Origin of the sequence: Geothermobacter ehrlichii, from assembly GCF_008124615.1 — a bacterium.
Lineage (GTDB): Bacteria > Desulfobacterota > Desulfuromonadia > Desulfuromonadales > Geothermobacteraceae > Geothermobacter > Geothermobacter ehrlichii.
The window spans coordinates 57672-172072 of the sequence record NZ_VNIB01000001.1; the positions used below are offsets into that span (position 1 = coordinate 57672).

Genomic DNA, 114401 nt, shown 5'->3' on the forward strand with positions numbered 1-114401 from the left:
GCGGATTGGTCACCTCGCCAGTGATGGCGACCAGCGATGCCAGGTGCCGCAGCTTTTCATCGAGCAGCCGCTGGTTGAGATAGCCGACGACCATCGGCATCGGAATCAGCCGGGTCTCAGTGTCGAGGCAGCGGTCGTCGAGCAGCACCACCCGCACGCCGTCGCGGACGGCTTCGGTCACCCGGTCGCCCAGGGTCGTCAGCGCCTGGCGCAGGTCTTTTCGGAAGCCGGTGCTGAAGGTCTGGTGCCGGTAAGCCGGATCGTAGCGCGGCCTGTCCGGGTCGCCGAAGGAGAGCAGCGCCTTGAAGATGTCGAGGGAGAGGATGGGCGAGATACTTTTCAGGCGCTTTCCCCGGTCGGGAGTCTCGATCAGCGGATTGCCGATTTCGCCGATGCCGATGGTGGTCGACATCACCACCTTCTCCCGGTAGGGGTCGATGGGGGGGTTGGTCACCTGGGCGAACTTCTGCCGGAAGAAGTCGGCGAAGTTGCGCTGCTGGTCGGAAAAGGCCGCCATCGGGGTGTCGTCCCCCATGGAGCCGGTCGGCTCCCTGCCGTCGCGCAGCATCGGCTTGATCATCTGCTCGACGGTCTCGTTGGTCACGTTGTGGTAGCGCTGCAGCCGCGGCAGATCCGGGTAGTCGTAGTCGGACAGGTCCTGGAACTGCAGTTCGATGAATTCCTGCAGGTAGTAGGTGTTGTCGGTCAGCCACTGGCTGTAGGGCTGGGAATTCATCAGGTAGCGGTCGATGTCGCGGGTGAAGAAGATTTCCCCCTGCTCGAGGTCGGCGGCGATCATTTCGCCGCTCTGCAGCCGGCCGCGCCGGCGGACCTTTTCCGGCGGCGTGCCGAGAACCCCGTATTCGCTGGTCAGCAGCAGCTTGTCCTCGGTGGTGATGACCCACTTGGCCGGTCGCAGCCCGTTGCGGTCGAGGACGCAGCCGACGTAGCGGCCGTTGGTCATGCAGACGGCGGCCGGGCCGTCCCAGGGCTCCCAGGCGGCGGAGGTGTACTCGTAGAAGGAGCGCAGCTTGGCCGGCATGTGGGCGACGTTGTGTCGTGCCGGCGGAATCAGCATGCGTACCGCCTTGAAGAAGTCGATGCCGTTGACCAGCAGAAACTCGAACATGTTGTCGAGGCTGGCGCTGTCGGAGCCTTCCGGCGCCAGGATCGGCAGCAGCCGCTCCAGCTCCTCTTCGGAGAAGACCGGGCTTTTCATGGCTGCCGACTTGGCCAGGGCGTTGAAGCGGTTGGCCCGAATCGAGTTGATTTCACCGTTGTGGGCCAGGTTGCGCAAGGGCTGGGCCAGCGGCCAGCGCGGCAGGGTGTTGGTGGAAAAGCGCTGATGAAAGAGGACGAAGCTGGAGGCGAAATCGGCCGCCTGCAGGTCGGGATAGAGTTCCTGCAGGTAGTCGGGCATCACCAGGCCCTTGTACGAGACCAGGTGGCGGGAAAAGTTGGCGATATAGAAATCATGCTGGCTGGCCAGCGCCTTTTCGGCTTCGCGCCGGCTGAGGTAGATCAGGGCATCGAAGCGGCGGGTGGCGATCAGCTCGTTGGGAACGACGAAGGCCTGGACGATTTCCGGCAGCCGCTGGCGGGCGTAGTCGCCCAGGGCGCTGGTGTTGACCGGAACCTCCCGGAACAGAAGGACGCGCAGATCGTTGCGGGCGCAGCTCTCGCTGAAGACGGTTTTTTCCTTTTCTGCATCCTGCAGAAAGAGAGTGGCCACGGCGAAGGTATCGGGCAGGGAGACACCCTCCTCTTCGGCGACCCGACGCATGAAGGCGACCGGCATCGAACAGAGCAGGCCGCAGCCGTCGCCGGTCTTGCCGTCGGCGGCGATGGCGCCGCGGTGAACCATCCTTCTCAGGGCGCGAATGCCGTCTTCGACCAGGTCGTGGCCGGGGCTATTCTTCAGATGGGCCACCAGGCCCATGCCGCAACTGTCCTTGAACTGTTCTCCCAGGTTCATCGATGCATCCTTTGCCGGCTGTCGCGATTCGACGTACTGTCGCTGGGCTGTGGTCGGGGGATGGCGCAGAGTCAGGGTACTCATACCCCGTAGACGGCATAAAGACAAATTTCGGCCTTTCGGCTGCCGAAAGTATACCGTGAACTGTTGCCGGCGGCAGGTGCGGTCAGGATTTTTCCAGCCAGCGGGCCAGTGCGGTGTCGACCTGCCGGATATGGCTGGTCAGCCAGTAGAGCAGGGCCTTGTTGGTCTGGATGATGACCGGCAGCGTCGGCCCGTCCCGGTCCAGTTCATCCCGCAGTTCGCGAACGCGGTCGATGAAGTGCCGGTGCTGGGAGAGGTGTTCGTCCGCCTCGGGATAGGCGGTTGCCTGCATCAGTTCCTCTTCGGCGCGAAAATGCTCGACGACGTAGGTGTCGAGAAAGCGGAAGAGCTCTTCCAGCCGGCTTTTGCCGTGCCGCTGGTTGCAGGCTTCGAGAAAGGCGTTGAAACGGGCGAAAAGCTCGCGGTGCTGCTCGTCGATCATCTCGTGTCCGACGGCCAGAGTGGTATCCCATTGCAGTCCCATGATTTCGTTTGCCCCTTTTTTCGAAGTTGCGCGTCGCGTCCGCGTGGTGGTCGTCAGCGGAGATATGTTTTTTGCTTCTGCCAGTAGTTCTGCCAGTTGGATCGTACCCGGTCGTAACCCAGGTGCGACGGCATCCGACAGTGTAACTCGCCGGTCATCAGGGTGTCCAGGTCCGGCTCCAGCCCCAGGCACTGGCAGGGACGGACGGCCGGGTCGAGCCGGCAGCCGCCGGGTTGCAGGAAGATGCACCCCGAGTCGGTGCTTTTCGGCGCCGGGACGGCGACGCCGCTGTAATCGCGCAGCTCGAGCTGCAGTCCTTCCAGTCTTGCCTCCAGTTCCTCGCGCCTGAAGGCGCGGCCGGCGAAGAAGAGGGTGGCGAATCGTTCGGGATCGCTCCAGACGCCGGGATGCCCCTGGCAGCAGAGGCCGCCGCATTGGCGGCAGAGAGTCGGGTCGAGATGAACGACGGGGTCCATGGACGGTTTACGTCACTCCCTTTTCTTTTGTCGCCGCCCGCCATTGCGTTTGGGCCGGCGCACCGCCGACCGGTCGCCGAGAAGTCGGGCGGCGGTCTTTTCCAGCCCGACCCGCCGCAGGACGGCACCGATCCGTTCTCTTTCTTCCGCCAGGTACCAGAAGAAGAGGCGATGCTGATCGCGTCGGCTGCGCTCGTCCCTGGCCACTTTCAGCTTCTGTTGGCTGAAAGGATCAAGGCCGCAGGCGAACATCTCGGTGGCCAGGGTCATGGGCGTGGGGGTGAAGAGCTGAACCTGCTCGAGACGGTAGCCGAGCCGCTTCAGAGTCAGGGCGAGCTCGGCCATTTCCTCGATGCCGCAGCCGGGATGTCCGGAGATCATGTAGGGGACCAGCTGCAGCTTCAGTCCCTTTTTCCGGCAGACGGCCTCGAAGCGTTCCTTCAGGTGCAGGAAGAGGTCGAATCCCGGCTTGCGCATCAGCTGCAGCACCGAATCCGCGGTGTGTTCCGGCGCCACCTTGAGCCGGCCCGAGACATGACGGCTGACCAGCTGCTCAAAGTAGGCCTGGTGGTCGGCGGCCAGTTCCGGGTCATCGGTCGGATGCAGGAAGAGGTCGTAGCGCAGGCCCGAACCGATCTGCAGGTGCCGGACCTTCGGCAGGGCGGTCACCGCCCGGTAGATTTCCAGCAGCGGCTGGTGGCGGGTGTCGAGATTGGCGCAGACTTCCGGGTGAAGACAGCTCGGCCGCCGGCAGCGGCGGCAGATCTCCGGCTTTTTGCCACCCATGCCGTACATGTTGGCGCTCGGCCCTCCTAGGTCGGTGATGGTGCCGGCGAAGCCCGGCATCTCCGTGACCCGTTCGACTTCGCGCAGGATCGAGGCCGGGCTGCGGCTGGCGATGAATTTGCCCTGGTGGGCGGAAATCGTGCAGAAACTGCAGCCGCCGAAACAGCCGCGATGCATGGTGACCGAATGTTTCACCGCCTCGAAGGCCGGTATCGCCCCCCTGTTCCGGTAACGGGGATGCGGAAAACGGGTGTAGGGCAAATCGTAGATGTGGTCGAGGGCTCTTTGCTCCGGCAGTGGTTCCGGCGGATTGAGCACCAGAACCTGTCCGTCGACCCGTTGCAGAAACCGGGTCCGGCTCTGCCAGAGGTTGCTCTCCTGCTCGATCCGGGCGAAATTTTCCGCCTGCAGCCTGGCGTCGCGCAGGCAGTCCTCGTGCGCGTGCAGAACGAAATCGTTCCAGGCCCGGCAGACCGGAACCCGTTCTTCCGGACGGAGGATGGCCGATTGCGGCAGGGTGTCTATGCGGGCGAAGGGGACGCCACGCTCGAGCAGGCGGACCAGGCGGGTCAGCGGCTCCTCGCCCATACCGTAGATCAGGAGATCGGCACCGCTTTCCGCCAGGACGGTCGGCCGCAGGCTGTCCGACCAGAAATCATAATGGGTGATGCGGCGCAGGCTCGCCTCGATGCCGCCGATGACCACCGGCGTCTGCGGGTAGAGCCGTTTGAGGATGCTGCTGTAGACGGTCACCGCCCGGTCGGGCCGCCGGCCGGCGCGGCCGCCGGGCGTGTAGGCGTCGTCTGAGCGCCGCCGCCGGTTGGCAGTATAGTGGTTGACCATCGAATCCATGCAGCCGGCGGTCACCGCGAAAAAGAGGCGGGGAGCGCCCAGCTTGCGGAAATCTCGCAGGTCGTCCTGCCAGTTCGGCTGTGGCAGGATGGCCACGCGCAGGCCCAGGGATTCGAGCAGCCGGCCGACGATGGCGGTGCCGAAGGCGGGATGATCGACGTAGGCGTCGCCGGTGACGACGATGACGTCGGCCTGGTCCCAGCCGCGCGCCGCCATTTCGGCGCGGCTGGCCGGAAGCCAGGCGCTCAGGGGAATGTCACGGGGAATGTCGGTCATCCTTGGTCCCTTCCGCCGGTTGCCGTTCTTGCCAGGGTGCCGAAAAAACTATTGCGGTTGGCGATACGGCGTTGAAAACAGCCTCCAAATGCTCGTTTACTGGTATGTAAACTGCGCTTTGTCGGCCGTTTTCGCCTTGTTTCGCCTGCCCTCATCACGTTATTCAACCCCCTGTTACACTCCGAACTTAACGGGGACGGGGGACGGCGGTCAAGTCACGGCTCAGTTGCGGGCCAGGCGCAGGCCGAAACCGAGCAGGGCGAAACCGAGCAGTCGGCGGATAGCGGGTTCGAAGCGGTTCAGCCGTGGCGCCAGGCGCGGTTCGCTCAGCAGCAGGGCGACCAGACCGTACCAGGCGAGGGAGATGGCGAACATGGCCAGGTTCAGGCCGATCTTGATAGCCAGTGGGATGTCCGGACGGCTTACGAGGGTGAACAGGCTGAGGTAGAAGGCCCAGGCCTTGGGATTGGTCAGGTTGGTCAGCAGGCCGAGACGCCAGGCGCGCCCGCAGGAGAGCCGCTCGCCGGTGCCGGCCCGTTTGGAGTCGGCCGTTTCCCGTTTGCCGAACAGCATGGCCAGGCCGAGCCAGGTCAGGTATCCGGCCCCCAGCCACTGCCAGATGTGGGCGATGGCCGGCAGGGAGCCGACCAGAACGAGCAGGCCGGTCAGCCCGGCCAGGGCGAACAGGCCGCTGCCGGTGGCGATGCCCAGGGCGACGCAGAGGCCGGCACGGCGGGAATCGCTCAGGGCGGTCTTGCTGACCAGGATGAAGTTGGGCCCCGGACTGACGATGGCCAGGACGAAGACCGACAGAAAGGTGAGGACGGGAAGCGTCGATGCGTTCATGGCCCATAACTTATAGAGGTAAACGGGGGTGTCTGGCAAGGGGGGGCTGCGGCATGGCTGTCGTTGACTCGTGTCGATCAAATCAGGTAGTTTCATGAAAGACAAACGTGAATTTGTCTTGCATGAAAAGGAGGGTTTTCTTGGGAATGAACCGACTGATCGTACTCGTCGACGACAGCAAGACCTTCTCCATGTACATTGGCTTGCTGCTCAAGCGCATGGGGTTCGATGTCGTGCCGGCGGAGACCGTCGAAATCGGTCTGAAGATGGTGCGGGTGCTCAAGCCCGACCTCGTCCTGGTCGACCGCTTCATGCCGGGGGTCGACGGCACCGAGCTGATCAGGCTGCTCAAGGGCGATCCGGCGCTGGCGGAGATTCCGGTCGTGCTGGTGTCCGCCTCCGAAGAGCGCGGACTGGAGGCCGAGGCCCGGAAATATCGGGCCGACGGCTACCTGCTCAAGCCGATCACCCCCTATGCGCTGCACCGGGTTCTTACCCGGATTTTCGGCCGGCGGGACGGTCCGACCCGGCAGCGGTTGCGCTGCTCCTACCGGGAGAAGGTCGGGCTGCTGCATGCCGGTTCCGGCATGTCGTTGCCGGCGGTCAGCCTGTCCGAAGGGGGGATCTACCTGCGCCATCCCGATCCCTTGCCGGTCGGCAGCGAGGTGGAGCTTCTGCTGCCGCTTCCCGAAGGAGAGCTGCGGCTTTCCGGGCGGGTGATCTACCAGAAGGACGTTTTTCGCGACAGTCTGCGTATCGAGCCGGGGATGGCGATTCTTTTCGAGAATGTCGATGACGGAACGCGCGAGCGGCTGCGCAGCGTGATTTCCGATCTGCTCGCCGGCGACCTGGTCGAGGAGCAGCAGGAGGGTATTCTTTCCCTCGATTGACGAAAGGAAGGGAGCGCACAGAAAAGCCCTGCTGCAGCAGGGCTTTTCTGTCAGGTCGCCGGCGCGGCTCACTGGGTTCGGGTGTGACACCTGGCGCAGGGAAAGGTGTCGATGTCCTGGTCGTTGTAGCGGCAGCTGTCACAGGTCATGTCCGGGTCGGACCAGACAGGTCTGAACGGGTTGGGTCGGGATGGCGGAGATTCCATGCCGTCGGTTGCGCGCTCGAAGCGTTCCTTTTCCATAGGCACCTCCTTCCCGGAAAAACCGCTTGTACCATCCACTCTATCGGTGTCCGGTCCGAATGCAAGCGGAAAAAGCCGCCGGCGAAAGAGCCGGCGGCGGGCGAAGGCGGATATTCGCGGGCTGTCGGTCAGAGGGGCTTGGGGACGCAGACGTTGGCGCTTTTGTTGACCTTGACGCCGCAGTTGACGCAGACGAACTGCGGATTTTCGAACAGTTTGTCCAGCTCGGGATGTCGCTCCTTGGCGGAGAGCTGACAGATGTGCAGATCGCAGTGTTCTTCCGGGTTTTGGCAACTGAATTCGGTCATCTTTCCGGCTCCTTTTCTTTTCCTGCATCAAGTGGGCTCGTCACCGGCGGATGGTGCAAGTCGATGACCTGCACTTTCCATCCGGCACAAACTTGCCGTTTCGGGTGTCCGATGTCGCCCGGCGGGGCGTCACCGGCGGCTTCTGTCATTCATTCTAGCAAAATTAGCCGGGCCGCGCCGCTTTCGGCCGTTAAGTCGTTGAACCGCAGGAACGATTTCTGTACACTCAGCCACGTCTTCTGAACCCGGATGCGTCTTCTCGCCGTCACCGGCCTGTCGGGAAGGAGGGCTCCGGGCATTGCCAATACTGTGTTTTTGCAAAGGGTATCTGATGATCATCGGTTTTGCCGGCAAGGCCGCTTCGGGCAAGACGACCGCCGCCCGCCACCTCGCCTCCCTGGCCAGGGGAGAAACCCGCATCATTCCAATGGCGCAGGCCCTGCGCGACGAGGTCGAGTCCTTTTTACGCCGGGCCGGCGCGAGCGAACATGTTCCTCTCGTTTACGGCGACCAGGACGACAAGGTCCGCGTCTTCTACATTGACACCGTCCGTGCCGGGGCCGCCTGCGACCGATGGCCCCACTTCGTGCAGACCCATGGCGACATCCAGGACCGGACAGGCATGACGGCGGTCACCGTCCGCCGCCTCCTGCAGTGGTGGGGAACCGAATACCGTCGCGCCCAGGATCCGGACTACTGGACCAAGGCCTGGGAGCGGCAGCTTGCCGGTTACGACCTCGACCGGGTCCACGTTCTGGTCGACGACGTGCGTTTCATGAATGAAATCGAGGTCATCGGCCGGCACGGCGGCCGTTTTGTCCGGATCATCCGCCCAGGGGTCGCCGCCGCCGGCAACCATGCCAGTGAAATCTCGCTCGACGGTTTTGCCGACTGGGACGAAGAGATCCTCAACGACGGCACGCTCGACGACTTCCTCGTCCAGGTCGCCCGGCTGCAGCAGCGCTACCGACTCTGAGCGGGGCGGCATTCCGTGCTAGAATGTCTGAAGGGTTTCGACCATGGCCGAACTTTTGCGTGACAATCCGCTGAGCCGTTTCGCCAGAGGCTTCTTCTACCCGTTCCGTGGCGGGCGTTTTCTGTTGAAAACCCCCCGGCTCTGGCAATATGTGCTGATCCCCTTTCTGATCAACACCCTGGTCTTTTCCCTGGCTGTTTGGCTCGGGCTCGACTTCTTCGATACCCGGATCGAGTCGATGATCCCCAGCGGGGAGGGGTGGTACTGGCTGCTCCTCTACTATCTGCTCTGGGTGGTCGCGGTGCTGCTGACGGCGATACTGGTCTTCTTCTCCTTCACCGTGGTCGGCAATCTCATCGCCTCGCCCTTCAACGAAATCCTTTCCGAGCGGACCGAAGCCCTGGTTACCGGTCGGGCGGTTTCCGTCCGCTTCTCCCTGCGCGAGGCCTGGCGGGTGCTGGTCGACGAAAGCAGGAAAATGCTGCTGTTCGTTATCGGCATGGGCCTGCTGCTGTTGCTGAACCTGATCCCGGGATTCGGAACCCTGGTCTATTCGATTCTTTCCTTTTTTCTGACTGTCTATTTTCTGGTCATCGAGTACACCGGTTACGTCTTCAGCCGCAAGGGGCAGGGATTTTCCGAGCAGCGGCGGTTCCTGCGCGGGCGGCGGTTTCTGGCTCTGGGCTTCGGCGTCGGCGTCCTTTGTCTGCTGGCCATTCCGTTCCTGCAGTTTTTCGCCATTCCGCTGGGAGTGGTCGGGGCGACCCTGCTTTGGTGCGATTGCCGGCAGGAGGCGGCCGACCGGGAGGAAATATCGTGAGAAATATCGCGCAACAGGCGGCAGAGGCCGGCGGCAAGGTGCTGCTCGAGCATTTCGGTTCCATTCTGCGTGTCGATTACAAGGGGGAGGTCGATCTGGTCACCGAGGCCGACCGGCGGGCCGAGGAGACCATCGTCGGCCTGCTGCGCAAGACCTTTCCCCGGCACGACGTTCTGGCCGAGGAAGGCGATTATGGCGAGCGCGATTCCGATTACTGCTGGATTGTCGACCCCCTGGACGGGACGACCAACTATGCGCACGGTCTTCCCTGGTGGGCGGTTTCCATCGCCCTGACTTGCCGGGGCGAGACCATCCTCGGCGTCATTTACGTACCTTGCATGGGAGAGATGTTCGTTGCCGAAAAGGGGAAGGGCTGCCGGCTCAATGATCACCCGATCAGGGTGTCGGAGACCGACCGGCTCGACAAAGCCCTGCTGGCGACGGGCTTTCCCTATGACCGGCGGACCAGCCGGGCCAACAACTTCGATCACTTCGTCAATTTTCAGACAAAGGCCCGTGCCTGCCGGCGGGCCGGTTCCGCCTGCCTCGACCTGGCCTATACCGCTTGCGGCCGTTTTGACGGCTTCTGGGAGATGAAGCTGAAGCCCTGGGATGTCGCCGCCGGTCTGCTGATGGTGGCCGAGGCCGGCGGCCGGGTCAGCGATTTCGCCGGCGGCCGGGTCGAGCTGCAGGGAAAGGAATTCCTCGCCAGCAACGGACGCATCCACCAGGACATGATCGATGTCCTGGCTCTGGGACAAAGGCCATGATCTTTTGCCGTCTTTTCATCCTCTGCCTGCTTCTTCTATTTGCTGCTCCGGCTTTTGCCGACCTGAACCCCGGTCAGCTCAACCTGCTGGGCAAGAAGGCTTTCGATGCCGGACGCTATCTCGAGGCGCTCGACTACCTGCGCCGGGCCAGTCAGGGCAATCCCTACGACGAGACCATCCGTCGCAATCTGGCCGAGGGGATGCTGGCGGCCAGTCGCCAGCTGGCGGAGGGCGGCCGCTGGGACGAGGCCGTGAAGCTGTTGCGGGAAGGGGAGGAGAGGTACGGGGACGATATCCGCTTTCCGCTCTTTCTGGCCGAAAACCTGCTGGCGCTGGACCGGACCGCCGAAGCCGAGGTCGAACTCGGGCAGGCATTGGGAATCGATCCCGACTCGGCGATGGCGAAGACCCTGCTCGGCCGGGTCTACTACCGGACAGGCAGGTTGCGCGACGCCATCGACATCTGGCGGCAAGCGGCGGCGGCCAGGCCCGACGACGCCAACCTGGCCGACATGCTGGCCAAGGCCGAGCGCGAATACCGGGTCGAGGCCGACATGGAACGGGATTATGCTCCGGGATTCGTGCTCTCCTACGATGGCGAAATCCACGCCGATATCGGCCGGCAGATCCTCGATGTGCTCAACGATGCCTATATCGACATCGGCGGCTATTTTTCCTACTTTCCCCAGAAAAAGGTCGAAGTGCTGCTCTACACCAGCAGGGATTTCTCCGAAACGACCAAGTCTCCCGACTGGGCCGGCGGACTCTACGACGGCAAGGTGCGCATCCCCCTCGGCGGTGTGCACGAGATCAGTCCGCATCTGCGGGCGCTGCTCTATCACGAATACGCTCATGTGGTGGTGCGCGGTCTGGCGCGGGGCCGCTGTCCTACCTGGCTGAACGAGGGGATCGCCGAGGTGATGGAACGCAGCCAATTCGATCCTCCCCTCAGGTACCTGCCCCGCGCCGAAAAGCTGATTCCCTTTGCACGGCTGGCCGGCAACTGGGGGAGCCTGCCGGCGCAGCAGGCAAGACTGGCCTATGAACAGAGCTACTCCTTCGTCCGTTACCTGGGGGAATACTACGGCTGGTACCTGGTGGGCGACCTGCTGGCCGGATACGCGCAGGGAGAAAGCACCGAGGAGGTTTTCGCCAGGGTCTTCGGTTCTTATGGTTTAGATTTCGCGGCGTTGCAGAACAATTGGCGGCAGAGCCTCGGCCGGTTCTGAAAATCCCGCAGCCGGCAACTGCTGCGCAGGGCGGCAGCTTCTTGCCTCCGGCCGGGTCGCGGGTATAATATGAAAATAACCCACCCGTACTTCATCCGGTTAACCACCTGGCCGGTTCTTCACTGGCCGGCCGCAACCGATGCAAAAAGGAGGCAGTATGACCGTGATGAACCGTGCAGGAAATCCTGGCAACCCCCGTCTTCAGGAACGTATCGAGGTGATCGACCAGACCATCGACATCATGGAGCGGCATGCTGCGAGCATGTCGGCGGCCGAGGACGAACTGATCGAGGAGATGCGTCGTTGGGACAGGGAATACAAGGATGAGCATCTGCACAGCGTCCCCCGGTCACGCAAGCACGTTCGCTGAAAAGTAACCTGTAAATTTCTTTAAAAGCAGAGAGGGCTCCCGGCAAAACCGGGAGCCCTCTCTGCTTCTCAGGCGGTGCCGGCGGGCGGTTCCGCCTGCTCCTTCTCTTCGGGCGTCTCCTGGGTGCGGATGGCGATGATCTCTTCCTCCAGTGTCGCCGCCTGATGCCGCAGATCGGTCAGGTGCGCCAGCAGGCCGGAAACTTCGGCGTTGTTCAGGATCTCTCTTTCGCCGCGCTGGTGCAGATCGTCGATCATCTTCCCCAGTTCGGTGTGTGCCGAGGAGATCTTCTTGTGCAGCGAGTTCAGGTCGATCTTCTTCTGCACCAGGCGGCTGTACTTGGCTGCCTTGAAAGTCGCTGTATGCCAGGTGTCGACGGTCGCGTCCCAGAATTTCTCCATGGTCCGGCGGGAATGCTCCTCCGCCGCTTCCTGTTGTTCCTGCTTTTCTTCCGGTCTTTCTTCCGGTCTTTCTTCCGGTCTTTCTTCCGGTCTTTCTTCCGGTCTTTCCTCAGTCATGGTGTCACCTCCATGAAACTTTGGTTCAGCTTCGAGCTTATCAGGGGATGTCCCGGCGTCAAGGGGGGGGCGAAAGCAAAAAACTTGCCCGATGTCTGAGGCTGGTCTAAACTTGTCGACGGTTTTTCAATTCCAATGACAAGGAGGCTTTCATGGTCGCACGCGAACCGGGGACGACGCCGTTTCAGATCGATCTGCGCCGTCATCTGCGCGAGAATGAAGAGGACCGGGACCTGACCCGGGTCATCTGCGAGATTGCCACAGCGTCCCGCTATGTCATCCATTCCATCCGGACCGGTGAGCTCGGTGTGGCCGGGACGTCCAACCTCTACGGCGAGGAACAGCTGGCTCTCGATGTCCTCTCCGACCGCATTTTGCGCAAGCGGCTGGTCCATTCCGGGGTCGTTTCCTCTATCGCCTCCGAGGAATCCTCGGAGATTCTCAGCGTCAACCTGACCGGCAAGTACGCCGTCGTCTACGACCCGCTCGACGGCTCCTCTCTGGTCGATGTCAACCTGGCCGTCGGCACCATCGTCGGCATCTACCGCGGCGAGGACATCCTGCAGCGGGGCCGCAATCTGGTCGCCGCCCTGTACATTCTCTACGGACCGCGCTGTACCCTGGTCTATTCGACGGGGAACGGGGTGCACGAGTTCGCCATGAACGCCCTGATGGAATACACCCTGGTGCAGGAGAACATCCGCATGAAACCTTCCGGTACCATCTATTCGCCGGGCGGCCAGCGCAACAAGTACACGCCGGGAGTCGAGAAGCTGGTGCAGGCCCTCGAAGCGAAGGGCTCCAAGCTGCGCTACAGCGGCGGTTTCGTGCCCGATATCAACCAGATTCTGATCAAGGGGCAGGGGCTGTTCCTCTATCCGCATCTGCAGGACAAGCCGGAAGGCAAGCTGAGGCTGCTCTACGAGCTGAATCCGATGGCGTTTCTCATCGAGCAGGCCGGCGGTGCCGCCTCCAACGGCCGGGAGCGGATTCTCGACATCGATCCGAAGGCGATCGACCACCGCGAGCCGGTCTTCATTGGCAGCAAGGAGGATGTTGCCATGGCGGAGAAGTTCGTGCAGGAGTTCGGCTGAGCCGGCCTTGCTCTTGTCCCGAGGGTGCAACAAAAAAGCCCGGAAGCTGTCGCTTCCGGGCTTTTTTTCGGACGTTGCCGTAGCCAGCCGTCAGGAGGCCATGGCCGCCTTGACGGTTTCGAAGCCGAGGTTGTAGGCCTTTTCGTTCAGCTCCTTGAAGGCGGCCGGCACGCGGGACAGAACCGCCTTCAGGCCCGATTCGCGCTTGACGACATCGGTCAGGGCGATCATGGCGCCCAGGGCGACGACGTTGGCGACGATGGCCCGGCCGATCTCCTCCTGGGCGATGCGCATGATGGGAATTCGGACCACCCGGAAGTCACCTTCCGGCACGTTGGGCACGAAATCCTCATCGAGCAGCAGCAGGCCACCAGGCTTGATGCCGTTGGCGTATTTGTCGCAGGCTTCCTGGGTCATGGCCAGGCAGGCGTCGACGATGGTCGCCTTCGGATAGTCGATGGGGCCGTCGGAGATGATGACCTCTGACTTGGAGGCGCCGCCGCGGGCCTCAGGGCCGTAGCTCTGGGACTGAACGGCGCTCTTGCCTTCGACGATGGTCGCCGCCTCGGCGAGAATGATGCCGGCGGTGATCAGACCCTGACCACCCGCACCGGAAAACCGAATTTCATAACGTTCAGACATGGTTTTCTCCTCCTGTGGTGGATGGTGATCAGGCGCCCTGCGCCCGCTCGATGACCTGCTGATACTGGGCGGTGTACTCGGGGCGCTCTTCCTTGAACAGCACGCCGGTCAGGATCTTGCCCTCGAGCTGCTCTGCGCTCATCTTGCTGGCGGCCGCGACCGGCACCGTCATGTCCTTCAGACGTTTCATCATGTCGACCACCGAACGGAACTTGTTGCGCCGCCCGTAGGTCGTCGGGCAGTCGTCGATGATCTCGATGACCGCCATCCCCTTGTGCCGGATGCCCTCGGCGATCAGCTTGTCGATCTGGGTGGCGTGGAAGGCGGTGGTGCGGGCGACGAAGGTGGCGCCGGCGCCGATGGCCAGTTTGCTGATGTCGAAGGTCGGATCAGGGTTGCCGTAGGGGGTGGTGGAGGCCATGTCCCCGGTCGGCGTGGTCGGCGAGAACTGGCCGCCGGTCATGCCGTAGATGTAGTTGTTCATGACGACATAGGTCATGTCGATGTTGCGCCGGCAGGCATGGATGAAGTGGTTGCCTCCGATGGCGGTGCCGTCGCCGTCACCACCGACGACGATGACGGTCATATCGGGGCGGGCCATCTTGACGCCGGTGGCGAAGGCCGCGGCGCGACCGTGCGCGGTGTGCAGGGTGCAGGCGTCCAGGTAGCCGGGCATGCGGCTGGCGCAGCCGATGCCGGAAACGATGGCAGTCTTGCTGCGATCGAGCTCGCAGGCGTCCATGGCCCGGATCAGGCCCTTCATGACAATGCCGTGACCGCAGCCGGGGCACCAGATGTGCGGCAGCTTGCCCGGGCGGATCGATTTTTCGTAATCGTATGCCATTAGAGTACCTCCTTGACCCGGTCCATGATCTGGCCGGGATTGATCGGTTCACCGTCGACCCGGTTGATGCCGGTAATGGTGCAGGCGTCCTTGGCGACGCGCTCGACCTCGTAGATCATCTGTCCCAGGTTCAGCTCGGGAACGATGATCGCCTTGGCCTGCCGGGCCAGTTCGGCGGTCCGCTTCTCCGGGAAGGGCCAGAGGGTGATGGGACGGAACAGGCCGGCCTTGATGCCTTCCTTGCGCAGCTCGTTGACCGCGTAGCGGGCGGAACGGGAGGTGGAGCCGAAGGCCCAGATGATGACATCGGCGTCCTCGGTCTGGTACTCCTCGTTCTTCTCGATTTCGTCCACGTGGTCCATGACCTTGGCGATCTGCCGGCGCTCCTCGGCGTCGACCAGTTCGGCCTTGGTGGTGGGGAAGCCGTCGGGAGCCTTGTTCAGGCCGGTGACGTGGAACTTGTAGCCGGAGCCGAAGGCGGCCAGGGGCGGAACCTGACCCTGGGTCGGGTCGTAGGGCTTGTAGTCTTCGGCGGCAACGGTCGGAGCGCTGCGGTCGATGACTTCCAGTTCGCCCGGTTCGGGGAACTCGACCCGCTCGCGCATGTGGCCGACGATCTCATCGTAGAGAATCTGTACCGGCATGCGGAACTTTTCGGCCAGGTTGAAGGCGCGGACGGTTTCCTCGAAGATCTCCTGGCAGGAGGCCGGGGCGACGGCGATGGCGGCGTGGTCGCCATGGGTGCCCCACTTGGCCTGCATGACGTCGGACTGGCCGGGACCGGTCGGCATGCCGGTCGAGGGACCGCCGCGCATGACGTTGACGATGACGATGGGAACCTCGGCGATGCAGGCATAGCCGATCAGTTCCTGCTTGAGGGACATGCCGGGGCCCGAAGTGGCGGTCAGGGCCTTGGACCCGGCCAGGGAAGCGCCGATGACCGAAGCGATGGCGCCGATTTCGTCTTCCATCTGAATGAACTTGCCACCGACTTTCGGCAGTTCTCCCGACAGCACTTCCGCCACCTCGGTCGACGGGGTGATCGGATAGCCGCCGAAGAACTTGCAGCCGGCGTAAATGGCGCCATGGGCGCACGCGTCGTTCCCCTGAAGGAGTGCAACTTTCTTTGCCACTGGATCCTTCCTCCTCTATGAATTAAGCAACCTTGGTGACTTTGATGGCGAAGTCGGGGCAGCGCAGTTCGCACTGCATGCAGGCGATACAGGCTTCCGGCTTGGCGGCTTTGACGACAAAGAGATCCATCTCGAGTACCTTGGTCGGGCAGAATTCGACACAGATGCTGCAGCCCTTGCAGTATTTCTCGATGATCTCGACTTCTCCTTTGGCCTTGCTCATTCCGGTCTATCTCCTTTGGTTTGATAACCGCCCGACGGCGGCAACTTAAAGCGGCGGAATGTTACCACAAGCGGCGGATTGGTGCCAGGGTATATTGTCTACGTCATTTTTTCGACAGACTGCAAAAAACGTTGAGGCAGACTGAATTTTTCTCCGGGCGAAAAAGGAAGAAGGGCAATGTCGCCATTGCCCTTCCTGTCAGCCGATGTGGTTACGACAGGGCATTAGAGGTTGAGGCTGTCGACCAGGTTCTTGACGGCGTTGACCGAGTTGTCGAACATGGCCTGCTCTTCCTCGTCGAGCGTGAACTCGATGATCTTCTCGACGCCGTTGGCACCCAGCACGCAGGGGACGCCGACATAGTAGCCGTCGACCCCGAACTCGCCCTGCAGGTAGGCGCAGGTCGGCAGAACCCGCTTCTGGTCCTTGAGGATCGACTCGGCCATGGCGATGGCGGAAGAGGCCGGGGAGTAGAAGGCGCTGCCGGTCTTGAGCAGGGCGACAACCTCGCCGCCGGCACCCTTGGTGCGCTTGACCATGGCGTCCATCACTTCCTTGGCCTTTTCCTTGCTGCCGTACTTGCGCTCGAGCAGCTCCATGACCGGAATGCCGTTGACCGAAGCGTAGCGAACCAGCGGCACCATGGTGTCGCCGTGACCGCCCAGGGTCATGGCGTTGACGTCCTTGATGGAGACGCCCAGTTCCCAGGCGATGAAGGCGGCAAAACGGGCCGAGTCGAGCACGCCGGCCTGGCCCATGACCCGGTTGGGCGGGAAGCCGGTGATCTTCTGGCAGAGGGTGACCATGGCGTCGAGGGGGTTGGAGATGACGATGACGAAGGCGTCGGGGGCGTTGTCGCGGATACCCTCGGCGACCGAGGTCATGATCTTGGAGTTGACCTCGATCAGGTCGTCGCGGCTCATGCCCGGCTTGCGGGGCAGACCGGCGGTGACGATGACGACGTTGGCGCCGGCGATGTCCTTGTAGTCGTTGGTGCCCTTCAGCTCAACGTCGAAGCCGTCGACGGGGGAGGCTTCGGCGATGTCGAGACATTTGCCCTGGGGCAGGCCCTCGACGATGTCGAACATCACCACGTCGCCGAGTTCGCGCAGGGCCGTGAGCTGTGCCAGAACACCACCAATCTGTCCACCACCGATCAGAGCAATCTTGGGTCTAGCCATTTTCTCTCTCCTTTTTGCGAGATGAAGTTTGCCGCAAACGGGCAGTTCGCATACAGTGCGCAATCCGGAAAAGACGGTCTTTCCGGACCGGTGTATACAGTATACAAACTCCGTTTGACTGTCAAGAATCTTTGCCGCAGGAGCTTAGCCTTTTTGCCCTGCGGGCGGCAACGAAAATCGTTGTCCGTCGCCTTGCGGGCCGCCGGTTTCCGGTCCGTTGTTTCGTTGCTGACGCAATCACGGCGGCAAAAGCGGCCGAATGCAGAAAGACCCGCCGGCAGGCGGGTCTTTCCGTTTTTCATTTATCGGTTCAGCAAAGGCCGTCGATAATGGCGTTGTAGGTCGCGCTCGGCCGCATGGCGGCTTCGGTCTTGGCATCGTCCGGATGGTAGTAGCCTCCGATGTCGACCGGCTCGCCCTGGCAGTCGATCAGTTCCAGGGCGATGGTGTCGGCATTCTCCTCCAGCTGCCGGGCGACGGGAGCGAAGCGCTCCTTGAGCTCGGTGTCCTCGTCCTGAGCGGCCAGGTGCTTGGCCCAGTAGAGGGAGAGGAAGAAGGAGCTGCCGCGGTTGTCGATCTCCCTGACCTTGCGCGAGGGCAGCTTCTGGTTCTCCAGGTAGTCGCCGATGGCCTGGTCCAGGGTCTTGGCCAGCACCGCCGCCTTCCGGTTGCCGGTGTTGGCGGCGATCATCTCCAGCGAGGGGACCAGGGCGCAGTACTCGCCCAGCGAATCCCAGCGCAGGTGCCCTTCCTTGAGGAACTGCTGCACGTGCTTGGGAGCCGAACCGCCGGCGCCGGTTTCGAACAGGCCTCCGCCGTTGATCAGCGGTACGATGGAGAGCATGCGGGCGCTGGTGCCCAGCTCGAGGATCGGGAACAGGTCGGTCAGGTAGTCGCGCAGGACGTTGCCGGTGACCGAGATGGTGTTCAGGCCCTTGCGGATGCGCTCGAGGGAGAAGCGCATGGCCTCGACCGGCGGCATGATGCGGATGTCCAGCCCCTCGGTGTCGAACTCGGGCAGATACTTGTTGATCTTCTTGATCAGCTCGGCGTCATGGGCGCGGTTCTCGTCGAGCCAGAAGATGGCCGGATCACCGCTCGCCTTGGCGCGGGTCACCGCCAGCTTGATCCAGTCCTTGATCGGAATGTCCTTGGTCTGGCAGGCGCGGAAAATGTCGCCTTTCTGCACCTGCTGCTCCATGACGACCTCGCCGGCGCTGTTGACGATGCGGATCACGCCGTCGCCGGGCGCCTCGAAGGTCTTGTCGTGGGAACCGTATTCCTCGGCCTTCTGGGCCATCAGGCCGACGTTGGAGACGCTGCCCATGGTCGAGGGATCGAACTGGCCGTTGCGCTTGCAGTCCTCGACGATCTCCCGGTACATGGTGGCGTAGCAGCGGTCGGGCACCATGGCGATGGTGTCGCGCAGCTGGTCGTTCTTGTCCCACATCTTGCCGCCGTCGCGGACCACCACCGGCATCGAGGCGTCGACGATGACGTCGTTGGGAACGTGCAGGTTGGTGATGCCGCGGCTCGAGTCGACCATGGCCAGGTCGGGCCCCTTGTCGTAGCAGGCGTTGATGTCGGCCTCGATCTCGGCCTTCTTGTCGGCCGGCAGCCGGTCGAGCTTGGCCAGGATGTCGCCGAGGCCGAAGTTGGGATTGGCGCCGATCTCCTTCAGGGTGTCGGCGTGCTTTTCCAGGGCGTCCTTGAAGTAGATCGAGACGCAGTGGCCGAACATGATCGGGTCGGAAACCTTCATCATGGTCGCCTTCAGGTGCAGCGACAGCAGCACGCCCTTCTCCTTGGCTTCCTCGGCGGTGGCGGCATAGAATTCGCGCAGGGCGGCGACGTTCATGGCGCTGCAGTCGAGCACCTCGCCCTCGAGCAGGTCGAGTTTCTCCTTCAGCACCGTTACCTGGCCGTCGGCGCCGACGAACTCGAAGCGCACCGTGTCGGCCTTCTCCATGGTCACCGATTTTTCACTGCCGTAGAAGTCACCCTTCTCCATGTGGGCCACCCGGCACTGGGAGTTTTCCGGCCAGGGCTTCATCAGCTTGTGCGGATTCTTCTGGCCGAATTTCTTCACCGACAGGGCAGCGCGGCGATCGGAGTTTCCTTCGCGCAGAACGGGATTGACGGCGCTGCCGAGAACCTTGGCGTAACGGGCCTGAATCTCCTTCTCTTCGTCGGTCTTCGGCTCTTCGGGATAGTCGGGAACGTCGTAGCCCTGGCTCTGCAGCTCCTTGATGGCCGCTTGCAGCTGCGGCACCGAGGCGCTGATGTTGGGCAGCTTGATGATGTTGGCTTCCGGCTTCTTTACCAGTTCGCCGAGATAGGCCAGTTCGTCGGCGATGCGCTGGTCTTCCTTCAGCCGCTCGGGGAAGGTGGCGAGGATGCGCCCGGCCAGGGAGATGTCGCGGAGCTCGATCTCGATGCCGGTACCCTTGGTGAAGGCCTTGACCACCGGCAGAAAGGCGTAGGTAGCCAGCGCCGGGGCCTCGTCGATCTTGGTCCAGACAATGGTGGCTTGCTTGTCACTCATGGTTTCTCTCTCCTTCGATGAGATGTTCCAGACGCGGCGCCCGGCCAGACGCCGGAGCCACGGATATAGAACGACGGTTGTCTTTGGAAGTGTATACAGTATACAGGCGTCAGGGGCCTGTCAAGGAAAAATGCGGACGGTGGCAGTAGAGGAAAAGGGGGCGTGATGACTGGCGCGGCCGGGAAGTTTTCGCTGCCGTATCGCCAGCCGCAACCGTTTTTCGGAACCCTGAAAAACGGACCCGGAAAACGGGGAGAATGGCGGGCTCAGTCCTTTCTGAGTCGACCGAAGAAAGGGCTTTTTTCCGCTTCCGAGCGGGCCGCCTTCAGGTCGCCCGGTTCGAAGTCGCGGGGCACCGACAGCTCCTGGCCCGGGTAGATCTTTCGCGGGTCGGTGAGCTGGTCCCGGTTGGCCTTGTAGAGCAGCGGCCAGAGGAAGGGGTCGCCGTAGACTTCCGGTCTGGCGGCGATGGCCGGCAGGGTGTCCCCCCTGACGACCCGGTAGCGGGTGACCTTTTTCGGGGTCGGGGGTTTCGGCTTGACGGTCTTGTGTTTGACGGTCTTCTTGCGGGTGGTGGCTTCGGTGCGGCGGCGGGCCTCTTCTTCCTTCTTGCGCCGCTCTTCCCTTTCCTTTTGGATCCGGGCGAGTTCCTCTTCGGCCCGATTCTTGCGGGCCTGCCTGGCGGCCAGACGTGCCTGCGCCGTGGCGAAAGGAAGGAGTTTCTGCGCCGCTTCGTACTTGCCGTCGGCAACCAGATCTTCCGCTTTCTCCAGTGCCGCCTTGGCGGCCTGGTATTCCTGGCCGGCGTACCGGGGAGCGCCGGCGGCGTAGGCGCGGGCCATGGCGCTCCGGGCGGCATCAAGTTCCCTGACCGGCGGCCTTGCGCAGCCGCCGGTCAGCAGAATCAGCAGAAGCAGAAGGGATGTCGCGGCAAGACGAGCCATGGCGTTTGTCAGCTCAGTCCGATTTTTTCGCCCGTGCGGCCAGCCGGATGCCGAGTTCGCGCAACTGGGCCTCATCCACCGGTCCCGGCGCCTCGGAAAGAAGGCAGGTGGCCTTCTGGGTTTTCGGGAAGGCGATGACGTCGCGGATCGAGTCGGTGCCGGCCAGGATCATGGTCAGCCGGTCGAGGCCGAAAGCGATGCCGCCGTGCGGAGGTGCGCCGTACTTGAGGGCGTCGAGCAGGAAGCCGAACTTGGCCCGGGCCTCTTCTTCGCCGATGCCGAGCAGTTCGAACATCCGCTGCTGGATGCTCTGGTCGTGGATACGGATCGAGCCGCCGCCGATCTCGCTGCCGTTGAGCACCAGGTCGTAGGCCTTGGCCCGCGCCCTGCCCGGGTCGGAGTCGAGCAGGGGGATATCCTCGTCCATGGGAGCGGTGAAGGGGTGGTGGACGGCGACGTAGCGCTTTTCCTCCTCGTCCCATTCGAAGAGGGGGAAGTCGGTGATCCAGACAAAGCGGAAATCGTCCTTCTTCGCCAGCCCCAGTTTCTGGCCGAGATGCTGGCGCAGCCTGCCGAGGGCCTCGTTGGCGATGGCGGCCGTGTCGGCGACGAAGAGGAGCAGGTCGCCCTTTTCGGCCTGCAGCGCCTGTTCGATCGCTTTCAGCTCGTCCGGCTGGAAGAACTTTGCGATGGGGGACTGCCAGCCGTCGTCCGTCATCTTGACCCAGGCCAGCCCCTTGGCGCCATAGATGGCGACGAAGGCGGTCAGGTCGTCCAGCTCCTTGCGGGAGAAGCTGGCGCCGCCGGGAACCCGGATCGCCTTGACCAGCCCGCCCTTGCCGGCGACATCGGCGAACACCTTGAAGCCGCATCCGCGGACGATCTCCGTCAGGTCGACCAGCTCGAGGCCGAAGCGCAGGTCGGGATTGTCGACACCGTAGCGGTCGAGGGCCTCGGCGTAGGTCATGCGCGGCATCGGCAGGGGAACCTCGACTCCGATGCATTCGCTGAAGACCCGGGCGATCATCCCTTCCATGATCGCCATGACGTCATCCCGGTCGACGAAGCTCATTTCGCAGTCGATCTGGGTGAATTCGGGCTGCCGGTCGGCCCGCAGATCCTCGTCGCGGAAGCACTTGACGATCTGGGCGTAGCGGTCGAAACCGGACACCATCAGCAGCTGCTTGAAGATCTGGGGCGACTGCGGCAGGGCGTAGAAGGTGCCCGGGTTGACCCGGCTCGGCACCAGGTAGTCACGGGCACCTTCTGGCGTGCTCTTGGTCAGGACCGGCGTCTCGATGTCGAGAAAGCCGTTCTCGTCCAGGTAGTTGCGTACCGTGCGTGTGACCTTGTGCCGCAGCATCAGGCAGTTCTGGACGGCGGGCCGGCGCAGGTCGAGGTAGCGGTATTTCAGCCGCAGGTTTTCCGCGACCTCGGTGTACTCGTCGAGCATGAAAGGCGGGGTTTCGGCTCGGTTGAGGATGCGCAGTTCCGAAACCTCGATCTCGACTTCTCCGGTCTTCATTTTCGGATTGACCGTCCCCTCGGGACGGGGCGAGACCTTGCCCAGGGCCGCCACCACCCACTCGTTGCGGACCTTGTCAGCCTTGGCGTGCGCCTCGGGATCGCGGTCTGGATCGAGGGCGAGCTGCACGATGCCGGTGCGGTCGCGAAGATCGATGAAAATCAGGCCGCCGTGGTCGCGGCGGCGCTGGACCCAGCCCATGAGGCAGACCTGCTCGCCGATGTGGGAGGCGTTGAGGTCCCCGCAGTAATGGGTGCGTTTCCAGGAGCCAAGAATGTCGTTCACGGAATGTCGTCCTCCGAATGGTTCTGTGAAAGATATTGGAAAAAACTGCCCGCCAAGTTCGCGGCCCTCGGCTGGGCGATGGGCTGCTTCCTGGACCGAAACAGGAAATTATAGGAACGGCCGCAGCGCAGCGTCAAGCGTTGCTCTTCAATTCGTTCAGAAGATTCAGCCCTTTCGGGTCGAGCCGGATGTCGCGCTGGCTGCCGTCGTTCATGTCGCGCAACGGCGCGCTGCCCCGGCCCAGTTCGTCTTCGCCCAGAATCAGCACCCGCCGGGCCTGCAGCTTGTCGGCCCGCCTGAGCTGCGACTTGAGGCTGCCGCAGCGATAGTCCATTTCGGCCCGGATGCCGTTGCGCTGCAGCAGGGACATGAGGCGAAAGGCTTCCCTGGCCGCGTCCTCGCCCAGAGCGGCGATGAAAATCTCCGGTCCTTCCGGCTTCAGGCCGTCCGTTCCCTTGAGCAGGGCGAGGCGCTCTACTCCCATGGCGAAGCCGATGCCGGGCAGGTCGGGTCCGCCCAGCTGCCGAATGAGGCCGTCGTAGCGGCCGCCGGCGGCGACGGCGCTCTGGGCGCCGAGGTGGCGGGTGACCAGTTCGAAGGTGGTCTTGGTGTAGTAGTCGAGGCCGCGCACCATGCGGGGGTTGACGCTGAACGGCAGCCGCAGGCTTTCCAGGTGCAGCCTGACCTGCCGGAAGTGCTCCTCGCAGTCGGAGCAGAGATGGTCGAGCACCGAGGACGCTTCCGCCGTCGCCGCCAGGCAACCCGGGACCTTGCAATCGAGAACCCGCAGGGGATTGGTGACGTAGCGGCGGCGGCAGTCGTCACACAGCTGGTCGAGGCGCTGCTCGATGAAGCGGATCAGGTTGTCGCGGTAGTCCGGGCGGCACTGCGGGCAGCCGAGGGAGTTGATCTGCAGCTCGACGTCGAGCAGCCCGATGCTGTCGAAATAGTGCAGCAGCATGGCCAGCACCTGGGCGTCGATCTTCGGATCGTCGATGCCGATGACCTCGGCGCCGATCTGGTGGAACTGGCGGTAACGCCCTTTCTGCGGTCGTTCGTAGCGGAACATGGGGCCGCAGTAGAAGAGCTTGGCCACCTGGTCCACGGCGTGCATGCGGTGCTGGATGTAGGACCGCATGACCGGTGCCGTCCCTTCCGGCCGCAGGGTCAGGGATTGGCCGTTGCGGTCCTCGAAGGTGTACATCTCCTTTTCGACGATGTCGGTCGTCTCGCCGATGGAGCGGCAGAAGAGTTCGGTCTTTTCGACGATGGGGGTGCGGATCTCCCGGAAACCGTAGAAAGAGAAGACCCGCCGGGCCGTCGCCTCCAGCTCCTGCCAGAGGGGCGTTTCCGCCGGCAGGATGTCGTTCATGCCCTTGACGCCTGCAATGCTCACGAATCGGCTCCTTGTCTGCGATCGTTGTGCCGCGATTCCGGCAGCGGGCGGCTATCATCCTTCCAGCCGGTCGCGTTGTCAAGACTTTCGACCACCAGGCGAAGCCCGGTGACCCGGTAGAGGGAGACGGGTTTTTCCTTCCCCTTAAGCTGGATCGGGGGCATCGCTTCGGCCTCGACCGCCTGCTCGACCTGGCGCCAGGTCTGTTCCGAGATCAGGATCTCTCCCGGGCCGGCCAGACCCTGCAGGCGGGCGGCGACATTGACGGTGTCACCGATGACCGTGTACTCCATGCGGCTCGAAGAGCCGATATTGCCGGCGATCACCGGCCCGGTATTGATGCCGATGCCCACCTCCAGCGGCGGCAGTCCTTTCCTTTTCTGTTCGATGTTGAAGTCGACGATGGCCCGCTGCATGTCGAGGGCGCACTGCACGGCGCGCAGGGGGTCGTCGCCGAGAGAGACCGGCGCTCCGAACAGGGCCATGACCGAATCGCCCATCAGCTTGTCGACCATGCCTCCGTTGGCGGCGATGACATCGATCATGGTGGAGAAATAGGCGTTCAGCAACTCGAGGATCCGGGCCGGCGGCAGCTTTTCCGCCAGCGGTGTGAAGCGGCGGATGTCGGCGAAGAGGACGCTGACCACCTTTTCCTCGCCGCCCAGTTCGATGGCGTCCCTGTGTTCGAGTATGATGTCGGTCAGCGGCTTGCTCATGTAGCGTTCGAAGGTGTTCTTGATGAATTCCTTTTCCCGCAGGCTGGCCGCCATTTCGTTGAAGGCCGAGGTCAGGATGCCGATTTCGTCCCGTCGCCTGATGTCGATATGCTGGTCGAGGTTGCCGCGGCCGATCTGCTTGACCGCCTCGACCAGGGCCAGGACCGGCCGTACGGAAACGCCGGCCAGCAGGTAGGCGGCGATGCTCCCCAAAAGCAGGGCGGCCAGGGCCAGACCGGCCAGCCGGTAGCGCATGGCAAGAATTTCCCGCTGGATCGGCGCCTCGGAAAGACCGAGATGGATGCTGCCGAGATAGATGGGAGGATCGGCGACCGAGTAGATCGGCACCCGCAGTTCGAGCAGCGGCTCCGGCATTTTGTCGATTTTCGCGACCTGGTAGTCGGCGGTTTTGGTCAGCAGTTTGCCGCGGAAGCCGGTATCCGGCCTGTTGCCGACCAGGGACAGGTCGTCCGCCGCCCGGATGGTGCCGTCCCGGCCGACGATGCGGGCGTAGCGGATGCCGGGAGCCTTGCGGGTGTTGCGCACCGCCGAGAAGAGGTAGAGGTCATCGCCGGTCAGCAGCGGATCCTCGGCGTTGAAGGCGATGGCGCGGGCGATGCCGAGGCCCTTGTCGATGTTCTCCCGGTAGAGCGACTGGCGGAAGTTGTGCTCCAGCATCAGCATGACGATCGTCATCAGCAGGCCGCTGAAGACGGCCAGCAGCAGGGCAAAGCGAAATCGCAGGCTGGAAAAGAGTCCGGGTTCAGTCATGCCTGAAGCTCTCGATCTGGCTCAGCTTGCGCCGGGCCTTTTCGATGTTCATCCGCGCCTTTTCGTGATCGGGGTCGAGATTGAGAACCTGCCGCCAGGTCCGTACCGCTTCTTCGTAGTGCCCTCGGGTGTAGAGGTCGATCCCCTCGAGATAGAGCCTGGGGACGTCCTTGGGAGTCAGTCCCGTCCGCCGCAGCTCGCGCAGCCGTTTAAGTTTTTCCTTGGTCGCCGTGCTGTAGGGGTCGAGGGCGAGCGCCTGGCGAAGCCTTGCCTCCGCTTCCTGATAATCGCCCCGGCCGATGGCTTTCTCGCCCGCTGTCAGCAGGCCGGCGAGCTGCTTCTTCAGGTCGGCCCGCTCCCGGCGCAGGCCGGCGAGCGCCGTTGCGCTGTCCGGCTCCAGGTCGAGCACCCGGCGATAGGCGGCCAGGGCGCCGGCATGGTCCTGCTTCTGCTGCAGGGCCGCTGCCTGCTGCAGCAGGGCGTCGACTCTTTCCCGGACCCGGACTTCCAGCACCGCCCGTTGCCGGCGTACCTCCGGGTGCTCCGGGGCGATCGCTTCGGCCCGGGCGAGAATGCTCCTGGCATGGGCGAATTTTTGCGCCTCCATGGCCCGGTCTCCGGCGGTCAGCAGCTCCCGGATGCGGTGGTCGCTCTGGGCTTCGAATTCGCTCAGTTCCTCGCGGATGTCGGCCCGGTCGCTCAGGGTCAGGGCCTTCTGGTAGTGTTCTCTGGCCTGGGCCAGGTGGCCTGTCTGTCGGGCCCGGCGTGCCCATTGCAGCTCTTCCCCGACCAGTGAGGCGACCATGGCCTCCGTTCGGTCCAGTCCCCTGCGGGCTTCTTCGCTGGTCGGATCGAGGGCGAGGGCCGCCCGGAAGGCTTCCCGTGCGCCGGCCAGGTGCCCGGCTTCCAGGGCCTTGTCGCCGTCGGCCAGGTAGCGTTTGACCCGCTCGAGACGTTCGTGACTGATCTGTTGCAGACCCGCCCGGGCTTCCTCGCGGTCGGGGTCGAGGGCCAGCACCTGCCGGAAGAGGGCTTCTGCTTCCCTGTCGCTTCCCGCTGACAGCAGGGTCTGGGCGTCGGTCAGCAGGTTTTCGATCTGCCGGCCGAGGGCGGCGACCGCCGCCCGCTCGAGTTCGCGGGCGACCGGATCGTCGGGTCGCAGCCCGAGAGCCTGCCGCGTCCGTTCGAGGGCGGTTTGTGGATCTCCTCCGGACATGGCGTCGCGGCTTTCGGCGAGAAGCTTTCGGAATTTCTGCTCAAGATCCTCACGGCTTTGCTCGAGATAGCTGCGCGCCATGGTGTGATTGGGATTGATGGCCAGAGCCGCCTGCAGCTGGTCGATGGCCGCCCGGTAGTCCCCCTGCCGGTAGAGTCGACGTCCCGCCTGGTACAGGGTCTCGGCGGCTCCCTGGTCAGCCTTGACCAGGTTGAGGATGGCTTCCGGGTTGCCCGGCTGTTGCTCCAGTACCAGCTGGAACTCCCGGCGGGCTTCGCTGTATTCCTTCAGGGCGAGGTGGATGTTGCCGGCCAGAAAATGCGCCTGTACCGCCGTGGTTTTCGAATCCGCCAGCAGTTCGACCGCCGGCCGGGCTGCCAGCGGTTTGCCCTGCTCGAGGAGAGTGGCGGCGCAGTTGTAGACCATGGCGTTCAGGCTTTCGCGGGCCGATCCCGGCAGTTCGGGAGCGGCGTCGCGCAACAGGGACAGCGCCTGTTCCCAGTCCTGCCGCTGATAGGCCAGGTATCCCAGATAATAGCGGGCCAGGGATGACTGGGAATCGGTTGCGAGGGCCAGGCGAAAGGCCGTTTCGGCTTCGACGGGTTTCTTTTCGTTGAGGGCTGCGAGCCCCCGGTTGAAGCGGATGGTGAACAGGTAATCGCGGGCGGTTTCGTCGTCGGGGCGGGCCGCGAGCACCTGCTGCCATTGCTGTTCGGCCAGCCGGTCCCGTCCCTGGCGCAGGTAGATGTCTCCCAGCAGCCGCCTGGCCTCGATCTGCGGTCCGCCCAGGGCGAGGACCTTTCGCAGCAGCTTTTCCGCTTCGGCGAGATCGTCACGGTCGAGGCAGACAAGGGCCAGATTGAACGCGAGGCTGGCCAGCGGGTAGAGCTCAGGCTGCCCGGCGGCGCCCAGTTCCTCGGCCCGGTTGAGATAGATCTGGGCGCTGTCGACGTCGCCGGTGCGGCTCAGGGCCAGGGCCAGGTTGTAGTTGGCTTCGACCGAATCGGCAAGGTCCCGGTAGGCGCGGCGCAGTTCCTCCACCGCCTCGCCGTTGAGCCCGCGGTTGAGCAGGGCGACGCCGAGGTAGTAGTGCAGCATGCTGTTGTCGGAGTCGACGTTGAGGGCCTGCCGGTAACGTTCGATCGCCAGGTTCTGCAGGCTGTCTTCCGGGGATGCGGCGAAAACGGGGCCGGCGGCCAGGAGAATCGACAGCAGGAGCGGGATGACGATCCGCAACGAAACCATGGCCATCGTTTCAGAGATCGAGGTGTTCGACGCCACGGGTGATGTTGCGCTCCTTCTTGCCGAGGTACATGGCGTTGTCGGCCAGCTGCAGGATCTGGCGCTTGGTATCGGCGTCGGTCGGATAGGTGGCATAGCCGATGCTCGCCGTCAGGCGGAAATCCTGCTCCAGCTCCCTGAGGAAGACGTGCTGTTCGATGGTCCGCCGGATACGTTCGGCGACGACCGCCGCTCCCTTTTGTCCGGTTTCGACCAGCAGGGCGGTGAACTCGTCGCCGCCGTAGCGGAAGGGGATGTCGACTTCGCGGATGCTCTTGCGCAACAGCTGGGCCACCTCCTTCAGGGCGCGGCTGCCGGAGAGGTGGCCGTGGGTGTCGTTGACCTTCTTGAAATGGTCGATGTCGATAAAGATGACGGAAAACTCGAGGCCGTAGCGCTCGGCGCGGCGGATCTCCTGGTCGAGGGCGATGTCGAGATAACGCTGGTTGTACAGCCCGGTCAGGTCGTCGGTGTAGATCAGCTCCCGCGCCCCCTGGTAGCGAAAGGCGTTGTCGAAGCCGAGATTGGTCTGTTCGGCGAGAAACTGCAGGTTCTTTTCCGGCAGAGGTTCGGGAAAATCGCTGCTTACGGCGTTGATCAGCACCAGCCCGCCCTTGCATTCCTTCTGGCTGACGAGCGGAAAGAACAGGGCCTGCCGACAGTCGGGCGGCAGGTTTTCGCTGTCGGTTCCGAACGGCCGGTCGAGTCGGGTCAGCCCCGTTGCCTGCCGGATGCGGGCCAGCAGCCGGGTGGCCAGAAAGCGGGCGTGGTAGTCCTCCATCCCTTCGGTCGTCAGGATCTTTTCGACGTTCAGTTTGCCGGCGAGAAAGGCGAATCCCCTGGCGGCGCCGATCTCCCGGACCAGGATGGCGGTGGCCCGGACGAGAAGCCGGTCGAGTTCGATCTGGCTGGCCAGGTCCTGCCCCTTGCGAAAGAGTTGCAGCTGGCTTTTGAGCAGGCTGTTCTCGTTCAGCAGTCGTCGCTGTTCGAGGCAGGTATGGACCAGGTGTTTCAGTTCTTCGGGATTGCAGGGCTTGATCAGATAGTCGCGGGCGCCGTTCTTCAGGGCCTGGACCGCGGTTTCGAGGGTGGCGTTGCCGGTGACCAGAACCACGTCGGGAGGATTGTCCATCTCGCGGGCCTGCCGCAGGACCTCGAGACCGTCGACACCGGGCATGACCAGGTCGCTGAGCACGAGGTCGACGCCGCCTTGGCGGATGCGGTCGATAGCGGCTTGGCCGGAGTCGACGGTTTCGACCTGGCAGCCTTCTTCGCCCAGGATGTCGGAAAAGAGGCGGCGGAAGAAAAGTTCGTCGTCAGCCACCAGAACAATCGGCGCAGGCATTCTGCTCCCTCCTGTCAGGAAGAATCAAAGTTAGCGAAATCGGGGATTTATGTCAATTGAAAAGCCCGGTGTCGCGTCGCCAGCCGTCGCCGGTCGCCGTCAGCCGGATGCAGCCGTCACGGTCGGTGCGCAGCAGCGTAACCCCCAGTTTCCGGCAGCTGGCGACAACGGTCGGGGCGGGAAGGTGGTAGGGGTTGTCGCGCCCGACCGAAACCAGGGCGAGGCGCGGTCGCAACCGCTCGAGCAGGCGGTCTGTCGCCGAATGCCGGCTGCCGTGGTGCGGCAGTTTGAGCAGGGTCACCGGCTTGTCGGGCAGGCTGTCGAGAAGCCGGGTGACGCCCGTGGCTTCGAGGTCGCCGGTGAGCAGGGCGCCGCTGTTTCCGGCGCGCAGGTAGACGGCCAGCGACCGGTCGTTGACCGAGGGTGCCGATTGCGGCGGCACCCAGATGCGCAGTTCCATGTCGGCATTCTGCTCCAGCAGGTGCCAGCCGGGTGCCAGTTGCCGTTGTCGTGTTTCCTGACGGATGGCGGCGCGGATCTCTTCCGGCAGCTCGTCGGCGGAGAGCGCCGAATAGAAGCTGTCGACAGGGATGTGTCGCAGAATGGCGGCCAGGCCGAGGTAGTGGTCGGGATGGGGATGGGTCAGGATGACGCCGGTCAGCCGGTGGACGCCGAGACGGCCCAGCGCCGGGGCGACCAGCCTCTGGCCGATGTCGAACCGGGATTTGCGCAGTCCCCCGCCGTCGATCAGGTAGCTGTTGCCGCCGGGCATCTCTACCAGCAGCGATTCTCCCTGGCCGACGGCGAAGGCGGTCAGCCGCAGCGGCCGGTCGGTTGCCAGGCGCGGCCAGGCCAGCAGCACGACGGCCAGCGCGGCCGCGGCGACAAAGGGTTTCGTTCGCCCCCTGCTCAGGGCCGGCAGGGCGACGATGAGGACGGCGGAGGCCAGCAGCTGGAACGGATCCGGAAACCAGTCCCGGGCGCGCAGAGGTGGCCAGGTGGCGATCGTCTCGCTCAGCCAGAGGGTCTTTTCGGCCAGCAGACCGGCGAGATCCAGCAGGTATCCACTGCCGGGCAGATGGAGAATGTGCCCCAGCACGGCGGCCAGGCCGAGGGGAAGGGCGGCGAAACCGATCAGGGGCACGGCGAAGAGATTGGTGACCAGCCCGGCCGGAACGATCTGATGGAAGTGCAGGCCGACCAGGGGAAAGGTCGCCAGGGAGGCGGCGGCCGTGGCCAGGGGAAGGTCGAGCAGCCTGCGCATCCGGGAGAAGAATCCGGAAAGCCTGGCGTGCCACGCCGGCAGAAAGAGGAGAATGCCGGCGGCTCCGGCCGCCGACAGCTGCAGTCCCGGTTCCCACAGGGCGAGGGGCTGAACGAGCAGCATCAGCAGCAGGGCGAGCAGCAGAACGTCCGTCGGTCGCCGCCGTTCGCCGAACGCCAGCAGCAGTGCGGCGAAGGTCCAGACCAGCAGTGCGCGCAGGGTCGACAGGGCCTGCCCGGTGACCAGGGTGTAGAGAGCGAGCGGCGGGGTCAACAGCAGGGGCAGCATGCGGCCGGGAGGCTGCCAGAGCAACAGGCGTTCGCTGCGCCGCCAGGCGAAAAGTCCGAGCCGGTAGAGAAACCAGCCGAGCAGGCCGAGGTGCAGGCCGGAGATGGCCAGCAGGTGGGCCAGGCCGGCTCCGGCGACCCGTTGCCGCAGCCGTTCCGGAAAGGCGTCGCGGTTGCCGAGAACCAGTGCTTTGAGCAGACTGGCCCTGACCGGCGGCAGCCGGCTGTCGATCCAGTCGGACAGCTGTTGTCGCAGCCGGGCCAGACGCAGGCGAGGGGATGGTCCGCCCTTGGGAGCGAGGCGGGCCAGGCCGCGCTCGTTAGGCAGGTAGGCGGTTGCAAAGACGCCTTGCGCCGCCAGGTGCCGCGGATAGTCGAATTCACCCGGGTTGCCGAAGCGGGCCGGCCGCCGCAACCTGGCGCTGAACTGCACCCGCTCGCCGGGCAGCCAACTGTCTTTGGTCCGGTCGACGGTCAATCGCAGGTTGCCCGCAAGCGCGCGGATGGTCCCCTTGTCGTGCAGCTGCAGATCGCCCAGGTTCAGCCGCGACCGTCCATATTCGTCCTTTCGGGCCTGGATGACGGTGCCCGACAGCCGGTGCCTCTTGCCGTCGGTCAGCGCGAGCAGCCCCTCGGCTCCGGGTGGGGGATGGCCGGCATGCTGGTAGAGACCGATGCCGAGCAGGACCAGGGCAACGACCAGCAGAGGCTGCCCTTTCCGTGTGACGGGCAACAGTCCGGCGGTGGCCGTCAGTCCGGCGGCGAAAAGCCAGACGCCACTGTCGGGAACGACTGTTCCGAGCAGCAGGCCGGTGACCAGGGCCGTCAGGAACAGGGCCGGAAACACGGCGGATTCAGCGTGGAAGCATGAAGCTGTTGAGCAGTTCGAGGGTGCGGTCGAGATCCGCCGGTTCCGGCGGATCGGCCGTTTGCAGGCCGCTCAGCCGGAGATAGTCCTCGTCCCGGTCCGACAGGGGGGTGAGAAGCAGGGCGTCGATGCCGCCGCGCGGCGGCAGGGTGATTTCGAGGCGGTGCTTGCCGCCGGCGAGATACAGGCTGGCCCAGGTTCGGGCCTGCAGGTAGGGAGGAAAGTCAAAGTCGGTCAGGTAACGGCCGTCGAGTTCGGCACGGACGGTGCCTTTGCCGGTGCCGCGCAACGCCAGCCGGTAGACGCCGGGTGCCGGCGGGGTGAAGTCGAGGACGACGCGCGTCACGCCGGCCCGGGCCCGGAGCCAGGCGCCGCCGCTCGGATGGCCGAGATGGGTGATCCGGGTGATTTCGGCATCGCCGGTGTCGCTCGCGGTTTCCGCCTCGATGCGTACCGTTTCGCCGGCCTGCGGCAGACAGTTTTCGAGCTGGAGGGCCTTGATGACGGTTGCCGCCAGGTCGGCTTTTCGCAGCGGCCTGTCCGGCCGCCAGCCGCCTGGGGGCGCAATGGGCGGGTAGGCCGGCGCCTGCAGCTCGAGGTAATCGAGGGAGCCGTTGGCCGGCAGGGTGACGGCGATCTCGTTTTCGCCGGCGACCAGTTCGGTTTGCGCCACCACGACGGTGGTGAAGCCGGTGCCGCCGTCGGCGGTGAACTCCTGGCCGCCGATGGTGAACCGGTGTCCCGGCAGCCGCAGGCGGGCCCGGATCTCGTAGCGGCCGCCGATGGGAAGGAGAAATCTCAGGTGGGCGGTGGTCGGCCTGGCGATGCCGCTGACCCAGCCCTCGCCGCTGAAGTCGCCGTAGATCCGGTAGTTCTTGACCGCGACCAGATCCTCGGGCTGGATGGCTTCTTCGGCCTCGATGTGCAGCCGGCGCCCGCCGTCGACGACGGCCAGGTAGTCGGCGTCCTGCGGATTGTCCGGCAGTCCGAAGCTCCAGCCGAGGCCGTCGACCAGGTTGATCAGCCAGTCGCGCTGGGTGGGGGGGGCGGCCAGGGCCTGGCCGGACGCGAGGAGAAGGCACAGCAAAAGCAGGGACAGACGCAACACGATCCGGTCTCCTTGCGGGACGTTGGGTTGTCGACGATCCGGGAACCCCGTCATGGGGATTGTCCCTCATGGCGTTTCACAAACAATGTCTACCACAACTGCCGGCCCGATGGTAAGACTTTCGCGCTGCGGGCGGGTCTCGTCGCCATCGCCCCGCAGCGAGTGTGCGTCGCGAGGCGGATGCCGACGCGGCGGCGGTGGCAGGTTTCGCCATGACGACGCGGCGGATGGGGGACGAAACGCCGGTTGCGGCGGCCGGCCGATGAGTGCCGGTCGGGAGCTTCCGGCAACAGGGGACTGAAGCCGATGATGAGTAGGCAGGCGAGCAGCATCAGTTCGAACATGGCATCACTCCTTGACGACGAGTTGACGACGAAGGGCATCGGCGAGATCCGGGATCGATTTCAGTCTGCCTTTGCTGTATGTCAGAATAAGTCACTCGACAGCGGGCGGGCGGCTCGGTCCGGGGGGAATTGAAATTGACAGGATGGGGGTGATCGTATACAGTATGCAACGCTCGGGGTTTGCCCGGGCCCAGCCAACTTTCGATGATACAAGAAGAAAATGAGGGGAAGGGAGGTCGCTTGCGACCTCCCGTTTTGACCCGGCAATCTGGAGGAGAGAGATGATCGAAGCCTATCTGCGCCATGAAGAAGAGAGAAAAGCCCAGGGCATTCCGGCCCTGCCGCTCAATCCCGAGCAGACGACACAGCTTTGCGAACTGCTGCAGAATCCGCCGGCGGGCAAGGAAGAGTTCCTGCTGCATCTGTTCACCGAGCGCATTTCGCCCGGTGTCGATCCCGCCGCCAGGGTCAAGGCCGAGTTCCTCGATGCGATTCTGAAGGGGAGCAAGAGTTCGCCGCTGATCGACCGGAACAAGGCGGTTGAAATTCTCGGCACCATGATCGGCGGCTACAACGTGCAGCCGCTCATCGACACCCTCGGAGACGCCGAACTGGCGGACGCGGCCGCCTGCGCCCTGTCCGGGCTGACCTATGTCTACGACGCCGCCGGCCAGATCATCGAGCTGGCCAAGAGCAACGCCGCCGCCAAGAAGGTGGTGGAAAGCTGGGCCAACGCCGAGTGGTTCACCAGTCGTCCCGAGATTCCCGAAACCATCACCGTCAAGGTGTTCAAGGTCGAAGGCGAAATCAACACCGACGATTTCTCTCCCGCCGGTGACGCCTGGAGCCGTCCCGACATTCCGCTGCATGCCCTGGCCATGGGCAAGACCCGCTTCCCCGGCGGTATCGAGCAGATCGCCAAGTGGCGCGCCGAAGGGCACCAGGTCGCCTTTGTCGGCGACGTGGTCGGCACCGGCTCCAGCCGCAAGTCGGCCTGCAACAGCGTGCTCTGGCACATCGGCGAGGACATTCCGCATGTGCCGAACAAGCGGCGTGGCGGCGTCATCATCGGCGGCGTCATCGCCCCGATCTTCTTCAACACCGCCCAGGATTCCGGCGCCCTGCCGCTGCGGATGGATGTCACCAAGATGAACATGGGCGATGTCATCACCATCAATACCGTCAAAGGTGAGGTGACCAACGAGGCCGGCGAGGTGATCTCCACCTTCGAAATCAAGCCAAACACCTTGCGTGACGAGTACCGGGCCGGCGGCCGCATCCCGCTGATCATCGGCCGCAGCATTACCAACCAGGCCCGCGAGGCCCTGGGCATGGGCGAGGCCGATATCTTCGCCAAGCCGGACAACCCGACGCCGAAGCCGGGTCAGGGCTATTCGCTGGCTCAGAAGATGGTCGGCCGTGCCTGCGGCGTCGAGGGGGTTCTGCCCGGAACCGCCTGCGAGCCGAAGATGACCACCGTCGGCTCCCAGGACACCACCGGCCCGATGACCGCCGACGAGCTGAAGGAGCTGGCCTGCCTGAAGTTCCAGTCACCGATGTTCATGCAGTCCTTCTGTCACACCGCCGCCTATCCGAAGCCGGCCGACGTGAAGATGCACCAGACCCTGCCGCAGTTCATCGCCGAGCGTGAAGGTGTCGCCTTGCGTCCCGGCGACGGCGTCATCCACAGCTGGCTGAACCGGCTGCTGGTCCCCGACACCGTCGGCACCGGCGGCGACTCGCACACCCGTTTCCCCATCGGCATCAGCTTTCCCGCCGGCTCCGGTCTGGTGGCTTTCGCCGGCGCTCTCGGCTTCATGCCGCTCGACATGCCCGAGTCGGTGCTGGTTCGGTTCAAGGGCGAGCTCAACCCCGGCATCACCCTGCGTGACGTGGTCAACGCCATCCCCTACTATGCCATCAAGCAGGGGCTGCTGACCGTGCCGAAGAAGAACAAGATCAACGTCTTCAACGGCCGCATTCTCGAGATGGAGGGGCTGCCCAACCTGACCGTCGAGCAGGCCTTCGAGCTGACCGATGCCGCCGCCGAGCGCAGTGCCGCCGCCGGCTGCATCCAGCTTTCCGAGGAGAGCGTCTGCACCTACCTGCGCTCCAACATCGCCCTGATGGAGAAGATGATCGAAGAAGGCTACCGGCACGCCGATACCCTGCGCAAGCGGATTGAGGCGGTCAAGGAATGGCTCAAGGAGCCGAAGCTGCTCAAGGCCGACAGTAACGCCGAGTACGCCGCGGTCATCGAAATCGACCTGGCCGATATCAAGGAACCGATCCTTGCCTGCCCCAACGATCCCGATGACGTGCGGCTCCTTTCCGAGGTGGCCGGCACCCCGGTGCAGGACGTCTTTCTCGGCTCCTGCATGACCAACATCGGGCATTTCCGTGCCGCCGGCGAGATCTGGCGCGGTCAGAAGTTCAATCCGAATGTCCGCACCTGGATCTGCCCGCCGACCCGCATGGACCAGGAAAAGCTGAAGGAAGAAGCTTACTTCTCCGTCTTCAGCGCCGTCGGCGCCCGCATCGAGATCGCCGGCTGCTCCCTCTGCATGGGCAACCAGGCCCGGGTGCCGGACGGCTCGACGGTCTTTTCGACCTCGACCCGCAACTTCGACGACCGCATGGGCGACGGCGCCCAGGTCTATCTCGGCAGCGCCGAGCTGGGAGCGGTGGTCAGCACCATGGGCAAGCTGCCGACCCCCGAGGAATACTTCGCCGTCTACAACGAGAAGGTGGCGCCCAAGGCCGACCAGATCTACCGTTACCTGCAGTTCGACGAGATGGAGGGTTACGGCAAGTCCGCCTGATTTGAGCCTGCTGATTTGTGAGCAATTCTGGGCCGCCTTTCGGGGCGGCCTTTTTTTGTGCCCGGAATCCTGGTCCCCGGGAAAAAACGGCTGCCGGAGCCACAACCAGCTGAAACTGAAAGGAAAAGGGTAAAGTTCCGGATGTGGATGGTCGATAGGTAGGGCAGAACCAGTATCCGGATGGGAGGATCATGGCCGATACCGCAACGAAAGAGAGAAAGCCGGCCAGGCAGACCCGATCGGAACAGGATGGCAAGGATCTGCAAGTCAGTCCTTTACCGTCGAGTGCCGATATCCTGGCCTCTTTTCTGATCAAGCACGGGCTTCTCACCCCCGGGCAGCTGCAGTATGCCCGCCGGGTGCAGGAAAAGCTGGCGACTCCGAAGACCCTGTTGCAGGTCCTCTATGATCTTGAATTCCTGAAGGAGAGTCAGCTGCGACAGGCGATGCAGCAGGACCGGGTCGGCATGCGGGTCGGCGACTTGCTGGTGGAACTCGGATATCTGCGGCCGCAGGACCTGCAGACGGCCCTGGCCCGACAGCGGGAGCTGAAAAACAGCAAAAAACTGGGCGAAATCCTGGTCGAGGACCATCTGATCGAGGAACACCGCTTCATCGAGGTTTTGGCCTACCAGATGGGCATCCCGGCGGTGGACCTTGACGCGGAGCAGCTTGACCGGACGCTCTTCTCCAAGGCTCCCGTCAACTATTATCAACGTCACAAGTTCGTTCCGGTCAAACAGGAAGAGGGGGCGGTTCTCATCGCCTTCGCCGATCCTTCCGACGAAGTGGATCTGCGGGCGGCCCGGGAGTTCTTCGGCAGCAATATTCGGGTCGGAATCGCCCCGGCGCGGGCCATCGACGAGTGGGTCGAGCGTTACCAGCGCGTGCGCTCGGCTTCGAAGGTTGCCTGCGATGAACGTACCATCGTCGGCCTGATCAACAAGCTCCTCGACGATGCCGTAGCCCACAATGCCAGCGACATCCACATCGAACCGATGAAGGACCGGTTGCGGATTCGCTTCCGCTGCGACGGGGTTCTGCTGCAATACCAGACGTTCAGTCTCGATCTCGCCGCCCCCATCGTCAGTCGTCTGAAGGTCTTGGCCAAGGCGGATATCGCCGAAAAGCGGCGGCACCAGGGTGGACGCATCCTCTACGAAAGTCCGACCACCGGTTCGACCCTTGATCTGCGGGTCTCCTTCTATGTGACCATTTACGGGGAAAAGGTGGTGCTGCGGCTGCTCAACCAGAAGGGGGAACTGCTCGAACTGAAGGATATCGGCATGGCGCCGAAGGTGCTGGAGCGCTTCCGCTTCGATGCCCTCGATTTGCCAAGCGGCGTACTGATCGTCACCGGGCCGACGGGGTCGGGCAAGACCACGACCCTGTATGGCTGTGTCAATTACCTGAACACCATTGAGACAAGCATTGTCACCGCCGAGGATCCGGTGGAGTACATTGTCGAAGGTATTTCCCAGTGCTCCATCAATCCGAAGATCGGCGTGACCTTCGAGGAGACTCTGCGCCACATCGTGCGTCAGGATCCGGATGTCATCGTTCTCGGGGAGATCCGGGATCACTTTTCGGCTGAAACCGCCATCCAGGCGGCTCTGACCGGACACAAGGTTCTGACGACTTTTCACACCGAGGACAGTATCGGCGGTCTGTTGCGCCTGATGAACATGGAGATAGAGGCTTTTCTCATCTCTTCAACGGTGGTGTGCGTTCTGGCCCAGCGTCTTTTGCGCAAGGTCTGTTCCGACTGCGCCGAACCGCAACAGCTCACCCCGGTCGAATTGCGCCGCCTCGGCTATAAGCCGGCCGATCTGGCCGGCGCCCGGTTCATGGCCGGGCGTGGTTGTCCGCGCTGCCGCTTCACCGGCCACCGCGGCAGGGTGGGGATCTTCGAGCTGTTGATCCTCAATGAGCAGGTCAAGGATGCCATTCTGCGGCGCAAGACCTCATACGAGATCCGCCGCATCAGTGTCGAGACCAGCGGTCTGGTCACCCTGTTCGAGGACGGCCTGGTCAAGGCGGCGCGCGGCCAGGTGTCGGTTCAGGATGTGTTGAGGCATTTGCCCAGGCTGGGCCGGCCGCGCAGCCTGCCGGAGCTGTACCGCATGCTGGGAGAGTGAACGATGAGCGATCAGTCCCTTCTTGCCATGGTGCAGCAGGCTCTCGAAGCCAAGGATCTGAAACTGCCGGTTTTCAACCGTACGGCCCTGGAGCTGCAGCGCGCCCTGCAAAAGGACGATTTCGACCTGGCAAAATGCGCCGCCCTGATCAGCCGTGATCAGGCCCTGGTCAGCGAGGTGCTCAAAGAGGCCAATTCGAGCTTTTACAGTGGTTTGAAAAAGGTCGTGACCATCCAGGACGCCATGGTGCGACTGGGGGCCAAGGAAGTTTTGCGGCTGACGGTCCAGATAACCCAACGCGGTCTCTACCGCAGCAAAATCAAGGGATTGCAGATTCTGATGGAGCGGCTCTGGAAACACGCTCTGGGGACGGCTCTCGGCGCCTTCTGGCTGGCTCGGCATGCCGGTTACCAGAATCTGATGCAGGAAGCCTTTCTTGGCGGCCTGATGCACGATATCGGACAGCTCTTTTTGCTCAAGGTGCTCGAGGATGTCAGGCGTGCCAATCCGCAGGTCAGCCTCTCAGAGGCCCTGGTCATGGAGGTGCTGGTGACCCTGCACGTGGAGCAGGGATATCGGCTGATGCAGCACTGGGGGTTGCCCGAGGAATACGCCGATATCGTTCGCTATCATCATCACGACGAGCCGCCTATCGATTCCCCCCTGCTCAGCCTGGTGATGCTGGCCAATCAGGCCTGCCGCAAGCTGGGTATTTCCCTGCGGCATGAGCCGGAGCTGATTCTGGCCACCACCCGTGAGGCACAGTTGCTCGGCATCAAGGAAACCACTCTGGCACAACTCGAAATCGCCCTTGAAGACAAGTTCTTCCCCAAGCAGCCGTCGGCCGTCGACTGATCCTGTTCAGTCTTCGTCCAGGAATCGTTTCAGCAGATCACCGTAACATTCGATCCGCCGGTCGCGCAAAAAGGGCCAGATACGGCGGACTTCCTCGCTGCGGCGCGGATCGATCTCCACCAGCAGATCGGCCTCTTCCGTTCCTCCGGATGCCAGAATTTCTCCCTGCGGACCACAGGCGAAACTGTTGCCCCAGAAATCGATGCCAGGGGTTGCTCCGGCAGGATCCTGCTCCTGACCGACCCGATTGACCGCCACCAGAGGCAGACCGTTGGCGACGGCGTGCCCGCGCTGCACCGTCAGCCAGGCCTGAAGCTGGCGTTCCTTTTCCCTGTCATCGTCCCGCGGATCCCAGCCGATGGCCGTCGGGTAGACGAGCAGGTCTGCGCCGCCCAGGGCCATCAACCGGGCGGCTTCCGGATACCACTGGTCCCAGCAGACCAGCACGCCGAGGTTGCCGATGGAGGTTCTGATGGGTCGAAAGCCGAGATCGCCGGGGGTGAAATAGAATTTTTCATAAAACCCGGGGTCGTCCGGAATATGCATCTTCCGGTAGCGGCCGGCCAGACGGCCGTCGCTGTCGATCACTACCGCCGTGTTGTGATAGAGGCCGGGGGCGCGGCGCTCGAACAGGGACAGCACCAGGACTACCTTCCGTTCGGCGGCGATGCGGGAGAAGAAGACGGTGCTCGGTCCGGGGATGGGTTCGGCCAGATCGAAGTTGACGACATCTTCCTGCTGGCAGAAGTAGGGGCCGTTGTGCAGTTCAGGAAGAACGACCAGCCCGGCACCCCGATCGGCGGCGCGATGGATGGCATCGGCGCATTTCTCTCTCGCCTCGGCCGGCGGCAGGTTGCATTCTTGCTGAATCAGGGCGGTCTTGACCGGTTTCATGGCAGAACTCCTTGTGGCAGCTGCATGGTCAGGCAGTGGATGGCTCCCCCCTGGGTGATCAGCGGCCGGGCGTCGATGCCGATGATCTCCCGGCCGGGGTAGGCCTCGGCGATAACTTCCAGGGCGCGTTCATCCGCCGGATCGTCGTAGAGAGGCACCAGCACCGCGTCATTGATGATCAGAAAATTGGCGTAGGAAGCCGGCAGTCTTCTGTTCCGGTCGTAAACGGCCCGGGGCCAGGGCAGGGGAAGGAGGCGGTAGGGGGCGCCGCTGCGGGTTCTCAGCCGCGCCAGCTCGCCGGCCATGGTCGCCAGATCTGCATAATGTTCGTCCTGCGGGTCGTCGCAGGCGATGTGAACGATGGTGTCGTTCGGGGCGAACCGGGCCAGGGTGTCGATGTGGGCGTCGGTGTCGTCGCCGGCCAGCCAGCCGTGATCGAGCCAGTGGACGCGGTCGATGCCGAGCTGGCTGCACAGCCGGGCCTCGATCTCGCCGCGGCTCAGGTGCGGATTGCGGTTGGGGTTCAGCAGGCAGCGGCTGGTGGTCAGCAGGGTACCGGCGCCGTCGGTTTCGATGCTCCCCCCTTCGAGAACCAGTCCCTGCACCGACAGGGGCGTATCGCCGAAAAAGCCCAGCCGGTGCAGACGACGGGTGACCTGGTTGTCGAGATCGGCGGCGAACTTCAGTCCCCAGGCGTTGAAGCCGAAGTCGAGCAGTTGCGGTCCGGTTTCCCGCAGGATGGTGACTGGACCGAAGTCGCGGCACCAGGTGTCGTTGGTCGGTACCTTTGCCAGTCGGACCCGGTCGGGAGCGATGCCGGCCTGAGCCAGCCGTTTTTTCACCCGCTCCGGTTCGGGAGTCGCGACCAGCAGGGTTTCGCGGGCGCAGATGGCGCGGGCCAGTTCGATAAACACCGGTTCGACCCGGTCGAGACAGTCCGCCCAGTCGGTGGCGGCGTGCGGCCAGGCGATGAGAACGCCGTCCTGACGTTCCCACTCGGCGGGGAGACGGATGGATGACATCTGACAGCTCCGGTTTCAGCTTTCGGTTTTCTGCCGGGAAAGATTCAGGGCAAGACTGCCATCGACCTGGTCATGGACCGCGTTGGCGAATTGAGCCATTCCTCAGAGAGTCTTTTCATGAAGGGACTCTCCCTGGCTGACGATCGTCCGGGAAGACTGACTGCCCATGGCCACGAATTTTCGGTGCATGGTTTTGGCGTGGGCAATCAGGTCGATGGGCATCTCTTTTTCCAGTTCGGCAATGACGCCGGCAAAGCGCAGGTAGATGGCGTTTTTTTCGGCAGAGGAACGTGGCAGGGAGTCGTCCTCGGTCACGACGGGCAGGTCGATATCGCTTTCCGGTCCCGCCGGACCGCGAGCATGCGACCCAAACAGAATGATTTTGTGAGGATCGATCTGCCGCAATTTTTCGACAAGTCGTTGCTTGAGATCCTCATGCATCACGAAATCTCCTGGTTTGCCGGTAGATTAACTCTGCAGTCTGCCATTTCCGAATTGGCGAGTCAAACGTGAATCCGGCAGGTTGTCGTGACGGGAATTCTATTTCCGCCTGCGGCGGAGCTTGGCCCAGAGAACAGTCAACAGAAGCGCCGCCAGGATCAGCAGGCTGAATCGGCCGGTCCAGCGCTGCACATTCTGCCAGCTGACTCCTGCCAGCCAGCCGAGTCCGGGATAGGTCAGTCCCCAGAGCAGGGCACTGACGAGGGCGAAGGTGGTGAACAGGGCCGGTGACATGCCGGCGCCGCCGGCGACAAAGGGGACGAATCCCCGTATCGGTCCGAAGAAGCGACCGAAAAGGACGCTCTTGCCGCCGTGCTCGGCGAAAAAGATCTCGGCCTTGCGCACCAGGTCGACTCTCCGGTTCAGCAGTGGATGTTTCAGCAGCTCGCCGCCGAAACGGGCGCCGAACAGATAGCTGATGAGGTCTCCACAAAAGGCCCCCAGGGTGGCGACGCCGATGAGAGGGAGGATTTCTCCCTTGCCGTGCAGGGCGAGAAAGCCGGCGAAGACGCAGAGGGTGCTGCCGGGCAGCAGCAGGCCGATCCCGACCAGGGATTCACCGAGGGCGATCAGGCCGATGAGCAGGTAATAGAGGCCGCCTTCGGGAAGAAACCGAAAAAAGATTTTCAGCCAGTCTTCCATGATTCTTGCGTCCTGCTCCTGTTCAGTCGTTCAGCGGGCTGAAGCTGGATGTCACCTCGTCGAACAGGGAACGGGCCGCGTCAAAATCCTCCGGTCGGGTGAACAGGCCGAGCTGGTAGAGCCGGGAGCCGGAGAGGATGTAGCGAACCAGGAAAGTCGAACGGCCGGTGTGCCCGAGGATCTCCCATTGTGGTCTCCCCCGGTTCGGCGATTCGCTGAAAGCTGTCAGTTCGAATCCCGGAAGCTGGCGGCGCAGCAGCTGCATAAGCCTTTCCCGGTCCGGACGGCCCCGACCGGGAAAGGCAGCCGCTTCGATCAGGACCCGGATGTTGCCGTTGTTCGGGGCGCAATCCCAGCGGACGGCGTAGGGGGCGGTCGATTCCGGTGGAGGGATGATGAAGGTTCTTTTCCAGCGGCCGGAAACCGTCAGGCTTAAACCGAGGTTGGCATCGAAATAGAGCGTTTTCGGGCCGCTGTCGGCGATGTCCTGCCTGCCGGCATTGCCCAGACAGCCGGCCAGAAGAACGCATAGCAGCAACGCTGCAACATGTCGCAGCAGGTGTTCTGTCTTCGTCCGGGTCACCTGTGCGCTTCTCCGGGATCAGTCTTCCCAGTAGATACAGGCCGCGGGACAGGCGTCCATGGCCTGTTCGATCTTCTCCTCCGGCGCTCCGGTCGGATTGTAGACCTCTGATTTGTGATCGTGATGGTCGTGTCCGTGTCCTTCCTCTTCGCCTTCCATGCGGAAGACTTCCGGGCAGATCTGGGTACAGACTTCGCAACTGATACAGCATTGCTGATCGACGACGGGGGTGCGTGGCATGGAGACTCCTTGTTGTCCGGGTTCTTTAGGTTCTGGTCGTTCTGCCCGGCAGCTCGGGCATCATGACTGGTTGCTTCAGAATCTTAGCATGACCCCTGCCCCCTGCAACAGGGTGGTTGGCCGGTGATGTGAATTTAACCCTGTTAATTTTCTCAGGTTTTGATAGATTGATGGCGAACGTGGAGCCCTTTTTCATGAATTCATTGTCCATGCGGGAGCGGATGCGCGACATCTCTGGCAAGTTCAGATGGCAGCCCGGTGTGCGTCAGGAAGTCGCCAGTTTGCTGCTGGCTCTCGTTCTTCCGTCAGTTCTGGCCGCGACCCTGATGCTGGGCAGTTTTTTTCAGCACCAGCAGCTTCGCCAGCAGCAGAAAAACCTGGTGGCGGTTGCCGATTCGGTCAGCCGCATCCTGTCGGCGAAGCTGTCTGCCGACAGTCTGGACCGGAATGCGATGGAAGGGACGCTGAAGACCCTTCTGGAGCCCTGGGGTGATATCGCGGTTCTGCGCCACTGGCGGTACGAAACCGGGAATCGGAAGATTCTCTCTGCCGACCGCAGGGAGTCTTTCGGTTCGGTACTGACCGGCATGGTGCCCGAAAGTCGTCTGCGCTACAACCCCTGGCCGCTCCGTTTCGGTTTGTCCACGGAGGTGGAGCTGGTTGTCGCCGTCCCTCTTTTGCATGGCGGGGTTCCGGCTCAGCGGTTGCTGCTGACATTTTCCCTGGCGTCGACAGCGAAAGAACTGGCGGCGCTGCAGCGAACTCTCTTTATTCTGGCCGCCCTCTACGGCCTGGCGGTCATGGGGATTCTCTACCTTGTTCTGGGCAAGAGAATCGTCAGGCCGCTGCGAGCCCTGCAAACCCGTCTGGTCGATGTGTCGCGAGCCGGCGGGGCACCGCTTCATCTCGACGGGCCACGGGAGATTGCGGATTTGGCGCGCAGCTTCAACGACATGATCAAGGCACTGGCGGCAAGCGAGGAACGTCTGCGGGCCAACCTGCAGTCCCTCGAGCGGTCGAACGCCGAGCTGCGGCAGGCGAGGGAGGAGCTGATTCGCAGCGAAAGGCTCTCCGCCGTGGGGCATCTTGCCGCCGGCATGGCCCATGAAATCGGTAATCCACTGGGTGCGGTCATCGGCTATCTCGACGTGCTTTCCTCGGAGCGGTTGCCGGAATCGTCGCACGGGATGGTCGAGGCGGCGCTGAAGGAATGCGCCCGTATCGATCGTCTGGTCAGGGAACTGCTCGAATTTGCGCGGCCGGAAGCGGACGCGGACCTGCAGTGCCGTCTGTCGGACGTGGTTGGGGAAGCTCTCGACTTTCTTGGCAACCAGGGCGCACTCAAGGGGATCGAGCTGTCCGTCGATTGTCGGGATGACACGCCGGTTCGCGGCAGTTTTCACCGGCTGCTGCAGGTGGCGGTCAACCTGCTGCTGAACGCCCGGGATGCCTGCGAAGATCGCGGACGAATCGAAGTCAGAACCGGCAGGCGGGAAAAAGAGGCCTTTTTCGAAATCCGGGATTCGGGTTCGGGGATTGATCCCGACCAGCGGAAGCATATTTTCGATCCATTCTTTACCACCAAGCAGCCCGGCCGGGGATGGGGACTCGGACTCAGCATCTGTCACCGGATTGTCGACCAGTACGGCGGCCGGATCGAAGTCGAATCGGCTGTCGGACAGGGAAGCCGGTTCAGGGTTTTCTTGCCGGCGGCTGCGGATGAAGGGGTGGAATGATGCGCGTGTTGGTGGTTGATGATGATTCGGGCATGCGCCAGATGCTGCGGCTCATGCTTGAAAAGAACGGCTATGAAGTCGAAGAAGCCGGTGACGGGCGCGAGGCGATCGCGCTGCTGGCCCAAAGGCGTTGCCCGCTTGTTCTCTGCGATGTGCGCATGCCGGATGTCGATGGCCTGGCGTTTCTCGATCTTCTCGAACAGGAAGAAGTGAGCGCCACCGTCATCATGATGAGCGCCTACGGCAGCATCGAGACGGCTATCGAGTGCCTCAAGCGCGGCGCCTACGATTACATTTCCAAACCGTTCAAGACCGACGAGGTCGTTCTCACCCTGAAGAAGGCCGAAGAACGGCTGCGCCTGCTGCGTGAAAACGCGCTGCTCAGGGCACAGATTTCGGCACCCAGGCTGCCCGACATCATCTACAGAAGCCGGACAATGGCCGAACTGATGGATCTGGTGCGCAGGGCCGCCGCCAGCGACAGTCCGGTACTGGTGACCGGAGAGACCGGGACCGGCAAGGAGCTCGTGGCCCGCGCTCTTCATGATGCCGGCCCCCGGCGCGAGGGTCCTTTCGTGCCGGTCAACTGCAGCGCCATCGCTTCGGGACTGCTCGAAAGCGAGCTGTTCGGCCATGCCAGGGGAGCCTTCACCGGTGCCGACCGTGCCCGGGACGGTCTTTTTCTTGCGGCGGATGGAGGAACGCTCTTTCTCGACGAGATCGGGGAATTGCCTCTCGAGCTCCAGCCCAAGCTTCTGCGTGTTCTGCAGGAAAAAGAGGTACGACGGGTGGGGGATGCAAAGGCCCGGCCGGTGAACGTCAGGGTTGTCGCCGCCACGGCCAGGAATCTGTGGAAGGAAGTCGAGGCCGGGCGTTTTCGCGACGATCTCTATTTCCGGCTGGCGGTGGTCGAGCTGGCGATTCCACCACTACGGGAGCGGCCCGATGATATTCCGGTTTTGGCCCGATTCTTTCTCGAACGGCATGCCGCCAGGGAAGGCAGGCCGACGCCGGAGCTGACCGGGGACGCGATGGCCCTGCTGCAGAGCTACTCCTGGCCGGGCAATGTCAGGGAACTGGAGAATTTCATGGCCAGGATCCTGATTTTCTGCCGGGGAAGCAGGATCGGCAGGGACGACATGCCCTGGGATCTGCGGCGCAGCGATCGTTCCCGCGAGAACGACTTTTCGCTGAAGAAGGCGACGGAAAGGCTCGAAAAGGAGTACATTCGCAAGGCACTGGCCGCGACCGGCGGCAACCGGACGAAAGCGGCCAGGTTGCTTGAAATCAGCCTGCGGGCGCTGATGTACAAGATCAAGGATCATGGTCTGGGGGGGGATGAAAAGAATGCATCCTGATCGTGCAATATTTGCACGTGCGATGAAGCTGTGGATGTGCATTGCATGGGCCCGATGGCCCGAGAGGCCGGAATGACGCTGATCCCGCGGTTGGTTCGGGTTTTGCAAAATGACAGGTTGCCGGATGACTTTGGCTCATGGAGATCGAGACGAGAGACGACGAAATGAAGAAGATGACTGGCACGCAAGAGGCGCGGCGAAGACCGGCCGGAGGAGATCGGGGTTTTACCCTGATCGAACTCATGGTGGCCATGGTGATCTTTCTGATCGTATCCATGGGAGCCTTGCCGCTGATGATTTCGAACATGCATCTCAATCAGCGCAACGCCATGCGCAACGTGGCCATCGAGGTGGCCGGCAGGTGGGTCGAATGGCTGCACAGCCAGAAGTGGCGCCCCACGGATACGGCCGACCTGAACGTTCCCGACGTGGCGGCGACGGCGGATACCATCGATCCCCGGTTTTCTTATGCCATTAATTGCAATGAAGTCGTCAATGACAGGCGGTATGACTGCCGGGTTACTGTAACCTGGAACTACAGAGGACAGGCCTACAGCTATGCGGTTGATACCATTGTTGTCGAATGAATCCCCGTCCGTGAAGTGGACGCGGCCTGAGAGCTCGCAGGCGGGATTCAGCCTGATCGAGGTGATGATCGCCCTGTGCATCATGGGCATTCTGGCCGCTTTCATGTTTCCCGCCTTCTGGGAGTTTCAGAAGCAGGGGTTGCGGGAAATCTGCAAGAACGACCTCTACGACCGGGCCGAACGGCTGAAGATCTTTGTTGGCGACGAAATCAAGATGGCCGGTTTTCTGGTCGGACGCAATTTTTCCACCGATCTCAGTATTGGCGGCAACACCTACCCGACCTCGATTGTCGTGACCGACAACGACAATGCCGACGACGAGATCTCCTTCATCAAGGGAGAGGAGAGTTTTCCGCCGATCTTCGTGCTCGACACGCTGGCCGGGCCGCCGGTCCAGGTTCGCACCTGCGTCGCCCAGGATTCGCTGGCCGGCCTGAGTTCGAATGACAAGAGGGCACGGCTGGGGCTGGAGGGCGGTACGGTCCACGACCGGATCGCCTTTGCCAACCAGAAGCGGATCTACCAGATTTTCGACGACGTCAACGACGGTGTCAGTTTCGGGGCCGTGGTGACGGCCGGCAATGCTCCCTGCAACAAGACGTTCGACACACAGCTCGTCACCATCAGCCTGACAACCTCCCTGATCGACGATGTGCCGGAAGGGACCGAAATCTTTCCGGTGCGGGTGCGCAGGTTCCATATCGTGAAATCGGGGAGCGAAAGCCAGTTGCGTTACAGTGATCTCGACCAGGACGAGATCATCGATCGTCAGGTCGACGGCCTGCAGCTGCAGTATCTGGTCGACGGCAACTGGGTCGATGCCCCGGGCGCGACCGAGGACATCCGTGCCGTGCGGTTCTATCTGCTGGTGCGGGCGCTGGCCCCCGACCAGGGGTTGATCAACACCGTCGACTATTCCTCACAGATGGGTAACGCTGTGTCCAATACCTATGGACCTTACAACGATGCATTCCGGCGGATCGTCGTCGTCGGTGAAGTCGAGGTGAAGAACTATGTTACGCGATGACAGGGGAATCGCCCTGGTGACCGTGATCATGATGACAGCCTGCATCATGGCCATCGTCACCCTGGTCGCCTACAAGGTGCTGAGGTCGACGACCGACAGTGTCGCCGTCAAGAGCAAGGCGCAGACTTATCATAATGCCAACGCCGGGCTCGAAAATGCCCGGCTGATACTGAACGACCAGTACAAGTCCAGCGAATTCTGGCACTATTTTCTCGACCCGGACAGCGATCCGAACTACAGCGGACCGGCAACCGACCCGGACCAGAACAAGAACCTCTTTCTTCGGGCCACCGGCCTGGTTCCGGCCAACTTCGGCAACGATCCCGATCTGAGCATCGACGTGTTCGTCAAGGACAACGACGACGGGGACGGGACCAACGCCGTCGATACCGACCAGCTGATTCTGGTCAATGTCAGGGCGCAGCGGACCGACGGTGCCGTGACCATGATCGAAAGCCGCCTGCTCTTCGACGACAGCGAGGATTCCTACAGCCAGGCGGGCGGCGGTCCTGGGAAGGAACACTACCGCAACGTCAGTGGTATCGGCGACGCGGCAAATCTGGGTACGAGCACCGAATCGTTCAAGCTGGGCGATTGAGAAGCAGGGGAGGTCGATATGAAAGGGATCGGTAAATTTCTGGCTCTGATCGTGGTCATCCTGGCCATGGCGGCATCACCGGCCCGGGCGGCCAAGATGAGTTTTCCGGCCGGATCGCTCATTGTGCCCATGGACCCCTGTTGGCAGCCGAACAACGACCCCAATCTCAACGCTGTCTTCCGGTCGACGGGCTGTGACGCGGACCTGAACGACAATGGACTGTACCAGGCCTACGGCATGATCTACGAGATTCTGCGCAGCGGCGCCAAGGTGGCCTGGGTGGTGCGTCCCGACAAGGTGACGCCGGACGACGTCGACTTCACCATCGCCGGCCAGCCCGACCTGACGACCGGCGACATCATTCCGCCGGTGAAGAAGGTGGACCGGACCAAGACCGACCCGGCCAACTGGCCGGATATCGATCCGCCCGCGCGAACCCTCAGCTGGACGGACAACGCCGGCACCAGCGTCACCGAGAATTTCGACGCCCATGTCATCGATTACCGGGGCGGTCCCTTCGTCATCCACAAGAAGTTTCTTACCACCGAAGTGTTGCAGATCGTCAACGCCTTCGCCGACGTCAAGGTGCATTCGGCCAATGTCAGCTTCTCGGCCCCGATCGACAAGGTGCTCGACAAGGTGCCGCCCAAGCTCGCCATTCTCGGTTCCGGCAAGGTCGATATTCTGCGTTCCTACCTGCAGGCGGCCGGCCTGCTCGGTCTCGAAACGCTGGTCTTCAACGAGGTGACGGTACCCGAAATCATCGAGGACGTTCTGACCACTCCCGATGCGGACGGCAACACTTACAGCCTCTTCTGGGCGCCGCACTGGGTCATCATGGACGAGATCAACGGCCCGGTCACCCTCTCGGACGGTACGGTTCTGACGGCCGATGAGGCGCGAGTTCAGGTGCTGCAGAAGCTGCGGGCCTTCATGGAGGCGGGCAACTCGGCCTTTCTTGAGTGTGCCTCCATCGAGAGTATCGAAGGCTCCGAGGACATGGAAAAATCGGGCGGTGGCGTCGACGATGCCTCCATCGACGCCCAGGGTGGCTGGGTGACCGACAAGGCCAAGCCAGGTCCGCGTCTCTACACCGACGGCGGACTGATGGACCCCGACCAGATCATCTACGACAAGCCGTCCGGCTTTTTGACCCAGTGCGCGGGCTGGATCTACACGCCCCAGGGCGGTCATGTCCACAATTTCAAGCCGCACGCCAACGTCGGCGGGCTCTACAACAACACGGTCGAGCGTTTTGCCCACGATCCGGACGGCGCCGGAGGGCAGGGGTACGACTACTACGTTGGCGGCCGGATCAACGGCAGCCCGTCCCAGGGGTACGTCACCTACCTGGCCGGTCACCGCTATCTGGAATGCAACAACACCTGGACGCCGCCGGGCGGGACCACGACGACCGTGGCGACGGCACCGACCAAGCGCATCTTCGACCTGGTCATCGACGAGCCTCTCGATCCGGCGGACCAGGTGGTGCTCAGTTTCTACTATTCCGGGTCGCCGACGGCGATCGACGTCACCATGAGTCCCGACGGTTCTCTCAACTTCGCCGACGAGGACGGGGTCCTGCTTTCCGACCTGGACCAGTGGGTTTCCAGCCAGACGGCCGGCAAGACCCATCTCGAAGGCATCGCCCTCAGCAACCTGTCGCCGCTGGAGCAGACCATCGAAAAGGTGGTGGTCACCTGGCCCTCTTCGGGGGTGGCGTCCTCCTGCACTCCCTCGGGCACCTACAGCGCGGTGCTGAAATCGGAATCGAAACAGAAAGACAAGACCCTGTGCGTCAATACCCCGCCGGGCACGGTGTGCGACCCGGGGCCCCCCCTCCACCTGAAGGATTATCACAAGGACAAGAAGTGGGACAAAACACCGCCTCAGCTGGAGGTGACGGTCACCGAGAACACAGATGTCTTCCAGTTCGGTTTTCGTGTCAACGGTTCCGTTACGCCGCTTTCGTTCGAGCTCGATCTGAGCGCGGAATTCAAGCCGGCGGCGACCGGCAACTATGACATCAAGCGGTCCGACACCATCGACCTGAAGGACGCCTCGGGGCAGGCCATTCTCTATGTCAAGCTCGACAAGGTTTCCTACAAGTTCAATTCGGACGGCAGCTTTGACAAGGTGGTCATCAAATTCAAGGAGATCTCCCGCGCCAACGGCTACACGGGGGATGTCGATCTTGACGACATGGTGGTGGACTGGAGCTGCGTGAATGTCGTGGCGGTGCCGGGCTACACGCTCTACGAGAACGGCACGGCGGTGGCATCCGGTGAAAACGGTGCCGCCGACACCGGCATCAACCTGACTTTGGGCGCGGTGTCCACCGGTTCCGGCAGCACGGATCCGGCGACGTCGCCCACCATCGATCCGTCCTACATCTCCTACTGCGATATCAAGAAGAACAACACCTGCGGTACGCGTTTCGTGCTGAACACGGTGCTGGGTCTGCAGTTCACGGTCATCACCAGCACCTACGTGCAGTCGTCGCCGATCATCGACGGTTCCCTGGCCTTCCAGGGGTCCTACGAGTTCCCGACCTACCGGGGGCATTTCCAGGCGATTGACATAAGCAGCAACTGGGATGCCGCCTCGGCCATAGTCTGGGACGCGGCCGAGGTCATGCCGCCGGCGGGCACCGGAAACCCGGCGACGATCAGTTCCTCGCCGGCCAGCCGCTACATCTTCACCAACAACGGCACGACGAAAGTGGGCTTTGACATCAACGCCGCGACCAAGACCACCGATTACCTGCACCTGCAGATGGGGCTGGCGACGATCGAGGAAACCCAGGCCTGGATCAACACGGTGCGCGGTCGGGACAAGGCGACGCCGTTACTGGTGGCCGGTGAAGGCGAGCGGCCGAACCGGCTCTGGGGCATCCGGACCTCGACGCCGGCCATTGTCGGTTCCTCGTCGCTGATCCAGGACGAGCATCGTGACCGCATTGCCTATGTCGGCGGCGACGACGGCATGCTGCACGCCTTCTACGCCGGCTCCTACGATTCCACTACCGGCAAGTACACCGCCGGTACCGGCAAGGAGATCTGGGCCTACATCCCCTCGACCCTGCTGCCTTTCCTGCAGCAGCAGGACTATGTCGATCCCAACAAGGAGCCGGTGGTGTCCGTTTCCGGTTCGCCGGCGGTGCGGGATGTCCTGATGCCGATCAAGGATGCCAACGGCAATGTCGTCGGCACCGAGTACCGGACCATCCTGATCGCCACCGCCACTGTGGCGAAGGAGAACCGTGGACTGATCTTTGCCCTCGATGTCACCGATCCCTACACTCCCAAGGTGCTCTGGGAGACCGATCTCTCCCCGTACAATGTCGGCGATGCCAAGGGAGTGGCTCTGGGCAAGGTGCGCCTGGGTGACAGTATCGGCAACTGGGTTTTCCTGACCGCCAATTACCATCAGCCCCTCGATGCCAACGGCAACGTCGACACCAACAACGGTTCCTACGGCATCAACCTGCTGGCGCTCGACGTCTTTACCGGCCAGTTTATCTGGCAGTGGCACGACAACTATCCCGTCAACGGCAACGTTTCGGCCACGCCGGCGCCGCCGAGCCTGCTCGATTACGACAACAACGGCGTGGTCGACTACATCGTTTTCGGCGACCTGGCCGGTCGGCTGTGGCAGATTCCTTCCCGGGGACCCGAGAAGTACCAGGAATACGACCCGGATACCCAGAGCATGGTCTGGAAGACCAAGTCCATTTCGCCCGCCTATGCAATCACGGATGCCAACGGCACTCTTCTTGGTGTGCCCATCGGCGCGCCGGTGGCTCTCTACGGCAAGACCGCCATTTTCGGTACCGGCGGTACCGATTTCGCGCCGGACAACATGCAGTACGGCCTCTATGCCGTCAAGCTGCACGATCCGCCGGGAGGCAGCCTGCTGTGGAAGGCGGAGAGCATCGACGCCGTCGGCACCGGCAACTTCCTGGCCATGGGTGAAAAGATCTGGGGCGCGCCTACCATCGATGGCCAGGGCCGGATCTACATTGCCACCGGCAAGGGCTACAGAGAGCAGGACCAGGATGCGGCCAGCACCATCGACAAAAACACCCAGAGTACGGGGCGGGTGATGGTGCTCAGCTCCAAGGGCAAGCTTCTCGGTTCGGTGACCACGGAAAGCGCGGCCGTCGGTTCGGTCGAGATCGTCGAGGGCGGAGCCGTGGCCACCGACTTCTCGGGCAACATGCTGCGTCTGGGCAATCCCACGGCCGTTGGTGACTACAAGGGGATTCGCGTCAAGGTCTTTTCCTGGAGGTTGCGGTGAGAGGACGTAGCGAGGCCGGATTCACCCTGATCGAGCTGCTCGTGGTCATCGGACTGATGGCTATCCTGTTCGGGATCGCCGGAGGCGTGATGAGTGACCAGTTCCGGCGCTGGAGCCTGCGCAACGCCGCCAACCGGGTGCTGGAGGATATGCGTGCCGCCCAGATGGAGGCCATCAAGGCGGGTGATTACCAGTCTGTTCCCGCCGCCACCGGCGAGCAGTTCATTCAGCAGAATGTCTTCGTGGTGTTCGACCCCGCCGCCAACAGCTACAGGGCCGAACTCTGGGTCGACGATGATGGGGACGGAAATCCCGAAGCGACCGACAACAACGGCTATCCCGACGCTGCCGACAGTTTCACCACGTTATTGGAGAACAGCCTGCCGAACGGCTTCAGCTTCAATTCCGGCCCGGCGACGACTTCGGCCTGCTCCGGCAGTTCGGCCATCAATCCGGTTGGCAGTGACGACGTCACCTTTTCCAGGCCGAACTATCCGCCCTGCAACGGCAAACCATGCATCCGTTTCGACGGCCGGGGCAAGGTCAGCTCTGTCGGCAACATCTACATTACCGACGGCCGCCGGACCTACGCCGTCAATTCCCTGCGTCCGGGATTCTTTCGTCTCTGTATGAGTGACGGTGGAAACTGGCGATGACGCATCTTCTGCAGTGAATGAACCCGGCTGTTTCGGCAGTCGGGTTTTTTCTTTTCCTCACTGGAAAATCCTGTCACTATGCGTCGCATGAAACACCGCCGAAAACAGCTTCGAATTGACGAAGGAAAGGTCCTGTCCTGGCTTCAGGCCCATCCGGGGGTTCATGACGCCGGCGACATCGGCCGCGGCATCGGCATCCGGCGACATGAACGGCGGGTCTTCCTGGCGCTGCTGGTCAACCTGGCCGACCGCGGACTGGTCGAACGGCTCAAGGGAGACCGTTACCGGCTGGTGCCCCGCCGGCGATTGAGCGGCGTTCTCGCCCTGCGTCCCGAGGGATACGGCTTTCTGCGGGTGGACGGGGAAGAGGATATTTCCGTCTTTCTGCCGGCCCGCGAACTCGGCGAGGTGATGGATGGCGACCGCCTGACGGTTGTCGCCTGGCGGGACAGTCGCGGCCGCTGGGAGGGTCGGCTGGAGCGCATTCTCGAACGGGCGCGTTCGGAGGTGGTCGGAGTCTTTCATCCCGGTCGCCGGGATCATCTGGTCGTTCCCTTGGGGCGGGAGGCTCTGCCACCGGTCGTCGTGCCGCGCGGCGCCACCAGCCAGGCGCAGCCGGGGCAGGTGGTGGTCGCGGCCATCCGGCACTATCCGGAGCGGGGCAGGCCCGCACGAGGTGAAATCGTCAGGGTGCTGGGCGATGCCGACGACCCCCGGGTCGAGGTGACGGCGACGGCTATCCGCTTCGGTCTGCCGTACGAATTTTCCCGCCCGGCGCTGGCCGAAGCCGAAACCATAGCCGAGCGGGTTTCCGAGGCGGACCTGGCCGGCAGGCGGGATCTGCGTTCCTTGCCCTTTGTCACCATCGATGGACTCTCGGCGAAGGATTTCGATGACGCGGTGCAGTGCGAACGTGTCGATGACGGCTTTCTGTTGCGGGTCGCCATTGCCGATGTGGCGCACTATGTTCGTCCCGGCAGTCCTCTCGACCGGGAAGCCCGCGAGCGGGGTACCAGCGTCTATTTTCCGGGCAGCTGCATCCCCATGTTGCCGGAACGGCTCAGCAACGGCATCTGTTCACTCAATCCCGATGCGGACCGGCTGGTGTTGCTGGCCGAGCTCGACTTCGATAGAGAGGGGCAACGTCGGAACGTCCGCTTCAGTTCCGCCGTCATCCGCAGCGTCGCCCGCCTGACCTACACCGAGGTCCAGGCCCATCTTGACGGACGGAAACGCGAGCGTCCCGGTTGCGACCAGCTGGATGACATGGCGGCGCTGGCCCGGCTGCTGCAGCGGCGCCGGCAGGAGTTCGGAAGTCTCGATCTCGATCTGCCGGAAGCGGACATCGTTCTCGACCTGCGCGGCCGGCCCGAGGCGATTCTCAGGCGGGAGCGGCTCTTTTCCCACCGCATCATCGAAGAGTTCATGCTGGCGGCCAACCAGGCGATTGCGTCCTTTCTCGAACGGCAGGGCGAGGCCTTTCCCTACCGGATTCACGAGCCGCCTGCCATCGACCGTCTCATGGAGCTGCAGCACTACCTGGCCCATTTCGGACTCGGCTTCAACATCGACCAGGAGGGGCCGAAACCATCCGATTTCAGCGATCTGCTGCAGCAGGTTGAGGACGATGCGGTGTTGTCGCTCGTGGTCAACCAGGCTCTTTTGCGGGCCATGAAGCAGGCCCGCTACAGCGCCGACAACCTCGGGCATTTCGGTCTCGGCATGAGCCATTACTGTCACTTTACCTCACCGATCCGCCGCTATCCCGACCTGCTGGTGCACCGCGCCCTGCGCCGGGCCCTGGCGCTGGACCGGAGTCCGGCTCCCGCGGCGCTGGCCGAACTTTGCGAACAGGCTTCGCATCTGGAGCGCCGGGCCATGGAGGCCGAGCGCGATGTGCTGCAACTGAAAAAGTGCCAGTACATGGCGCGGCATATCGGAGCCGACCATGCCGGCGTGGTAGCGATGGTCCGTCCCTTCGGGCTGTTCGTGGAGCTTGACGACATCTTCGTCGAGGGGCTGGTCCATGTCAGCCGGATGGAAGATGACGTCTACTATTTTGATGAAGATTTGCAGCGTTTGGTCGGCTATAATCGGCGCAGAATTTTCCAGATTGGCGACCGGGTTCGCGTTCGGGTCGACCGGGTCGACGTCGAAGGTCGCCGGATCGACTTTGTTTTGCTCGACGGAGAGTGATATGCGGGTTGTCAGAAGTATCGACGACTGCCGGATGATGGATGAGCGGACGGTTGTGACCATCGGCAATTTCGATGGAGTCCACCTGGGCCATCGTGAAATCTTCCGCCGGGTCATCCGGGAGGCGAAACGGCTGCGGGCTCTGTCGACGGTGGTCACCTTCGATCCGCATCCCCTCAAGGTGCTGGCGCCGGAACAGGCGCCGCGCCTGCTCAATACCCGTGAAGAAAAAGAGCGCCTGATCCGCGCATCCTGCATCGATCTGCTGGCCATCCTGCCTTTTGACCGCCATCTGGCCGCCATGGAGCCGGAAGACTTCGTGCGTGATGTTCTGGTTGAACGGCTGCGGGTTGCGAAGCTTATTGTCGGCCATGATTACGCCTTTGGGCGCGGCCGAAAAGGAGATGTGAACTTTCTGCTGCAGGCAGGCGGTCGCCACGGTTTTGAGGTCGAGCAGATGGAACCGATTATGTATGAGGGCCAGGTTTTCAGCTCCACTCTGATTCGGCGCTGTCTCGGAGCAGGTGACGTTCGCGGCGTGGTGGCGCTTCTCGGTCGTCATTTCAATCTCGAGGGCCGGGTCATTCGCGGCGCCAACCGGGGGCGGAAACTCGGTTTTCCAACCGCCAACCTGCTGACCGAAAAGGAGATTCTTCCCCGCCCCGGCGTCTACGCCGTCAAGGTGAAACTGGACGATACCTGTTACGACGGCGTCATGAACATCGGCTTCAATCCCACCTTCGGCCTGGAAAGGATTTCGCTGGAGGTCCACCTGCTCGATTTTGAAGGGGATCTTTACGGCCGATTGCTGCGGGTCTATTTCGTCGACCGGCTGCGGGACGAGCTGGTTTTCTCGTCGGCCGAAGAACTTGCGGCGCGAATCCGCCGGGACATCAGTGAAGCGAGACGGATTCTCGGTTCAAGCCGCATCGTCGAATACCGGGAATATCTCGACTGCGGCGCTGCAGTGGCGGCAGGGCAGGGAGGCGGAAATGACTGAACTGCCGGCCGGACGGGTTCAGGTTTCGGGCCGGACGACCGTGCTCGGCATCTTCGGCGATCCCGTCAGCCATTCCCTGTCGCCGGTGATGCAGAACGAAGCCTTGCGTCAGGCCGGCTTCGACGCCATTTATGTCCCCTTTCATGTTCCCGCGGCGCGTTTGCCGCAGGCGGTCGACGCCATTGCCGCCCTGGGCTTGCGCGGCGTCAACGTCACCATTCCGCACAAGGAGGCTGTCTGCACCCTGCTCGACGAGCTCGATGACGAGGCGGAACTGATCGGGGCGGTCAATACGGTGGTCAACGAGGATGGCCGACTGAAAGGGTTCAATACTGACGGCGCCGGACTGGTCCGTTCCCTGCGCGAGGATCTGGCTTTTGACCCCCGGGGACGCCGGGTGCTGCTGCTTGGCGCCGGCGGCGCGGCGCGGGCAGCCATTGTCGCCCTGGCCCGGGCCGGCTGCGTTCATATCGATCTGGTCAACCGGACCAGGTCGCGGGCCGAGGAACTGAGGTTCCGCTTTCAGTCCCGTTTTTCAGGCACGCAGATTGCAACTCATGCGCTGGATGACTCCCTGCGATCCCTGTTGCCCGACAGTGACCTGGTGGTCAATACCACCTCCATCGGCCTGCGGGGAGAGGCCTTTGCCGACTTCCCCTGGGATGCGGTTTCCGGCCGCCTCAGCCTGTACGACATGGTCTATCGACCCGGTGGGACGCCGCTGGTCAACCAGGCCCGCAGGTTGGGGGTCCGGGCTGTCGACGGACTCGGCATGCTGGCGGCCCAGGGGGAGCTGTCGTTCTGTCTCTGGATGGGGCGCATGCCGCCTTCTGGCGTCATGAAGCGACGGCTTTTGGCAGAGATTGACGATCGCAGGACCTGATGGCTGCATGCGGATCGAAAACCGACGGCCTGTCATGCAGGTCGTTCGATTCAGGAGAAGTGGCTGAAATCCAAGGTGGTTTGCTTGACTTGCCTTAACCCGTTCTATAAGATGGCAGCGGTCTCAACAGAGTTTTTTCTGCCGCGAGGGGGAATTGTCCTATTACCATGACAAGCAACAGGCTCGGCGAACTGCTGGTAAAAAACAACTTGATCGATGACGCCCAGCTGGCCCGTGCTCTCGAGGAGCAGAAGGCCACCGGCGGACGTCTTGGCGCGAGCCTGATCAAGCTCGGCTTCATCAAGGAAGAGGAGCTCGCCGCCTTTCTTTCCCGCCAGTACGGCGTGCCTTCCATCAACCTGGCCGAATTCGAGATCGACCCCAACGTCATCGCACTGATTCCGGCCGAGGTCGCCCAGAAGTACCAGATCGTTCCCGTCAATCGCGCCGGAGCGACCCTGATCGTCGCCATGAGCGACCCGTCCAACATCTTCGCCATCGACGACATCAAGTTCATGACCGGCTACAACGTCGAGGTGGTGGTCGCGCCGGAGCAGTCGATCAAGGATGCCATCGACAAGTACTACGACCAGAGCGCCTCGTTCGACGAGGTTCTGGGGGATCTCGAGGATATCGATCTCGAGGTGGTCGACGATTCGGACGACGTCGACGTCACCGAGCTGGAGAAGGCGAGCGAGGACGCGCCGGTCGTCAAGCTGGTCAACCTGATCCTGACCGACGCCATCAAGCGCGGGGCTTCCGATATCCACATCGAGCCGTACGAAAAGACCTTTCGCGTCCGCTACCGGATCGACGGCGTGCTCTACGAGGTGATGAAGCCGCCGATGAAGCTGAAGAACGCCATCACCTCGCGCATCAAGATCATGGCCGAAATGGATATCGCCGAGCGGCGGTTGCCCCAGGACGGCCGGATCAAGATCAAGCTGCCCGGCGGCAGGGACATGGACTACCGGGTCAACTGCCTGCCGACCCTGTTTGGCGAGAAGGTCTGTCTGCGTCTGCTCGACAAGTCGAACCTGCAGCTCGACATGACCAAGCTCGGCTACGAGGAGCAGGCCCTGAAGTGGTTCAAGGAGCAGATCCACAAGCCCTTCGGCATGGTTCTGGTTACCGGCCCCACCGGTTCGGGCAAGACCGTTTCCCTCTACTCGGCCCTGGCCGAACTGAACAAGACGACGGAGAACATCTCCACCGCCGAGGATCCGGTCGAGTTCAACTTCGCCGGCATCAACCAGGTGCAGATGCACGAAGAGATCGGTCTCAATTTCGCCACCGCCCTGCGCGCCTTTCTGCGGCAGGACCCGGATATCATCATGATCGGCGAGATCCGTGACTTCGAGACGGCCGAGATCGGTATCAAGGCGGCCCTGACCGGGCACCTGGTTCTGTCCACCCTGCACACCAACGATGCGCCGAGCACCATCAACCGCCTGCTCAACATGGGCATCGAGCCTTTCCTGGTCGCATCGGCGGTCAACCTGGTGACAGCCCAGCGCCTCGGACGGCGGGTCTGCAGCCAGTGCAAGGAGCCGGAAGACATTCCCAAGGAGGCCCTGATCCAGGCCGGAGCGCCGGCCGACAAGGTTGACGACATCGTCTGCTACAAGGGGGCCGGCTGCTCCCATTGCAACCACACCGGCTACAAGGGCCGGGTCGGCATCTACCAGGTCATGCCCATGTTCGAGGAGATCCGCGAGATGGTGCTGGCCGGGGCGAACACGGCGGAAATCAAGCGCGAATCGATGCGGCTCGGGGTCAAGACCATGCGTCAGTCGGCCCTGACCAAACTCGAGGAGGGAGTCCTCTCCTTCGAGGAGGTTCTGCGCTGCACCGTCGCCGACGACTGAAATCATTGGTATCCGGGCGCGGAGTAGCAGGGGGTTGAAAAGTTTTTCAACAGCCTGGCAGGAGAATCATGAGCGAGGGAACGAAGGTCAGCATTCACCAGTTGCTCAAGACGATGGTCGAGGCAGGCGGTTCCGACCTGCATATTACCACCGGCACGCCGCCGCAGCTGCGCATCGATGGTCAGATGGTGCCACTGAAGCTGCCGCCGCTGCAGCCGGCCGACACCAAGCAGCTCTGTTACAGTATCCTGACCGATGCCCAAAAGCGCAAATTCGAAGAGGAGAATGAGCTCGACCTCTCTTTCGGCGTCAAGGGGCTGGCCCGTTTCCGCGGCAACATCTACATGCAGCGCGGAGCTCTGGCCGGGGCTTTTCGTCTGATCCCCTACAAGTTTCTGACCTTCGATGAACTCGGTCTGCCGCCGGTAGTGACCAAGATAGCCCAGCGGCCGCGCGGCCTGGTGCTGGTCACCGGGCCGACCGGCAGCGGCAAATCGACGACCCTCGCCTCGATCATCGACTACATCAACGAGACCCGACACGAGCACATCATCACCATCGAGGATCCGATCGAATATCTGCATCCACACAAGAAATGCGTGGTCAACCAGCGGGAGGTCGGAGCCGATACTCATTCCTTCAAAAAAGCGCTGAAGTACATCCTGCGCCAGGATCCGGATATCGTTCTGCTCGGCGAGCTGCGCGATTTGGAAACCATCGAGGCGGCCCTGACCATCGCCGAGACGGGCCATCTCTGCTTCGCCACCCTGCACACCAACTCCTGCGTGCAGACCATCAACCGCATCGTCGACGTCTTCCCGCCTCATCAGCAGACCCAGGTACGCACCCAGCTCTCCTTCGTGCTGGAGGGAGTGCTCTCCCAGACCCTGATTCCCCGCTCCGACGGCCGCGGCCGCGCCCTGGCGGTGGAAGTGATGGTGCCCAACATGGCGATTCGCGCCTTGATCCGGGACGACAAGGTACACCAGATCTATTCGCAGATGCAGATGGGACAGGAAAAATACGGCATGCAGACCATGAACCAGGCCCTGTTCATGCTCTTTCACCAGAAGAAGATTTCACTGGAAATGGCGATGACCCGCTCCCCCGACCCGGAGGAGCTGAAACAGATGATCGCCAATCCGTCTTCCGTGCTCAAGCGGGGGATCAAGGCGGGAACCGGAGCCAAGCCGACCGCTGCGACCTGATGAGGTGAGTTATGGCCAAGTTTTCCTGGGAGGGTAAGAATCGTGCCGGCAAGCTTCAGAAGGGGACCATGGAGGCCCCGGATGAAGCGGCCGTGATCGCCGCCCTGCGTCGACAGGGGATCATGCCTTCGAGCATCAAAGAGCGGGGTAAGGGACTTGACATGGAGATCAAGATCCCCGGCCTCGAGCCGAAGGTGACCACCAAGGACCTGGTCGTCTTCACCCGGCAGTTCGCCACCATGATCGACGCCGGCCTGCCCCTGGTGCAGTGCCTCGACATTCTGGCGCGCCAGCAGGATAACAAGACGTTCAAAAAGATCCTGACCGACGTCAAGGAGAGCGTCGAGTCGGGCTCCACCTTTGCCGACGCCTTGGCCAAGCATCCCAAGGCCTTCGACGAGCTCTACGTCAACCTGGTGGCCGCCGGCGAGGTGGGTGGCATTCTCGACACCATTCTCAACCGTCTGGCCGCCTACATCGAGAAGGCGCTCAAGCTGAAAAAACAGGTCAAAAGCGCCATGACCTATCCGGCGACGGTTGTCGGCATCGCCATCATCGTCATTTCGGTCATCCTGGTGTTCGTCATTCCGCAGTTCGAGAAGATGTTCCGAGATTTTGGCGGAGAGTTGCCCGCGCCGACGCAGTTAGTCATCGAGCTGAGCAATTTCTTCAAGGATTACATCGTGGCCATCATCATCGGCCTGGTGGTTTTCGTTGTCGGCTTCAAGCGGATCTACGCCACCAAAAGGGGACGTGAAGTGATCGACGATCTGTCCCTGAAGCTGCCGGTGTTCGGCATACTGTTGCGCAAGGTGGCGGTCGCCAAGTTCACCCGCACCCTCGGCACCATGATCGCCAGCGGCGTGCCGATTCTCGACGGTCTCGACATCGTCGCCAAGACCGCCGGCAACAAGACGGTGGAAAAGGCCATCTACCAGGTGCGGGCCAGCATCAGCGAGGGCAAGACCATCGCCGAGCCCCTGGAAAAATCGGGGGTCTTTCCGCCCATGGTCTGCCAGATGATCGCCGTCGGCGAGCAGTCGGGCGCCATCGACACCATGCTCAACAAGATCGCCGATTTCTACGACGACGAGGTCGACGACGCGGTGGCCAACCTGACCTCGATGATGGAGCCGCTGCTGATGCTCTTTCTCGGCACCACGGTTGGCGGCCTGGTCATCGCCATGTACCTGCCGATCTTCAAACTGGCCGGAACCGTCGGGGGCTAGAGCACTGCGGTTATGGTTCTGGCCGGTCCCGAAGGCTGGAAGACGCAGCCGAGCCGTCGGCACCTGACCTGGTTTCTGCTGGCCAGAATCGCCGTCATCACCATCTTTCTTGGCGGGGCCATCTTCTTTCAGCTCAGGGCAGGCATGGCTGGCGGCCATCCGGCTCTCGGCTATCTTTATGGCCTGATCGTCGCTTCCTACCTGCACGCCCTGGCTTCGGTCCTTTCACTGCCGCGCCTGCGGAACCTCGTCTTTTTCACCCAGACCCAGATCGCCTGGGATCTGCTCTTCTGTTTCTGCCTGATCTATGTAACCGGCGGCGTCGACAGTCTCTTTTCGTTCAGCTTCGTCTTCGTCATCATTGCCGCCAGCGTCTTCTTCAGCTGGCGGGACATTTTGCTGGTCGCCTCGGCTTCGGCCATCCTCTACGGGGGGCTGGTCGATTTCCAGTATTACGGTCAGCTCCCGGTCCTGCCGGGCTTGCCGCTGTCGCAGGAGATCACCGGCCAGCAGGCGTTCTCTTCCATCTTCGTGCATGTCGCCGGCTTTCTGCTGACGGCGCTGCTCTGCGCCGCCCTGGCCGAACGCTGGCGGCGCAGTGAGCAGGCCCTGCAGGCCCAGAAGATCGACTACGATGAACTCGAGGCCCTGAACCGGGTCATTCTCGAAAACATCAGCAGCGGCCTGATGATCGTCAACGAGCAGGGGCGCATCCGTTCGTTCAACCGGGCGGCTGAGCAGATCACGGGTTTTGCTCTGCAACAGGTCTACAACCGGGACGTACGGGAGCTCTTTCCCCGGCTCGATGTCTTTGGCGAAGACGGTTACCGGACACGGCAGCGGGCCGAAGCCGATATCGTCGATGCCGAGGGGCAGGTGCGCACCCTCGGCTATGCCGCCAGCCTGATCCGCGATCCCCAGGAGAGGCTGCTGGGACTGCTGGTCTCCTTTCAGGACCTGACCATGGTCAAGGAGATGGAGGAGAGGCTGCGACGGGCCGACCGTCTGGCGGCCGTCGGCCGGCTTGCGTCGGCAATGGCGCACGAGATCCGCAATCCCCTGGCATCGATCAGCGGATCGGTGCAGCTGTTGATGGAAGGCGAGAACGTCAGCGACCAGGATCGGCGGCTGATGGGCATCGTAGTGCGCGAAGCCGAACGGCTGAGCGGCCTGTTGACCGATTTTCTCGCCTATGCCCGGCCGAAGAAACCGCAGGCCGAGGTGTGCGACCTGCGGCAGCTTCTTGCCGAGGCGCTCCAGGTCTGTCGTTCCGATCCACGTTTTGCCGCCGTCGAGGTCGAAGTCCGCTGTCCGGAAGGCGCCCGTTTTCTGCTCGACCACGACCAGATCCGGCAGGTGATCTGGGATCTGCTGATCAACGCCGCCGAGGCCATGCAGCAGCGGGGGCGCATCCGCGTCAGCGTCGATCCGGATTCGGGCGGGATCGCCGTCGAGGACGACGGACCGGGAGTGCCGGTAGAGTTGCGGGAGAGGATTTTCGAACCGTTCTTCACCACCAAACCGGGAGGCACCGGGCTCGGCCTGGCAACGGTGCACGGCATCGTCGAGGCGCATGGCGGGCAGCTGATCGTCGGCAAGGGCGAGCTGGGCGGCGCCTGTTTTCGCATTCTTCTCGGCCGGCAGGCCGTCTTGAACTGAATTCAGGGAAGAAAAGCATCTGGCAAACCATTTGTCTGACGTACAGGAGGCGACATTGACCACATCCCCCCACAGAATTCTGATTGTCGACGACGAAGAAAGCATGCGCGAGTTTCTCGGCATCATGCTGAGCCGCGAGGGTTACGACGTGGAGTCGGCCCAGGACGGGGGACAGGGCATCGACATGCTGCGCCGGGGGAATTTCGACCTGGTGATAACCGATATCCAGATGCCGCGTGTTGACGGTTTCGGCGTTTTGAAGCATGTGCTTGAGCATCTTCCCGAAACCATCGTCATCATGATCACCGCCTTTTCCTCGACCGAGCAGGCGGTCGAGGCGATGAAACTCGGTGCCTACGACTACATCACCAAACCGTTCAAGAACGACGAAATCCGCCTGATCGTCAAGAACGCTCTCGAGCGGCGTGAACTGCGGCGCGAGAATCGCCAGCTGCGACGAGAACTGCAGGACCGCTATTCCTTTCACAACCTGATCGGCAAGAGCAAGGCCATGCGCGTGGTCTACGACCTGGTGGAAAAGGTGGCCGGCAGCCGGGTCAATGTGCTGATCACAGGCGAAAGCGGCACCGGCAAGGAGATGGTGGCCCGCGCCATCCACTTCAGCAGCGACCGGGCCGGCGAGGCCTTCGTGCCGATCAACTGCGGCGCCATTCCAGAAAACCTGCTGGAGAGCGAGCTGTTCGGACACGAAAAGGGATCGTTCACCGGGGCGGTGCAGAGGAAGGAAGGCCTGTTCGAGGTCGCCGCCGGCGGCACCCTGTTTCTCGACGAGATCGGCGAGCTGCCGCCGATGATGCAGGTCAAGCTGCTGCGGGTGCTGCAGGACCGGGAGATCCGCCGGGTCGGCGGCACGAAAAACATTTCGGTCGATGTCCGCATCATTGCCGCCACCAACAAGGACCTGGAAAGCGAAGTCGCCGAAGGGCGGTTCCGTGAAGATCTCTTCTACCGGCTCAACGTCATCCGCATCGACCTGCCGCCCCTGCGGCAGCGCCGCGAAGACATTCCGCTTCTGATCAACCATTTCTTCGAAAAGTACACCGGACGGCCGATGCCGCAGATCGACGACACCGCCATGCGCCATCTGCTCGACTATGCCTGGCCTGGCAACATCCGCGAGCTGGAGAACGTGGTCGAACGCTGCACCGTGCTGGGAACGGCCGACGGTCCCCTGACCTGCGACGCGCTGCCCGAGCAGATGCTGAACGCCGGTCGGGGGCGCAGCGAAAGCCTGACCGACATCCCCGAGAACGGGCTCGACCTCGAACGGTACCTGGCCGACATCGAAAAGGAGATTCTGCTCAAGGCTCTCGACCGCACGGGCGGGGTGCGCAAGAAGGCCGCCGAGCTGCTCGGCATCTCCTTCCGTTCGATGCGCTACCGTCTGGCCAAGTTCGGGCTGGGAGAGGATGACGAGACTGCCGGTGACGAATAAGCGCAGATCGGGTGACGCTGCTTGTCACCGGGAGGGGGGGCGAAGGTGTCGCCCCCGTGGGGCGGTTGCCGTAAAAAGCCGGGGATTCCCGAGGTCTAGATCTCCTTAATAAATCCTTGTAAACTTGGCACCGCCCTTGCTATATTGCAGGCCAAACGCAAAATGCTAAACTTTTCGACCGTCACGGTCGATGAAATGCACGTCAATGAATTTCGTGGTTTTGTCAACCGAGTCCTGACCGAGTCCTGGAAAGGATCAATAACCAAGCAAAAGAAAGGAGAAGGAACATGCTCAAGAAGTTCCGCAAGAACCAGAAGGGTTTCACCCTCATCGAGCTGCTGATCGTCGTGGCGATCATCGGCATCCTGGCCGCCATCGCCATCCCGCAGTTCGCACAATATCGCCAGAAGGCCTACAACAGCGCAGCTCAGTCGGATCTGAAAAACAGTAAAACCAATTTGGAATCGTACTACGCTGATTTTCAGCATTACCCCGATACCGACTCCTAAACAGAGGATAGGCTGTTGGACACAAACGTAAACGAACTGTGGAGGATATGATGAAAAAAATAGCACTTCTTGCTGCTTTGATGATGGTGTTTTCAACTGGTTTTGCCATGGCTGCGACCTGGAAAAGTGGGGATTTTGCCCTGACTGATACCAACGATGACGACCTGACTATCAAGCTTTCCAATAATGTCAGTCTCAATTACGACGCTGCAACCAATGGACTTGGTTACTCAGTTGCAACCTATCATTCCAGCGGTACCCGAACCTTCGCCAGTTCCTCGGGGGATGCCCAGATCTTCTGGTATGATGGCACTCAACAGGATCCGCCGAGTGCCCCCACCGGAACAGCGTCGGCAGCTTTTGACAGCAACTGGAATGCGCTCTGAGCTTTGTTAGAGTCTGTGGTTTGTCCGAAACGGGGTGCACACTGGTGCACCCCGTTTCAGTTTGCCTTTGAATTGACTCACATGCTGAAAGAAATCATCAAAATAACATTGAAAGGCGCGGTGCGCGATCGGGTACTCCACTCTTTGCTTGTAACCGCATTGTTGATGGTGCTATTAACCCCAGTGCTCAGTTTGTTTTCAATGCGCCAAGTTCGGGAACTCTCTATTACACTCTCCCTGAGTATGATGTCTTTTGTTCTGTTGATTTTGGCAACGTTGATGGGGGCATCAGCAATCTGGCGTGACGTTGAAAAACGTTATACGGCTACTCTCCTGGGATTGCCTTTGCCGCGGGCAATTTATTTATGTGGCCGATTTGTTGGTTTGGCGCTGTTTTTGTTGATGACAGGTGTGCTGCTCGGATCGATGGTTTGTATGGTGGTTGCTATTTGTCGAGGGGAGATGTCTTCGGCATTGAACTTTAGCTGGTTTAACCTGTTAATTGCGATTACTGGCGATGTTCTGAAATACATCTTACTGGCTGCTGTTGCCTTTGTCTTTTCAGCCCTGAGCACGTCTTTTTTTCTGCCTATTTTCGGAACCATTGCTGTTTATCTTGCTGGTACTGCTTCGCAGGAAGTACTCGAATATTTGGCAACCGAGGCAGGGCGTCAACTTCCCGCCTTGTTGCGTGTTGCTACTCAGTTCTTTTGTTACCTGTTGCCTAATTTTGCCGTCTTTGATTTCAAGGTACAGGCCATTTACGGCCTGACAATTCCCGTGAAAGGGTTGCTGTACGCCGCGATTTATTTCGTGGTTTACACCGGCATTCTTCTTGTCTTGGCGGTCAAGGTTTTCGATCGCAGGGAACTGCAATGAAGAGCTGGATTCCCCTTGTTCTGTTGGTGTCCATTTATGCGGCGCTTCTGCTGCCGCTGAAGCAGTACATGGATACCAGGCCGGTAGCGGTCAAGCTTGGCTACCTACCGGAAGGAACGGTTCTGCGTTATACGGTGGGCGACCAGAAGCCGCTGGTGGCCGAGATGGCGGTGCTGAAGGTTCTGTTCTATTTCGGATCGCTGATCGAGCAGTGGCAGAACCGGGTTGTCATCCCGCCTGAATACTACAACATGTACCGCATGATCGAGACTGCGATAAGACTCGATCCATACAACATGGATGCCTACTATTTCGCTCAGGCGGCCTTTACCTGGGAGGTTGGACACGCCAGGGATGTCAACCGTCTGCTCGCTTACGGCATGAAATACCGCACCTGGGACTGGTACCTGCCGTTTTTCCGGGCGTTCAATGCCGCTTATTTTCTCAAGGATTATCGGACCGCCGGTGATGACATGAAACGGGCGGCCGAGTTGTCGGGCAGTTCGCTTTTTACCAAACTGGCGGCACGTTATTTTTACGAGGCGGGACACAATGAGCTGGGGATCGTTTTTTTGCGCTCGATGGTCAAAAAGGAGCGGGACCCCAAGGTGAAAAAGGCATTTGCCATGCGGCTGGAGGCCCTGGAGAAGGTTCAGCGACTGGAGGCGGCCGTCGATTCCTTTCGTCAGCGTTTCAGTCGGCTTCCGGGCAATCTGGATGAGCTCGTCACAACCGGTTTGATCGATGCGATTCCGGACGACCCCTATGGTGGCCGGTTCTATCTCGAGCCGAACGGCAAAGTGCGTTCGACCAGTTCCTTTGCTTCCGTCCAAAAGAAGTACGAGCATCAGCCATGAACGCCATCGATATCGAACGTCTCTGCAAAACCTATCGCGGCAAGCGTGGGGCCAGGGTTGTCGCTCTCACCGATTTGACGTTGCATGTCGCTGCCGGTGAAGTCTTCGGTTTTCTCGGGCCCAATGGCGCCGGCAAGAGCACCACGATCAAGATTCTCACCGGGCAGATTCGTCCCGGTGCCGGCGATGCGAAAATTTTCGGTGTGCCGGCCGTCTCGCCGGAAGCTCGAGGCCGGGTGGGCTACCTGCCTGAAAACCCGTCTTTTTTTCACTTCATGACCGCCCTTGAATACCTGGATCTTGTTGGCCGCGTCTATGGCATGAACAAACAGGATATCCGCCGGGAGTCGGAACGGGTTCTTTCATTGCTCGAGCTGGAGCAGGCCGCCAGGCGGCCCATTCGGGGTTACAGCAAGGGCATGGTGCAGCGTCTCGGACTGGCCCAGGCTTTGTTGCATGACCCCGATCTGTATATTCTCGACGAACCAATGAGCGGCCTCGATCCGGTCGGTCGGGCGCTGGTCAAAAAAATTATCCGGGAACTGAAAAAGAAAGGGAAAACGGTTTTTTTCAGCACCCACATCACTGCCGATGTCGAGGAAGTCTGTGACCGGTTGGCTGTTCTGGCCGGGGGGCGTTTGCGGGCCCTGGAATCGGTCGATTCCCTGCTTCACGAGCGGATCGAAGGATATCGCATCCATGGGAGCTCCCCAGGCGACGAACACAGCCAGCGACTGGTTTCGCCGTCCGAGCTGAAAACGACCCTCGAGACTCTGCTGCAGGCCGATTTTCAGGTCGAGCGCATCGAGCCGGTGCGGCAGAACCTGGAAGACTTTTTTCTGGAAACGATCAGGGGAGACTCGGATGCGAATAAGTAGGGGCTTCCAGCTTCTCTTTCTTGTTTTTGTCGTTTGCGGTGTTTTCTACCCGGCCATCTTTGCCGGCATCAATTCGGTCGATGACTGGCGCATGTTCTACGATCTCGAGGTGATGGCCGAGAAGAGCCCCTGGGCGCTTTTTTTGCCGACGCCGGGGTTTTACTACCGCCCTCTGCTGATGTTGACCTTTGTGGTCGACTACATGTTGTGGGGGCAGGAACCTTCCTTCTATCATCTTGTCAACATCCTGATTCACGCCGCCAATGCCTGCCTGATTTTTCTTTTGACGGAGTCCTTGCTGAAGGTCGGGGATGAAGAGGGAGAGCCCGGACCCTGGCCGTTGCTCGCCGGATTGCTGTTTGCCGTTCATCCGATCGTGACCGAGTCGGTCGACTGGATTTCCGGTCGTACCGATCTGCTCGGATGCTTTTTTGTGCTTCTGGCGACCCTGGCGATTGTGGCTGCTAATCGCCGCCGGAATCTGGGTTTTGTCATCCTGGGGGTGGGGGCCATGATTCTGGCCATCATGTCCAAGGAAATCATGGTTTTTTTTCTGCCGCCGGGGGCTTTTCTGCTTTGCCGGCTATCTCCGGCAACGCACGGCACTGCTTGGTGTCGGCAGGCGGTGACGGTATTCCTGTCGCCCTTTGTCTTTGCGGGGTTGCTCTATTTTGGTCTGAGAATCCAGAAATATGGCCTTGGTGCCGGGTTCTCTGCGTTGCTACACCGTTACGACTATGGCCTGTTTGACACGGTTCGGGTCTTCTTCAAGGCATTCGGGTTTTACGTCAAGAAAATGTTTTATCCGTTGCCGCTGAATTTCGCCATTGTCAGCGCCTCGGATGCCTATGTGTGGGTCGGGATAGCGGCGGTGGCGGCCATGGTGTTCATGCTACGCAGGCGGCTGCTGGGGCTCGATCTGGTAGCCGTCAGCTTTTATCTGGTATTTCCCGGAGTGTTGATTGCCTTGACCAACATTGCCTGGACGCCGTTGGCGGAGAGATATGTCTATCTGGCGACGGTTTTTCTGGTGACGGGCCTGGCACATCTGCTGCGGGATATTTCATTGTCAATGCGTCGAGAAACTGTCGTCGTGGGTTGCCTGGCCGTTTTACTCTTGCCCATGACGGTAGCGACCGTCGAACGCAATTTCGTCTGGCAGGACAATGCGCGTCTCTATGCCGATACCAAAGTTAAATCACCAGAGTTTGCTGCCATGAATAATGAGCTGGCGATAGCATTGATAAACGCAGGTGATTTGAAAGCTGCGGAAAAGGTTTTGGCGGAAGGCAAAAAGAAGGCAACGTCATCTCCGCTGCTTTACATCAATCAAGCACGTATTTATTTGAAACTAGGTGAATACGACGAGGCACGGAAGGAAATACTTCAAATATGTACTGACAAGTCATCGGCTAATATTGAAGCGCTAAAAATGCTGGCAAGGATCGACGAGATAAGGTTTTCTAAATCAGCGGATGACGGTGTTATGAAACAGTTGCTGGATACTTATCGGGTGTTGACCTTTCGCAAGGCCGACCCTTTTTACGATTATCGGTATGGACAACTGCTGTTGAAGGCAGGAGACAGGACCAGGGCTCTGGAGCATTTCAAAGCGGCTGCGCTACGGGCTCCAGCTGGCAGCCACTACAAATTGGCGGCAGCAAAATTGGTGTCTCGATTGCAACAGAACTGAACAGATGAAAGCCTATTTTCAACTTCTTCGGCCGCACCAGTGGCTCAAGAACCTGATGCTGCTGTTTCCGCCTTTTCTGGGGGGGACGCTCTTGGGGGGGCATTACTCGTCAGGACAGTTGCTTTGGCCCCTCGTTGCTTTCTGCCTTGGCTCGAGTGCCACCTACATTGTCAATGATATCTGCGATGTCGAGCAGGACAGACTTCATGCCCGCAAAAAACACCGCCCCCTGGCGGCGGGGAGGATTGGGGTTCGTCTGGCTGTGGTTTTGGCGGTTGTTTTTGCGGCAGGGGCGGTTGCCGGCGCCTGGTGGGTGTCTGCCCGGTTTCTGGTGTTTCTGTTGCTGTATCTCGGTGTTTCACTCGTTTATTCATTATGGCTGAAGGACATGCCGCTGGTCGAGCTCTTTTGCGTGGTCAGCGGTTTTCTTTTGCGACTTCTGGCCGGCGGCGAGGCCTATGGGGTGGCGATTTCCGACTGGCTGTTCCTCAGCGTTTTTCTGCTGGCGCTTTTTCTGGTCAGTGGCAAAAGACTCAGCGAATTGCGTCATGAGGGTGGGGAGGCGCCGGAAAGGATCCGTTCGGTTCTGGCCTGTTATCCGCAGGGATTCCTGGAAGGATGCATGTTGCTGTCCGGATCCGCGGTCCTTGTCACCTACACGATGTATGTCATCAGTCACCAGAGCACGATCTGGGTCATCCCGCTGAGCTGTTTTGGCCTGCTGGCATTCTGGAGGAGGGTTTTGTCGGGCAGGGGAGGCGATCCGACCCGGGCTTTGCTCATGGATCCCTGCCTTTTCATCGCTGGCGTCGGGTGGGTTGTTGTTGTTGGATGGAGTGTTTATGGGTAAGTCGCTCGATATCGCATTTTACCGGTATTCGCTGTTGAATCGCGGTGGTGACCGTATGGTGATCGAATATGCGAACCATCTGGCTGATATCGGGCATAGCGTCACACTTTACACATCGGTTGACAAAACTGTATTTCACGTCTCTTCGAAAATCGTCCGCAAAAAGATCCCTTGGCCAGGACGAATTGGTTTTCTTGCCTGGACATCTGTTTGCAGATTGCGGCATGCAATTACCATTGTAGACATCATTCATCTGACTCCTTTGTTACGATGTCGTGGCCATCTCGTCTATTTCGCCCAAGCCGATGATGTGGAGTACTACGGAAAACCTTTCAATCGATGGATTGTCGATAAGCTCTATCGTCGTTTTTTTCGAAAAGACGGTTTCTGCATCGCGGTCTACAAGCATTTGACCGAAGCTTTTCGCCAGCGTTATGGCGCCAAAAACTGCTTCACAGTAGTTAATGGGATAGATCTCAGAATCTTCCATCATGAACCGGATAGCGATCTATTGGCTGCCAAAGGGAAGAGGCGTGCGATCTTTTTTATGTCACGGGGCGATCATTATCGTAAGGGATACGATTTAGCCTTGCAGGTTTTCGCACGACTGTCCGACGAGATTTCCGATCAGATCGAATTGTGGGTCTGTGGTGATTCCTTGCGTGGGGATTTCAGCTTTCCGGTTCGTCAATTCGGTGTGGTTGATGATAGCCGCCTGCGACAGATCCTGAGTAGCGTCGATATTTTCTTTTATCCGTCGCGGCACGAAGGGTTTGGTCTTTTCCCGCTGGAGGCGATGGCATGCGGCAGTGTGGTGGTGACGACCGACGCTGTTCCCTATGCCTGTAACTATGGTTGTATTCACCAAACCGGCATCGGTGACGTTGAAGCCATGGTGAGAGAGATTGTCGGGCTGGTGAACGACCCGGAACGGCTGGCCGCCGATCGAAGAGAGGGGTTTGCGGTTGCCGGGCGCTATGATCTGCGGCGGAGCTGCGATGCGTTTGCTGACGTGCTTGAATCCTTGCCGGGAGGGGCCTGTGCGCATCGGGATTGACGCGACCACCATCTATACCGCTCGACCGACGGGGCTGGGGATCTACAGCATCAACGTCATTAACGAACTGGCAAAAATCCACGACAACATTGTCGTTTGGACGGTCGACGATTCTCGGTTGAATCTGCGCCCGGAGCAGGTGCGCCGGGTGATGCAGCCGTTCCGATTTCTAGGCAACCAGCTTTTTCAGCTTCGCCCGCTTTGGGTTCAGTGGATTCTTCCCCGCCTGATAAAGAAGGAGGGGGTCGATATCCTCTACACGACGATCCCAAACGGTCTCTGTGGTAGCCCGGTGCCGCATATCCTTACCGTACACGACATCATTCCACTGGTTTTTCCGGAAGACGCTCCTCGAATGGTGCGCTGGAACTTCCGCTACCGCCTGCCGAAAATTTTCGACCAGGCGACAACCGTCATCGCCGTATCTGACTATACGCGGCAGGATCTGCTCCGACATTACGCGCTCGACCCGGCGAAAGTGGTCGTCGTCAGTGAGGGGTACGACCGTGAGAATTTCCGGCCGCGGAACGATCTTGCGGGGTTGGAAAAATATGGTCTGACGCCAGGCGGGTATCTCCTCTATGTTGGCAACAGTAGCCCGCGGAAGAATGTGGCCCGGCTGATCGAGGGGTTTGCGCGGGTCCGCGATTCATTCCCCCATGATCTGGTCCTGGCCGGCAGCAAAATACCGACGCAGATCGCACAAATAAAAAGTACGGCGGCACGTTACAAGGTTTCCGACCGGGTCAAACTTCTCGATTATGTACCCTATGGCGACCTGGGCTTGCTTTATAGCGGTGCGGCCCTGTTTGCCTTCGTTTCGGAATACGAGGGATTCGGCTTGCCGGTGCTCGAGGCTATGGCCTGCGGCGTGCCGGTGTTGGCGGCTGACTCGACCTCTCTTCCGGAAGTGGTCGGCGATGCCGCCATGCTGGTCAATCCTCGGGATGCGAAGGGGATCGGCGATGCGTTGCGCACGATTCTGGGAGATGAATGGCAACGGGCAGAAATGAAGCGTAAATCACTGGCCAGGTGCCGAGAATTTTCCTGGGAGAAGACCGCCCGGGAGATACTGAGGCTGTGTAAAGCCGGCCTGAGCTCATGAAAGGCAAACTTTCGATCGAAATCTCTGCGCAGGTTGCGAGCCGCATCGTCTGCAGCGTACTGGGGCTGGTCCTCATTACCCAACTTTCCCGCTATGTCAGTGTCGAGGATTTTGGCGTTTATACGCTCTCTTTTACAGTCCTTGCCTTCTTTTCGCCGGTTGTCGAGATCGGATTGAATACCATTGCCATCAGGGAGATCGCGCGCACTCCTGAGAAAGGCCCGGCTATTTTTTCATCGGTTATCGCGGTCAAACTGCTGATGGCTGTACTGGCATTTGGCGGGGCAGTGTCTTTCGCTCTGTGGCTGGGGAATGATGCGAGGCAGCAAACGGTCATTATCCTGACATCGCTGGGTCTGTTTAATTTAGTTCTCGGTACGCTCGATATTCTGCTCATTGTCAGCCATCGCATGCTGGTATGGGCTGGGATACAGATAGTGGCCGGCCTTGTCGGTTTGTCGGGTGTCATGGCAATGATCTGGGCTGGGTTGGGGCTGCCGGTTATCGTTCTGGTTCAGGTCGGCTCGCTTTTTGTGGTTTATGCCCTCGCTTTCCTGTATTTGCGCCGGGAGATGAACCTGGGCTTGCCCGACAGGAGGATGGTCTTCTATCTGGTCAGGGAATCACTCCCTCAGGGAATCTCCGGGGTCATTACGGCTTACTATTTTAATGTCGATATGGTGATGGTCGCCAAGATGGTTGGCACCGAGGGAGTGGCCTTCTATGGTGCCGCTTACCGGCTGCTGAACCTGATGTGTTTTGTGCCGCATGCCATCATGATGACTTTCATGCCGATCCTGACCCGTGCTCTGGCCACCGAGAAAGAGGATTTTTCCAAGCTGTTTCGGTATGTTTTCCACCTGATGCTGTTTCTCGCCCTCCCGATCGCCCTGTGGGTGGGGTGGTTCGCCGAGGACATCATCACCCTGATCTATTCGTCGACCTATCAACCGGCCGCGGCGGCGTTAAGGATTCTCGTTTGGGCAGGGGTGGGGGTTTTTCTCAGTCATCTTTCCGGCTATGCTCTCGTTATTCTCGGCCGCCAGAAAACGGGGATGATTATCAGCGCGACAACCTTGGCGCTGAATGTTGCTCTGAATTTCTGGTTAATCAAAACCTGGGGTTTCCTTGGGGCGGCCTGTGCTACAGTGATCTGCGAAATGTTTGTTATTTTTGCAGGTTATGGCTTCTGTTATCATTACCAGCGTGTCGTTCCGTTTAGCCAAAAGCTTGTCCGCAGTTTCGTTGCTTCGATTGTCATGTTGGTGGTTCTTGTCGTCGGTAGAGGGCATTTTTACGTGACCTCGATGGTCGCTGTGGTGCTGATCAGCGCTGGTTTTTTTTGGACACTGCGTGAGAAAGAACGATTATCGTAGTTGCGTGAACTGAAACAGGGCGCTTGAGCCGATTTCTGGGGCAGTTTCCTCCCTTCGGTTTCGATTATGGAAAAGTTTTCGAGACCGTTTTTTAGGTGTTACGATGCCGCCCCCTACGCAGCCTGGCAGCGAGGGACGAGCGACTGGTCTGGATGTACAGAGATAGTTATCACCTGATGCGTAAGTTGTTTTTCCGAAAACTTTTCCAGAATCCCGTTTCGCTGGTAGAAAGTTTGGCGAATTCCTCCGGGGTGTAGACCACAGATCGAGCGCAAAGGGAAGTTGTTCAAGCAGAGCGCTGAAGTGCTTTGGCCGCTCGACGAAGGGGAGATCGACATTCGCGACAACGAGCAGATCGATGTCCGACCAGGCGTGAACCTTGCCCCGAACCAGAGAGCCGAAGAGGTAGGCAGCTTCGACTTCGGGAAGTTCGAGGGCTTGCCTGAGTCGGTCGACGATGTCTGTCATGGAGTAGTCAAGCAGGCTGACGGCCGGTCGGCTCTTGTCGAGGATTTTCACGATTCGATACGCCTGCGGATTTCGTCGAAGATGGCTTGTGCCGCGTCCAGGGCTTGCTGGGCCTGTTCTTTGGTGATGACTTCGAAGGGGGCGCCGGCCGGAATGGCATCGGGATAGCGGTCGGTCAAATAGTACAGGTCGAGCTGACGGGCGTGTTTTTCCAGTCATCCGTTTTCACCGAGGGTTTTAACGGTTTGAAAGAGGGAATGTGTCCGAATGATGTCATAGCCGAGCTTGAAGCACCAAGCTTTGAGCGCTTTTTTACTGGCTTGTTGCGCGATGAAGCAAGTTTGAGCAAAAAACTCCCTGAAGACTGTGGCGGGCCCAGTCGAGGTCGTTGCGTGCCTAGTTGAGCCAGTTGGTATAGCGGTTCATGGAGGTCCCTCGATTGGTAAATAGGTTACGTAATCGTTCATTCCCAAAGTAAAAGGCGGCCGTCTTTTTGTCGATTGACTTGGTCGATGTGATCTGGTGCGGATTGATGTCCTGAAAAAAGCTGATGCCTGTGTCGGACGACTGCTGGTCAATCTGTTACCGCAAGTCGACCCGGAAACCGGCGGGCAGGATCCCGGATCCATCCTTCTTATCCGCCCGGGCGGGATTGGTGATGCCGTGCTGCTGTCTCCGGCCATCCTGGCGCTGAAGGAAAAGTTTCCCTCCTGTCGTATCGACGTTCTCGCCGAGCGACGCAACGCCCAGGTGTTCGGCCTCTGTCCGGCTGTCGAACGGGTCGACTGCTATGACCGGGGAGGAACCTTGCTGCGGGTGTTGCGGCGCAGGTACGATGTTGTCATCGACACCGAGCAGTGGCACCGGCTGTCGGCTGTGGTTGTCCGACTGATCCGTTCACGACTGAAGATTGGTTTTGGCACCAACGAGCGCCGGCGGATGTTCGGTCATGCTGTCGATTACCGTCACGACCGGTACGAGGCTGACAGTTTTTTCGACCTGCTGGCGTCGCTGGGCATTTCGCCGGGCCCGGTCGAAATGCCTTTTCTGACGGTGCCTGAGGCTGCCAGGAAAGAGGTCGCGAAGCTTCTTTCCGGACTGGGCGGCCGCCCCTTTGTGGCGCTCTTTCCCGGCGCCAGTATTGCCGAGCGTCGCTGGGGAGGGGCGAAGTTTCGCGAGCTGGCGGCGGCGATTGTCCAACAGGGAAGGGCGGCGGTCGTTGTCGGCGGGCCGGAGGATCGCGAGGTCGGCGATTTCATTGTCGAAGGCCTGGCGCCGGGGCTGAACCTGGCGGGACGGACCTCGCTGGCAGGGAGCGCGGCGGTTCTGTCGCAGGCGCAGATGCTGGTTTCGGGCGATTCCGGAGTGTTGCATCTGGCGGTCGGACTCGGGGTGCCTACCGTTTCGCTCTTTGGTCCCGGCATCGCCGAGAAGTGGGCGCCGCGGGGAGACAGGCATGTCGTGATTCGGCGGCACCTTGACTGTTCGCCCTGTACCCGCTTCGGTTACACGCCCGATTGTCCTGTCGGAGCGAGGTGCATTCAGGAGATATCCGTGGAGGAAGTGCTGCGGGGGGTGGCGTCCCTGTCCGGCGGAGGACGGTGAAGGGTAGGCTTTCCGGACGGTTTCTTGACACTGCCGTTTCAGTGCTTCTAATGTTCGAAAAAACGATTTGCGGAAAAAGGAGGGGCGGATCTTCGCGGATCTGCTCTGATCTTGTACAGAACCTGCCATTGTAAGTGAGGCCGCCTTGCCCCCTGTCTACTATTTTCTTCTTGCGTCGGCTTTTGTGCTGGGAGCCTGCATCGGGTCGTTTCTCAATGTCTGCATCCATCGCATCCCGGCGGGCGAGTCGATCGTCTCGCCCGGATCCCGATGTCCGGGCTGCGGTCGTCCGATCCGCTGGTATGAAAACATCCCCCTGCTCAGCTGGCTGTTGCTGCGAGGGTGCTGCGCCGGCTGCGGCATGCGCATCGCCGTTCGCTATCCGCTGGTCGAGGCACTGACCGGGGGGCTGTTCCTGCTGGTGCTGAAAAGTTTCGGTTTCAGCTGGGGCACGCCGGTCTACTGGTTTTTCGCCGCTGCCCTGGTCGTCATAACCTTTATCGACCTCGATCACCAGATCATTCCCGACGTGATCAGCCTGCCCGGCATCGTGGCCGGATTTGCTGCTTCTTTTCTGCTCCCCTGGCTGTCGTGGGTCGACTCCCTGCTGGGTGTCCTGGCCGGAGGCGGCAGCCTGCTGCTGGTGGCTGGCGTCTATCGGCTGCTGACCGGCAAGGAGGGGATGGGTGGCGGTGATGTGAAGCTTCTGGCCATGATCGGAGCCTTTCTCGGCTGGCAGGCCGTGCTGCCGGTCATCCTTTTTTCTTCCTTTGCCGGATCCGCCGTCGGCATTCCGCTGATGCTGGCGCAAAAGGCCGACGGCAAGCTGGCTCTGCCTTTCGGCCCCTTCCTTTCCCTTGGGGCGCTCATTCAGCTTTTCTGGGGTGAAAAAATCTTTCACTGGTACCTTTCTCTCTTCTGAACCTGATCGGTCGAGAACGGTTCGGTATGCCACATGTTGTGATTGTTTCTTTTTGCATGTACAGCATCTGGAGGTGTGAGCAGGTTCATTTAATTTGCTTGACATGATATCTAATTGACCTATAATTACGCTAAATTTCCCTTATTTTATGTTCACCGGATTCTTTACTATGGCCAAAAATCGGGTAAAAGAAATTCGAGAGTCCCAGTTGATGAGCAAGGCGGAACTGGCGCGCAAGGCCGGTGTGTCGCCCTTGACCATTGACCGCATCGAAAAGGGGGCGGCCTGCAGGGTGGCAACCAAGCGCAAGATCATTCTCGCGCTCGGTCTGGATCTGTCCAGCAAGAATGAGGTTTTTCCGGAATAGAGACGTTGGTATGCCGCTTGCTAACCTGACAAGGGTCCAGTGAATCAACGCTTCGCAGGTCGGGATTGGGGAGTCACATGCTAGGAAAGAAAAAAGAACTCGTCGGAATCGACATCGGGTCCAGTTCCGTCAAGCTGGTCCAGCTGCGGAACGTCAAGGGAGGATATCAGCTGGTCAATCTCGGGCTGCTGCCCCTGCCTCCCGAGGCCATCGTCGATAATTCCATCATGGATTCGGGGGCCATTGTCGAGGCCATCCGGAATCTGGTGGAAAGCCACAAGGTCAAGACAAAAAATGTCGCCGCCTCCGTTTCCGGCCATTCGGTGATCATCCGCAAGATCCAGCTGCCGATCATGACCGAGGATGAAATGGAGGCCTCCATCCAGTGGGAAGCCGAGCAGTATATCCCCTTTGAAATTTCCGAAGTCAACCTCGACTTTCAGATTCTCGGACAGGACACCAAGGATCCGTCCCAGATGAACGTTGTGCTGGTGGCGGCCAAGAAGGATTTTGTCAATGACTACGTGGCTCTGTTTCAGGAGTGCGGCCTGACCCCCATAGTCATGGACATCGACTGTTTCGCCCTGGAAAACGCCTTCGAGATCAACTACGGCGAGGATGAAGAGGAGAACATCGCCCTGATCAACATGGGGGCAAGCGCGATGAACGTCAACGTTCTCAAGGATGGCGCCTCGGTATTCACCCGCGACATCCAGGTTGGCGGCAACAGCTACAACGAAGAGTTGCAGAAGCGGCTCGGCCTGAACAGTGAGGATGCCGAGCGGGTCAAGCTGGGGGGAGAAATCCACGATGTCGATCCCGCCAGCGTCGAGGACGTGCTCAAGGACGCCCAGGCCAATCTCGTGCAGGAAATTCAGCGCTCCCTCGATTTCTTTACGGCCACGACGGCTGACGAGAAGGTGCAGAAGATCTACATAACCGGGGGCGTCTCCCGGTCGCCGGGCATCCGCGCGGCGATCGAGGAGCGGCTCGGGGTTCCGGTCGATCTGCTCAACCCCTTCAACCGTATCAGCTATTCGGAGAAGGATTTCGATCCCGAATATATCGAAGCTGTGGCCCCACTGTTCTCTGTGGCCGTCGGGCTTGGAATGAGGAGGCTGGGCGACAAATGATACGCATCAATCTTTTGCCCGTCCGGGCTGTCCAGAAGCGGGAACAGCTGCGAAGCCAGCTTGTCATTCTTGTCCTGAGCGTCGTTCTGGTCGTCGTGGGGTGTGCCGCGGTCTACATGTCCATGGACGGCAAGATCAGGAACGAACGGGCGGCCATCGACCAGAAAAACCGCAGGATCGCCCAGTTACGCAAGACCATCGGCGAGGTCGGACGGTTCAAGAAGATGCAGGAGGAGTTGCGCGGCAAGCTGGAGGTGCTGCAGACCCTCAAGAGGAACCGTAGCGGACCGGTGCACATTCTCGACGAACTCAACCGTAGCCTGCCGCCCAAGCTCTGGCTGACGAAGTTCAGTGAAAACGGGCCCAACGTGCAGATTTCAGGGGTCGGACTGAACGAGGAAACCGTTGCCAAATTCATGCGCGCGCTGGAGAAGTCGCCCTATTTCAGAAATATCCGTCTCAAGGTGACTGAACAGATGACGAAGAATGGATTGAAGCTCCAGCGGTTCGATATCGCTGCCCAGAAAGAACGTCCGAAAGACTGACCGGTGGCCGGGAGACCAGACATGAACCCAACGGTTGAAAAGATACTCAAGCTGCCTGCTTACCAGCGTGTCCTGCTGCTGTTTCTCGTTCTCGCCCTGATTGTCGGTGCTTTCGTCTGGTTTCTTTTTCTGCCGCAACAGGATGAACTGAAGCGGTTGCAGGCCGAAAACCAGCGGTTGCAGGTGCGGTTGCAGCAGGATCAGCGCATCGCCAACAACCTGCCCAAATTTCGGGCCGAGTACGAAAAGATGAAGAAGCGGCTGGAGGAGGCCCTGACCGAGTTGCCGAACCGGCAGGAAATTCCGTCGCTTCTCACCAGCATCGCGGCCGTGGCCAAGGACAACGGGCTCGACGTGGTGCGGTTTCAGCCCGGTGGAGAGGTCAACAGGGGATTCTACGCCGAAGTGCCGGTCTCGTTACGCCTGTCCGGCACCTATCATCAGGTGGCGCTCTTTTCCTACGCCGTCTCCAAGCTGCCCCGCATTGTCAACCTGCACAATCTCAGCCTGAAGCCGGCCAGGGGCAAGGGGGGGCAGACCATTCTCGACATTTCATGTACTGCGGTGACCTTCAGGTTTGTCGAAAAAGCTCCCAAGGGGAAAAAGAAATGAAAAGGGTTGCAATGCCATCGTTTCTTGTCGCCATCTCCTGCTGTCTGGTGCTGTTGCTGACCGGCTGTCAGGAAGAGTCATCGGCGCCGGCTCCTGTCCGGGTCAGGAAGCCCCGGCCGAAGCCGAAGGTCGTGGCCAAGGCCCAGGCTGCCGAAACGAAAAAGGCCGAAGCGGAGTATGTCTATTCGCCGGCCGGCATGAGGGATCCCTTCGCTCCCCTGCTTCAGGTCAAGACGCCTGTGCAGGGCAAGCAGGCGCCGTTGACGCCCCTGCAGAAGTTTGACCTGCCGCAGTTCAGGATTCTCGGCATCATCATCGGCAAGGGAGAGCCGACCGCCATGGTGGCCGTTCCCGGCGGCAAGTCCTACATTGTCAGAAAGGGTGTCAAGATCGGCAAGAACAATGGGGTGATCACCGAGATCACCACCGATGGCATTCATGTCCGTGAGAAGTATTACGATTTTTCCGGGGCGGTACGCGTGAACGAACAGATGATCAAGCTGCCGCCGCGCAGGGGAGTCTAAGATGATCCGGCAATCTCGGAGAATTTTCAGGTCAGGGGGTCAGGTCATGCGTTTTCGATCCATCTTCGTTCTCGTGGCGGCTTCGGTTCTGCTGTTTGGACAGGTGTCATTCGCCAGGCAGGAGAACAGTCTGTTGTCCATCGGGATGGATGCCAAGGCTGGCAGCCCGACGGTGGTCATCAGGACCGAACGGCCCGTCGGCTACAGCTATACGGTCTACGACTCCTTCGATCCGGTGAGGGTCGTCGTCGACTTCCCCGGCATGGATGTGAGCAAGGTTGCCGACAAGGTCACCTTTTCGGACGTCAATGTCCAGGGCGTGCGGGTATCCTCGTTCGACCTGGAAAGCGGCAAGCTTGGCCGGGTCGAGATCATGCTGGCCAGGACCACCGATTACGATGTCAGGCAGGACGGAACGACGTTTGCCATCAGCTTCAAGAGCGGAAAGGCTGCTACCACCATCGGAGAGAAACTGAAGCAGCCCCAAGCCGGGGAAAAACAGGAGAAGAAGACGGTTTCAGCTCCCGAAGCGGCGTCAACTGCGAACGTTGTTTCCTCAGCCGGGAAGGCCGGGTCGGTCAAGTCCGCTGCCGTGACGGCAGCTACGCCGGAGACGGTGGCAAGGCCGAAAGTGGCCGCCGCCGGTACCGTTGACTTTTCGGGAGTTGACGGTACGCGTGCTTCTTTTGTCGCTCCCGGCATGGAGCGTTATCAGTATTTCCGTCTGGCCGGTCCCCCGCGTCTGGTCGTCGACATCTACGGCGTCAAGCCGGCCTTCAGGAATCGCAATTTCTCCGCCGGCAACGGTTTCAGCCGGGTGCGGGTCGGGGTGTACAAGGACAAGACTCGCTTTGTTTTCGATGCCGAAAACGGTGGCCTGCCGGCCTACGATGTCGCGCAGGTCGGAAATGCGGTTGTTGTCGACTGGAGTGGCAAGGCCATTGACGCCGGGAATGCGAAGGCCGAAACAGCCGCGCCGGCCGGCAAGAGCGCCGTCAAACCGTCATCGGCAGTGCCGGTGGCCATCGAGGCACTCGATTTCGACAGCAAGGACGGCATTTCGACCTTTACCATCCGCATGTCCGGACCGGGCGAGCTGATTCCGGCCGTGCAGGATGGTGACATCGTTCGTTTCGGGGTGGCCAATGCCACCATCAGCCGCAGTCTTCGGCGGGTGATCGATGCATCTTCGTTTCCTTCGGCTGTCAAGCTGATCACTCCCTACATCGTCCAGAACGGAAGTGTTCAGGAAGTCCGTTTCGCCGCCGAGCTGAAGGGCCCGGTCAGTTACCGGGTCAGGCGGTCCGGCAACGAGATCGTCTTTACGACCGAAGACGGTGCCTTTGCCGAATTTGCTCCACCTGCCGAGGAAAAGGTTGCCGTGCCTGTCGAACCGGCGATGGCCAAGACAGAGAAATCTCCCACGGCCAAGCCCGAAACTATCGAGGCTGTCATCGAGCCGGAAGCGAAAAAGGGTGAAGCGGAGGTTGCGGCCGAGCGTCCGGCAACCATGCGCATCGAGCAGGAAAAACCCAGGTATACCGGCGAAAAGATCTCCCTGGTCTTCGACAATGCCGACATCCGCCAGATTCTGCAACTGATCGCCGATGTGTCGGGTCTCAACATCATAGCCAGCGACGAGATCAAGGGGAGCATCACCCTGCGTCTTATCGATGTGCCCTGGGATCAGGCCCTCGACCTGATCATGGACATCAAGGACCTGGGCATGCTCAGGGAAGGGAACATCGCCCGTATTCTGCCCCGGGCCCGTATCCGCTCCATGGAAGAAGCCAAGCTGACGGCCAGGCGGACCAAGGAGCGTCTGGAAGATCTGGCGACCGAGGTCATCATGGTCAGTCATACCGATTTGGCCAATGTTTCCGGCCCAGCTTCGGAGCTGCTGACCGAACGGGGCAAGATTACCGAGGACGCCCGCAACAAGCAGATCATCGTCACCGACGTGCCTTCGGTCATCGAGAAGATCAAGCAGCTGGTCAAGATTCTCGACACGCCGGAGCGGCAGGTGCTGATCGAATCGCGCATTGTCGAGGCAAATTCGAACTTCGCCCGCGATCTCGGTGTCAAATGGGGTTATTCCTATGACCAGCAGCGCGGCGGGGCTACCGGAGACAAGTTCGCCGCGCTCGACAATGCCAGCCTCGGGCTGGGCGGCAGTTTCCTCCTCGCCCCCGGAGCGATTTCCGGTGGATCATCTTCGGGCTTGGGAACCAGTTTTACCTTCGGTCGTCTCGGTGTCGACAGCAGTGTTCTCGACTTGCGGATTTCCGCCCTTGAGACGGCCGGTCATGGCAAGGTGGTCAGCCAGCCTCGCATCGCGACCCTGAACGGGGAACCGGCGATGATCTCCCAGGGAACCAAGATTCCCTACCAGTCGGTCAGTGACGAAGGGACCGAGACCAAGTTCGAAAATGCCGAGCTGAAGCTCGAGGTGACGCCGGTCATCAACCCGGACGACACCATCATCCTCGAAATCGTCGCTTCCAACAGCTCGGTAGGCGCTACCGTGCCGACCGGTGTCGGTGACGCCATCGCCATCGACGAGAAGAAGGCCGAAACCAAGGTGCTGGTCCGCGACGGGGAAACCACGGTTATCGGCGGTATCTTCGTCGAGGACGAACGTTACAGTGAGTCGGGTGTTCCCGTGCTGATGCATATCCCCTTCGTCGGCGGCCTCTTCAGGTCGTCGACCAAATCCAACGAGCGGCGTGAACTGCTGATTTTCATCACGCCGAGAATCATGCAGTAGGACATTCCGGAAATTTCGCAGGTGGAAAAGGGCAGGGGTTCCTGCCCTTTTCTGCTTTGCAGGTTGAGGGATGCACGTTGGCTGAGACGATGAACATCGTGCTGGTAGGTTTCATGGCTTCGGGCAAGAGCACCGTCGGCAAGGCGCTGGCCGACAGGCTGGGCTGGCAGTTCGTCGACTGTGACGAGCTCGTTGTCGGCAAGGCCGGTCGAAGCATACCGGAGATTTTCGCCGGCGATGGCGAGGAAGTCTTTCGTGATCTCGAAACCGCGGTGCTGGATGAGCTGCAGGGGCGACAGGGAACGGTGATCGCGACCGGCGGCGGGATCGTGACCCGTGAAGCCAACTGGGAGCTGATGCGTCGGCTCGGACCGGTCGTCTTTTTGCGCACTGCCCCGGAGATTCTGCGCCAGCGCCTGCTGGCGGCAAGCGGCCGTCCCCTGGCGGACGGGATGGACTGGGAGGCGATTCTCTTGCGCTATCGGCAGCGGCTTCCGGCCTACGAAAGAGCCGATGTCACTGTCGATATCGAGGACGAGCCGCCCGCGATGATCGTCGAAAGAATCTGTACATTACTTGCAGGAGAAGTGGATCGTGAGCGTGATGACTGAATTGCAGGTTGGACTTGATACGCGCAGCTACCCGATCTGGATCGGCGCCGGGATTCTGGAGCGGCTCGCCGAGCTGCTCGACGGGCGGGATTTTCCCCGGCGCCTGGCCCTGGTCAGCAACCCGGTCGTTGCCGATCTTTATGCCGAAAGGCTCGGCGCGGGGCTGGAGGCGGCCGGTTACCGGGTCGAGCGCATCATCGTTCCCGAAGGTGAAGAGCACAAAAATCTCGACACCTACCGGCGAATCATGACCTCACTCATCGAGTCCGGTTTCGACCGTCGGTCGGGACTGATCGCTCTGGGCGGCGGCGTGATCGGGGATCTGACCGGATTTGTCGCCGCCACCTATCTGCGCGGCATCCCCTTTCTGCAGGTTCCGACCAGCCTGCTGGCCCAGGTCGACAGCTCGGTCGGAGGCAAGACCGGCGTCAACCATCCGCTGGGAAAGAACCTGATCGGTGCTTTCTACCAGCCCCGGGGGGTTCTGATCGACGTCGACACGCTGAAGACGCTGCCGGAGCGGGAGTTTCACGCCGGCATGGCCGAGGTGGTCAAATACGGGGTGATCCGGGACCGGGCTTTTTTCGACTGGCTGGACGATTCCTGGCAGAGGATTTTGCGACACGACCGCGAAGCCCTTGTCCACCTGGTTGAGAAGTCTTGCCAAACCAAGGCTAATATTGTAGAAAGTGACGAAAAAGAAAAGGGTTTGCGGGCCATTCTCAATTACGGACACACCTTCGGTCATGCTGTTGAAACCCTTGCCGGCTACGGCGAGGTCCGGCACGGAGAGGCGGTGGCCATGGGGATGAAGGTGGCCGCCGAAATTGCACATCGCAAAGGCTGCTGCAGCGCTGACGAGGTGCGGGCTGTCTGCGATCTGCTGCAAAAATTCAGGTTGCCGGTCGCGCCTCCCGAGTTTGCCCTCGACGAGCTGATGGCGGCCATGTTGCGGGACAAGAAAGTTCAGGATGGCCGTCTGCGCCTGGTGCTGAATGTCGGGATCGGTGATTGCCGCATCGACGAGATCGACGATCCCCGCTCCCTTTTCGCCGCCGTCCTGTCCCACTGAGGAAGGATCAGGAGGATCCATGACCAGCGACACCACCACCCTGCTTGGCAAGATCGCCGGTTATACGGAAATCCTTGCCAAGGATCCCCAGTCCACCGTTTTCGTTTCCCTTGCCGAAGCCTATCGCCAGATCGGCATGCTCGACGATGCCCTGGAGATTGCCGAGAAGGGAACGCGGAGCCTGCCGCGTTTCACGCCCGGATTTGTTGCGCTTGGCCGCATTCTGGCGCAAAAGGGGAATCTGGCTGAGGCGGCACTGGCTTTTGAAAAGGCGCTTTCCATCGAAAAGGACAATCTGCGGGCGATCAAGGGGCTGGCGCGTGTTCGGTTTCGGCAGGGGTACCGGGAGAAGGCGAGGGAGCTGTTGCTGCGCGGCCAGGCGATCAAGGCCGACGATCCCGTCATCCGGAAGATGCTGGCATCTCTCGGCCAGGAACAGGCACCGGTTGCGGATGCCGGGGCGAATGACCGGGAGCAGCCGGTGGCGAAGGCATCTTTCGGGACCGCGACCGGGGAGTCGTCCGGCGATACCGCGGAACCGGAGCAGGAACCGCCCTTTCTCACCCCGACCCTGGCCGAACTTTACGTCAAGCAGGGACTGTTGCACGACGCTGCCCGGGTCTATCGGGAGATTCTGCGCCGGAAACCGGACAACGAGGCGATCCGCAGTCGCCTGGTGGCCCTGAAAAAACGGCTCGAGGCCGAAGGCCAGGTCGGAACCGACGAGCCATCCGCTGGCGAGCCATCCGCCGGTGAGGAAGTCGACGGTGCGCCGGCCGCCGAAGAGACCGAAGCGGTCGAGCCCGAGTCCAGGGGCGGGGCCGGCGACGCGGTTCAGGATGAAAAGGAGCGGTTGACGGACATCTACCAGCGCTGGCTGGCTGCAATCGACAAGAGGAGGGCCGATGTTCGCTGATATTCTGAAGACCATCGTCGAGGAGACGCGTGGCGGTGCCGGAGCCGTACTCATGGGCTATGACGGGATCGCCATCGACCAGTACTTCAAGCCGGTCGAAGGGCTCGACCTGCAGCTCGTGGCCGTCGAATACGCCAACATTCTCAAGGACATCAAGCGGACGGCCGAAATTCTCGACAGCGGAGACATGGAGGAGGTCAGCATCCGGACCGGTCGCTTCTACGTGCTGATCCGCATTCTCAACGACGACTATTTCGTCGCCCTGACCCTTGATCGCGACGGCAATTTCGGCAAGGGGCGGTACCTGCTCATGCGTGAGGCGCCCAACCTGCGGGCGGCCCTGGAATGATTCACAAGATGAAGATCCTCGTGCTGCATGGCCCCAATCTCAACCTGCTGGGCAGGCGCGAACCGGAAATCTACGGTACGCGAACCCTGGAGGAGATCGACGATTCGCTGCGCCGGCTGGCCGGCGAGCTGGGCGTGACGGTCGAAACCTGCCAGTCCAATCATGAAGGTGTGCTGATCGACCGGATCCATGACGCCCAGGCCCGGGGCGTCACCGGCCTGATCGTCAATCCGGGGGGGCTGACGCATACCAGCGTCGCCTTGCGGGATGCCATTGCCGGCGTCGCTCTTCCCTGTATCGAAGTGCATCTGTCCAACATTCATGCCCGGGAGGAATTCCGTCGCCACTCGCTGATCGCGCCGGTTGTCATCGGGCAGATCTGCGGGCTTGGCGAGGAAGGCTATCGCCTCGCCCTGCGGGCGTTGGCCGCCCGTCTGGCAGAAGGCTGAAAAACGGTTGCGGTTGGCGTGTTCTCAGGCCCGCAGGCTCATGACGTTTTCCGGCTACTGCAAAACCGAATCTCAACAGATATATTTGTAACGCCATGCTGACATCCTTTCTGGCGGAAAACGACCTTGACGGGGTCGTTTTCTTTCATCTGCCCAACATCCGTTATCTCTGCGGTTTTACCGGTACCGACGGCGCCCTGGTCGCGACACCCGGCCGGACTGTCTTTCTGACCGATTCCCGCTACACCACCCAGGCCCGCCGGCAGGTGCGGGCCGACGAGGTGAGCGAATACCGGCAGAAAATCGAGGGGGTGGCCGAGTTCCTGCGGGAAACGGGGGTACGCCGCTGCGGTTTTGAAGCGACCACCCTGGCCTATGGCCTGTGGAGCAAACTGCGGGAGAAAGTCGGCAGTGACTGCGAGCTTGTTCCCCTCGACGACGCCGTCGACCGCCTGCGACGGATCAAGAGTGACGTCGAGGTCGCTGCCCTGTTACGGGCCGCCGGGCTCCATCGCCGGGCTTTCGACGAGGTTCGAACGATGATCCGGCCCGGCGTTACGGAACGGCAGATCGCCCTGGAGCTGGAGATCTCCCTCAAGCGTTTCGGAGCGGAGGAGAAGGCCTTCGATTTCATCGTCGCTTCCGGAGAACGCGGGGCCATGCCGCACGGTGTCGCCAGCGATCGCGCAATAGGCGAGGGCGAGCTGGTGACCATCGATTTCGGAGTCCGCCTCGATGGCTATCACAGCGACGAGACGATCACTCTGGCGGTCGGCGAAATCTCTTCGGATTTGCGCCGGATTTATGATATCGTCCTCGCGGCGCACGACGCCGCCCTTGAGGCGGTGACTCCCGGCATGAGTCTCCGGGCCCTGGACGCCGTCGCCCGCGACCTGATCGCCGCTGAAGGCTATGGCGACTTTTTCGGGCATGGTCTCGGGCATGGCGTAGGACTGGAGATTCACGAATATCCGGCCATATCCCCCCGGGCCGAGGGGCTGGTGGAGGCCGGGATGGTACTGACCATCGAGCCGGGCATCTATGTTCCCGGCCTGGGAGGTGTCCGGATCGAGGACATGGTCAGGGTGACCGATGACGGCTGCGAAATTCTGACCCGGCTTCCCAAGGCTTTCAACCGGCTGGTCTGAGCCGGTTCAATCCAGGATCATCACGTGTCGCGGACTGCCAGAACGGTTCCGGGACAGACACGCAAAGGAGACGGAATGATGGATATCAAGGATCTGAAAACGCTGATCAAGCTGGTGACCGACACCGATATTACCGAATTCGAACTGGAAAACGCCGAGGAGAAGATTCTGATCAAGCGCGGCCCGAGCCAGGAAATCATCCAGGTGCAGGCGCCCCAGGCTCCCGTGGTCACGGCCGTACCGCCCGTGGCCGCCGCGCCGGCGGCTGCGGCGGCTCCCCAGGCGGCGCCGGCGGAAAGCGCCCCGGCCGAGGACGACAGGTACAAGACCATCAACAGCCCCATCGTCGGCACCTTCTACCGCAAGCCGAGTCCGGACGCCGATCCCTTCGTCAAGGAGGGGGATATCGTCGAGGCGGGACAGACTGTCTGCCTGGTCGAGGCGATGAAGCTGTTCAACGAGATCGAGGCCGAGTTCAAGTGTCGCATCGTCGAGGTGCTCAAGGACGATGCCTCGCCCGTCGAGTTTGGAGACGCCCTGTTCCGGGTCGAACCCCTCTGATGCCGTTCGCGGGACGATCGAGCAGTCAACCCAAACTGAACGGAGAGAGGGCATGTTTCACAAGATTCTGATCGCCAATCGTGGGGAAATCGCCCTGCGCATCATCCGGGCCTGCAAGGAACTCGGCATCAAGACCGTTGCGGTCCATTCCGATGTCGACAGTGAGTCCCTGCATGTCAAGCTCGCCGACCAGAGCGTCTGCATCGGCCGGGCGCCGAGTTCCGAGAGCTATCTCAACATCAAGGCCATCATCAGTGCCGCCGAGGTGACCGACGCCGACGCGATTCATCCCGGTTACGGTTTTCTGGCGGAAAACGCCGAGTTCGCCGAAATCTGCCAGCAGTGCGGCATCACCTTCATCGGTCCTTCCCCCGAAAGCATTCGCCTGATGGGGGACAAGATTCGCGCCCGTCAGACGGTGACGGAAGCCGGCGTGCCGATTCTGCCCGGCACCAAGGACAACGTTCCCGACATCGAGACGGCCCAGAAGATCGCCGCCGAGATCGGCTATCCGGTCATCATCAAGGCGACCGCCGGCGGTGGCGGTCGCGGCATGAAGGTGGTTCACACCCCGGCGCACCTGCCCAACGCCTTCGCCTCCGCCCGCACCGAGGCCGAGGCCGGATTCGGCAATCCCGACGTCTATATCGAAAAATTCTGTGAAGCGCCCCGGCACGTCGAGATCCAGATCATGGCCGACCGCCAGGGGAACGTCATCCATCTTGGCGAGCGCGACTGCTCCATTCAGCGACGGCACCAGAAGCTGATCGAGGAATCGCCCTGCCCGGTGCTGACCCCCGCCGTCCGCAGGAAGATGGGGGAATGCGCCGTCGCCGCGGCGGAGAAGGTCGGTTATCACAGTGTCGGCACCGTCGAGTTTCTGCTCGACAAGGATCTCAACTTCTACTTCATGGAGATGAACACCCGGGTGCAGGTCGAGCATCCGGTGACCGAAATGGTGACCGGCGTCGACATCATCAAGGAGCAGATCCGCATCGCCGCCGGCGAGCCCCTGCGTTTCAGGCAGAAGGACATCAAGATTCAGGGACACGCCATCGAGTGCCGCATCAACGCCGAAGATCCGGAGAAATTCACGCCCTGTCCCGGCAAGATCGACGGCTATCACACTCCCGGCGGCATGGGAGTGCGGGTCGACAGCGCCGTCTATGACCAGTACACGGTGCTGCCGCATTACGATTCGATGATCGCCAAGCTCATCGTACACGCGGAGACGCGCGAGGAAGCGGTCAAGAAGATGGCCTGCGCCCTGGACGAATACATCATCGAGGGAATCCGGACCACTATTCCCTTTCACCAGAAGATCATGAGCAACCGCGAATTCATCGACGGTGTCGATGTCGACACCGGATTTCTCGAAAGGGTCAAGCTCTGATCCTTTTGCGCATGGATGCCGGGGCCGGGGGAAGACCCCTCGGCCCCGTTCGTTTTTCGGCGAAAAGATGGTGACAGTCTGGCGATTGCTTCGCTCGGGACATCTGAGCGGGGCGGAAAACATGGCCATTGACCAGGCGCTGCTCGAAAGTGTTGCCGCCGGCAGGTCGGGTCCGGTACTGCGCCTCTACCGCTGGCGGCCGGCGACGGTGACGCTCGGTTACGCCCAGCGGGGGGAGCGGGTGGTCAACCTGCAGGCCTGCCGGAAACTGGGGCTGGACGTGGTGCGACGCTGTACCGGGGGGCGGGCGGTGCTGCACGACGACGAGGTGACCTACGCCGTGGTCGCGCCGACGGGGGGCGGCCTGTTCCCCCATTCGGTATTGGAAAGCTATCGCATGATCGCCCGGGCCCTGTGCGGGATCTATCATGCCCTGGGACTGGAGGCGCGTCTTGCCCCGGGGCGGCAGCCGGGGGTGCGCGGCGGGGCCGCCGAGCAGAGCGCCTGTTTCACCGCCCCCGGGCAGTACGAACTGGTCTACCGGGGTTGCAAACTGGCCGGCTGCGCCCAGAAACGGGTTCCGGGGGCCTTCCTGCAGCATGGCAGTCTGCCGGTCAATCTCGATCTCGCCCGGCTCTATGCCGCTCTCGATACCGAGGGACGCTTCTCTCCGGAAGCCGGTGCCAGAGTGCTGGCCGGTCATGTCGGCTGGATCAACCGCTGGCTGGACACTCCGGTGAGCGTCTCCCGGGTCGAGGAGATCCTGCTGCAGTCTTTCTCCGCGGTCATGGAGGCCGATCTGGTTCCTTCCCGGCTGACGGCGGCCGAGGAAGACCGGGCACGGCAGCTGCTGGCGGATTGCTACGCCAGGGACGAATGGAACCTGAAGGGGCTTGTGTGCGAGCCGGCTCCAGAACGTTGATCGGGAAGTGGACCACGAACAGGATGAGCCTGCGGGTCGGACATATCTGTTACCTGAACAGCATTCCCTTCTTTCACCATCTGCGGCGGCAGGGGTTTGCCGGCGAAATCGTTTCCGGCGTTCCGGCACACCTGAACGCCATGCTGGCTCGGGGAGAGATCGACCTCTGCCCCTCATCGTCGTTCGAATATGCCCGCAACTGGCGTGACTATCTGCTGCTGCCGGAGCAGTCCATCAGCTCCTTCGGACCGGTGCGCAGCGTGCTGCTCTTCAGCCGGAAGAAGCTGTCGGAGCTCGACGGTCAGGTCATCGCGGTCACCGGCGAGTCGGCCACCTCGATCAACCTGCTCAAAGTTCTGCTGCGGGAGTTCCACGGCTGCCGCGAAGTCTGTTGCCGGGTGCCGGACGAACCCGTCGAGGCGATTGTCGAGCGGGGGGGGGATGTCCTGATGATCGGTGACCGGGCGCTGAAGGCCGGTCTGGCGACCGACGGCGGCGTCTACGATCTCGGCCAGCTCTGGTGGGAGGCGACCGGCCTGCCGTTCGTCTTCGCCCTGTGGATCGTCCGGCGGGAGGTGGCCGAAGAGCGGCCGGGGGAGCTGGCCGCCTTCAACTGCCAGCTGGCGGCGGCCCGCACCAGCGCCGAGGGGGATCTGCACTCACTGGCGTCGGAAGTCGCCTGTCCGGACTGGCTGACGGAAGAGGAGCTCGTCGCCTACTGGCAGCGGATGTCCTTCGATCTCGCCGGGGATCACCTGCGCGGGCTCGAGCGGTATTTCTCCCTCTGTCACCGCCATGGACTGCTGGCCGAAGAACCCGGCATCGCCTTTTTCTCCGCTGCCTGAGTCACGGCGAGAGGATTTCTCGGCTCAGAGCAGGGGCACCAGCCGGCTGCCGCCGGCGCCGAAGAGACGTCTGACGTAGTCGGCGAGAATCCGGTCGTGATCGAAGCAGAGGGGGGAGGGAAGCCGGTCGAGGGGAAACCAGCGGGCCTTGCCGGCATCATCCCCGGCCACGGGGTCGCCTTCTCCGGTGGCGGTGAACACCACGGACAGGTTGTGTTGGCGCGGGTCACGGTCCGGGTCGGAATAGACGCCGAACAGAGTCAGATCGTCGATTTCGAGACCCGTCTCTTCGCGAATCTCCCGCACCGCGGCCTGCTCGACCGATTCGCCGTAGTCGACGAAGCCGCCCGGCAGCGCCCAGCCGTGCGGGGGATTCTTGCGCTCGATCAGCAGCACCGCGTTTTGCTTGCGGATGATGACATCGACGGTCGGAAAGGGATTGCGGCGCCGGGCGATGACGCTGCCGCATTCCGGGCAGGTGATCGTCGGGGCGCTGGAGTGTTTTGCGGTTTTTTTCATTGACACCCTCCAGGCCATTGACTATTAACTCACTGATTCAGGGATCAACTCTTTGATTTCTTGTTGTTTGCAATCTTATGCCCGGGTGGTGGAACTGGTAGACACTGGGGATTTAAAATCCCCTGGACCTGGTCCGTGCGGGTTCGAGTCCCGCCCCGGGCACCACTAATAAAAACGGGTCGTCAGCTTCGTGTTGGCGGCCCGTTTTTATTGTCGGTTTTCCGAGACTGCCACGACTTCCTCCACCGTGTGATGCGTGTGCTTACACACTCTCCTGAAGAGTGGATGTTTGTCAAGGTCGGGACAAGGTCGGCTTTGAGGCGGCTGGAGAAGAAAGGCGAGATAGTCATGCCGTACAGGGAGGCTGAGTCAGTGTTCCCCCGGAATGCCGAGCCATGGGCTGTCTTCCTCCGAGGCCGTTCATCTCCAGCTCATGGAACATTTGGGAGAGCCGTACTATGCCGGGCTTTTGAGTGCGGCTGAATACCATGGTGCTGCTCATATTTGTATGGATTGTTTGCAAAAGTCTGCGATTAGTGCTATTTTTTGCAAACAATCCATACAGGTGGCGACATGTTTTCCGAAATTATTTCACAGTTGGCGTCAGAGGGAAGGACTTGCTTCTGCTTCGATGAGCTGAAGAAGCGAGTCGACTCGTCTTCGGATGCGCTCAAGTCGGCAATAAGTCGGTCGATCAAAAAAGGTCACCTGGCGATGCCGTATCGGGGGTTCTATGTCATCGTGCCCCCGGAATATCGTTCCCTGGGCTGCCGACCGGCAGAACAGTTTATTCCAGATTTGATGCAACACTTGGGAGAGGTTTACTACGTCGGATTGCTGAGCGCGGCTGAGTATCATGGCGCAGCGCATCACCGCCCCCAGGTGTTTCAGGTCGTGGTCGCCAAGCCACGCAGGACGATTAAATGCGGCAGGGTCAGAGTCGATTTTATCGTCAAAAAGAATGTCCATGACATGCCGACCCAGTCGCGTAATACCCCCGCCGGTATTCTGAAATTTTCTACTCCGGAATGTACCGCTTTTGACCTGGTTGGCTACTTTAAACAATGCGGTTGGCTGGACAATGTTGCCACCGTTCTGGCCGAGTTGTCTGAAAAACTGGATGGCCAAAAACTGGTAAACATCGTTGATCGATTGCCGATCGCCTGGGCGCAGCGGTTGGGTTATTTGCTGGAATTGGTCGAGGCATCGAAGGTCGCCGAGCCATTGGCGGAGTTTATAGAAATGAAGAGGCCGGTTCGCACCCCGCTGCTGTCCTCAGCGGACACCAAGGGAGCCAGATACAACAGTCGCTGGAGACTGTTCGTGAACACCAAGGTCGAGGCAGAGGTTTGATCCCCAGGGCTTATATCGATGGGTGGAGAAAGCATGCACCCTGGTCCGAAGCCGCACAGGTCGAACAAGACCTGGTGATATGTCGTGCACTTATCGAGATTTTCAGTCGCCCTCTGTTGGCAAAAAGCCTGGCTTTTCGTGGCGGCACAGCTCTGTTCAAGCTGCACATGCCTGCGGCCCGTTACTCCGAGGACATCGATCTGGTCCAGGTGGAAGCGGGGCCGATCGGTCCGGTCATGGACGAGTTGAGAGGTTGTCTCGATCCTTGGTTGGGGAACCCGCAGCGCCGACGCAACGAGGGTCGGGTGACCCTGGTGTACCGCTTTACTTCAGAAGATGATCTCCCCTTGAGGCTCAAGGTGGAAATCAACACCCGAGAGCATTTCGCCATCCATGGATTTCGGCAATTTCCGTTTGCTGTGGAATCGCTATGGTTTTCTGGAGAGGCGGGAATACTGACTTATGACCTTGCAGAGTTGCTGGGAACCAAATTGCGTGCGCTCTACCAGCGTCGCAAGGGGAGGGATCTCTTCGATCTCTGGTACGCGGCCCAAAATGTCAGCCCGCCTCCCGATGAACAACAAATCGTAGATACTTTCCTTCATTACATGGCCCATGGTGGACATCAGGTCAGCCGAGCGCAATTCGAGCAGAACCTTTTCGGCAAAAAGGAAGACCCGCAGTTTGTTGGTGATACCGGACCGCTTTTGACCAGCGATAGTGCCTGGGATTTCAATCAGGCGTTTCAATATGTCATGGATCATCTGGTTTCGCGTTTGCCGGGCGAACCTTGGCAGGGACGCGAAGGCCAGTGACTCGGCTCAGGGTAGTGATATCCAGGTGGGGGCGTTGATTTTTCTGAAGAATTCACGTATCTTGCAGTGCGTTGATTTTGATGTTTTTTGGGGGGGGCAAAATGGGACTCAAAACGGATTGACCGCGTTGAAGAGCCGCAGGCTGTGAAAGCAGTTTTGCGGCTTTTTTTGTGTCAGGTAGATTGGTCGGGCTGCAATCGTTGGGACTTGTCTTGAAGTTTTGAATCTGGGAGGGCCTCGGCGTGAAGAAAAAATCACTCTCCGAACGCGATATCTGCACCAAATACATTACTCCGGCGATTCAGTCAGCAGGGTGGGACATACACACGCAGGTACGTGAGGAAGTGACCTTCACAGCCGGCCGCATTATCGTGCGCGGCAAGCTCTATTCAAGAGGCGAGAAAAAGCGAGCCGATTATATCCTCTACCACAAGCCAAACCTGCCAATCGCTGTCATTGAAGCGAAAGACAATAACCATACCATCGGACATGGCATGCAGCAGGCACTTGAGTACGCCGAGGCCCTGGATGTGCCATTTGCTTCCAGTTCCAATGGCGACGGTTTCGTTTTTCACGACCGAACCGGCTTGTCAAATCCGGTCGAGCAGCACTTGTCACTCGATGAATTCCCTTCCCCTGGGGCTCTCTGGCAACGCTACAAGCAGTGGAGAGGGATTGAGCCACCGGTCGAAGACATCATCAATCAGCCATACTACAGTGACGGCAGCGGACGCGAGCCGCGCTATTATCAGCGTGTAGCCATCAACCGGACAGTTGAGGCGATCGCCAAGGGACAGAATCGCATCCTGCTGGTCATGGCGACCGGCACCGGCAAGACCTACACCGCCTTCCAGATTATCTGGCGTTTGTGGAAGTCACGCATCAAGAAACGCATCCTGTTTCTGGCCGATCGCAACATCCTCGTTGACCAGACCAAGACCAACGACTTCAAGCCGTTTGGTCAGGCGATGACCAAAATCGAGAAGCGGCAAGCTGACAAATCCTACGAAATTTATCTTTCTCTTTACCAGGCGGTTACCGGCAGGGAAGAAGAGAAGAACATCTACAAACAATTCTCTCCGGATTTTTTCGATCTCGTAGTGATCGACGAGTGTCATCGCGGCAGCGCTGCCGAGGATTCGGCCTGGAGGGAGATCCTCGATTACTTCTCCAGCGCCACCCATGTCGGCCTGACTGCCACCCCGAAAGAGACCAAGGACGTTTCCAATATTCACTATTTCGGCGAGCCAATTTATACCTACTCCCTCAAGCAGGGGATCGAAGACGGCTTTCTGGCACCCTACAAGGTGGTGCGGATTGACCTGGACAAGGACTTGACCGGCTGGCGTCCGGAAAAGGGCAAGGTCGACAAACAGGGACTTTTGATCGAAGACCGCATCTACAACCAGAAGGACTTCGACCGTACCCTGGTGGCTGAGAAGCGTACTGAACTCGTTGCCCGCAAAGTGACGGAGTTTCTCAAGGCGAGCGACCGCTACGCCAAAACCATCGTTTTCTGTGAGGATACCGACCACGCCGAGCGGATGCGCCAGGTGTTGGTGAACGAGAATGCCGATCTCGCCGCCGAGAACAGTAAGTACGTGATGAGGATCACCGGCGATGATCAGGTCGGCAAGATGGAACTGGACAATTTCATCGACCCGGAAAGCCGCTATCCGGTCATCGCCACAACCTCCCGCCTGATGAATACCGGCGTCGACGCCCAGACCTGCAAGTTGATTGTCCTCGACCAGACCATCCAGTCGATGACCACTTTCAAGCAGATTATAGGGCGGGGTACTCGCATCAACGAGGACTACGGCAAGTTCTACTTCACCATCATGGACTTCAAAAAGGCGACCGAACTGTTTGCTGATCCTGCTTTCGATGGCGACCCGGTACAGATCTACGAGCCGGATGAAAACGATCCGCCGGTCCCGCCCGATCCACCGGAAGATGGTGAGGATGGAGAAGGCGGACCAGATGGCGAGCTTTCTCCACCGGAACCTCCGGGCGACGGAAAGGGAGAGCCTCGGGTCAAATACATTGTCGACGATGTGCCGTTCTGGGTGGTTGCTGAGCGGGTGCAGTACTACGGCAAAGACGGCAAGCTGATCACCGAGTCGCTCAAGGACTACACCAAGCGAACTGTCAGACAGAAGTTCAAATCACTGGACGATTTTCTTCGGCGCTGGAATGAGGCCGATAAGAAGCAGGCTATTATCCGTGAATTGGAAGAACAGGGCGTGCTGCTCGAGGCGCTGGCCGAAGAGGTGGGGAAGGAGTTCGGGCCGTTCGATCTTATTTGCCACGTTGCGTTCGACCAGCCGCCACTGACCCGGCGTGAGCGTGCGGAGAATGTCCGTAAACGCAACTATTTTACAAAATACGGGGAACAGGCAAGGGCAGTTCTAAACGCGCTTCTGGACAAATATGCGGACGAGGGCGTTGAAAACATCGAGGATCTCAAGGTGCTGCGGATCAACCCCTTCGACAGCATTGGAACTCCGACTGAAATCGTCAACCAGTTCTTTGGCGGCAGGCAGAACTACGAACAGGCTCTCCGCGAGCTGGAAGAGCAGCTATATGGGGTTGAGATGTGAAATCTTTAGAAGAGTTGAAAGCGGATAGTTCCTACAGGGATGTTCGTTTTTATCGAATATTCGGTATTGAAAGGCTTTTTCAGCTTATCAATGATGAATCACTTGCCCTCCTTGCCCCTAGAAAATGGGAAGATCCTTACGAGAAGGCTCTTCAGGATATGCTGGAGACCAAAAATCGTTTTAAGATTTACGGTCTTTGTTGGTCATCTCGCTCCAGATCAGATGCCTTGTGGCGAATATATTCTCCGAATAGTTTAGGTGTTCGCGTTTCAACAACTGTTGGCCGTGTTATTGACTCGATTAGACCCGGTAAATATTTTTCTGAAAAGCATTTTTTTATCGGAGATGTCTCTTATTTGCCTGAGAAAACCAATTATCCTGACCGCCCTTTTGATTTTAGAAAGGGCAAACTCTCATTGAAGCAGAGCGATTTTAATCGTCGGATAACAACGATTTCTGACGCAATCAAGGACATGGTTGTAGATAAGTCCAAAAACATACCTAGGCAACCAGCCGATATTGCTAAGACATTTTTGGTGAAAAGGAAAGCCTTTGATCACGAGAGTGAAGTGCGCTTCATCTACGTAGATGGCCGATCTTCTGAAGCTGATGATGGAGTGTTCAAGATACCTATTGATCCAGTAACTCTCATCAGTACTATCGAGTTCGATCCACGAATGAATGATGACGTTTATGAATCCCTACGCAAAGCGGTATTGGCCAACCTCCAAGGCCGAGAACATAAAATCAGAGTAACCAAGTCCGATCTGTACAAGTCTCCGGAAAAACTCATTTACTCAAAATAAGAAAGGTGCGAATGTCAGTATCAACTACCATCAAATCCATTCAGGACATCATGCGTAAAGACGCTGGAGTTGACGGCGACGCGCAGCGCATCGGCCAGCTTGTCTGGATGTTCTTTCTGAAAATCTTCGACGACCAGGAGCAGGAACTCGAACTGCTTCAGGACGACTACACTTCACCGATCCCCGAGCGGCTGCGCTGGCGCAACTGGGCCGCTGATGCCGAGGGAATCACCGGCGACGAGCTGCTCGACTTCGTTAACAACGACCTGTTCAAGACCCTTAAGGAGCTTGAATTGAACGCCGGGACCAACGGGCGCGGCCTGGTGGTGCGTTCGGTGTTCGAGGATGCCTACAACTACATGAAGAACGGCACCCTCATTCGCCAGGTGGTCAACAAGATCAACGAGATCGACTTCAACCGCTCCAGCGATCGCCATCTTTTCGGCGATATCTATGAGCAGATCCTCAAGGACTTGCAGAGTGCTGGCAATGCAGGGGAGTTTTACACCCCGCGCGCCGTCACCCAATTCATGGTCGATATGGTCGATCCGAAACTGGGTGAGAAGATTCTCGACCCCGCCTGTGGTACCGGCGGGTTCCTTGCCTGTTCCATTGAGCATGTGCGCGGCAAATACGTCAAGACAGCCGAGGATGAGCAGATATTGCAGCAGTCGATCTTTGGTGTAGAGAAAAAGGCACTGCCGCACCTGCTCTGCACTACCAACATGCTGCTGCACGGCATCGAGGTGCCGTCCAACATCCGCCACGACAACACCCTGTCGCGCCCGCTACGCGACTACGGCCCCAGGGACCGGGTCGATGTGGTGGTCACCAACCCGCCGTTCGGCGGTACCGAGGAGGACGGCATCGAAACCAACTTTCCGGCCAGTTTCCGCACCCGCGAAACCGCCGACCTTTTTCTGGTGTTGATCATACACCTGCTTAAGGATGGTGGCCGTGCCGCTATCGTTTTGCCCGACGGCACCCTGTTCGGCGAGGGCGTCAAGACCCGCATCAAGGAGAAGCTGCTAAAGGAGTGCAACCTGCACACTGTGGTGCGTCTGCCCAATGGTGTGTTCAACCCCTACACCAGCATCAAGACCAACCTGCTTTTTTTCACCAAGGGAGAGCCGACCAAAGAAGTCTGGTACTACGAGCACCCCTATCCCGAAGGATACAAGAGCTACTCCAAGACCAAGCCGATGCGCATCGAGGAGTTCGAACCCGAGAAGGCCTGGTGGGAGAACCGGGTGGAGAACGAGCGGGCCTGGAAGGTCTCCATCGAGCAGATCAAGGCCAATGGCTACAACCTCGACATCAAGAACCCCAATACCGTTGAAGAGGACCACGGTGATCCGGAGGAGCTGCTGGGCGAGTACAAGGCGCTGCTGGCCAGCGTGGCCGAGGCGCGTGAGGCGCTGAAGCGGGAATTGATGGATGCTCTGGAGCGGGATGCCGATGTAGCGAGGGAGTCAGCATGACCGTAGAGACGTTCTTTGCCAATTTCGGACATCTGGCCGATGCGCCCAATGGGGTGCAGAAGTTGCGGGAGTTGATTCTTCAGCTGGCGGTACAGGGGAAATTGGTGCCGCAGGACCCCAACGATGAGCCTGCTTCGGTTTTGTTGGAGAGAATTGATTGTCATAAAAAAGAATTGCTTGCCAAAAAAGTGATTAGGAAATCAGCCACTCTCTTCCCTAAAGAAGAGGCGCCGGCAGTCTATCCTTTACCACTTCAATGGGAATGGGCTTTGCTCGGGCGGATTTCTACTCTATTGGTTGATGGATCTCACAACCCTCCCCCGAAGAGACCTGACGGCATTCCAATGCTGAGTGGGCAGAATGTTGAAAATAACAGCATCAACTTCCGAGCTTCTCGCTACATTACGGAAGAGGACTATCTAATTGAGCGTGAGCGAAATCCGATTCAAGCTGGCGATGTTTTTTTGACTATTGTTGGCACTATTGGACGTTCAGCGGTTGTCCCTGAACAAATGCCCAAGTGTGCTCTTCAACGCAGTATTGCTCAACTTAGGACCGGAATTTTTCCTTACTATCTCAGCTTTTATTTACAGTCTGTTATTGCTCACGAATACTTCTACTCTCATGCAAAAGGAACGGCTCAGAAAGGGATTTATTTGAACAAGGTAAGCTTGTTGCCTGTCCCTCTCCCCCCCTTCGAAGAACAAAAACGCATCGTCGCCAAGGTCGACCAACTCATGGCTCTGTGCAACGAACTCGAAGCCCGCCAGCAAAAGCAGCAACAGGTGCGGGTGCGCCTCAATAACGCCGCCCTCGACGCACTGCTCACCGCCCGCGAACCCGACGAATTCGCTGACCACTGGCAGCGCATTTGCAACAACTTTGACCTGATCTACGACCACCCCGAAACCATCGCCAAACTCCGCGCCGCCATCCTTCAACTCGCCGTCCAGGGCAAACTCGTCCCCCAAGACCCCAACGATGAGCCTGCTTCGGTTTTGCTGGAGAGGATTAAGGCTGAGAAGGAGAGGTTGGTTAAAGAAGGGAAGATTAAAAAGCAGAAGCCACTCCCAGAGATTGATGAAAGTCTAGCTCCATTCGAGATTCCTGCTGGGTGGGCTTGGGCAAGGTTCCCTGAGGTAGGGGAGTTTGGCCGTGGGAAATCAAAACACCGGCCCCGAAATGATCCTTCCTTATATTCGGGCGGGAAATACCCAATGGTTCAAACTGGTGATGTTGCTAGGGCCAATGGGGAAGTCAGGACCTATACTGCACTTTACAATGATGCTGGGTTAGCACAAAGCAGGCTGTGGCCAAAGGGAACCATGTGTATAACCATTGCCGCAAATATTGCTGATAGCGCGGTTCTCGGTTTTGATGCCTGTTTCCCGGATAGTGTAGTAGGGCTTATCGCATCACAAGAAATTGGTGATGTTCGTTATTTCGAGTATTTTATTCGTACAGCTAAAGAACGTTTGATGGATTTTGCTCCGTCAACTGCTCAGAAGAATATAAATCTCGGAATTCTCGAAACAGTTTACATTCCTTTGCCACCACTAGCGGAAATGAAGCGCATCGTCGCCAAAGTCGATCAACTCATGTCCCTGTGCGACAAACTCGAAGCCAAACTCAACCAAGCCCAGCAGCACAGCGAAAAACTGATGGAAGCCACCGTTCGACAGCTGTTGGAGCCCTCGGCCCCACCAAAACCGCAGACAAATGGAGTGACGCTGGTTTCTGACGCCAGTAGTCCGGGTCAACAAGTTCGCCACGCCTATCAGCTCGCACCGGATATTGCCGAGCCACTGGCAGCTGAGGCCGTAGTTGATTACGGCGGTTCCGTTCCCGAAGCCATCCTCGCCGTCATGCAGTCGGGGCAGGCATACTCCCGCGCCGATATCCTCGCTGCCACCGGTATCCGCGAAGCCGATTGGGTGTGGGCAATCAAGCAACTCAAGGAGCAGGGGCGGGTGGTGCAGAAGGGAGAGAGGCGCGGGGCGCGCTATGTAAAGGCCGATTAGGATTGTGATAGAGGAGGGCAATTGAAATATCGCATCTACATTGACGAGGTTGGCAACCCGGACCTCGAAAGCTCTGACAACCCGAACCATCGTTTCCTGAGCTTGACCGGTGTCATCATTGAACTTGGGCATGTGCAGGATGTCGTGGCCCCGCAACTGGAGGCCTTGAAAAGAGAGTATTTCCGTTCACACCCGGACGAGCCGGTTATCCTCCACCGGAAGGAACTCGTGAACATGAAGAATCCCTTCCATGTTCTCAAAGATCCGGAAGTGAGAGGACGCTTCGATAAACAGCTCCTTCGGCTGCTAACCGATTGGCAATACAGCGTCATTTCGGTCTGCATTGACAAAAAAAATCACAAGGACACCTACCAGGTCTGGCGATACGAGCCTTATCACTATTGCCTGGCCGTTTTGCTGGAGAGATATTTCTTCTTTCTGAACGAGAAGGGATGCCAAGGCGACGTTATGGCGGAATCTCGAGGTGGCAAAGAAGACATGCGCCTCAAGAAATCATTTGCCGCTCTTTGGGATGAGGGTACGGAATACATCCCTGCCGAGAAATTTCATGGCGTCTTGACCAGCAAGCAACTCAAGGTCAAACCGAAGACCAACAACGTCGCTGGACTGCAACTGGCCGACTTGCTGGCGCATCCAAGCCGCAACGAGATACTCAAGGAAAAGGATCTTTTGGAGAGTGGGTTGAGACCGTTTGGTCAGGAAATTGTGAAAATTCTTCGGGAAAAGTACTATCAGCGGGATGGGAGGGTTTTCGGGAAGAAATTTATCTGAGCATTAAAAAAGGCCCTTGCGGGCCTCGATGGCTTGTGCCATCCACCTCCAGAATTCTGGATTACGCAAATTTAAACATTTCAGGAGTTATCTGTCAAATAGTTGATGCAGCTTTTTGAAGGCATTTTTATAGGGGGATCCTGTGCAAACTCAAAAATATTCCGTCAACCAGCACCTCATCGAAACCATCCTCGCCTAGGTCAATTCCGGCGAGATTGCCATTCCGGGAATCCAGCGTCCCTTTGTGTGGGACGCCACCAAAGTCCGTGACCTGATGGACTCCCTCTATAAAGGGTATCCGATTGGCTACCTGATCGCCTGGCGCAATCCCAATGTCAAGTTGAAGGATGGCACGACATCCGAAGGGTAAGAAGGTTCTGATCGACGGTCAACGACGCGTGATGGCAGAATCAGTTAAATAAACGGACGAAGAGGGGGGCGCATGTTTTCACCGAAATTGCCGCATCTGGAGGATGATGGCCTGATTACACCTGAAGTCGGGTTTTGGGGTGAGACCAAGTATCGCCTGGTACAGAACTATGCCAGCATGTTTACTTCCGCGATGAAAGGCAAATGGGACCATCTGGTGTATGTGGACCTGTTTGCTGGATCTGGTCGGGCGCTACTTGACGAAAGCAGGGCAATTGTTCCGGCGTCGCCGTTGCTTGCCATGGAGATAGATCACCCCTTTAGCCGATATATCTTCTGCGAACAGAACGAGGAAAAACTTCATGCTTTGCGGTTGCGGGTTGAAAGAGATTACCCACAGAATGATGTCTGTTACCTTCTCGGCGACGCCAACCAGCTGGTTGAAGACATCCTTGCTGAAATGCCCGCTTATGGCGGAGGGTCAAAAGTCCTCGGATTCTGTTTTGCCGATCCTTACAACCTGGAGAGCTTGAAGTTCGATACCCTCAGGAAGCTCGCGCAACGGTTTTTTGATTTTCTGGTTCTGATCCCGACCGGCATGGATGCGCAACGCAATATCGATCGTTATGCAGCGAGTCCACGATCAAAACTTGATGATTTTCTCGGGACAATGGAATGGCGTAAGGCTTGGGAAGAGGCTCGGCGTAAAGGACAAAAGGCGGAAATTTTCCTGACGGAGTTTTTTGGGACACAGATGGGATCAATGACTTATCTTGTCCCACCTGTCGACGAAACTGTTAAAATACGAAACAGAAAGACGACGATTTATCGCCTGGGCTTCTATAGTCGCCATCCTCTTGCCAGGAAGTTTTTCAAAGAAGCCCGGAAATACAGCGAAGATCAGCTGGGATTCGGTTTCTGACATGAGTACAAAATCAAAAATCGAATGGACCGAACAGACCTGGAATCCGGCCGTTGGCTGCACCAAGGTTTCACCCGGTTGTGCGAACTGCTATGCTGAGGTCATGGCCCGTCGTCTGGAAGCGATCGGGGTGAAAGGTTATGAGAACGGGTTTGAGTTGACCCTGCTTCCGGAACGGCTGGATGAACCACTCAGGCGGAAGAAGCCGACAGTCTATTTCGTCAACTCGATGAGTGACCTTTTTCACGAAGAGATCCCCTTTGACTACATCCGCAAGGTGTTCGCAACGATAGAGAAAACCCCACAACACACGTACCAGATCCTGACCAAGCGTGCCGAACGCATGATCGGGTTTTTCTCCACCTACAAGCCACCGAAAAACGCCTGGCTGGGCGTCACGGTCGAAGACCGGAAACATGGTTTGCCCCGCATTGACTGCTTGCGCAAAGTTCCTGCCTTCATTCGCTTTCTCTCGGCGGAACCCTTGCTGGAAGACCTGGGTGAAATCGACCTGACAGACATTCACTGGGTCATCGTCGGGGGGGAGTCAGGATATCGGGCGCGGCCCATGAAGCCGGCATGGGCCAGCAACATCCAACGACAGTGTGCCCGGCAAGGGGCCTCTTTTTTCTTCAAACAGTGGGGAGGCTGGGGACCGGATGGCGTGAAGCGCCGGAAAAAAGAAAACGGCCGTGTTCTTGAAGGGCGCACGTGGGATGAAGTTCCCGACTTGGGTATTTTGAGTGAATGACGTACATCTATTACCTGTGACTAGACCATTTATTTTTATAATTTGTTGTTTGATTCACTTTCAAATTTCTAAAGTAGAGCTCCCGTTCGATTTTTCCAGCATAAATTTCAACAGATAGCAAGTTCATGGCTCGACATCGAAAATCATCAACTGCCGAAGATGTAGTCGATATTGTCAGTCTCTTCCCTTGGTGGGTAGGTTGCGCATGCTTGTGACAAATTTGTGAAATGTCTCGCCAACTCGTGGTATCAGCCTGCCGTACTTTGTAACAGTTCACAATAAATTGTGCTGAAACTAAAAGATGTTTAAGTTTTCGATATCACTTGCTTTTATTTGTTGTTGGGTGTGGTTGTCTGTCGTAGTTTGAGGTGCTGTGGAAATGTACTGGTGTGATTTAAAATCCCCTGGACCTGGTCCGTGCGGGTTCGAGTCCCGCCCCGGGCACCAGTTTGTCTCATTTGCTTCCGGTGGTCTGAAATCCCTGCACCGGCGTTCTTCCTTCCTTGCGATAGGCCGTCCCCTGGAACAGGGCGACCAGCTCTTCCCCCGCCGTGATCCGTACCTGGTAGGTGGCCAGCCGCCGGTTGGCGGAGACCTCCCTCGCTTCGGCCTCGAGGACTCCCTCGGAGACTGCCTTCATGAAAGTCAGATGGGTGTCGATGGCCAGTGCCAGGGTGCCGCCGGCGTTGACGGCGACGGCGAAGGCGAAATCGGCCAGGGTGAAGATGGCTCCGCCGTGAACCGTGCCGGCGGCGTTGAAATGCCAGGGCTGCAGAGGCATCTTCGCCCGGGCGAAACCGGCGGCGGCTTCGAGCAGCTCGATGCCGCAGTGTCCGGCGAAGCGGTCGTTTTGCGCAAGGAAGGCCTCGATCTCTTTCATGCTTTTTCCTGTCATACGGGTTGTCGCGCCGGTGGCTGGCAGGCTGTTTTTCGCTTTGTCTCACCTGCCTTTAAGACGTTTTTCAACTCCCTGCCGGGTCGGTCGTGCCTCTTTTTCGCTATCTTTGTTGATACCGCCCCTGCGGCGGCATGTAAACCACAAATTGTTGTTGCAGCGCGGCGCATGAGACAGTCATTTTCCCTGTCACCGTTTACAATCGGGGTTGGATGGCGTAAAAGGGAGGATAGACTCATGAGACAGTGTCCGCACGGAGAGCCGATGAAACAGACCGACCTGAGTGCCATCTACCAGGCGACCCTGCAGAAATGGGGGGAAGAAGCACAGTTCGACCAGGCGATCGAGGAATGCGCCGAACTGATCGCCGGCCTGAAACACTACAAACGCCGCAAGGTAGATGCCGAAGCGGTCATCCAGGAGCTGGCCGACGTGACCCTGATGGTGGGACAGCTGACCTGGATGTTCGGCGAAGAGAAGGTGCAGCAGGCGGTCGCCGCCAAGCTCGACAAGCTGCGGCGGCTTCTGGCCGACGATGCGGCCCTGTAGATTCCACACGAGGAGAAAGAAACATGGCAATGCTCGACCGATTCAAGCTCGACCCGCACCAGGCCGTACTGCTGGTGGTCGATGTCCAGGAAAAACTGGCGCCGACGTTTCCCGAAAAAGACTACCGGAGCATGCTGGCGACCATCGACATGCTGCTTCAGGGCGCGGCCGAACTGAAGATGCCGGTGGTGACCACCGAGCAGTATCCACAGGGGCTTGGCCCGACCGTCGCCGAGCTCGAACGGGCCTGCGCCGGCGGGGTCATCGAAAAGACGAGCTTCGGCTGCTGCGGCGAGCCGGCCTTTGGCCGGAAGCTGCGGGAACTGGGTCGCTCCCAGGTGATTGTCACCGGGGTCGAGGCCCACATCTGCGTCTACCAGACGGTGCTCGGCCTGCTCGAATCGGGCTATCACGTGCACCTGGTGCGGGATGGCATCTGTTCGCGGATTCCCGCCGACAGGCGGACGGCCCTGGGCCTGGCACGGGCCGCCGGCGCCACGGTGACCTGCGCCGAGACGGTTCTCTTTCAGCTGGTCGCAGATGCCCGGGCCGACGCTTTCAAGGCGGTCAGCAAGCTGATCCGGCAACGCTGGGACCTGCTGCGCGGGCTGTGATCGTGGCGCATGATGCTGTCGGCAGATTGCTGAAGCTTCTCGAGAAGCAGAAGGGACGGGAGGTCGCCGCCGGCGACTGGCTGCGGATCGACCAGCAGCGCATTGACCGGTTTGCCGAGGTGACCGGCGACATCCAGTGGATTCATGTCGATCCCGAGCGGGCCACGACTGAATCGCCCTATGGCACGACGATCGCCCACGGCTTTCTGACCCTGTCGCTGATCCCCTTGCTGACCCGCAGCAACCATCCGGACTTTTTCCAGCGCAACTATCCCGGCATGCGCTACCGGGTGAACTGCGGACTCGACAGGGTGCGCTTTCTGACGCCGGTGCGCTGCGGCGACCGGATTCGTGCCCGCATGTTGCTGCATAGCGCCGAACAGGTCGCGGACGCGGTGAAGATCGTCTACCAGGTGACCGTCGAGGTTGAGGGCAGCGACCGGCCGGCCTGCGTCTGCGAACAGATCTTCAGGGTTTATCCATGAACGTTGAAAACGATCGACAGTGTTTCGTCTGCGGCCCGGAGAACGCGACCGGGCTTCAGGTTGCCCCCGTGACCGATCCCGAGCGGAACGAGGCGACCATCACCCTCGCCATCCCGCAGCGTTTTCAGGGCTGGAGCGGCATTGTCCACGGCGGAATTCTCTCCACCCTGTTCGACGAGGCGGCCATCTACGCCTGCCTGCATGTCGCTCCGCGGCTGGTGACCGCCGAGATCGGCATGCGGTACCTGAAACCGGTGCCGGTGGAAACGCCGGTCGTGGTCAGGGCCCGCCTGACCGAGCGCCGGAAAAGGCGGTTGCAGGTCGAAGGGGAGGTGCTGGTCGACGGTGTCGTTCATGCTCGAGGGCAGGCGGTGGTGATGGTGCTGCCGGGGTGAGGGCGATGGCGACGGTGGTCTTCTGTCACGGCAAGGAGAGCGGGCCGAACGGAACCAAGATCCGGTATCTTGCGCCGCTGGCCGAAAAGCGGGGCTGGAAGGTGCTGGCGCCCGATTTCAGCGATCTGCCCGATCCCGAGGCGCGGGTCGACAGGCTGCTTGCCGCCTGCGGAGAGCTGGCGCGGCCGCTTGTGCTGGTCGGCTCGAGCATGGGCGGCTACGTCGCCATTCGGGCTTCCGGCGCGCTGCGGCCGGAGGGCCTGCTGCTGCTGGCGCCGGCGGTAGGTCTGCCCGGCTACCCGCAGCGGGCGCCACGCCCCCGGGCGGAACAGATCGCGGTGATCCACGGCTGGGGGGACGACGTCATCCCGGCGGATATCGCCATCGACTGGGCGCGGAGCCATCGTCTCGAGCTGCATCTGGTCGATGACGTGCATGTCCTGACCGGCCGACTCGAATTTCTCGGCGACCGGTTCGAGGTTCTGCTGACAGCGGTCGAGAACAGGCGCCGCGAGGTTGAGTGTCCCTGAAGGGTGTTGAAAAGACGTACTTGCGGACACGAAACAGGGAGGTTGCATGGCTGAGAGCAGGAAGCGCCCTCTCATTCTGGTTGTTGACGACATCGAATTCTTCCGCGATGTCATGTGCGCCTACTTAAGGCGCACTCCGGCCGATCTGGTGACGGCGGCCAACGCCATCGAATGTTTCGACATCGCCGTCCGGAAACGGCCGGACCTGATCTACCTCGACGCCGCCATGCCTGGCATGTCGGGGCTGGAGTGCTGCCGCAGGCTCAAGGCCGACGCCCGCACCTGCAACATTCCGGTGGTCGTCATCTTCACGCCGGAACGGGATGCGACGCTCGAGGACGTCCAGGACTGCGGTTGTGACGGCTATCTGACCAAGCCCTTCGGCAAGGAGGAATTTCTCAACCTCGGCCATCGTTTCATCTTTCATATCGAACGCCGCGAGCGCCGCGTCTCCTGCCAGATGACGGTCGATTTTTCGATTACCGGCCGGCAGTACCGCGGGCGAGGTTTCGACATCAGCCGGCACGGGATGTACGTCGAGTCGCGGGACGAGCTGCCGCCCGACCGCCAGATCGAGCTGCGGTTCATGCTGCCGCTGGTCTGTTCGGAAGAGCTAAGCGTGAGCGGGAGAGTGGCCTGGGTCAACCAGGGATTTCCGCGCAAGAAACTGAAGCTGCCGCAGGGGTTTGGTGTTGAGTTTCTTTCCATCCCGGCCAAAACCGCGGCGGCCATAGAGAAATACCTGGAAAAGTACTGACCGGATTCAGACCTGAAACGGGAGGGAGCCGATGCTTGACATTCTCCGCCGCCGGCGCAGCATCCGGCGGTTTGCCGAAAAAGAGATCGAAGCGGAAAAGATCGCGGCGCTCAAGGAGGCGATTTTGCGGGCGCCGACCTCGCGCGGACTCAACTCCTGGGAGTTTATTTTTGTCGACGACCGGGAGCTGCTGCATCGCCTGGCGCAGGCCAGGAGGCACGGTTCCGCCTTTCTCGCCGGGGCGAAGCTGGCCGTGGTGGTGGCGGCCGATCCGGAAAGGTGCGATGTCTGGATCGAGGACTGCGCCATCGCCGCCATCGTTCTGCAACTGGCGGCGGTTTCTCTCGGGCTGGACAGCTGCTGGGCGCAGATTCGCCTGCGCGAACATGACGAGCGGACCGGGGCGGGGGACTATGTGCGCCGGCTGCTTGGGCTGCCGGAGCGGTTTCAGGTGGCGTGTGTCATCGGAATCGGCTATGCCGCCGAGCAGAAAGAAAGCCATGCCCGGGACAGTCTGCCGTGGGATCGGATCCACGACAACCGCTACCGGGGGGAATGAGAACCGGCAGGGAGGAGAAAATGAAGCGCATCGGATTTCTCGGTCTGGGAATCATGGGGCGGGCCATGGCGGCCAATCTGGTCCGGGCCGGGTTTCAGGTGACGGTCTGGAACCGCACCTCGGCGGCCTGTGCGCCTCTGGTTGAACTGGGGGCCCGACAGGCAGGGAGCATCCAGGAGGCGGTTCGGGCCAGCGAAGTGACCCTTGCCATGCTGGCCGACCCCGAGGCGAGCCACGAGGTCGCCCTGGGCGCCGACGGTGTCGTTTCCTGTCTGCAGCCGGGCCAGGCCTATGTCGACATGTCGACCGTCGATCCCGATACCGCCCGTGCGATCGGTGACGCCGTGACCCGGGTCGGCGGACGCTTTCTCGAAGCGCCGGTATCGGGCAGCAGGAAACCGGCGGAGGAAGGGAGCCTGGTCATTCTGGCCGCCGGCGACGAAGCGCTGTACCGGGAGATGGCGGCCGTTTTCGATTGTCTCGGCAAGAAGAGCTTCTTTCTTGGCGAGGTCGGGCAGGGGGCGTGCCTGAAGCTGATCGTCAACATGACCATGGGTGGCATGATGACCCTGCTGGCCGAAGCCCTGGCGCTGGCCGACAGGTGCGGGCTCGATGCCCGGCAGGTACTCGAGGCTCTCGATTCCGGCGCGATCGCCAATCCGATGTTTCGTCTCAAGGGGGACCGGATCGTCGAGGACGACCATCCGCCCCATTTCCCTCTCCGGCACATGCAGAAAGATCTGCGTCTGGCCGTCAGCCTCGGCGACCGGCTGGGGCAGGCGCTTCACGGCGTGGCCACGGCCAACGAAACCTTCAAGCGGGCCCTGGGCGCCGGACTGGGGGACGAGGATTTCGCCGCAGTGGCCCGGATCATCTCCGGCTGAGCGGAAGAAGAAAAGGAGGCTGTCGTGCGCGGATTCCTCGAGGACTGCCGGCAGATCGAACTGACCGTAAGCCGGATCTACCAACACCTGGCCGGGCGGCAGGGTTTTCCCGCAACCTACCGGCAGATGTTTTTGACCCTGGCCAAGGACGAGGGAGACCATGCCCGGCAGTTTGACCTGGCCCTTCAGTTGCCCGACGGAATGTTGGGGGAGAGGCGCCGGCTTTCAGGAGAGAAGGCCTGCGAGGGGTTGCTGACGGTCCGCCGGCGGCTGCAGGATCTGCTGCAGACCGAATGCAGCCTGAGGCAGGCGCTGGAACTGGCCGTCGAACTTGAACGCCGGTTCATTCGGGTGCACATCGACACCAGCCTTGTCATCGACGACCCGAAGATCTCCGATCTCTTTCGCAAATTGGCCCGCAGCGAGCAAGAGCACCTGGCCACCTTGCGGCGGCATGTCGAACTCTGGAACAGCGAGCACTGAAGACGGAGACGGTCAGTCGTCTTCGCCGAAGATCCGGGCGGAAAAGATGTAGATGTCAGCGTCCGGGCTCTGCCAGGCGGTGGTTGGCAGGCCGGCCTTGACGCAGGTCTGCTTCAGAAAGGTCTCCCGGTCCCAGCCGTGTTCCGTCGCTACCTGCGGCAGCAGCACGCCCCGGTGAAAGCTCTTTTCGATATAGATGCCGTGCCGGCCGACCTCGATCTCCTCGATGGTTTCGATCTTCTGCAGCGGCGACAGGACCGAAATCTCGAGCGAGAAGTTCTGCAGGTCGCTTTCCTGCATCGGGTAGAAGCGGGGATCCTGGGTGGCGGAGGCGACCGCCATCTTGGCGACCTCGCGGAAGAGGGGAAGTTCGGACTGGAAGTTGCCGATGCAGCCGCGAAGCTGTCCGTTCTGCTTGATGGTGACGAAACAGCCGCTGCGCCGGTTGAGAGCCTTTTCCTCGCGCGGTTCCGGTTCCCAGTCCTCTTTTTTTACGGCGTGTTCGATGGCCTGTCGGGCGATCGCCAGCAGGACGTCCTGCTCCCTGGATGACAGCTCCGTCTCCATCGTCTCCTCCCTATCGCAAACCATGTCACGTAAAACAGGCCTGTGCGGCCGGAATCAGGACCATGGTAATGATGGGACAGCGCGATTTCAAGCTCTTTTCGGGTGCGGTGGCCGATTTTGTCCTCAGGCGCCAGCCTTTTTCTGTTTCTCCAGTTTTTTCCGCTCGTTGGCGTTGAGAACCTTCTTGCGCAGCCGGATCGATTTCGGCGTGACTTCCACCAGTTCGTCATCGTCGATGAATTCGAGGGCCTGCTCCAGGGAGAGGGTGCGCGGCGGCGTCAGGCGGACGGCCTCGTCGGAGCCGGCGGCGCGGATGTTGGTCAGCTTCTTCCCCTTGCCCGGATTGACCACCAGATCGTTTTCCTTGGCGTGCTGGCCGATGATCATCCCCTCGTAGACCTTGACGCCGGGACCGACGAAGAGGATGCCGCGCTCCTGCAGGTTGAACAGGCCGTAGGCCACGGTTTCGCAGGCCTCCATGGCAATCAGGACGCCGTTCTTGCGGCCGGGGATGGGGCCGCGCCAGGGGCCGTAGTCGTGAAAGGTGTGGTTCATGATGCCGGTGCCGTGGGTGTCGGTCAGAAACTCGGTGCGGAAACCGATCAGGCCGCGGGCGGGGATGATGAACTCCAGCCGGGTGAAGCCGTCCATCGGTGTCATGGAGACCATTTCCGCCTTGCGGACGCCGAGCTTTTCGATCACCGTCCCCTGGTACTCTTCCGGCACGTCGATGGTCAGGTACTCGAGGGGCTCGCATTTGACGCCGTCGATCTCGCGGAGGATGACTTCCGGCTTGGAAACCGACAGCTCGTAGCCTTCGCGGCGCATGTTCTCGATCAGGATCGACAGGTGCAGCTCGCCGCGGCCGGAAACCTTGAAGGTATCGGTCTGTTCCGTCTCTTCCACCCGCAGCGAGACATTGGTGCGCAGCTCGCGCAGCAGGCGCTCGCGCAGGTTGCGGCTGGTGACGAATTTGCCTTCCTGGCCGGCGAAGGGCGAATTGTTGACGATGAAGTTCATCGACAGGGTCGGCTCGTCGATTGCCACGTAGGGCAGGGCGATCGGGTGCTCGGCGTCGGCGACGGTCTCGCCGATGCCGATCTCCTCGAAACCGGCGATGGTGACGATGTCGCCGGCCTCGGCGACGGTCAGTTCGACCTGCTGCAGGCCGTCGTAGCCGAGCAGCTTGCTGATGCGGCCATTGCGGATCGTGCCATCCTTGCCGATGACGGCGACGGTCTCCCCGGCGCTGATTCTGCCGGCGAAAATCTTGCCGGTGGCCAGACGGCCGATGTAGTCGTTGTAGGCGATGGACGTCACCAGCAGCTGGAAGGGGGCGTCCGGGTCGACGTCGGGCGCCGGCACCCGGTTGCGGATGACCTCGAACAGGGGTTCGAGGCTGTCGCTTTCGTCGTCGAGGTCCTTCTTGGCGATGCCCAGCTTGGCGCTGGTGTAGACGATCGGAAAGTCGAGCTGTTCGTCGCTGGCGTTCAGTTCGCAGAAGAGGTCGAAGACCATGTCGACCACCTGGTCGGGGCGGGCGCCGGGCCGGTCGATCTTGTTGATGACGACGATCGGGCGCAGGCCGAGGTCGAGGGACTTTTTCAGCACGAACCGGGTCTGCGGCATGGGGCCGTCGAAGGCGTCGACCAGCAGCAGCACCGAGTCGACCATCTTCAGCACCCGCTCCACCTCGCCGCCGAAGTCGGCGTGACCGGGGGTGTCGACGATGTTGATCTTCATGCCGCCGTGGCGGATGGAGAGATTCTTCGACAGGATGGTGATACCGCGCTCCCGCTCCAGGTCGTTGCTGTCCATGATCCGCTCGGTGACCTGCTGGTTTTCCCGGAAGATGCCGGACTGCATCAGCATGGCGTCGACCAGTGTGGTCTTGCCGTGGTCGACGTGGGCGATGATGGCGATGTTGCGAACTGTTTCCTGCATGTGAAGTCTGCCCCCTGAAATCGGTGGTGCGAAGCCAAACCGCGCAAGGTTATAGGAAGTCGTGGGACTTGACCAGCAAAAAATGATGATGGTCACTTCATGAAGCCCGAAGCCCGCTCTTGCGTCAGGAATCGAATCCGCCTATTCTTGATTTTCGGTTCCGGTTCGGGCCGGCAATCCGCAGCGAAGAATCAACGAGGTTGGACAGATTCCCATGTGGCGCTTTTACCTTCTTCTGGTCCTGCTGCCGTCATTTCTGACCCTTGCCGGTTGTGCCGTCAATCCGGTGACCGGCCGCAGCGAGCTGGCCCTGATGTCGATCTCGCCCAGCCAGGAGGTCGAGATCGGTCGCAAGACCTTTCCCGAGGTTCTGCAGCGCATGGGCGGCGTCTATCCCGATCCGGAGTTGGAGGCCTACGTCAACGAGGTCGGCCGCCGGCTCGGCCGGGTCAGCCACCGGCCGGAGCTGGACTACCGGTTCAAGGTGGTGAATGACTCGGTGCCCAACGCCTTCGCCCTGCCGGGCGGCTTTATTGCGGTCAGCCGAGGGCTGCTGACCGGCCTTGAAAACGAGGCGCAGCTGGCGGCCGTGCTCGGACATGAAATCGGTCATGTCACCGCTCGGCACGCGGTGCAGGGGATGCAGCGCGGCACCCTGCTCGGTCTGGGCGTGGCCCTTCTCGATGCCGCGACCCGGACGACATCCTACGGTGCCCTGGCGCATCCGGCCGGTCAGCTGGCGGCCGGCCTGATCAACAACCGCTACAGCCGGGAGCAGGAGGGTGAGTCGGACCGGCTCGGCATCGATTACATGGTTCGGGCCGGCTATGACCCCGAGGGTTCGGTGCAGGTGATGGAGTACTTCTACCGCAAGGTGGAGAAGGGGGCCGATCCCGACTGGCTGGCGGGGCTTTTCCGCTCGCATCCCTTCTCCATTGAGCGGATGCGGGCCAACCGCAGCTATATCGAAACCCATTACGCTGCCCGGCGGAAGGACCCGGCCATGCGGATCGGCGTCGACGCCTATCTTGCCGCCACCCGGCGCCTGCGTGCGGTCGCGCCCGCCTACGCCCTCTACGACAAGGCGAAGAAGCTGGAAAAGGCGGGGAAGATCCGCCAGGCGATCAGCACCTATCTTGCGGCAGCGGAGAAAGGCCCGGACGAAGCCCTGATTCTAACCGGGCTGGGCATGGCCTACCTGCGGGCGGACGATCCGGTGGCCGCCCGACAGCATCTGCAGCGGGCGTTGCGGCTCGACGACGGTTACTACCTGACGTTGCTCGGCATGGGCTATATCGAATTGCAGCAGGGGCAGGCGGAAAAGGCACTGACCCATCTCGAGCGGAGCATGGAGCTGCTGGCCACGGTCCAGGGCGCTTTTCTGCAGGCCGAGGCCTGCGAGAAGACCGGACGCCGGCAGAAGGCTCTGCGGCTGTACCAGGCGGTGGCCAAGGCCGATCCCGGCGGCAAGCTAGGCCGGACGGCCGCGCGCCGGGCGGCCCGTCTGGGAGGTGTGAGATGATCTGGTCGGATCAGCTCGAGGCGGGCGAAAGCATCCGCTGGGAGGCGACGCCGGCGCCGCGCTGTTACACCTTCCGTCACTGGAAGGTCTCCCTTTTCGGGCTGTTGCTTGTTCTGCTCGCCTCCTGGTGGGAGGTGCTGGCCTGGCAGATGGCGGCGGTCTACCAGCTCGCCTGGCTGCCGTTGATTCCCCTGCCGGTCTGGCTGTTCGGCCTCTACCTGGCGATCGGCAAGCCCTTGCTCGCCCGGCGGGAGTGGGAGACGGTCCGCTACGCGGTGACAGGCCGTCGGCTGCTGGCCCGGCGCGGCCGGAAGAGGCTCGCTCTGCCGCTGGACAGAATCGGCTATTTCTGCCTCGAACCGCACGGAGAGAACCTCGGTTCGGTGCGCGTCGAGTCGAAGGACGGCCAGATTCGTCTGTGTCTGTGCTGCATCGAGTATCCGCGGCAGCTGACCGACCTGCTGGAAGAGGCGATGCGGCGAAGCGGCACCCTTTGCGAAAGGGAGGCGACCGCGATTGACAGCGCCTCCCGGGGCGGCTAGTATCGCCCGATTGCGCCGATTCGGCACGAAAAAATACGCAGACTGGCGCTATCGCCAGAGAAATCGGAACCAA

109 protein-coding genes, 1 tRNA gene and 2 pseudogenes (2 of these 112 cut by a window edge) are annotated in these 114401 nt (G+C 60.7%); 77 read left to right on the forward strand and 35 right to left on the reverse strand.

Features of this window, described 5'->3' with window-relative positions; translation table 11 throughout:
* The 5 genes from gltB to EDC39_RS00255 form a co-directional block, all read right to left on the reverse strand.
* Positions 1-1975, reverse strand: the beginning of a protein-coding gene (gene gltB / locus EDC39_RS00240; RefSeq protein ID WP_148894575.1) for a glutamate synthase large subunit. The gene continues 2444 nt to the left of window position 1, outside the view; only the first 1975 of its 4419 coding nucleotides appear in the window; it begins with the start codon at positions 1973-1975; its stop codon lies beyond the left edge, outside the window.
* 166 nt (positions 1976-2141) lie between these two features.
* Entirely contained in the window at positions 2142-2543 is a 402-nt protein-coding gene (locus EDC39_RS15235; RefSeq protein WP_187426558.1) for a bacteriohemerythrin, read from the reverse strand.
* Between the two features lie 53 nt (positions 2544-2596).
* On the reverse strand, positions 2597-3019 hold the full coding sequence (locus EDC39_RS15240) for a hypothetical protein (RefSeq protein WP_187426559.1): 423 nt from the start codon (positions 3017-3019) through the stop codon (positions 2597-2599).
* A gap of 12 nt (positions 3020-3031) precedes the next feature.
* Positions 3032-4933 carry a YgiQ family radical SAM protein gene (locus tag EDC39_RS00250; protein WP_148894094.1) on the reverse strand — a complete coding sequence of 634 codons (1902 nt, stop codon included), beginning with the start codon at positions 4931-4933 and terminating at the stop codon, positions 3032-3034.
* Positions 4934-5155: 222 nt separating this feature from the next.
* On the reverse strand, positions 5156-5779 hold the full coding sequence (locus tag EDC39_RS00255) for a LysE family transporter (RefSeq protein ID WP_187426560.1): 624 nt from the start codon (positions 5777-5779) through the stop codon (positions 5156-5158).
* Positions 5780-5925: 146 nt separating this feature from the next.
* Between EDC39_RS00255 and EDC39_RS00260 the strand changes: the two genes are divergently transcribed.
* On the forward strand, positions 5926-6669 hold the full coding sequence (locus EDC39_RS00260; protein WP_187426561.1) for a response regulator: 744 nt from the start codon (positions 5926-5928) through the stop codon (positions 6667-6669).
* Between the two features lie 68 nt (positions 6670-6737).
* On the opposite strand, the gene EDC39_RS15245 is transcribed toward EDC39_RS00260, so the two are convergent.
* On the reverse strand, positions 6738-6911 hold the full coding sequence (locus tag EDC39_RS15245; RefSeq protein ID WP_187426562.1) for a hypothetical protein: 174 nt from the start codon (positions 6909-6911) through the stop codon (positions 6738-6740).
* 128 nt (positions 6912-7039) lie between these two features.
* A complete protein-coding gene (locus EDC39_RS00265; protein WP_148894097.1) occupies positions 7040-7219 on the reverse strand; it encodes a hypothetical protein in 180 nt (59 codons plus the stop codon).
* A 331-nt stretch (positions 7220-7550) separates the two neighbouring features.
* Here EDC39_RS00265 and EDC39_RS00270 point away from each other — a divergent pair, with 331 nt between their 5' ends.
* From EDC39_RS00270 to EDC39_RS00290, 5 genes are all read left to right on the forward strand, one after another.
* The gene (locus tag EDC39_RS00270) at positions 7551-8195 is read left to right on the forward strand and encodes a deoxynucleotide monophosphate kinase family protein (RefSeq protein ID WP_148894098.1); all 645 of its coding nucleotides are present in this window, start codon (positions 7551-7553) and stop codon (positions 8193-8195) included.
* A 43-nt stretch (positions 8196-8238) separates the two neighbouring features.
* Positions 8239-9015, forward strand: a complete 777-nt coding sequence (cysZ, locus tag EDC39_RS00275) for a sulfate transporter CysZ (protein ID WP_148894099.1) — start codon at positions 8239-8241, stop codon at positions 9013-9015.
* Entirely contained in the window at positions 9012-9785 is a 774-nt protein-coding gene (locus EDC39_RS00280) for an inositol monophosphatase family protein (RefSeq protein ID WP_246140141.1), read from the forward strand. Before cysZ ends, EDC39_RS00280 begins: the two co-directional genes overlap by 4 nt.
* Positions 9782-11014, forward strand: coding sequence for a tetratricopeptide repeat protein (locus EDC39_RS00285; RefSeq protein WP_148894100.1), 1233 nt, complete (start codon positions 9782-9784; stop codon positions 11012-11014). Before EDC39_RS00280 ends, EDC39_RS00285 begins: the two co-directional genes overlap by 4 nt.
* 166 nt (positions 11015-11180) lie before the next feature.
* A complete protein-coding gene (locus EDC39_RS00290; RefSeq protein ID WP_148894101.1) occupies positions 11181-11384 on the forward strand; it encodes a hypothetical protein in 204 nt (67 codons plus the stop codon).
* 68 nt (positions 11385-11452) lie between these two features.
* Here the strand turns inward: EDC39_RS00290 and EDC39_RS00295 are convergent, their stop codons facing one another.
* Positions 11453-11902 (reverse strand): hypothetical protein, encoded by a 450-nt coding sequence (locus tag EDC39_RS00295; RefSeq protein WP_148894102.1) that lies wholly within the window; start codon positions 11900-11902, stop codon positions 11453-11455.
* Positions 11903-12054: 152 nt separating this feature from the next.
* Between EDC39_RS00295 and EDC39_RS00300 the strand changes: the two genes are divergently transcribed.
* Positions 12055-12996 carry a class 1 fructose-bisphosphatase gene (locus EDC39_RS00300; protein ID WP_148894103.1) on the forward strand — a complete coding sequence of 314 codons (942 nt, stop codon included), beginning with the start codon at positions 12055-12057 and terminating at the stop codon, positions 12994-12996.
* A gap of 90 nt (positions 12997-13086) precedes the next feature.
* Here the strand turns inward: EDC39_RS00300 and EDC39_RS00305 are convergent, their stop codons facing one another.
* The 15 genes from EDC39_RS00305 to EDC39_RS00375 form a co-directional block, all read right to left on the reverse strand.
* On the reverse strand, positions 13087-13638 hold the full coding sequence (locus EDC39_RS00305; RefSeq protein ID WP_148894104.1) for a 2-oxoacid:acceptor oxidoreductase family protein: 552 nt from the start codon (positions 13636-13638) through the stop codon (positions 13087-13089).
* Between the two features lie 28 nt (positions 13639-13666).
* Positions 13667-14482: a 2-oxoacid:ferredoxin oxidoreductase subunit beta gene (locus EDC39_RS00310; protein WP_148894105.1), complete on the reverse strand. Its 816-nt coding sequence runs from the start codon at positions 14480-14482 to the stop codon at positions 13667-13669.
* Positions 14482-15615, reverse strand: a complete 1134-nt coding sequence (locus tag EDC39_RS00315) for a 2-oxoacid:acceptor oxidoreductase subunit alpha (protein WP_148894106.1) — start codon at positions 15613-15615, stop codon at positions 14482-14484. Before EDC39_RS00315 ends, EDC39_RS00310 begins: the two co-directional genes overlap by 1 nt.
* A gap of 22 nt (positions 15616-15637) precedes the next feature.
* Complete coding sequence (locus tag EDC39_RS00320; protein ID WP_148894107.1) at positions 15638-15838, reverse strand: 4Fe-4S binding protein; 201 nt, start codon at positions 15836-15838, stop codon at positions 15638-15640.
* A 224-nt stretch (positions 15839-16062) separates the two neighbouring features.
* On the reverse strand, positions 16063-17019 hold the full coding sequence (mdh, locus tag EDC39_RS00325; protein ID WP_148894108.1) for a malate dehydrogenase: 957 nt from the start codon (positions 17017-17019) through the stop codon (positions 16063-16065).
* 310 nt (positions 17020-17329) lie between these two features.
* Complete coding sequence (locus EDC39_RS00330) at positions 17330-19564, reverse strand: NADP-dependent isocitrate dehydrogenase (protein WP_148894109.1); 2235 nt, start codon at positions 19562-19564, stop codon at positions 17330-17332.
* Between the two features lie 266 nt (positions 19565-19830).
* Complete coding sequence (locus EDC39_RS00335; protein WP_187426563.1) at positions 19831-20508, reverse strand: LysM peptidoglycan-binding domain-containing protein; 678 nt, start codon at positions 20506-20508, stop codon at positions 19831-19833.
* A 13-nt stretch (positions 20509-20521) separates the two neighbouring features.
* On the reverse strand, positions 20522-22318 hold the full coding sequence (gene aspS / locus EDC39_RS00340; RefSeq protein WP_148894111.1) for an aspartate--tRNA ligase: 1797 nt from the start codon (positions 22316-22318) through the stop codon (positions 20522-20524).
* Between the two features lie 133 nt (positions 22319-22451).
* The gene (hisS, locus tag EDC39_RS00345) at positions 22452-23690 is read right to left on the reverse strand and encodes a histidine--tRNA ligase (RefSeq protein ID WP_222862823.1); all 1239 of its coding nucleotides are present in this window, start codon (positions 23688-23690) and stop codon (positions 22452-22454) included.
* Between the two features lie 20 nt (positions 23691-23710).
* Entirely contained in the window at positions 23711-25201 is a 1491-nt protein-coding gene (locus tag EDC39_RS00350) for an adenylate/guanylate cyclase domain-containing protein (RefSeq protein WP_148894113.1), read from the reverse strand.
* On the reverse strand, positions 25194-27698 hold the full coding sequence (locus tag EDC39_RS00355; protein ID WP_187426564.1) for a tetratricopeptide repeat protein: 2505 nt from the start codon (positions 27696-27698) through the stop codon (positions 25194-25196). Before EDC39_RS00355 ends, EDC39_RS00350 begins: the two co-directional genes overlap by 8 nt.
* Complete coding sequence (locus tag EDC39_RS00360; RefSeq protein WP_148894115.1) at positions 27673-29043, reverse strand: GGDEF domain-containing response regulator; 1371 nt, start codon at positions 29041-29043, stop codon at positions 27673-27675. Before EDC39_RS00360 ends, EDC39_RS00355 begins: the two co-directional genes overlap by 26 nt.
* Before the next feature lie 52 nt (positions 29044-29095).
* Positions 29096-31441 carry a DNA internalization-related competence protein ComEC/Rec2 gene (locus EDC39_RS00365; RefSeq protein ID WP_187426565.1) on the reverse strand — a complete coding sequence of 782 codons (2346 nt, stop codon included), beginning with the start codon at positions 31439-31441 and terminating at the stop codon, positions 29096-29098.
* Positions 31442-31448: 7 nt separating this feature from the next.
* The gene (locus EDC39_RS00370) at positions 31449-32570 is read right to left on the reverse strand and encodes a carbohydrate-binding protein (protein WP_148894117.1); all 1122 of its coding nucleotides are present in this window, start codon (positions 32568-32570) and stop codon (positions 31449-31451) included.
* An 89-nt stretch (positions 32571-32659) separates the two neighbouring features.
* Entirely contained in the window at positions 32660-32914 is a 255-nt protein-coding gene (locus EDC39_RS00375; RefSeq protein ID WP_148894118.1) for a hypothetical protein, read from the reverse strand.
* Positions 32915-33195: 281 nt separating this feature from the next.
* Between EDC39_RS00375 and EDC39_RS00380 the strand changes: the two genes are divergently transcribed.
* The 3 genes from EDC39_RS00380 to EDC39_RS00390 all read left to right on the forward strand — a co-directional run bounded on the left by EDC39_RS00380 (position 33196) and on the right by EDC39_RS00390 (position 38729).
* Positions 33196-35736, forward strand: coding sequence for a bifunctional aconitate hydratase 2/2-methylisocitrate dehydratase (locus EDC39_RS00380; protein WP_148894119.1), 2541 nt, complete (start codon positions 33196-33198; stop codon positions 35734-35736).
* 191 nt (positions 35737-35927) lie between these two features.
* On the forward strand, positions 35928-37874 hold the full coding sequence (locus EDC39_RS00385; RefSeq protein ID WP_148894120.1) for a GspE/PulE family protein: 1947 nt from the start codon (positions 35928-35930) through the stop codon (positions 37872-37874).
* 3 nt (positions 37875-37877) lie between these two features.
* Positions 37878-38729 (forward strand): HDOD domain-containing protein, encoded by an 852-nt coding sequence (locus EDC39_RS00390; protein ID WP_148894121.1) that lies wholly within the window; start codon positions 37878-37880, stop codon positions 38727-38729.
* 6 nt (positions 38730-38735) lie between these two features.
* Here EDC39_RS00390 and EDC39_RS00395 read toward each other — a convergent pair whose 3' ends face one another.
* From EDC39_RS00395 to EDC39_RS00420, 6 genes are all read right to left on the reverse strand, one after another.
* Positions 38736-39623 (reverse strand): carbon-nitrogen hydrolase, encoded by an 888-nt coding sequence (locus EDC39_RS00395; protein WP_148894122.1) that lies wholly within the window; start codon positions 39621-39623, stop codon positions 38736-38738.
* The gene (locus tag EDC39_RS00400) at positions 39620-40645 is read right to left on the reverse strand and encodes an agmatine deiminase family protein (RefSeq protein ID WP_148894123.1); all 1026 of its coding nucleotides are present in this window, start codon (positions 40643-40645) and stop codon (positions 39620-39622) included. Before EDC39_RS00400 ends, EDC39_RS00395 begins: the two co-directional genes overlap by 4 nt.
* A gap of 102 nt (positions 40646-40747) precedes the next feature.
* Positions 40748-41086: a nucleotidyltransferase domain-containing protein gene (locus EDC39_RS00405; RefSeq protein ID WP_148894124.1), complete on the reverse strand. Its 339-nt coding sequence runs from the start codon at positions 41084-41086 to the stop codon at positions 40748-40750.
* 99 nt (positions 41087-41185) lie between these two features.
* Positions 41186-41788: a DedA family protein gene (locus tag EDC39_RS00410; protein ID WP_148894125.1), complete on the reverse strand. Its 603-nt coding sequence runs from the start codon at positions 41786-41788 to the stop codon at positions 41186-41188.
* Between the two features lie 22 nt (positions 41789-41810).
* A complete protein-coding gene (locus tag EDC39_RS00415; protein WP_148894126.1) occupies positions 41811-42371 on the reverse strand; it encodes a hypothetical protein in 561 nt (186 codons plus the stop codon).
* An 18-nt stretch (positions 42372-42389) separates the two neighbouring features.
* Positions 42390-42611: a ferredoxin gene (locus EDC39_RS00420; protein WP_148894127.1), complete on the reverse strand. Its 222-nt coding sequence runs from the start codon at positions 42609-42611 to the stop codon at positions 42390-42392.
* 194 nt (positions 42612-42805) lie between these two features.
* On the opposite strand from EDC39_RS00420, the gene EDC39_RS00425 reads away from it, so the two are divergent.
* The 25 genes from EDC39_RS00425 (at position 42806) to EDC39_RS00545 (ending at position 73961) form a co-directional block, all read left to right on the forward strand.
* Positions 42806-44347 (forward strand): sensor histidine kinase, encoded by a 1542-nt coding sequence (locus EDC39_RS00425; RefSeq protein WP_187426566.1) that lies wholly within the window; start codon positions 42806-42808, stop codon positions 44345-44347.
* Positions 44344-45705 (forward strand): sigma-54-dependent transcriptional regulator, encoded by a 1362-nt coding sequence (locus EDC39_RS00430; RefSeq protein WP_148894129.1) that lies wholly within the window; start codon positions 44344-44346, stop codon positions 45703-45705. Before EDC39_RS00425 ends, EDC39_RS00430 begins: the two co-directional genes overlap by 4 nt.
* A gap of 137 nt (positions 45706-45842) precedes the next feature.
* Complete coding sequence (locus EDC39_RS00435; protein ID WP_148894130.1) at positions 45843-46292, forward strand: type IV pilus modification PilV family protein; 450 nt, start codon at positions 45843-45845, stop codon at positions 46290-46292.
* Between the two features lie 10 nt (positions 46293-46302).
* The gene (locus EDC39_RS00440) at positions 46303-47319 is read left to right on the forward strand and encodes a prepilin-type N-terminal cleavage/methylation domain-containing protein (protein ID WP_187426567.1); all 1017 of its coding nucleotides are present in this window, start codon (positions 46303-46305) and stop codon (positions 47317-47319) included.
* The gene (locus EDC39_RS00445; RefSeq protein ID WP_148894132.1) at positions 47306-47917 is read left to right on the forward strand and encodes a pilus assembly PilX family protein; all 612 of its coding nucleotides are present in this window, start codon (positions 47306-47308) and stop codon (positions 47915-47917) included. The genes EDC39_RS00440 and EDC39_RS00445 overlap by 14 nt, the downstream gene beginning before the upstream one ends.
* Positions 47918-47935: 18 nt before the next feature.
* Positions 47936-52216: a PilC/PilY family type IV pilus protein gene (locus EDC39_RS00450; RefSeq protein ID WP_148894133.1), complete on the forward strand. Its 4281-nt coding sequence runs from the start codon at positions 47936-47938 to the stop codon at positions 52214-52216.
* Positions 52213-52872: a prepilin-type N-terminal cleavage/methylation domain-containing protein gene (locus tag EDC39_RS00455; protein ID WP_187426568.1), complete on the forward strand. Its 660-nt coding sequence runs from the start codon at positions 52213-52215 to the stop codon at positions 52870-52872. Before EDC39_RS00450 ends, EDC39_RS00455 begins: the two co-directional genes overlap by 4 nt.
* A 78-nt stretch (positions 52873-52950) precedes the next feature.
* Entirely contained in the window at positions 52951-55068 is a 2118-nt protein-coding gene (rnr, locus tag EDC39_RS00460; RefSeq protein WP_148894135.1) for a ribonuclease R, read from the forward strand.
* 1 nt (position 55069) lies between these two features.
* Entirely contained in the window at positions 55070-56068 is a 999-nt protein-coding gene (locus EDC39_RS00465; RefSeq protein ID WP_148894136.1) for a bifunctional riboflavin kinase/FAD synthetase, read from the forward strand.
* Positions 56061-56951, forward strand: a complete 891-nt coding sequence (gene aroE / locus EDC39_RS00470) for a shikimate dehydrogenase (RefSeq protein WP_148894137.1) — start codon at positions 56061-56063, stop codon at positions 56949-56951. Before EDC39_RS00465 ends, aroE begins: the two co-directional genes overlap by 8 nt.
* Before the next feature lie 167 nt (positions 56952-57118).
* Entirely contained in the window at positions 57119-58819 is a 1701-nt protein-coding gene (pilB, locus tag EDC39_RS00475; protein WP_148894138.1) for a type IV-A pilus assembly ATPase PilB, read from the forward strand.
* Between the two features lie 68 nt (positions 58820-58887).
* Entirely contained in the window at positions 58888-60027 is a 1140-nt protein-coding gene (locus tag EDC39_RS00480) for a type IV pilus twitching motility protein PilT (RefSeq protein WP_148894139.1), read from the forward strand.
* 11 nt (positions 60028-60038) lie between these two features.
* Positions 60039-61256, forward strand: coding sequence for a type II secretion system F family protein (locus EDC39_RS00485; RefSeq protein WP_148894140.1), 1218 nt, complete (start codon positions 60039-60041; stop codon positions 61254-61256).
* A gap of 12 nt (positions 61257-61268) precedes the next feature.
* Positions 61269-62915 (forward strand): two-component system sensor histidine kinase NtrB, encoded by a 1647-nt coding sequence (locus EDC39_RS00490; protein ID WP_148894141.1) that lies wholly within the window; start codon positions 61269-61271, stop codon positions 62913-62915.
* Between the two features lie 55 nt (positions 62916-62970).
* Complete coding sequence (locus tag EDC39_RS00495; protein WP_281289689.1) at positions 62971-64371, forward strand: sigma-54-dependent transcriptional regulator; 1401 nt, start codon at positions 62971-62973, stop codon at positions 64369-64371.
* A gap of 287 nt (positions 64372-64658) precedes the next feature.
* Positions 64659-64880, forward strand: a complete 222-nt coding sequence (locus tag EDC39_RS15685; protein ID WP_148894142.1) for a type IV pilin protein — start codon at positions 64659-64661, stop codon at positions 64878-64880.
* 50 nt (positions 64881-64930) lie between these two features.
* Positions 64931-65266, forward strand: coding sequence for a hypothetical protein (locus EDC39_RS00505; RefSeq protein WP_148894143.1), 336 nt, complete (start codon positions 64931-64933; stop codon positions 65264-65266).
* An 81-nt stretch (positions 65267-65347) separates the two neighbouring features.
* On the forward strand, positions 65348-66145 hold the full coding sequence (locus tag EDC39_RS00510; RefSeq protein ID WP_246140142.1) for an ABC transporter permease: 798 nt from the start codon (positions 65348-65350) through the stop codon (positions 66143-66145).
* The gene (locus EDC39_RS00515; RefSeq protein WP_148894144.1) at positions 66142-67002 is read left to right on the forward strand and encodes a hypothetical protein; all 861 of its coding nucleotides are present in this window, start codon (positions 66142-66144) and stop codon (positions 67000-67002) included. The genes EDC39_RS00510 and EDC39_RS00515 overlap by 4 nt, the downstream gene beginning before the upstream one ends.
* On the forward strand, positions 66999-67880 hold the full coding sequence (locus EDC39_RS00520) for an ABC transporter ATP-binding protein (protein ID WP_148894145.1): 882 nt from the start codon (positions 66999-67001) through the stop codon (positions 67878-67880). The genes EDC39_RS00515 and EDC39_RS00520 overlap by 4 nt, the downstream gene beginning before the upstream one ends.
* Positions 67867-69573, forward strand: a complete 1707-nt coding sequence (locus EDC39_RS00525) for a tetratricopeptide repeat protein (RefSeq protein WP_148894146.1) — start codon at positions 67867-67869, stop codon at positions 69571-69573. Before EDC39_RS00520 ends, EDC39_RS00525 begins: the two co-directional genes overlap by 14 nt.
* Before the next feature lie 4 nt (positions 69574-69577).
* Positions 69578-70423: a decaprenyl-phosphate phosphoribosyltransferase gene (locus EDC39_RS00530; RefSeq protein WP_148894147.1), complete on the forward strand. Its 846-nt coding sequence runs from the start codon at positions 69578-69580 to the stop codon at positions 70421-70423.
* A complete protein-coding gene (locus EDC39_RS00535; protein WP_148894148.1) occupies positions 70416-71480 on the forward strand; it encodes a glycosyltransferase family 4 protein in 1065 nt (354 codons plus the stop codon). Before EDC39_RS00530 ends, EDC39_RS00535 begins: the two co-directional genes overlap by 8 nt.
* Positions 71464-72585 carry a glycosyltransferase family 4 protein gene (locus EDC39_RS00540; protein WP_187426569.1) on the forward strand — a complete coding sequence of 374 codons (1122 nt, stop codon included), beginning with the start codon at positions 71464-71466 and terminating at the stop codon, positions 72583-72585. The genes EDC39_RS00535 and EDC39_RS00540 overlap by 17 nt, the downstream gene beginning before the upstream one ends.
* Entirely contained in the window at positions 72582-73961 is a 1380-nt protein-coding gene (locus tag EDC39_RS00545; protein ID WP_148894150.1) for a flippase, read from the forward strand. The genes EDC39_RS00540 and EDC39_RS00545 overlap by 4 nt, the downstream gene beginning before the upstream one ends.
* On the opposite strand, the gene EDC39_RS00550 is transcribed toward EDC39_RS00545, so the two are convergent.
* The gene (locus tag EDC39_RS00550; RefSeq protein ID WP_148894151.1) at positions 73953-74480 is read right to left on the reverse strand and encodes a nucleotidyltransferase domain-containing protein; all 528 of its coding nucleotides are present in this window, start codon (positions 74478-74480) and stop codon (positions 73953-73955) included. The genes EDC39_RS00545 and EDC39_RS00550 overlap by 9 nt on opposite strands.
* A pseudogene (locus EDC39_RS15490) lies at positions 74477-74845 on the reverse strand (HEPN domain-containing protein). The gene EDC39_RS00550 and the pseudogene EDC39_RS15490 overlap by 4 nt, the downstream one beginning before the upstream one ends.
* Before the next feature lie 106 nt (positions 74846-74951).
* On the opposite strand from EDC39_RS15490, the gene EDC39_RS00565 reads away from it, so the two are divergent.
* The 18 genes from EDC39_RS00565 (at position 74952) to EDC39_RS00650 (ending at position 91170) form a co-directional block, all read left to right on the forward strand.
* The gene (locus EDC39_RS00565; RefSeq protein ID WP_187426570.1) at positions 74952-76034 is read left to right on the forward strand and encodes a glycosyltransferase family 9 protein; all 1083 of its coding nucleotides are present in this window, start codon (positions 74952-74954) and stop codon (positions 76032-76034) included.
* Positions 76035-76179: 145 nt separating this feature from the next.
* A complete protein-coding gene (locus EDC39_RS00570; protein WP_148894153.1) occupies positions 76180-76956 on the forward strand; it encodes a prepilin peptidase in 777 nt (258 codons plus the stop codon).
* A gap of 169 nt (positions 76957-77125) precedes the next feature.
* Positions 77126-77323: a helix-turn-helix transcriptional regulator gene (locus tag EDC39_RS00575; RefSeq protein ID WP_148894586.1), complete on the forward strand. Its 198-nt coding sequence runs from the start codon at positions 77126-77128 to the stop codon at positions 77321-77323.
* A gap of 77 nt (positions 77324-77400) precedes the next feature.
* Positions 77401-78456: a type IV pilus biogenesis protein PilM gene (gene pilM, locus EDC39_RS00580; RefSeq protein ID WP_148894154.1), complete on the forward strand. Its 1056-nt coding sequence runs from the start codon at positions 77401-77403 to the stop codon at positions 78454-78456.
* Positions 78453-79001 carry a PilN domain-containing protein gene (locus tag EDC39_RS00585; protein ID WP_148894155.1) on the forward strand — a complete coding sequence of 183 codons (549 nt, stop codon included), beginning with the start codon at positions 78453-78455 and terminating at the stop codon, positions 78999-79001. Before pilM ends, EDC39_RS00585 begins: the two co-directional genes overlap by 4 nt.
* Positions 79002-79022: 21 nt before the next feature.
* On the forward strand, positions 79023-79613 hold the full coding sequence (locus EDC39_RS00590; RefSeq protein WP_148894156.1) for a type IV pilus inner membrane component PilO: 591 nt from the start codon (positions 79023-79025) through the stop codon (positions 79611-79613).
* Positions 79610-80137 (forward strand): pilus assembly protein PilP, encoded by a 528-nt coding sequence (locus tag EDC39_RS00595; RefSeq protein WP_187426571.1) that lies wholly within the window; start codon positions 79610-79612, stop codon positions 80135-80137. The genes EDC39_RS00590 and EDC39_RS00595 overlap by 4 nt, the downstream gene beginning before the upstream one ends.
* Positions 80138-80183: 46 nt before the next feature.
* Positions 80184-82904 carry a type IV pilus secretin family protein gene (gene pilQ, locus EDC39_RS00600; protein ID WP_187426572.1) on the forward strand — a complete coding sequence of 907 codons (2721 nt, stop codon included), beginning with the start codon at positions 80184-80186 and terminating at the stop codon, positions 82902-82904.
* A gap of 77 nt (positions 82905-82981) precedes the next feature.
* Entirely contained in the window at positions 82982-83515 is a 534-nt protein-coding gene (locus EDC39_RS00605) for a shikimate kinase (RefSeq protein WP_148894159.1), read from the forward strand.
* The gene (gene aroB / locus EDC39_RS00610; protein ID WP_148894588.1) at positions 83508-84587 is read left to right on the forward strand and encodes a 3-dehydroquinate synthase; all 1080 of its coding nucleotides are present in this window, start codon (positions 83508-83510) and stop codon (positions 84585-84587) included. The genes EDC39_RS00605 and aroB overlap by 8 nt, the downstream gene beginning before the upstream one ends.
* A 19-nt stretch (positions 84588-84606) precedes the next feature.
* A complete protein-coding gene (locus tag EDC39_RS00615; RefSeq protein ID WP_187426573.1) occupies positions 84607-85503 on the forward strand; it encodes a tetratricopeptide repeat protein in 897 nt (298 codons plus the stop codon).
* Positions 85493-85852, forward strand: a complete 360-nt coding sequence (locus tag EDC39_RS00620) for a roadblock/LC7 domain-containing protein (RefSeq protein ID WP_148894161.1) — start codon at positions 85493-85495, stop codon at positions 85850-85852. The genes EDC39_RS00615 and EDC39_RS00620 overlap by 11 nt, the downstream gene beginning before the upstream one ends.
* 8 nt (positions 85853-85860) lie before the next feature.
* Positions 85861-86301 carry a type II 3-dehydroquinate dehydratase gene (aroQ, locus tag EDC39_RS00625; protein WP_148894590.1) on the forward strand — a complete coding sequence of 147 codons (441 nt, stop codon included), beginning with the start codon at positions 85861-85863 and terminating at the stop codon, positions 86299-86301.
* A 95-nt stretch (positions 86302-86396) separates the two neighbouring features.
* On the forward strand, positions 86397-87449 hold the full coding sequence (locus EDC39_RS00630; RefSeq protein ID WP_148894162.1) for a M24 family metallopeptidase: 1053 nt from the start codon (positions 86397-86399) through the stop codon (positions 87447-87449).
* Between the two features lie 78 nt (positions 87450-87527).
* On the forward strand, positions 87528-88010 hold the full coding sequence (gene accB / locus EDC39_RS00635; protein ID WP_148894592.1) for an acetyl-CoA carboxylase biotin carboxyl carrier protein: 483 nt from the start codon (positions 87528-87530) through the stop codon (positions 88008-88010).
* A gap of 52 nt (positions 88011-88062) precedes the next feature.
* Positions 88063-89403 (forward strand): acetyl-CoA carboxylase biotin carboxylase subunit, encoded by a 1341-nt coding sequence (accC, locus tag EDC39_RS00640; protein WP_148894163.1) that lies wholly within the window; start codon positions 88063-88065, stop codon positions 89401-89403.
* Positions 89404-89524: 121 nt separating this feature from the next.
* The gene (locus EDC39_RS00645) at positions 89525-90325 is read left to right on the forward strand and encodes a lipoate--protein ligase family protein (protein ID WP_187426574.1); all 801 of its coding nucleotides are present in this window, start codon (positions 89525-89527) and stop codon (positions 90323-90325) included.
* A 23-nt stretch (positions 90326-90348) separates the two neighbouring features.
* Positions 90349-91170, forward strand: coding sequence for a menaquinone biosynthetic enzyme MqnA/MqnD family protein (locus EDC39_RS00650; protein WP_187426575.1), 822 nt, complete (start codon positions 90349-90351; stop codon positions 91168-91170).
* Positions 91171-91194: 24 nt separating this feature from the next.
* On the opposite strand, the gene EDC39_RS00655 is transcribed toward EDC39_RS00650, so the two are convergent.
* Entirely contained in the window at positions 91195-91689 is a 495-nt protein-coding gene (locus EDC39_RS00655; RefSeq protein ID WP_148894166.1) for an NUDIX domain-containing protein, read from the reverse strand.
* Between the two features lie 79 nt (positions 91690-91768).
* On the opposite strand from EDC39_RS00655, the gene EDC39_RS00660 reads away from it, so the two are divergent.
* The 12 genes and pseudogenes from EDC39_RS00660 to EDC39_RS00715 all read left to right on the forward strand — a co-directional run bounded on the left by EDC39_RS00660 (position 91769) and on the right by EDC39_RS00715 (position 103602).
* A tRNA-Leu gene (locus tag EDC39_RS00660) sits at positions 91769-91854 on the forward strand.
* A 268-nt stretch (positions 91855-92122) separates the two neighbouring features.
* Positions 92123-92329 carry a type IV toxin-antitoxin system AbiEi family antitoxin gene (locus EDC39_RS15800; protein ID WP_246140143.1) on the forward strand — a complete coding sequence of 69 codons (207 nt, stop codon included), beginning with the start codon at positions 92123-92125 and terminating at the stop codon, positions 92327-92329.
* Positions 92263-93042, forward strand: coding sequence for a type IV toxin-antitoxin system AbiEi family antitoxin (locus EDC39_RS00670; RefSeq protein ID WP_148894167.1), 780 nt, complete (start codon positions 92263-92265; stop codon positions 93040-93042). Before EDC39_RS15800 ends, EDC39_RS00670 begins: the two co-directional genes overlap by 67 nt.
* The gene (locus tag EDC39_RS00675) at positions 93039-93857 is read left to right on the forward strand and encodes a nucleotidyl transferase AbiEii/AbiGii toxin family protein (RefSeq protein WP_187426576.1); all 819 of its coding nucleotides are present in this window, start codon (positions 93039-93041) and stop codon (positions 93855-93857) included. The genes EDC39_RS00670 and EDC39_RS00675 overlap by 4 nt, the downstream gene beginning before the upstream one ends.
* A 242-nt stretch (positions 93858-94099) precedes the next feature.
* Positions 94100-96460, forward strand: a complete 2361-nt coding sequence (hsdR, locus tag EDC39_RS00680) for an EcoAI/FtnUII family type I restriction enzme subunit R (RefSeq protein ID WP_148894168.1) — start codon at positions 94100-94102, stop codon at positions 96458-96460.
* Positions 96457-97266 (forward strand): DUF2971 domain-containing protein, encoded by an 810-nt coding sequence (locus EDC39_RS00685; protein ID WP_148894169.1) that lies wholly within the window; start codon positions 96457-96459, stop codon positions 97264-97266. Before hsdR ends, EDC39_RS00685 begins: the two co-directional genes overlap by 4 nt.
* 11 nt (positions 97267-97277) lie before the next feature.
* Positions 97278-98747, forward strand: a complete 1470-nt coding sequence (locus EDC39_RS00690; protein ID WP_148894170.1) for a type I restriction-modification system subunit M — start codon at positions 97278-97280, stop codon at positions 98745-98747.
* Positions 98744-100768: a restriction endonuclease subunit S gene (locus tag EDC39_RS00695; protein ID WP_148894171.1), complete on the forward strand. Its 2025-nt coding sequence runs from the start codon at positions 98744-98746 to the stop codon at positions 100766-100768. The genes EDC39_RS00690 and EDC39_RS00695 overlap by 4 nt, the downstream gene beginning before the upstream one ends.
* A gap of 21 nt (positions 100769-100789) precedes the next feature.
* Positions 100790-101560 (forward strand): DUF3800 domain-containing protein, encoded by a 771-nt coding sequence (locus tag EDC39_RS00700; protein WP_148894172.1) that lies wholly within the window; start codon positions 100790-100792, stop codon positions 101558-101560.
* A gap of 142 nt (positions 101561-101702) precedes the next feature.
* Positions 101703-101967, forward strand: a pseudogene (locus EDC39_RS15805) (DUF262 domain-containing protein); the annotation flags it as partial.
* Positions 101968-102002: 35 nt separating this feature from the next.
* Complete coding sequence (tcmP, locus tag EDC39_RS00710; protein ID WP_148894173.1) at positions 102003-102851, forward strand: three-Cys-motif partner protein TcmP; 849 nt, start codon at positions 102003-102005, stop codon at positions 102849-102851.
* A 1-nt stretch (position 102852) separates the two neighbouring features.
* Entirely contained in the window at positions 102853-103602 is a 750-nt protein-coding gene (locus tag EDC39_RS00715) for a DUF5131 family protein (protein ID WP_148894174.1), read from the forward strand.
* A gap of 454 nt (positions 103603-104056) precedes the next feature.
* Here the strand turns inward: EDC39_RS00715 and EDC39_RS00720 are convergent, their stop codons facing one another.
* Positions 104057-104482 carry a PaaI family thioesterase gene (locus EDC39_RS00720; RefSeq protein WP_148894175.1) on the reverse strand — a complete coding sequence of 142 codons (426 nt, stop codon included), beginning with the start codon at positions 104480-104482 and terminating at the stop codon, positions 104057-104059.
* Positions 104483-104761: 279 nt separating this feature from the next.
* On the opposite strand from EDC39_RS00720, the gene EDC39_RS00725 reads away from it, so the two are divergent.
* From EDC39_RS00725 to EDC39_RS00765, 9 genes are read left to right on the forward strand one after another with little or no spacing between them, the layout of a single operon-like run.
* Positions 104762-105046, forward strand: coding sequence for a nucleoside triphosphate pyrophosphohydrolase family protein (locus EDC39_RS00725; protein WP_148894176.1), 285 nt, complete (start codon positions 104762-104764; stop codon positions 105044-105046).
* Between the two features lie 23 nt (positions 105047-105069).
* Positions 105070-105660, forward strand: coding sequence for an isochorismatase family protein (locus tag EDC39_RS00730; RefSeq protein WP_148894177.1), 591 nt, complete (start codon positions 105070-105072; stop codon positions 105658-105660).
* Positions 105660-106145: a MaoC/PaaZ C-terminal domain-containing protein gene (locus EDC39_RS00735; protein WP_148894595.1), complete on the forward strand. Its 486-nt coding sequence runs from the start codon at positions 105660-105662 to the stop codon at positions 106143-106145. The genes EDC39_RS00730 and EDC39_RS00735 overlap by 1 nt, the downstream gene beginning before the upstream one ends.
* A complete protein-coding gene (locus EDC39_RS00740) occupies positions 106142-106540 on the forward strand; it encodes a PaaI family thioesterase (protein ID WP_148894178.1) in 399 nt (132 codons plus the stop codon). The genes EDC39_RS00735 and EDC39_RS00740 overlap by 4 nt, the downstream gene beginning before the upstream one ends.
* A 5-nt stretch (positions 106541-106545) precedes the next feature.
* A complete protein-coding gene (locus tag EDC39_RS00745) occupies positions 106546-107070 on the forward strand; it encodes an alpha/beta hydrolase (RefSeq protein WP_148894179.1) in 525 nt (174 codons plus the stop codon).
* 46 nt (positions 107071-107116) lie between these two features.
* Positions 107117-107827: a response regulator gene (locus tag EDC39_RS00750; RefSeq protein ID WP_148894180.1), complete on the forward strand. Its 711-nt coding sequence runs from the start codon at positions 107117-107119 to the stop codon at positions 107825-107827.
* A 31-nt stretch (positions 107828-107858) separates the two neighbouring features.
* Positions 107859-108386 carry a nitroreductase family protein gene (locus EDC39_RS00755; protein ID WP_148894181.1) on the forward strand — a complete coding sequence of 176 codons (528 nt, stop codon included), beginning with the start codon at positions 107859-107861 and terminating at the stop codon, positions 108384-108386.
* A 20-nt stretch (positions 108387-108406) separates the two neighbouring features.
* Positions 108407-109270 (forward strand): NAD(P)-dependent oxidoreductase, encoded by an 864-nt coding sequence (locus EDC39_RS00760; RefSeq protein ID WP_148894182.1) that lies wholly within the window; start codon positions 108407-108409, stop codon positions 109268-109270.
* A gap of 24 nt (positions 109271-109294) precedes the next feature.
* Positions 109295-109753, forward strand: coding sequence for a ferritin family protein (locus EDC39_RS00765; protein ID WP_148894183.1), 459 nt, complete (start codon positions 109295-109297; stop codon positions 109751-109753).
* Positions 109754-109765: 12 nt separating this feature from the next.
* On the opposite strand, the gene amrA is transcribed toward EDC39_RS00765, so the two are convergent.
* Together amrA and typA are read right to left on the reverse strand one after the other, a co-directional pair.
* Entirely contained in the window at positions 109766-110320 is a 555-nt protein-coding gene (amrA, locus tag EDC39_RS00770; protein WP_148894184.1) for an AmmeMemoRadiSam system protein A, read from the reverse strand.
* Between the two features lie 123 nt (positions 110321-110443).
* Complete coding sequence (gene typA / locus EDC39_RS00775) at positions 110444-112264, reverse strand: translational GTPase TypA (protein ID WP_148894185.1); 1821 nt, start codon at positions 112262-112264, stop codon at positions 110444-110446.
* 214 nt (positions 112265-112478) lie between these two features.
* Between typA and EDC39_RS00780 the strand changes: the two genes are divergently transcribed.
* From EDC39_RS00780 to miaB, 3 genes are all read left to right on the forward strand, one after another.
* The gene (locus EDC39_RS00780; RefSeq protein ID WP_148894186.1) at positions 112479-113786 is read left to right on the forward strand and encodes a M48 family metalloprotease; all 1308 of its coding nucleotides are present in this window, start codon (positions 112479-112481) and stop codon (positions 113784-113786) included.
* Positions 113783-114328, forward strand: a complete 546-nt coding sequence (locus EDC39_RS00785; RefSeq protein ID WP_148894187.1) for a PH domain-containing protein — start codon at positions 113783-113785, stop codon at positions 114326-114328. The genes EDC39_RS00780 and EDC39_RS00785 overlap by 4 nt, the downstream gene beginning before the upstream one ends.
* Before the next feature lie 72 nt (positions 114329-114400).
* On the forward strand, position 114401 holds a 1-nt sliver of the coding sequence (gene miaB, locus EDC39_RS00790; protein WP_148894188.1) for a tRNA (N6-isopentenyl adenosine(37)-C2)-methylthiotransferase MiaB. The gene runs 1355 nt beyond the window's last position; just 1 of its 1356 coding nucleotides falls inside the window; only part of the start codon is in view: it crosses the right edge, with 1 base visible at position 114401; its stop codon lies off the right edge, out of view.

Bases quoted from the DNA above. Each gene is read 5' to 3' on its own strand.
- EDC39_RS00400 (WP_148894123.1), bottom strand. From the start codon at position 40,645: ATGTCATCCATCCGTCTCCCCGCCGAGTGGGAACGTCAGGACGGCGTT.
- EDC39_RS00320 (WP_148894107.1), bottom strand. From the start codon at position 15,838: ATGAGCAAGGCCAAAGGAGAAGTCGAGATCATCGAGAAATACTGCAAG.
- EDC39_RS00590 (WP_148894156.1), top strand. From the start codon at position 79,023: ATGAACCCAACGGTTGAAAAGATACTCAAGCTGCCTGCTTACCAGCGT.
- EDC39_RS00505 (WP_148894143.1), top strand. From the start codon at position 64,931: ATGAAAAAAATAGCACTTCTTGCTGCTTTGATGATGGTGTTTTCAACT.
- EDC39_RS00335 (WP_187426563.1), bottom strand. From the start codon at position 20,508: ATGGCTCGTCTTGCCGCGACATCCCTTCTGCTTCTGCTGATTCTGCTG.
- EDC39_RS00755 (WP_148894181.1), top strand. From the start codon at position 107,859: ATGCTTGACATTCTCCGCCGCCGGCGCAGCATCCGGCGGTTTGCCGAA.
- aroB (WP_148894588.1), top strand. From the start codon at position 83,508: ATGACTGAATTGCAGGTTGGACTTGATACGCGCAGCTACCCGATCTGG.
- EDC39_RS00585 (WP_148894155.1), top strand. From the start codon at position 78,453: ATGATACGCATCAATCTTTTGCCCGTCCGGGCTGTCCAGAAGCGGGAA.
- EDC39_RS15240 (WP_187426559.1), bottom strand. From the start codon at position 3,019: ATGGACCCCGTCGTTCATCTCGACCCGACTCTCTGCCGCCAATGCGGC.
- EDC39_RS00515 (WP_148894144.1), top strand. From the start codon at position 66,142: ATGAAGAGCTGGATTCCCCTTGTTCTGTTGGTGTCCATTTATGCGGCG.
- EDC39_RS00310 (WP_148894105.1), bottom strand. From the start codon at position 14,482: ATGGCATACGATTACGAAAAATCGATCCGCCCGGGCAAGCTGCCGCAC.
- EDC39_RS00330 (WP_148894109.1), bottom strand. From the start codon at position 19,564: ATGAGTGACAAGCAAGCCACCATTGTCTGGACCAAGATCGACGAGGCC.
- EDC39_RS00690 (WP_148894170.1), top strand. From the start codon at position 97,278: ATGTCAGTATCAACTACCATCAAATCCATTCAGGACATCATGCGTAAA.
- pilQ (WP_187426572.1), top strand. From the start codon at position 80,184: ATGCGTTTTCGATCCATCTTCGTTCTCGTGGCGGCTTCGGTTCTGCTG.
- EDC39_RS15800 (WP_246140143.1), top strand. From the start codon at position 92,123: ATGGAACATTTGGGAGAGCCGTACTATGCCGGGCTTTTGAGTGCGGCT.
- EDC39_RS00295 (WP_148894102.1), bottom strand. From the start codon at position 11,902: ATGACTGAGGAAAGACCGGAAGAAAGACCGGAAGAAAGACCGGAAGAA.
- EDC39_RS00430 (WP_148894129.1), top strand. From the start codon at position 44,344: ATGATGCGCGTGTTGGTGGTTGATGATGATTCGGGCATGCGCCAGATG.
- EDC39_RS00720 (WP_148894175.1), bottom strand. From the start codon at position 104,482: ATGAAAGAGATCGAGGCCTTCCTTGCGCAAAACGACCGCTTCGCCGGA.
- EDC39_RS00670 (WP_148894167.1), top strand. From the start codon at position 92,263: ATGTTTTCCGAAATTATTTCACAGTTGGCGTCAGAGGGAAGGACTTGC.
- EDC39_RS00520 (WP_148894145.1), top strand. From the start codon at position 66,999: ATGAACGCCATCGATATCGAACGTCTCTGCAAAACCTATCGCGGCAAG.
- EDC39_RS00595 (WP_187426571.1), top strand. From the start codon at position 79,610: ATGAAAAGGGTTGCAATGCCATCGTTTCTTGTCGCCATCTCCTGCTGT.
- typA (WP_148894185.1), bottom strand. From the start codon at position 112,264: ATGCAGGAAACAGTTCGCAACATCGCCATCATCGCCCACGTCGACCAC.
- EDC39_RS00620 (WP_148894161.1), top strand. From the start codon at position 85,493: ATGTTCGCTGATATTCTGAAGACCATCGTCGAGGAGACGCGTGGCGGT.
- EDC39_RS00290 (WP_148894101.1), top strand. From the start codon at position 11,181: ATGAACCGTGCAGGAAATCCTGGCAACCCCCGTCTTCAGGAACGTATC.
- EDC39_RS00255 (WP_187426560.1), bottom strand. From the start codon at position 5,779: ATGAACGCATCGACGCTTCCCGTCCTCACCTTTCTGTCGGTCTTCGTC.
- EDC39_RS00650 (WP_187426575.1), top strand. From the start codon at position 90,349: ATGAGCCTGCGGGTCGGACATATCTGTTACCTGAACAGCATTCCCTTC.
- cysZ (WP_148894099.1), top strand. From the start codon at position 8,239: ATGGCCGAACTTTTGCGTGACAATCCGCTGAGCCGTTTCGCCAGAGGC.
- EDC39_RS00655 (WP_148894166.1), bottom strand. From the start codon at position 91,689: ATGAAAAAAACCGCAAAACACTCCAGCGCCCCGACGATCACCTGCCCG.
- EDC39_RS00270 (WP_148894098.1), top strand. From the start codon at position 7,551: ATGATCATCGGTTTTGCCGGCAAGGCCGCTTCGGGCAAGACGACCGCC.
- EDC39_RS00265 (WP_148894097.1), bottom strand. From the start codon at position 7,219: ATGACCGAATTCAGTTGCCAAAACCCGGAAGAACACTGCGATCTGCAC.
- EDC39_RS00730 (WP_148894177.1), top strand. From the start codon at position 105,070: ATGGCAATGCTCGACCGATTCAAGCTCGACCCGCACCAGGCCGTACTG.
- aroE (WP_148894137.1), top strand. From the start codon at position 56,061: ATGACTGAACTGCCGGCCGGACGGGTTCAGGTTTCGGGCCGGACGACC.
- EDC39_RS00630 (WP_148894162.1), top strand. From the start codon at position 86,397: ATGCTGACATCCTTTCTGGCGGAAAACGACCTTGACGGGGTCGTTTTC.
- EDC39_RS00350 (WP_148894113.1), bottom strand. From the start codon at position 25,201: ATGACTGAACCCGGACTCTTTTCCAGCCTGCGATTTCGCTTTGCCCTG.
- EDC39_RS00780 (WP_148894186.1), top strand. From the start codon at position 112,479: ATGTGGCGCTTTTACCTTCTTCTGGTCCTGCTGCCGTCATTTCTGACC.
- EDC39_RS00530 (WP_148894147.1), top strand. From the start codon at position 69,578: ATGAAAGCCTATTTTCAACTTCTTCGGCCGCACCAGTGGCTCAAGAAC.
- EDC39_RS00745 (WP_148894179.1), top strand. From the start codon at position 106,546: ATGGCGACGGTGGTCTTCTGTCACGGCAAGGAGAGCGGGCCGAACGGA.
- EDC39_RS00420 (WP_148894127.1), bottom strand. From the start codon at position 42,611: ATGCCACGCACCCCCGTCGTCGATCAGCAATGCTGTATCAGTTGCGAA.
- EDC39_RS00545 (WP_148894150.1), top strand. From the start codon at position 72,582: ATGAAAGGCAAACTTTCGATCGAAATCTCTGCGCAGGTTGCGAGCCGC.
- EDC39_RS00750 (WP_148894180.1), top strand. From the start codon at position 107,117: ATGGCTGAGAGCAGGAAGCGCCCTCTCATTCTGGTTGTTGACGACATC.
- EDC39_RS00305 (WP_148894104.1), bottom strand. From the start codon at position 13,638: ATGTCTGAACGTTATGAAATTCGGTTTTCCGGTGCGGGTGGTCAGGGT.
- EDC39_RS00695 (WP_148894171.1), top strand. From the start codon at position 98,744: ATGACCGTAGAGACGTTCTTTGCCAATTTCGGACATCTGGCCGATGCG.
- EDC39_RS00410 (WP_148894125.1), bottom strand. From the start codon at position 41,788: ATGGAAGACTGGCTGAAAATCTTTTTTCGGTTTCTTCCCGAAGGCGGC.
- EDC39_RS00740 (WP_148894178.1), top strand. From the start codon at position 106,142: ATGAACGTTGAAAACGATCGACAGTGTTTCGTCTGCGGCCCGGAGAAC.
- amrA (WP_148894184.1), bottom strand. From the start codon at position 110,320: ATGGAGACGGAGCTGTCATCCAGGGAGCAGGACGTCCTGCTGGCGATC.
- EDC39_RS00715 (WP_148894174.1), top strand. From the start codon at position 102,853: ATGAGTACAAAATCAAAAATCGAATGGACCGAACAGACCTGGAATCCG.
- EDC39_RS00450 (WP_148894133.1), top strand. From the start codon at position 47,936: ATGAAAGGGATCGGTAAATTTCTGGCTCTGATCGTGGTCATCCTGGCC.
- hisS (WP_222862823.1), bottom strand. From the start codon at position 23,690: ATGAACGACATCCTGCCGGCGGAAACGCCCCTCTGGCAGGAGCTGGAG.
- pilM (WP_148894154.1), top strand. From the start codon at position 77,401: ATGCTAGGAAAGAAAAAAGAACTCGTCGGAATCGACATCGGGTCCAGT.
- EDC39_RS00425 (WP_187426566.1), top strand. From the start codon at position 42,806: ATGAATTCATTGTCCATGCGGGAGCGGATGCGCGACATCTCTGGCAAG.
- EDC39_RS00385 (WP_148894120.1), top strand. From the start codon at position 35,928: ATGGCCGATACCGCAACGAAAGAGAGAAAGCCGGCCAGGCAGACCCGA.
- EDC39_RS00525 (WP_148894146.1), top strand. From the start codon at position 67,867: ATGCGAATAAGTAGGGGCTTCCAGCTTCTCTTTCTTGTTTTTGTCGTT.
- EDC39_RS00405 (WP_148894124.1), bottom strand. From the start codon at position 41,086: ATGCATGAGGATCTCAAGCAACGACTTGTCGAAAAATTGCGGCAGATC.
- EDC39_RS15685 (WP_148894142.1), top strand. From the start codon at position 64,659: ATGCTCAAGAAGTTCCGCAAGAACCAGAAGGGTTTCACCCTCATCGAG.
- tcmP (WP_148894173.1), top strand. From the start codon at position 102,003: ATGTTTTCACCGAAATTGCCGCATCTGGAGGATGATGGCCTGATTACA.
- EDC39_RS00480 (WP_148894139.1), top strand. From the start codon at position 58,888: ATGAGCGAGGGAACGAAGGTCAGCATTCACCAGTTGCTCAAGACGATG.
- EDC39_RS00250 (WP_148894094.1), bottom strand. From the start codon at position 4,933: ATGACCGACATTCCCCGTGACATTCCCCTGAGCGCCTGGCTTCCGGCC.
- EDC39_RS00360 (WP_148894115.1), bottom strand. From the start codon at position 29,043: ATGCCTGCGCCGATTGTTCTGGTGGCTGACGACGAACTTTTCTTCCGC.
- EDC39_RS00285 (WP_148894100.1), top strand. From the start codon at position 9,782: ATGATCTTTTGCCGTCTTTTCATCCTCTGCCTGCTTCTTCTATTTGCT.
- EDC39_RS00575 (WP_148894586.1), top strand. From the start codon at position 77,126: ATGGCCAAAAATCGGGTAAAAGAAATTCGAGAGTCCCAGTTGATGAGC.
- EDC39_RS00300 (WP_148894103.1), top strand. From the start codon at position 12,055: ATGGTCGCACGCGAACCGGGGACGACGCCGTTTCAGATCGATCTGCGC.
- EDC39_RS00535 (WP_148894148.1), top strand. From the start codon at position 70,416: ATGGGTAAGTCGCTCGATATCGCATTTTACCGGTATTCGCTGTTGAAT.
- EDC39_RS00445 (WP_148894132.1), top strand. From the start codon at position 47,306: ATGTTACGCGATGACAGGGGAATCGCCCTGGTGACCGTGATCATGATG.
- accC (WP_148894163.1), top strand. From the start codon at position 88,063: ATGTTTCACAAGATTCTGATCGCCAATCGTGGGGAAATCGCCCTGCGC.
- aroQ (WP_148894590.1), top strand. From the start codon at position 85,861: ATGAAGATCCTCGTGCTGCATGGCCCCAATCTCAACCTGCTGGGCAGG.
- mdh (WP_148894108.1), bottom strand. From the start codon at position 17,019: ATGGCTAGACCCAAGATTGCTCTGATCGGTGGTGGACAGATTGGTGGT.
- EDC39_RS00390 (WP_148894121.1), top strand. From the start codon at position 37,878: ATGAGCGATCAGTCCCTTCTTGCCATGGTGCAGCAGGCTCTCGAAGCC.
- EDC39_RS00615 (WP_187426573.1), top strand. From the start codon at position 84,607: ATGACCAGCGACACCACCACCCTGCTTGGCAAGATCGCCGGTTATACG.
- EDC39_RS15245 (WP_187426562.1), bottom strand. From the start codon at position 6,911: ATGGAAAAGGAACGCTTCGAGCGCGCAACCGACGGCATGGAATCTCCG.
- EDC39_RS00725 (WP_148894176.1), top strand. From the start codon at position 104,762: ATGAAACAGACCGACCTGAGTGCCATCTACCAGGCGACCCTGCAGAAA.
- EDC39_RS00465 (WP_148894136.1), top strand. From the start codon at position 55,070: ATGCGGGTTGTCAGAAGTATCGACGACTGCCGGATGATGGATGAGCGG.
- EDC39_RS00510 (WP_246140142.1), top strand. From the start codon at position 65,348: ATGCTGAAAGAAATCATCAAAATAACATTGAAAGGCGCGGTGCGCGAT.
- EDC39_RS00375 (WP_148894118.1), bottom strand. From the start codon at position 32,914: ATGTTCGAACTGATGCTGCTCGCCTGCCTACTCATCATCGGCTTCAGT.
- EDC39_RS00380 (WP_148894119.1), top strand. From the start codon at position 33,196: ATGATCGAAGCCTATCTGCGCCATGAAGAAGAGAGAAAAGCCCAGGGC.
- EDC39_RS00260 (WP_187426561.1), top strand. From the start codon at position 5,926: ATGAACCGACTGATCGTACTCGTCGACGACAGCAAGACCTTCTCCATG.
- accB (WP_148894592.1), top strand. From the start codon at position 87,528: ATGGATATCAAGGATCTGAAAACGCTGATCAAGCTGGTGACCGACACC.
- EDC39_RS00435 (WP_148894130.1), top strand. From the start codon at position 45,843: ATGGAGATCGAGACGAGAGACGACGAAATGAAGAAGATGACTGGCACG.
- EDC39_RS00395 (WP_148894122.1), bottom strand. From the start codon at position 39,623: ATGAAACCGGTCAAGACCGCCCTGATTCAGCAAGAATGCAACCTGCCG.
- EDC39_RS00485 (WP_148894140.1), top strand. From the start codon at position 60,039: ATGGCCAAGTTTTCCTGGGAGGGTAAGAATCGTGCCGGCAAGCTTCAG.
- EDC39_RS00490 (WP_148894141.1), top strand. From the start codon at position 61,269: ATGGTTCTGGCCGGTCCCGAAGGCTGGAAGACGCAGCCGAGCCGTCGG.
- pilB (WP_148894138.1), top strand. From the start codon at position 57,119: ATGACAAGCAACAGGCTCGGCGAACTGCTGGTAAAAAACAACTTGATC.
- EDC39_RS00785 (WP_148894187.1), top strand. From the start codon at position 113,783: ATGATCTGGTCGGATCAGCTCGAGGCGGGCGAAAGCATCCGCTGGGAG.
- EDC39_RS15235 (WP_187426558.1), bottom strand. From the start codon at position 2,543: ATGGGACTGCAATGGGATACCACTCTGGCCGTCGGACACGAGATGATC.
- EDC39_RS00760 (WP_148894182.1), top strand. From the start codon at position 108,407: ATGAAGCGCATCGGATTTCTCGGTCTGGGAATCATGGGGCGGGCCATG.
- EDC39_RS00645 (WP_187426574.1), top strand. From the start codon at position 89,525: ATGGCCATTGACCAGGCGCTGCTCGAAAGTGTTGCCGCCGGCAGGTCG.
- rnr (WP_148894135.1), top strand. From the start codon at position 52,951: ATGCGTCGCATGAAACACCGCCGAAAACAGCTTCGAATTGACGAAGGA.